Here is an 83573-nt window from a genome sequence, read left to right as displayed (position 1 = left end):
CCTAGACGCCGACACCATCACCGTGCACCGCCTAGTGCAAGCCGTCGCCCTCGTCCTTGACCGGGCGAGTGTCGGGGGTGCGGGCGACGGCTTGCACTAGGCGGTGCACGGTGATGGTGTCGGCGTCTAGGTTGATCATGTTGTAGGCGGCCAGGTCGCCCAGTGCGGCGGCGAGCTGGACCGGGTCGCTCAGGGGGACGAGCAGGCTGCGGGGGATGTCCTCGGGCGCCCACCACGCCAGAATGCGCAGCAGGTCCCCGGCGAGCGGTGTGGTTGTGGCCAGGTGGTCCAGGGTGAGGCGCCAGATACGCGCGGTGGTGCGTTGCGGGTCAGCGCCACGAGCGGCCTGGTCGTAGAGCGCGGCCGGATCGGTACGCAGCAGCTCCAGATAGGCCGTTGGGGACAGGTGTGTCTGGCGTATGTAGGCACCAGCCTGTTTGACGGCAAGTGGCAGATGGCCCAGCTCGGCACAAAGCTCGGCGGCGCCGTCCAGATCAGCGGCCGGACGGCCGTTGGCGACGATGCGGGCGAGTAGTTCCTGTGCCTCGGACGCGCTGAGCGCGTCCAGCTCAATCAACGCCGGGGCGAGGTCGTACCACCCTTCCCGCAGCCGGCTCGTGATCAAGAACCGGCCGCTGGGCGCACTGGTCACCAGTTCGGCCACATCGGCGGGCTCGGTGACGTTGTCGAGCACGACAAGCCAGCCGGTGTGCGCGGCCAGCCATCGCCGCGCCCAGGCAGCCCGCTCCTCCTGTGCAACCGCCACCGGCATGCTGCGAGTCATCTCCGGCACCAGCATCCCCGCCAGATCCGCCAGGCCGGAGGTGACCGCCGCCATCGAATCGGCGGTGATCCACCACGTCAGGATGTGGGCGTCGGCGTGCCGGTGTGCCCATTGGGCGGCGAGCGTGCTCTTGCCCACGCCGCCCAGCCCATGTAGCGCCTGCACCACCACTCCGCCCGGCTCCGCGAGCGCCGCGTCCAGTTCGGCCAGTTCCTCGTCCCGTCCGACGAACATCGTCGTGCGGAGCGGCAGCGTGGGCGGCGTCCACGCTGGTGGCTCCACCTCTTCGGGGCGCGGCAGCGGCGCCGCCTGGTACACATCGCCCACGTGCGTGGATGAGTTGACGATGTCGCCGCCTGCGGCTATCGCTCCGGGACCAGGGGCTTCAACCCGCTGGTCTGGCTGCTCGCGCTGCTCGTCGTCCCGTCCCGCCTCGTCTGGAGAGGGGGCGCCTCGCCCGAGCCTCATGGTGTCGCGGGGTCCTCGCCTGTGACTTGGGTGTGGGAGTCGTCTACATCGTCCCCGGCGGTGATCGCGCCGAGGCCCGATGCGCTGACTCCCTGACCGGTCTCCGGGCCTGGTGAAGGCGGCGCGCCTGCGGGTGGTCGGGTCACCCTGGTCGAGGAGCCCTTCACCGAGCCGCCTGCGGCGATCGCGCCGTCACCGGACGCCGACACTCGGTCGGGGCGTGCCGGGTCCGGGTCTGGTGTCGCGCGGTACGTCAGCCAGGCCAGCAGGCCGGCGCCGGTCACGACGAACGCCGCCGTCGCCGCCAGCCATGCCAGGGCCCACTCCTGGGTCAGCATGCCCGTGGCCACGTTCACCACCGCGCCGACCACCACACCCGCTGCGGCCGCGACCGCCTGACGACGCTTAGCACTCACTACGTCTCCCGCATGCCGACCCGGGCAACGCGCCCGCGCTATGCCGATTGTCCCGCGTTTCCCGCTGCCTCACCTCCGCTTCGCCGCACCTGGCCGTCGGTTCCCCATAACGCGCCGTTCCGGTGCAAGCTGACGAGGTGTTGCGGGCTGCACCTGTGCTTATTGGAGGATGTGGGATTGAGAAATCAATGGGTTTGGCGAGGGCTCTGCATGGGTGCGGCGGTCTTCAGCGTCCTGGGCACTTTGATCCGCTGGATGATGGACGTCCTTGGAGAACGGGCGACTCGTGCCACACGGCGAGCGTGTGAGGTGAATCCGTCGTCAGCGCAGTGGACGAAAGGGTTTCCTTTCATTGTCCCGGTGTTATCGCTGATGGCATTGTTGCTCGCGCTGATCTTGGCTCTTGCCTTGCTGGTCGGCACACGGAGGTCTCCCGGGTGGGCCAAGCTGGTCAGCGGATGCGCGCTCTGCCTGTCAATCTTCTTACTGCTTCCGGCCATATGGAGCGTGCAGGAGTACGACGACTATCCTGGTGCAGATATCTCAACGCTCAACGGTCCGTGCGCCCCTTGAGCAGATCGCCTCAGCGGCCCGCCTGGCTGCGGCCCGGGCATGGGACACCGATGCGCTCTACATCGAGACCGCCGTCCACACGACCGGCCCGGAGATCATCGGTCTGGCCCGCATCGCCGGAGTGGTTCTCTGGGTCTTCGAGGTGCACAGGTTCGTCAGATTCGTCTCCATCACAAGGCATCGATAGAGCGATCCCTGCCACGAACACCAGAACCGAGGCATAGCACTTCCCCCGAGTCGCCAGGCTGTGGCCCGGACCGCAGTGATCGGTCTACGGTGGCGGGCATGGGACTGGACGTTGAGGCAGCGTTACGGGAACAGATCGCCTACTACCGGGCTCGGGCGCCGGAGTATGACCGGGAGTACGCCGAGCGGAGCGATGACATGCGGCTCCTGCTGCCGGTGTTCGACGAGTTTCCGATCGTCGGGGACGTCCTGGAGCTCGCCTGCGGGACCGGGCAGTGGACGAAGCTGCTGGCCCCTCGGGCGCGTTCGCTGACGGCCGTGGATGCGGCTCCCGAGACGATCGCCATCGCGCGGGAGCGGGTCGCGCCCGCGAAGGTCGAGTTCGTGTGCGCCGATCTGTTCGGCTGGCGTCCGGAGCGGACGTACGACACGGTCTTTTTCGCTTTCTGGCTCTCGCACGTCCCGCCGAGTCTCTCGTCCCGCTTCTGGCAGATCGTGGCGGACGCTCTCGCGCCCGGCGGCAAGGCCGTCTTCATCGACAATGGGCCCGGCGAGGCCGCGATCGAGGAGATCCTGGCCGAGGACGACGTCCCCGCGGTGCGGCGCCGGCTGGACGACGGCAGCGAGCACCGGGTCGTGAAGGTGTTCCACGAGGCCGACCAGCTCGCCCGGGATCTGGACGAGTGGGGCTGGACGGGCGACGTGCAGCCGGTCGGCCCCAACTTCATCGCCGGGGTCGCCGAGCCGAAGAGCGGCACTCGACGATGAGTACGCGCATCTCGTCGACCTGGCACTCGGCCTGGTCGCGGGAGTCCATGCTCGAGATCACGGCCGGGGATGCGGGGGCGGTGCCGCCGGTGTCCGGCTGGGTGGCGGCGACCGGTCAGGCGATCTTCATCCGAGTCGCCCAGGACGTCACGGAGCAGATCCTCCATTTCGAGCTGTGGGACGGCGAGCCGCCACCCCCTTCGCCGGACGATCACCTGCCCGAGACCGAGGAGACCCTCACCATCGAAATCCCCACGGGGAGTCTGGCGTTCACTGGACAGCACCGGCTCGTCCGGAACGGTTTCACCGTGCGTCCCGGCCGGTATCACGCACGCATTGCCGGACGCCATCGCGAGCTGGCCGCCAGAGGCGGGAACTTCACCGGCCGGGAGTCCTACAACGTCCAGCTGTGGCCGGAGAGCGTGGACAACACGAGTGGCCTCGTCGCGGCCACGCAGCGGGTGGCGATGACCGGCTACGGCGTATTCGCCTTCAGCGATGACGAAGGCGACTTCGCCGAGCCCGAAGTCTCCGGTGGCTGGTTCTCCGCGACGCGCAGCGGGGTGGAGATCCGCCCCATGTGCGAGCTGCCCGAACCCGGGATGCGGTTCGAGCTATGGAGCGACGTTCCGCCTGCCGACGTCACCGACGCCGGGGACGAGCCGGAGGTGCAGACCCGGCTGAGCTTCCAGGTGACGCAAGGGACGATCGGAATGGAGGGCATCGCCACAGGAGTCGAACCAGGCGTCTTCGAGCTGCCGCCCGGCTGGTATCACCTCCATCTGCTCGGTTACCGCCGCAGTGTCATGCCCGACATCGAGAAGGATCTGTACGCCCGGAACATCGCCCCTGGCGATGAGGAGTGGGAACGCGCCGAAGGCATCGAACGGTACGTGGCGAGGTTCTGGCCGGATCACGAGGCCGGACGGCGCCATGCCGCAGAGGAACGGCCACCGGAACGCGACGAGCATCTCGAAGCCATCCGTGCCTGGGCGAAGGAGCGAGGCATGCGGGTCAATGACTCAGGGCCGCTCCCCGCTGCGATCGTCGCCATGTACGACGCCGCTAACTAGGTGGTTCGAGGGGTCAGCTGGACGAGGATCATCCAGTTCCGTTCCTCCTCCACGTAGGCAGCGCGGACGTTGTAGCGGGACGCAGGAAGGTCGATCACCAGGTGGTTGCCCGGTTCGGGGGCTGAGCCGGGCCAGGCGGAGTCGATGAGGACGACGGGGCCGTCCACGTCCCAGACCAGGTGTTCCTCCCAGGGCGCGGTGTGGACGGCCTTCCTGGCGGCGGCGACGAGTTCGGATTCGGAGTCGGCCGCGGCCCAGCGGAGGAAGAGGCGTTCGTCGGGCAGGTACGCGGTGGTGGCGGGTTCGTCGCCGAGGACCAGGCCGTCCAGGGCTCCGATCTTGACGAGGCCGATGTAGCCCTCGACCGAGCAGGCGCGGCCATAGTCGCCCCAGGTCTCCACGGGGCCGTCGTCGTCGTCCGTCGCGCCGCCCCAGTGCGCGAGCTGGGACGCGGGCGCCAGGAGCAGCGGTCCCCCGCCCGACTCGACCCAGTCCACCGATCCGCCTCCCTTCACCGGCCGCGCCACCCTACGCCCCCCGTCCGACATTTCCCTCGAACTTCCTTCTGACCTGGGCCTATGTGACGATGAGAGGGAGACGCGATAGCGGCCGGCGCCGCGGGGTCGCTCTCTCCCGCGGGCCGGCCGGCGAAGGGGGGAGAACGCCATGCGGAAGGTGGCCGACTGCCGGGAGACGCCCAGCGAGATGAACTGCACGCTCACGATCAGCGGCGAGGAGGACGAGGTCGTCCGCGCCGCCGCCGAGCACGCGGCATCGGTGCACGGGCACGAGGACACGCCGGAGTTCCGGGAGGAGATCCGCGGCATGCTCAAGGACGAGCAGCCGGCGATGCGCTGACCGCTGTGGCCGGAAGTGGCGGTTTGCCGTGGAAAGCGGTTCGGCGGACGCCCCAGACCCTACTCTGGGGCGTCCGCTTGGGACCGTTCCGGAGGTAGGCGCACATGGCGTTTCGCACGATCCTCAGCTCGCTCGGCATCAACGCGCCAGAAGTCACGACGATCCTGGAATCGGACGAGGTCACGCCCGGCGGAACCCTCCACGCCCGGGTGACCGTGAAGGGCGGCGGGGCCGGCGTCAGGATCGAGCGGATCGCCGTCCAGCTCGTCACCCGGGTCGAGGCGGCGGAGCCGACCGAGAAGAGCTGGGACAACCCCGGGGTCGTCGCGTCGCAGGCCGTCCCGGCGTTCGAGCTGGCGGCCGGCGAGGTCCGGGAGCACCGGCTCGCGATCGAGGTGCCGTGGGAGATGCCGATCACGCACGCCCAGGGCCGGAGGATGCGCGGGACGCGGGCCGCCGTCCGGACGATCCTGGAGATCGACAACGCCGTTGACCGGGGCGACTTCGACGAGATCGCCGTGCACGCGCTGCCCGCCCAGGACCTCTTCTTCGGCGCCTATGAGGCGCTCGGGTTCCGGTTCGACGAGGCCGAGGTCAAGACGGGCAGGGTCAACGGCGGACGGAACCAGACGTCGAAGTTCTGGCAGGAGCTGGAGTTCTTCTTCCCCACGGAGTACCGGCGCGGCGCGAACGCCCAGTTGGAGACGGTGTTCATCGCCCGTCCCGACTCCCTGGATCTGATCACCGGTCCGCACGGCCCCTACCCGTTCGACTACGCGGGCCTCACGCAGGACCAGTGCGTGAAGTGGCTGGACGAGCACTGCCGATCCATCTGGCAGAACTGAAGCGACGGGGGCGGTGTCGCGGGACGACGGGAGTAATGACACACTTACATGAGTTTGTCTCATGGAGGTGTGAATGCCCGCGACCGTCCAGCCCCCCGAGAGCGTCACCTGGCGCGTCCACATCGACCGGTCCATGTGGGTCGGCGGAGTGCGGAGCCTCATGCTGCAGGCGCTGCATCCCCTGGCCATGTGGGGCGTCTGGCAGAACTCCAACTTCCAGGACGACCCGTTCGGACGGCTCCAGCGCACCGCCGACTTCGTCGGGCTCGGCACGTTCGGGAGCCCCGAGGAGATCGAGGAGGCGGCGTACCGCGTCCGGGAGATCCACCGGAGCCTGCGCATCCTCGACCACGACACGGGCAAGAAGGAGCGGCTCGACCAGCCCGAACTGCTGCGGTGGGTGCACTGCGCCGAGGTGTACTCGTACCTGGAGGTGGCGCGCCGCGCCGGGCTGCCGCTCACCCGCGCCATGGCCGACAAGTATCTGGACGAGCAGCGCCGGTCCGCCACCTTCGTCGGGCTGCACGCCGAGGACGTGCCGGGCAGCGTCGCCGAGATGGAGGCGTACTTCGCGGAGATGCGGCCCTGCCTCCGGGTGACGGACGAGGCGGCGGCCACGGTCCGGTTCCTGATGTGGCCGACGATGCCGGAGAACCTGAAGTTCCTCGCGCCCGGAAAGCCCGGCTACTTCCCGTTCGGCGCGCTCTGCTACTACACGCTGCCGGACTGGGCGCGCAGGATGTACGGGGCGCTGCCCGAAGTGCCGCAGCCGGCGGTGACGGCTGCGCTCAGGTCGTTCCGGCTGGCGATGAACTCGATGCCGGAGCGGCTGCACGACTACGCCTTCGCCAAGAACACCCGCGAGATGCTGGGACGCGCCCGGCAGCGGCTAGCTGCGGACGGGTACGACGTGAGCAAGGGCCTCTACGGGCTCCGCGACCCGCGCCGCTGGCCGTCCAGCGGCCAGAACGCCCTCGCCACAGCCTCCTGAGCGGGCCGGGCCCGCTAGCCGACGTCCACAGGCAGGGCGGACCAGGGGTCCTTGCGCGGGGCCGCCTCCTGGCCCTCGGGGCAATGGCGGGCGAAGTCGCACCACGAGCACAGGGTGCCCGGACGAGGCGGGAACACGTCGTCGTGCGGGGCGTGGTCCACCTGGATCGCGCCGGAGGCGGAGGGCGTCTCGCCGGGGCGGGGCTTCGGGACACGGGCGCGGTACGTCTCGTCCGCCTCGGCGGCCTCGGCCGCGATCGACTCGGCGCGGCGGATGTGGCGGGCCAGCGACTCGTCCGTGTGCTCCCACGCCGCGACCTCGCCGGACGGGAGATGATGCAGCTCGACGCGGTGGCAGGGGCGGCGCAGCACGCGGGACGAGGCGACGGCGTAGATCGCCAGGGCCAGGGAGCCCCGGGCGTCGTCGGCGGTGAGGACGTGCCGTCCCGTCTTGTAGTCGACGACGACGAGCTCGGCGCCGCGAGCGTCCAGGCGGTCGATACGGCCCGACACGGCGATCCGGTCGGTTCGGGTCGCGACGGTGCGTTCCACGCCGAGCGGCTCGTCGTACGGGTCGAGGCCCGCGACGTAGCGTTCGGTCATGTCGCGGGCCCGGTCACGCCATTCGGCGGACTGGGCCTCATTGCGGAAGCCGTCCGTCAGCCAGCCCCGGGTGAGGAGCCGTCCGGCCGCCTCGGGCGTGCGCTCGTGGACGGGCAGCCGCCACCACCCCGCGAGCGCGTTGTGGACGCTCGCGCCCACGCTGTTGTGCGCCCACGGCGGACCCTTCGGCGGCATCGGACGATCCAGGTAGGTCATCCGGTAGCGCCGCGGGCAGTCCAGCCATGCGTTGAGCCGTGACGGCGTGCACGTGTACAGCCGCCGGGGCATGCCCTCTAAGCCGAGCTGCTCCACCGCTAGTCGTCGGACTCCTGCGCCAGCGCGCCCCACGTCTCCCAGCGGGAGTCCTCTTCGCCGACCGTGGTCTCCTCGCCCTGGGCGGGCAGGACCTGCAGGTCCTTCGGCAGCGGGGTCAGCAGCGCGCCGATCGAGTTGAGCTGCTTGCGCAGGTCCTCGTAGACGCCGCCGATGGAGCCGGGACGGCCGCGGTGCAGCGTGTCGCCGGAGAACAGCGAGCCGAGCTGCTCGCTGATCACGCAGACGCTGCCGGGCGTGTGGCCCGGGGTGTGCACGATCTCCAGCTGCGCGTCGGCGATCTCGAAGATGCCGCCGTCCTCCAGCCAGATGTCGGGTTCGAGGGCCCGGAGCGCCTTGGCGTCGTCCTCGTCCTCTTCCTCCTTGGCGAGGCGGGCGAAGTACTCGCGCCACAGCAGCCGGTCGGCGCGGTGCAGCGCGATGGGAGCCCAGTTCTCTTCGTCCTCCTCACCGGCGGCGGCGACTTCGAGCACCGCGTTGAGGTGGTGCTCGTTGCCGTCGGTGAGCAGGACGGCCATGACCTCGCGGTCGCCGACCTCGCTGAGGATGGCCTCGGCGTCGTACGCCGGGTCGATCACGATGACCTCGTCGTCGTCGCCGACGATGTAGGTGTTGTTCTCGACGTCGTACTCGGTGTCGTCCAGGGTCAGCTTCCCCGACGTCACAACCTGTTCGATGCGCGCGTCCACGCAAGGCACCCTACCGTGCTTCGCGACCCCGATCCGGCACACGGAGATCACCGCCGGACGCGCCCGCGATGAGCTGCGCGAACGCCTCCGGCCCGGTCGTTTCGGAGCCGAGCCGGTCGCCGGTCGGGGCGCCGTGGTCGTCGCTGGAACCGGTCGCGGCGAGGCCCAGCGCGGCGGCGATCTCGCGCAGGCGGGCGCGGTCCTCGGAGACGTGGTCGGGATGGTCGGCCTCGATCCCGGCGAGCCCGGCGGCGGCGAGCCGCTCGATCACCTCGTCGCCGAACACGAACCCGCTGCGCCGCGCCCGCGGATGGGCGAGGACGCACACTCCCCCGGCCGCGCGGACGAGCCCGATCGCCCGCACCGGGTCGAGTGCGTAGCGCTCGACGTAGGCGCGGCCGCCCTGCGCGATCCACCGCTCGGTGAACGCCTCGTCTTGTGTCTCGATCGCGCCCGCTTCGATCATGGCCCGCGCGATGTGCGGACGTCCGACCGCCTCACCCTTGGCCAGCGCGCGGACCATGCCCCAGGTGACGTCGACGCCCAGGTCGCGGAGCTTGTCGACCATGCCCTGGGCCCTGATCAGCCGGTCGTTGCGGATCCGGGCGAGTTCGGCGGCCAGTTCGGGCTCGTCCGGGTCGAACAGGTAGCCGAGCAGGTGGAGGCTGCGGCCGTCCTCATTGCACGACAGCTCGATTCCGGGGACGAGGGTCAGGCCGTCCGGCAGCGCGGCGGCGGCCTCGTCCCAGCCCGCGACGGTGTCGTGGTCGGTCAGCGCGAGGACGTCCAGCCCGCGCTCCCGCGCCCGCCGGACGACCTCCGCGGGCGGCCGGGTGCCGTCGGAGGCGTCGCTGTGGCTGTGCAGGTCGATGCGCATCGTGGAATCGTCTCGCGTCGGCCGGCTCGCGTCAGTCGTCGAGGCGGGGGCTGTGGGCGCCGTACGGGAGGTCGATCTCCATGCCGGGCTCGCGCAGGTCGAGCAGGTTCTGGCGCTCCAGCATGAGGACGCCGGCGTCGGCCGGCCACAGCGCGACCCACAGCCAGTCGCCCATCGCCTCCCCGACGTAGACGGCGCGGTCGGCCTGCTCGCCGACCGACCACATCGGCACCGTGTGGCCGCAGGTCGCCGCCGGGCCGCTGATGTCGAGCTTCACGTGCGGCGGGCTGCCGTCGAACACCTCGCCGGGGTCGGCGCCGTCCAGGCCCGCGTAGTGGGCGCCGAGGCCGACGCCGGGCTGCTCGGCGATCAGCACCAGGTCGGCGGGGCCGCTGACCAGCCCCGGCCCGGACGCGGCGACGGCCGTCGCCCGCGCGCCCGAGCGGTCGTCCCCGACCGTGGCGAAGCCCGTGACGAGCCAGCCCAGCGGAAGGGGCCAGGGCGTCCAGACGGGGACTCTCGTGTCGCGCAGCACGGCGGCCAGCCCGTCCGGGCCGGGTCGCTTGGACGGCTGCCTCGGCAGGACGGCGCCGTGCACGCCGCAGATCCAGTCGCTCGACCAGAGTCCCGGCGCCTGCACGGGACCCGCGCACCGCGGGCAGGTGGGCTCCGCCCTCATGATTACCCACCCTGCGCGGCGACGTCCCGGTTCGTCAAGTTCGGCCGGGTCGGCGCCCGGGAAAGGGGCGGCAATATGGGGGGCATGCGCGTGCGATGCGTCGGCGGGATCGTCCGGGACGAGGCCGGGCGGCTGCTCATGGTGCGGCGGGGCCGCCCGCCGGGCGAGGGCCTGTGGTCCATTCCGGGCGGACGGGCCGAGCCCGGCGAGGACGATCCGGCGGCGGTCGCGCGGGAGCTCAAGGAGGAGACGGGCCTGGACGTCGTCGCCGGTGTGGAGATCGGGACGGTGGAGCGCCCCGGGCCGGGCGGCGCCGTCTACGAGATCCACGATTACGCCGCGACCGTGACGGGAGGGACGCTTCAAGCCGGGGATGACGCGGCCGAGGTGCGGTGGATCTCGCCGGACGAGCTGCGCCACCTGCCCGTCACGGACGGGCTGCTGGACGCGCTCGTCCTGTGGGGGCTGCTATGAGATCGAGGTCGGCTGGGGCTCGGCGGCGACGGGCACGTCGTCCTCGTCCTCCGGGCCGGTCGTGACGGTCTGGACCCGCATCCGGCGCGCCAGCCAGACCACGGCCGCCGCGTAAAGCGCCATCGGGACGACGTCGGCCACGACGACCTGCCACGGGACGCCGCCCTGCTCGATGTCCAGCTCGCCGACCGCCGCCGGGAGGAGGAACGCCATCAGGTTGTTGAACACGTGCAGCGCGATGCCCGACTCCAGGCCGCCCGTCTTCACGGCCAGCCACGCGGCGATCGCGCCGAAGGCGAAGATGTCGAGGATGCCCCAGCCGGTGTAGCCGTGCCCGGACGTGAACAGCGCCGAGCCGACGACGATGCCGGGCCACGGGGTACGGAACACGACGCTGAGCGCACGTCCGACGCGCCGCTTGGCCTTCTCCAGCGTGCAGGCGCCCACGGCCTGCAGCATCCAGCCGCGGAACACGTACTCCTCCGCCGTCGCCTGGAACGGCACCAGCAGGACGATCACGACCGCCGGGAGGATGAAGTCGCCCCAGCCGACCCACTGCTCGTTCCCGTCGGACTGCTCGTCCAGGGAGACGCCGGCCAGGATCGACGTCCCGTACGACACGACGCAGAACAGGATCGCCAGGCCGGAGCACGCCAGCATCCAGCGCCAGCGGAGGCGTCCGGCGACCGACGACAGCGTGCCGGGACGCCGCCGCTGGATCCCCCACGCCGCGAGCAGCGCCACGGGCAGGAACACCGCGAGCGCCGCCAGGTTGAACGCCAGGTCGGCCGTCTCGTCCCCGAAGATCGTGTCGGACTCGGGCCCGGACGACTCTGGCAGGTCGCCCGTCACCGCCACCCGGACGATCATTCCGATGATCATGAGGCCGAGGGCCAGGCCCATGCCGGCGGCCGCGATCGCCAGCGTCCCCACCAGCGGCCGCCACCACCGGTGCACGTCGGTGCGCGCCAGCCGGTGGAACGGGCTCCCCTTCGGCGCGTCCACCTTCCAGTCCCGCTTCACGGGCGGCGGACCGTACCCGCCGTACGCGCCGTACTCCTGCCCATGGGGGCCGGGCGCGTAGGGCGCCTGCGGATAGGGCGGCTGGGGGTAGGGCGCCTGCGGGTGCTGAGGCGCGCCGTACTCCTGGCCCCATGCGGGCGGCTGCTGCGGCTGCTGCGGGAACGCCTGTTGCGGTTGTCGCGGGTGTTGCTGTTGCTCGGGCGGGCGTGGCGGCTGCGGGGGCTGCTGCCCGGGGTGCGGCTCTGGTGATCGGCCGGTGGGAAGGTCAGGGTCGAGCGGGGCCCAGCCTTCGGCGTCCCCTGGTTCTGACACGTGCGACCCTCCCGTAATGCCTCGCCTACGTGGGACGAATCGTACGGGGTGTCAGTTCCCCTCTGGCGCATCTCCAAGCGCCGCGCCGTCCGCCCACGGCGCCGTTCAACCGCGCGTGCGGGTCAATCCGGCGGCGCGGCCCTTCGCGGCGACGACGAGCGCCATCTTGCGGGACGCCTCGTCGATCATCTCGTCGCCGAGCCGGGCGGCGCCGCGCCCCTCGACGTCCACGGAGTGCTCGTAGGCGTCGAGGATCAGTTCGGCGCGGTCGTAGTCGTCCTGGGACGGGGAGAACACGGCGTTGCCCGCCTCGATCTGCGTCGGGTGCAGCACCCATTTGCCGTCGAAGCCGAGCGCGGCGGCGCGCTCGGCGACCCGCGTGAACGCGTCCACGTCCTTGATGTTGAAGTACGGCCCGTCGATGGCCTGCAGGTCGTTGGCGCGGGCGGCGATCAGGATCCGCATCAGGATGTGGTGGTAGGCGTCGCCCTCGGTGTAGCCGGGCGGCTGCTCGCCGACGACGAGCGTCTTCATGTTGAGGGAGGCCATCAGGTCCCCCGGCCCCAGCACGAGCGACTCCAGCCGCGGCGAGGCCCCGGCGATCGCGTCGACGTTGACCATGCTGCGGGCGTCCTCGATCTGGGCCTCGATGCCGATGCGGCCCGCGGGCAGGCCCGTGGCCGCCTCGATCTGGGTGAGGAGCCGGTCGAGCCACTGGACGTGCCCGGCGTCCTGCGCCTTGGGCAGCATGATCGCGTCGAGGTTGGCGCCGGCGCCCTCCACGACCTCGATCACGTCCCGGTACGCCCAGTGGGTGTCCAGGTCGTTGATCCGCACCACCCGCGATTTGCCGGTCCAGTCGCCCTCGTTCAGCGCGGCGACGACGAGCTTGCGGGCCTCCTTCTTGGCGGACGGCGCGACGGCGTCCTCCAGGTCGAGGAGGACCTCGTCGGCGGGGAGGCCCTGGGCCTTCTCGATGAAACGGGGGTTGCTGGCAGGGACGGAGAGGGTGGTTCGTCGGGCGCGCATGGCCCGGATGCTATCCGGGCGATGTGAGACCCTCTCAACATGGGTGAGCTGAACGCGGCGCTGGTGGAGGAGGCGGCCAAGAAGTCGGGGCTGCTGTGGCTGGACCTGCCCGGCCTTCCGCAGCCGAGGGCCGCCTGGCATGTGTGGCACGAGGGGTCGGCGTACGTGCTGACCGGCGGGGAGGGCGAGCAGCCGCTGCCCGGCCTGCCGGAGGCCGCGCGGGTGACGGTGATCCTGCGCAGCAAGGACAAGGGCGGGCGGCTGGTCTCGTTCGCCGCCGACGCCGAGGTCGTCGAGCCGGGGTCCGAGCTGTGGGACGCCGTGACGCCGCTGCTGGCCAAGGACCGGCTGAACGCCGGGTCCCACGAGGGCCAGGTGGAGCGGTGGACGACCGAGTCGTGGATCGTCCGGCTCACCCCGGCCGAGGAGGTCGCGGAGGCGGCGGACGAGTACGCGACCGTCCGTCCCGTCCCGACGCCAGCGACGACCGCGGGCCCGCCGCCGCGCCTGTTCGGCGGCAAGCGCCGCCACGTCGACCGGTAACGCCCGCCGCGTCGGCCGGTGACCGGAATCGCGGCGGTCACATCGGCAGGTGGCGGCCCTCCATGATGGAGGCCAGCTTGTCGGGGTTGGCGACGAGGTGCACCGCCCGGACGTGCTCGTTCTCGTCCAGTTCCACGCTGACCGTGCCGATCGGGCGGCCGCCCGGGCCCTCCACGATGAGGGCGGGCTCGCCGTTGAGGTCGACACGCCTGATCTGCATGTCCTCGGGCTGGACGCCCGCGTAGGGCTGGCCGGTGACGCTGGTGAGCCAGCGGGCCACCTTCCGGTCGCCGTGGATGACGCGCAGGGGCGCCCTGACCTTGCCGCCGCCGTCCGTCCACAGCGTCACGTCGGGGGCGAGGACCTCCATGAGCCGGTTGATGTCGCCGCCCAGCACCGCCTCCAGGAAGCGCTCGGTGGCGGCGCGCCGCTCCGCGCCGCGCGCCTCGAAGCGGGGGCGCCGCGCCTCCACGTGCTTGCGGGCGCGGGTGCCGAGCTGGCGCACCGACGCCTCCGAGCGGTCCAGCGCCTCCGCGATCTCGGCGTACGGGTAGCCGAAGACCTCCTTGAGGACGAAGACGGCCCGCTCCAGCGGGCTCAGCGTCTCCAGCACGACGAGCATCGCCATCGACACCGACTCGGCCAGCTCGGCGCCCTCGGCGGCGACGTCCGGCGTGGTCAGCATCGGCTCGGGCAGCCACGGCCCGACGTAGGTCTCGCGCTGGACCCGCGCCGAGCGCAGCCGGTCGAGCGCGACGTTGGTGGTGATCCGGACGAGGTACGCCTTCGGGTCGGCGACACTCGCCCGGTCGGCCGCGGACCAGCGCAGCCAGGCGTCCTGGACGGCGTCCTCCGCGTCGGCGGCCGTGCCCAGCATCCGGTACGCGACCGCGAACAGCAGGCCGCGGTGCTCCTCGAACGGCTCCGTCATCACGTCGCTCACGGTCCTCAGCTTCTCATGGGCCCCCGCGCCCCGTATCACCCCCCTTTGTCCCGGATCAGCGGGGCGATCATGGGTAGTGTCCGGACCATGAGCGGAGCTCCGACGCGGGTGTTCATCGCCCGGCTCGCGGGCGTCGCGGTGTTCGACCCGGCCGGTGACCAGGTCGGACGCGTCCGCGACGTGGTGGCCGCGCTGCGCCTCGCGCCGCGTCCGCCGCGGGTGCTGGGGCTGGTGGTGGAGGTCGCGGGGCGCCGCACCGTGTTCCTGCCGATCACGCGGGTGACGGTGTTCGAGGCCGACGCGGTGATCTTCGACGGGCGGCTGAACGTCCGCCGCTTCCAGAAGCGCGAGTCGGAGACGCTCGTCATCGGGCAGATGCTCGACCGGACGGTCCGGTTCCGCGACACCGGCGAGCCCGTCGCCGTCGTCGACGTCGCGATGGAGCCGACCCGGACCCGCGACTGGCTGGTCGGCAAGGTCGCCGTCCGCCGCCGGACGGGCCGCGGGCTCCGCAAGCGCGGGGAGAGCCTCGTCGTGAACTGGGATGACGTCGAGGGGTTCTCCGCCGTCGAGCACGGGCAGGGCGCCGCCGGGCTGATCGCCGCATTCGAGCGGATGAAGCCCGCCGACCTCGCCAACATCATCCACGAGCTGCCGGAGAAGCGGCGCGCGGAGGTCGCCTTCGCGCTCGACGACGAGCGGCTCGCCGACATCCTGGAGGAGCTGCCGGAGGACGACCAGATCGAGATCCTCGGCAAGCTCGGCGTGGACCGGGCCGCCGACGTCCTGGAGGCGATGGGCCCCGACGACGCGGCCGACCTGCTCGGCGACCTGCCCACCGAGCAGCGGGAGCAGCTGCTGACGCTGATGGAGCCGCACGAGGCGGCGCCGGTGCGGCGGCTGCTGACCTACCCGGACCATTCGGCGGGCGGGCTGATGACGACCGCCCCGGTGGTCGTCCCGCCGGACGCGACCGTCGCCGAGGCGCTCGCGCTGATCCGCCGCCCCGACATGAACCCGGCCCTCGCCGCGCAGGTGTACGTGTGCCGCCCGCCGACCGCGACGCCGACCGGCAAGTACCTCGGCACCGTGCACTTCCAGAAACTGCTGCGCGAACCGCCGCCGACGCTGGTCAGCGGCATCGTGGACGCCGAGCTGGACACGCTGCGGCCGACCATGTCGCTGGAGGCCGTCGCGATGTTCCTGGCCACCTACAACCTCGTCGCCGGGGCCGTCGTGGACGAGAACGGCCACCTGCTGGGGTCGGTGACCATCGACGACGTCCTCGATCACCTGCTGCCCGAGGACTGGCGGGAGGCCGTGATGGACGCCGCCGCGGAGGAGTCCGCCGACCGCGATCCCGAGGAAGAGGCTCTCCGGGGGGACATGCAATGACGACACGCCAGATGCCCGCTCGCCTGGACCAGCCGAGGGAGATCCGCCGGACGTTCGTGCCGCGCGTCCACTACGACCCGGAGTCCTTCGGACGCCTGTCGGAGCGGATCGCGAGGTTCCTCGGGACGGCCCGCTTCCTCGTCTACATGACGGTGTTCGTCACCGTCTGGATCGTGTGGAACCTGGCCGCGCCGTCGTTCCTGAAGTTCGACCCGTACCCGTTCATCTTCCTGACGCTGATGCTGTCGCTGCAGGCGTCGTACGCGGCGCCGCTGATCCTGCTCGCGCAGAACCGGCAGGACGACCGCGACCGCGTCCAGTACGAGCAGGACCGTTCCAGGAACGAGCGGAGCATGGCCGACACCGAGTACCTGACCCGGGAGATCGCCGGGCTGCGGGTCGCGCTGAGCGAGGTCGTCACCCGCGACTTCCTGCGCTCCGAGCTCCAGCAGATCATGAAGGAGCTGGACGCCAAGGAGACACCCCGCTGAGGGCTACGCGGGGATCTCCTCGTCGGCGAGCTTGTCCAGGATCGTGCCGAGGGCGCGCAGGTCGGGCTCGTCCAGCCTGCTGAGCACGTAGTCCCGGACGCCCTGGCGGTAGGTCGGGGTCGCCGCCTCCAGCCGGGCCCGCCCGGCCGCGGTCAGGACGGCGTACAGCCCGCGCGCGTCGCTCGTGCACGACTGCCTGACCACGAGCCCTTCGCGCTGCAGCCGGTCGACGAGCCTGGTCAGGCCGCTGCGGGACAGCAGGACGCGGTCGGCGAGGTCGTTCATCCGGAGCCGTCCCGCCGGGGCCTCGCCGAGGTGCATCAGCACCTCGTAGGAGCCGAGCGCGAGGCCGTGGCGGTCCAGCAGGTCGGCCTGGAGCCGGCGGGAGATGAGGGCCTGGGCGCGGAGCATGGTGCGCCAGACGATCAGCTCGGTGGCCGAGAGGGTGCTGCTAGTCACGGACCCGATCGTACGGCGGCGCCGCCGTACGCGCGATGAACACGGGGACACGTCCTGTGCCGTGGGACACCCTGATTAGGAGGGAGGGGCGTCCGGTTCATACCATGGGGGCATGGCCTCCCAGTTGACGACCGAGCAGGTGACCGCGGCGCTCTCCACCGTGATCGATCCGGAGATCCGCAAGCCGATCACCGAGCTCGACATGGTCAAGAGCGTCGACATCGCCGCCGATGGCGCCGTCCGCGTCGGCGTGTACCTGACCGTGGCGGGGTGTCCCATGAAGGACACCATCACCAGGAACGTCCGCGAGGCCGTGTCGAAGCTGGACGGCGTCACCGCCGTCGAGGTCGAGCTGGACGTGATGAGCGAGGAGCAGCGCAAGGACCTGCAGACCAAGCTGCGCGGCGGCGAGCCCGCCAAGGAGATCCCGTTCGCCAAGCCGAACTCGCTGACCAAGGTGTACGCGGTCGCGAGCGGCAAGGGCGGCGTCGGCAAGTCGTCGGTAACGGTGAACCTGGCCGCTGTGCTGGCCGCGCAGGGCCGCAAGGTCGGGGTCGTGGACGCCGACATCTACGGCCACTCGGTGCCGCGGATGCTGGGCGTGGACGGCTCGCCCACCAAGGTCCAGGACATGATCATGCCGCCGTCCGCGCACGGCGTGAAGGTGATCTCCGTCGGGATGTTCACCGCCGGGAACCAGCCGGTCGTGTGGCGCGGGCCGATGCTGCACCGGGCGCTGCAGCAGTTCCTCGCGGACGTCTACTGGGGCGACCTCGACATCCTCCTCATGGACCTGCCGCCGGGCACCGGCGACATCGCGATCTCCGTGGCGCAGCTGCTGCCGTCCGCGGAGATCCTCGTGGTCACCACCCCGCAGCAGGCGGCCGCCGAGGTCGCCGAGCGGGCCGGCGCGATCTCCGCGCAGACCCACCAGCAGGTCGTCGGCGTGATCGAGAACATGTCGTACCTGACGTGCCCGCACTGCGGCGAGCGGCAGCACATCTTCGGCGAGGGCGGCGGCCAGACGGTCGCCGACGCCCTGACCAAGACGCTCGGGACCCGCGTCCCGCTGCTCGGCCAGGTGCAGATCGACCCGCGGCTGAGGGAGGGCGGCGACAACGGCGTCCCGCTGGTGCTGTCCGACCCGGACGCCGGCGCCGCCAAGGAGCTGCGGACCATCGCCGACACGCTCGCGGGCCGCAGCCGCGGCCTCGCCGGAATGTCCCTCGGAATCGCGCCCAAGCGCAGTTGACCCCCAGGGGAGAGCCCCTGGACCCCCGGCCCGTGACCCCGGCTGAGGTTCGGTCCAGGGGTCAGGTCGCCTCGGAGTCGAAGGGCGGGCGCTCGCCGTAGGCGAGTTCCCCGCCCGCCGGGACCATCGCCGGCTCGTCGTCGGACAGGCCGTCCTTGCCGTTCGGGAAGTCGTCGTCGTCTTCGAGAAGGTGCTTGCGGACGAACGTCTTCGGGTTGAGGTCGGCGATGTCGAAGTCCTTGAACTCCGGCCCGAGGCCCTCCTGCAGGTCCGCCTTGGCGGAGTTGGCCATCTGGCGGAACTGCCGCAGCATGCGGCCCGCCTGCCCGGCGACCTGGGGCAGCTTGTCCCCGAAGATCACCAGGGCGAGGACGACGAGCACCGCCATCTCACCGAGTCCGACGTCGAACAACCCGTCCTCCACACGCCGCCGAAGGGGGCCGGCCCTGCGGCGGACCGGTCCCCCCAGCGTATCCCGAGCCCGGATGAACCGGACCTGAACATCCCTGCCAAGATCGGCGTCACCCTGCCGGGATCGGCCGCCCTAGGGATCAGTCGGAGCCGAGCGTCACCTCGACCGTGCTCTCGCGGCCGTCGCGGCGGTAGGTGACCTTGACCTTGTCGCCGGGCGCGCGGCTGCGGATCTGCGCGATCAGGTCGGTGGCGTCCTCGATCGGCTTGCCGTCCAGCGAGGTGATCACGTCGCCGGGCTTCAGGCCCGCCTTGTCGGCCGGGCCGCCCTTGGTCACCGGGTCCTGCCCGTTGACGGCCTGCGGCATGATCCGGGCGCCGCCCTCCTGGAAGCGCGGGTCGGGGAGCACGCCGAGCTTGGCCTGGCGCACGCTGCCCGACCTGATGATCTCCTCGGCGACCCGCTTGCCCTGGTTGATCGGGATCGCGAAGCCGAGGCCGATGCTGCCGCTCTGCTGCTCGCCGCCGAGGCCCCCGCCGCCGACCGTGGCGATCGCGGTGTTGATGCCGATCACGCGGCCCTTCGCGTCCACCAGCGGGCCGCCCGAGTTGCCGGGGTTGATCGCCGCGTCGGTCTGGATCGCGTTGAGGAAGGACGCGTCGCCGCCGCCCTCGCCCTGCGTGGGCACTGCGCGGTTCAGCGAGCTGACGATGCCTGTGGTCACCGAGCCCTGCAGGCCGAGCGGGGAGCCGATCGCGATCACCGGGTCGCCGACGGCGATCTTGCTGGAGTCGCCGACGGCGAGCGCGGGCAGCGAGTGCTGGCCCTCGGGTTTGAGGACGGCGACGTCCGAGCTCGCGTCGGCGCCCTTCACCGTCGCGGGCAGCATCTTCTTGTCGTTGAAGACGATCTGGACCTGCCCGCCGCCGTTCGCCACCACATGGTTGTTGGTGATCACGTAGCCGCCGTTGACGATGAAGCCGGTGCCGCCGACCTCGCCTTGCGCGGACGGCACGCGGATGCTCACGACGCTGGGCAGCACGCGCTGCGCCACGCCCGCGACCGAGTCCGGCGGGCGGGCCTGCACCTGGCCCTCGCCGCTGTCGCTGCCGCCGCCGAGGCTGACCGAGCCGCCGTCGTCGCCGTCGTCGGTCGCGATCACGCCGACCCCGGCGCCGACCGCGCCCGCCACCAGCGCGATGATCAGCGCGACGATCGCGAAGAGGCCGAGGCCCGGACCGCCGCGCGAGGACGACGGGAGCGCCGGGACGGGCGCCCAGTTCGGGCCCCCTCCGGGCGGCATCCCGAAACCGCCCATCGGGCGGGGGCCGCCGGGCGGCGGGCCCATCGGCGCGGGCGGCGGACCCATCGGCGGCCTGCCCGCCCCGGGCGGGGGCGGCGGGCCCTGATGGGACTGCTGCGGCCAGCCGCCGCCGTACGGCGGCCTGCCCTGCGCGGCCCTCGGGTCCTGGTCGTAGGGGACGAACCCGGGCCGCCCGTGGTCGTCGGGCGTGTCGGCGATGGGCTTGTCGAGCGGGACGGGCGGCGGCTGCGGCATGTCGCGCGGCGGGGCGTCCTGCAGCGGGACCTCCTGCGGCCCCATGTCGGACGGGCCGCCGCGGGAGAGGACGTCCTCGCTGGTGTCGGGCGGGTCGCCGAGCGAGTCCGGCGGCGCGAAGCCGCCCGCGACGAGCCGGTCGCCGTTGCCGGGCTCCGGGTCGTTGCCGGGCTCCGGCTCGGGCTCCGGGTCGTCGTCGGACGCGTCCGGGGCCGGGGCCCCGGCGTCCTGGTCCGGCGGCGTGTCGACCGGCGGCTCCACGGGGATCTCCTGGTCGGTCACCGTCTCGGGAGGAGCCGCCGCCTCCTGCCGTTCAGGCTCCTGGCCGGGGACGACGTCCTCGTCGTCCGACGGCGCCCTGACCGGCCCGCGGTTGTCTTCCGTCATCCCCATCTCTCCTACCGAGCATGGTTCTCGTCATCTGTGCTCATGGTGCCCGGCCCGGCATGTGGCGAGCATAAGACCTCCGGGCGCGGCGCTCCGCCAAGTCGATCATTCAGTCGAAGGGGTTCGCGACCGCGGCGAGGCGGCGGGCGCCGCGGGAAACGCGCGTCCAGAACGAGGTGGTGTCGCGAGGCAGGTTCGCGGCCACCGCGTCGGCGGTGCTCTGCGGGGCGTCGGTCAGGACCGTGTACACGTAGCCGTCGCCCGCGGAGACGGCCCAGCGGCGCAGGGACTCGCGGTGGAAGATCGTCCGGCCGCGCTGCACGGTCTTGCGCCAGCCGGACAGGCCCCGCTCGTCGATCGTGCCGCGCTGCACGAACACCGAGACGGCGGCGAGGCCGTCGGAGTAGCTGAGGTGGACGGCGCCGCCGACCGCGTCGCGGCGCGCGTCGTGGAGGGTGAGGCGCCCCGGCAGGGCCTTCGGCACGTGCCAGCCGCGCTCGCGAAGGTCGGCGAGGTCGGCGCGGTCCAGCCGGTCGCTCCACACGGCCGCGGCGCCCTGCCCGCCCGAGGAGGGGAAGCGCGCGGCCCCGCCGCGGGGGACGCCGATGCCGTAGGCCGCGGGCACCTTCGCCGGCGCGGCGTAGCTGATCTCGCTGAACCCGGCGGCGACGACGCGGCGTCCGGTGGCGTCGATCAGCTCGCGGTGCAGCATCAGCCCGGTCTCGGAGTCGATCCAGAACCGTCCGGCGGGGCTGCCGTCGTGGCGGCGGGCCTCGACGACGCGGGCGGGACGGCCGCAGACGGCCGAGTCGGCCGCGCGGACCACCGAGTAGTTGCGCGTCAGCAGCTCGAGCGTCTCCGCGGTGAAGCCCGTGAGGTCGCCGGCGCCGGCGTCGGGACGGTACTCGTCCCCGGCGCCCGTCCCGTACCGGTAGCGGACGCCGTCGCCCGGCGTGTGGGACACCATGACGCGGGACGTGCTGGACCGGCTGCGGTTCCACGTCGTCAGGAACCGCCGGCCCTCGAACGGGACGCGGCGGGCGGCGTCGGCGGCGGCGCGCAGCAGGCCCACCGCGCCCGGGTCGCTGCGGACGCGCCGGGTCGCGGCCGGGTCGCCGGCGAGCGCCGCGACCAGGGCGAGCGCGCCCGCCAGCCCGCAGACCAGGACGGATCTGCGCCGTCCCGGGCGGGTCACGGTCTTCGCGATCACGGCCCCGGGGAGACCTGGACCTGGTTGACCGGGTCGGTGAGCGGGTCGGTCATCGGCGCGTCCCCGGAGGTCAGCGCGTGCTGGACGGCGTAGCGGTCGAACGCCGGGGTGACGGTCGGCGGGTCCTCGCCGCCGCCGACGACGTACGAAGCGCCGCCGAGGCCGAGGAACAGGGTCGCGGCGCCCATGACCAGGTAGCGGCGCCGGGGCTGGACGGCCAGCGCGGCGGCGGCGCCGCGTCCGGCGGGACGATTGTCGCGCGGGCGTGCGCCGGACGGCTGCCTGCTCAGGCGGGTCGCCGACCGGATCGGCCGGGCGGTGTGCTGTGCCGCGGCGAGCGGCTCGGCCGCCGGGCCCGCTGGCTCCAGCGGGACGTCGCCGGGCGCGGGCGAGCCGGCGGCGGCGGGCAGGGTGCGGAGCCGGATCAGGAAGTCGGGGGACGGAAGCTCGCCGGTCTCGTCCAGCCCCCGCAGCCGGCCCTTGAGCTTGCGCAGCGAGGCGATCTCGTCCCTGCAATGGTCGCAGCACGCGAGGTGGGCGAGGGCGCGGTCGCGCTCCTCATGTCCCAGCTCGCCGTCGACCAGAGCGGTCAGACGCTCCCCCAGACAACTCACGCGGCCTCCGTCTTTCCCGTTCTGTCATCCGCGCGGTCCCGTCACCGCGCGGCGAGCACAGCTTTACACGCCCTCCGGCTGGGACCGGCCGCCTGCCGCGTGCAGGGCCGGGTCCTCGTCGTCGGCGGTCCCCCTGTCGTCCACGTCCGCGCCGTCGAGCTCCGCGGCTTCCATGAGCAGGGCGTCCGCGGGCTGGAACTCGTTCCGCGTGCCGGGCCGGCGCCGCGTCGGCGCGCGGTGCTCCAGCGCGGCGCGCAGCTGCGCGCGGCCCCGGTGGATGCGGCTGCGGACGGTCCCCAGCTTGACGCCGAGCGTCGCGGAGATCTCCTCGTACGACAGGCCCTCGATATCGCACAGCACCACGGCCGCGCGGTACTCGGGGGCCAGCGCGTCGAGCGCGGCCTGGACGTCGGCGTCGAAGTTGCTGTCGTCGAACGCCTGCGCCGGGGTCGGCTCCCGGCCCTGGAGGCGTTCGGCGGCGTCGTCGGCGAGCCCCTCGAAGCGGATCCGCTGGCGGCGGCGCGCCATGTCGAGGAACAGGTTCGTGGTGATCCGGTGCAGCCAGCCCTCGAACGTCCCCGGCGTGTAGTTCGACAGGGAACGGAACACGCGGACGAAGACCTCCTGCGTGAGGTCTTCCGCGTCGTGCTGGTTGCCGGTCAGCCGGTACGCGAGCCGGTAGACGCGCGCGGAGTGCTCGCGGACGACCTCGTCCCAGGACGGCGGCGCCCACTCGGCCTCGGGGGCGTTCTCGCGAGTGCCCGCGACGCTACCTAGCCCCTGCCCGGGGCCGACCCCCACAGCGCTTCTGAAACTGAGTGCTGCGACTCCCATGGTGCCGGGCTGTTCCTCTCTCGTGAGCCAAGGTCTCGCCTTGGAACGGCACGGTCTCGCCTGGGCTGGGGCGGTTCTGGACCGACTGGGTTCTCGTGGGTTCAACCCGCGCATGACGGGTTCCTGCTCTGGTTACAACGCGCTGAAACTCCAGTCGGTTCCCTGTCAGCGATATGGTCTTTCCAGCATGAGCCAGGCGGGGGTCCCGCGAGGAGGCAGCCATCGACGCCGACCAGGCCACACTGGCCTATGTGGAGGATTTCCTCCCCGAAGACGAGCCGCTCCTGGACGCCAGGCGCCGCGGCGAAGAGATCGGCGCGACGCCGATCGGCCCGGCGGGCGGGGCGGCGCTGCGCTTCCTCGCGACGCTGATCGGCGCGCGGACGGTCGTGGAGATCGGCTCCGGCTGCGGCGTGTCCGGCGTGTGGCTGATGCGCGGCATGCCGAAGGACGCGGTGCTGACGAGCGTGGACATCGATCCCGAGCACCAGCGGCTGGCCAAGCAGGCGTACGCGGAGGCGGGCCTCGGCTCCTTCCGCACCCGGATGATCATCGGGCCCGCGCTGGAGGTGCTGCCGCGGCTCACCGACGGCGCGTACGACATGGTGTTCTGCGACGCGCAGAAGCGCGAGTACCCCGACTACCTGACGGGCGCGCTGCGGCTGCTGCGGCCCGGCGGCGTCGTCGCGTTCGACAACGCCCTGTGGGGCGGCCGGGTCGCCGACTCCGCCCGGCGCGACCCGGAGACCGAGGCGATCCGCGAGGTGCACCGGATGATCCGCGAGGACGACCGGCTCGTCCCGCTGCTGGTCCCGGTCGGCGACGGCCTGCTCTGCGCGGTGAAGCGCGACTAGCCGGGTGGGCGAGGCGGAGGCCGCCGCCGGCGAGGCGTTCGCGGTGCGGCAACGGGTGACGTGGCGGGGGATGTGGCGGCTCATCGCTTTCCTGATCATGTTCCTCGCGTCGGTGGCGTTCATCGCGGGCGGCGCGATGCGCGGCGCCGGGGCGGCGAGCGTCACGATCATGATCCTGGGTGTGGCGGGGCTCGGGCTGTTCGGCGCGGGGCTGCTCGCGTCGGCCGGGGGGATGCTGGCGCGGCGTCCCGTCCTGGAGTTCGACGGCGGCGGGGTGCGGCGCCCGGCGCGCTGGCCGCTGCCCCGCCGGGCCGGGCGGGCGCTGCCCTGGCCGGACGTCGCGGCGATCGCGGCGCTGCGGCGCGGCGCCGCCGGAACCCGCCGGGGCGAGCTGGACTACCTGGTGTTCCTGCCGTCCCCCGAGCTGGCGGAGATGGCGCGGACGTCGGAACGGCCGCGGCTGGTGGCGCTGACGCTGCGGGACGTGCCGTCCACGGCGGAGGCCGTCCCGTGGTCGTTCGCGGTGCACTCGGACTGGGACGCGACGCTCCCGCAGATCGTCAAGCAGGCGAGGCGCTACCGCCAGGTCCCAGTGATCGACCGCCGCACCAAGTGATCAGGCGGTCAGTCCGGTGGTCAGCCAGGTGAGGAGCAGGCGGGTGCCGAAGCCGGTGGCGCCGCGCGTGAGCTCGGCGTCGTCGGACGTGGAGCGCCCGGGCCCGGCGATGTCGAGGTGCGCCCAGGGACGGTCGCCGACGAACTCGCGCAGGAACAGCGCCGCCGTGATGGAGCCGCCGCCGTAGCCGCCGCGCCCGATGTTGTTGATGTCGGCGACGTCGGAGTCGATCGCGGCGCGGTAGTCGTCGACGAGCGGCAGCCGCCACACCGGCTCCCCCGCCGCGGTTCCGGCCTCGGTGAGCGCGGCGGCGAGGGCGTCGTCGCCGGCGAACAGCGCCGCGTGCCGCAGGCCCAGCGCGACCTTCGCCGCGCCGGTCAGCGTCGCCACGTCCACGATCACGTCGGGGGCGAGCGCGGCGTCGGCGTAGGCGAGCGCGTCGGCGAGGACGAGCCGTCCCTCGGCGTCGGTGTTCAGCACCTCCGACGTCGTCCCGCCGTAGTGGGCGATCACGTCGCCGGGCCGCATGGCCGACCCGGACGGCATGTTCTCCGCGGCGGCGACCAGCCCGGTGACGCGGGCGCGGACACCGAGGCCGCGCAGCGCGCTCATCGCGGCGATGACGGCCGCGCCGCCCGCCATGTCGGTCTTCATCGTCTTCATGCCCTCGTTCGGCTTGAGGGACAGGCCGCCGCTGTCGAACGTGATGCCCTTGCCGACGAGGACGACATGCCGCTCGGCGGGCCCGCCGTCCGGAACGTAGGAAAGCTCGATCAGCCGGGGCGGGCGCGACGACCCTCCGCCGACCGCGACCAGGCCGCCGAAGCCCTCGTCCACCAGCTCTTTCTCGCCGCGCACGCGGACGGTGAGGCCCGCGTCGGCGGCGACCTGTTCGGCCTGCGCGGCGAGCCACGACGGGTCCTTCTCGCGGGACGGGGTGTTGGCGAGGTCGCGGGCCAGCGCGGCGGCGTGGGCCCGCGCCGTGCCCCGCTCGATCGCGGGCGCGTCCGAGCCGGGACCGGCCTCGGTGAGGACGGCGAGCGTGCCGAGCGCCTTCTTCGCGGGCGCGGCGCCGATCTTGAACTCGTAGGCGGCGAGCAGCGCGCCCTCGACGAACGCGGCCAGGTCACCGGCGGGCACGCCCGCGACGAGCGCGGCGCGGCCCTTGCCGCGGCGGGCCAGTGCGGCGCCGGCCTTGCGCAGGTCGGCCGGGGCCGCGTCGCCCACCCCGTACAGCAGCAGTTCCCGCATCCGGTCGCCGAGCCGGACCTGGGTGGCCGTGATCTCGCCGGGCTCCCCCTTGGCCCGGTGGAGTTCCAGCAGCTCGTCCAGCGTGAACGGCAGCGACCGCGCCACCTCCGCGGCCGGCGCCGCCGGCCCGGACCCGACCGGCACCGCCACGACCTCCGCGCCGATGTCGACCGCGGTCTGCGACACGGTGCCGCCGGCGGCGTGGACGCGGGTCTCGATGGGCATGGCGGAGATTCCCCCAGGTTCTTTCGGTCGGGTGTTTTCCGGTGCGGGAATGGCAAGGGCCCCGGCGATACCCCGCCGGGACCGTCACCAACAAGCCGGGAACGGCTGAGCCGTCAGCCCACGACGCCCTTGAGGGCCTCGCCGAGCTCCTTGGCCTCGTCGGCGGACAGCTCGACCACGAGACGTCCGCCGCCTTCCAATGGGACCCGCATGACGATTCCGCGTCCCTCCTTGGTCACTTCGAGCGGACCGTCTCCCGTCCGCGGCTTCATCGCCGCCATGCGTATCCCCTTCCTGCGTAGGGCCGCGGCCTTCGCACACCGTTGGCCGCGTGGCCGCGTGTCGCATCCGCGTCATCAGTAGTGGTCCATTATCTCGTCTTCCGGGCGCGAAGTGGTAACGATCAGCCTCCAGATCGGAAGATGAGAGGATCGGCGGACGGCTTGACGGAGGGGACGACCATGGCTGAGACCGTGCTATACGACCTGACCGACGGTGTGGGGACGATCACGCTCAACCGTCCGGACGGGATGAACTCGCTGACGGTCGAGATGAAGGAACTGCTGCGCGCGACGGTGGTCCGCGCCGCCGCCGACCCCGCCGCCCGCGCGGTGGTCCTCACGGGCGCGGGCCGGGCGTTCTGCGCCGGGCAGGACCTGCGCGAGCACGGCGACAACCTCGCCGCCGGGAAGGGGCTGGACGACACCGTCCGCAGGCACTACAACCCGATCGTGCTGGCGCTGGCGGGGATGCGGAAGCCGGTGGTCGCGGCCGTGAACGGCGTGGCGGCGGGCGCGGGCGCGTCGCTGGCGTTCGCGTGCGACCTGATCGTCGCGTCCGACAAGGCCCGGTTCGCGACCGCGTTCACCGGGATCGGCCTCGCGCCGGACAGCGGCATGTCGTGGACGCTGCAGCGGCTCGTCGGCCGCGCCAAGGCCGCCGAGCTGCTGTTGCTGGGCGAGCCGGTCAAGGCTGAGGCGGCGCTGGAGCTGGGCCTGGTGAACCGGGTCGTCCCGGCGGACGAGCTGGCCCCCGCGTCGGTGGAGCTGGCCCGCCGCCTCGCCGCGGGCCCGACGGTCTCCTACGGCGCGGTCAAGGCGGCGCTCGACTTCGCGGCAACGCACGACCTGGCGTCCGCGCTCGAACGCGAGGCGGAGCTGCAGGACGAGTGCGAGAAGACCAGCGACCACCGCAACGCGACCGAGGCGTTCCTGAAGAAGGAGCAGCCCGCCTTCGAGGGCCGCTGAGGGCTCCTCCCCAGCCGTAGTGGGGCTGTCCCCACCGGAGGCTCGGGAGTGGGCGTCACTGCGCCGGAGGGGTCTCCGGCGGTTTCCTGGACGGCATGATCCAGACAACCGCCGTACCTCCGGCCGGGCAGGTCCACGACCATGTCGCCGTGGCCCGCGACGTGGTGAAGTCCTACGGGACGGGCGACGGCGCGGTGACCGCGCTGCGCGGCGTCTCGGCGGCGTTCCCCCGCGGCCGGTTCACCGCGATCATGGGACCGTCCGGGTCCGGGAAGTCGACGTTCCTGCACTGCATGGCCGGGCTGGACGCGGTGACGTCCGGCTCCGTGCTGATCGGCGACGTGGACATCACCACGCTGTCCCGGACGGCGCTGACCAAGCTCCGCCGCGACCGGCTCGGCTTCGTGTTCCAGTCGTTCAACCTGCTGCCGATGCTGACGGCGGAGGAGAACATCCGGCTCACCGGGCGGCTCGGGAACCGGCGCGCGGACCGGCAGTGGTTCGACACGATCGTGGACGCGCTGGGCCTGCGGGAGCGGCTGGGACACCGTCCGAGCGAGCTGTCGGGCGGGCAGCAGCAGCGGGTCGCGGTGGCGCGGGCGCTGCTGACCCGGCCCGAGGTGCTGTTCGCGGACGAGCCGACCGGCAACCTGGACTCGCGATCGGGCGCCGAGGTGCTGGGGTTCCTGCGCACCGCCGTGGACGCCTACCGGCAGACGGTGATCATGGTGACGCACGACCCGCTGGCCGCCGCGCACGCCGACCGGGTGCTGTTCCTCGCCGACGGGATGATCGTCTACGAGCTGCACTCCCCCACCATCGACCAGGTCCACGCCGCCATGCGGCGGATGGAGGGCTGAGCGCGCCATGTGGCTCATCGCGCGCCGCTCGTTCACCGGCGGCTGGAAGCAGCTGACCGCCACGCTGCTGGCGGCGACGTTCGCGATCGGGCTGATCGCCGGGTCGCTGCAGTTCACCTTCCGGGCGCAGGAGGCGGTGGCGGGCACCGACGCCAGCGAGTACGCCCGCGCGGACGTGCTGGTGCTCGGCGGGACGACCGACCCCGGCGACATCTACGCCGTCCCGGATGGGCAGGTGCCGCTGGACAGGGTCGCCGGACGGCCCGGCGTGGCGGCGGTGGCCGGGGACGCGACCGTCCCGGTGACCGCCACCGGCGCCGACGGCAAGATCATCCTGCCTCCGGCGGGGGCGTCGACCATGCTCCGGCCGTGGACGCCCGATCACCGGCTCAACCCCTACCGCCTGGAGGACGGGCGCGCCCCCGCCGCCGACGGCGAGGTCGCCGTCACCCGCCACGTCGCCCGCGCCGGGAAGCTCGGCGTCGGCGACTCGATGCGGACGACACTGCCGAAGCAGACCCGCCCGATGAAGATCGTCGGGATCGTCACCGTGCAGGGGCGCAGCGCCGTGGCGAGCGGCGACCTGCTGCTGGCGCCGCCGGAGACCGTCCGGCGGGCGGCCGAACTGCCGCCCGGGACGTGGCAGGGCGTGTGGGTCAAGGCCGCGCCCGGCGTCACGGCGGCGGAGCTGCGCGCCGATCTGGCCCGTGACCTGCGCGGCGAGGACGTGACCGTCCGGACCGCCGCCGGGGTGCGGGACGCGCAGTCCGCCACCCTGGACTCCGCGGGCGTCTCGGTCGGCGGCTCGCTGGGCATGCTGGCGTCCCTCGCCGTGTTCGTGGGGCTGTTCGTCGTCGCCAACACGTTCGGCATGCTGGTGCGGCAGCGCACCCGCCGGCTCGCGCTGCTCAGCGCGATCGGCGCCACGCCCCGCCAGATCAAGCGCCTGATCCGGCTGGAGGCGCTCGCGCTGGGGATCGTCGCGTCCCTCGGCGGCGTGCTGGTCGGCTACCCGGTGTCGGGCCTGCTCACCAACCTGTTCGCCAAGGACGGCTTCGACATCTCCGTCGCCGACGCCGACTTCGGCTGGATCGCCCTCACCGCGCCCGCCCTCGCCGGGATCCTCGTGACCCAGCTCGCCGCCTGGCGCGCCGCCCGCCGGGCCTCCCGGATCGCGCCCATGCAGGCCCTGCGCGCCGCGAGCACCGACTCGGCCGGACGCCGCTGGCCCCGGATCATCGGCGCGCTCGCCGTCCTCGGCCTGGCGGGCATGTTCTACGGGCTGGTGTTCGCGATCCGGTCCGAGGAGCCGCCGGGCATGGAGCGCACGGTCGGCGTCTGCATCATGATCCTGATGGGGTCCATGACGGCGGTGTCGGGGCTCGCCGTCCTCGCCCCGTTCTTCGTCGGCCCGCTCGGGGGCCTGGTCGGACGGATCGGCACCGCGGTGAGCGGCGAGGCCGGACGGCTCGCCCGCGCCACCATCACCCGCAGCCCCCGGCGGGTGTCGTCGGCCGCGTCCTCGCTCATGCTCGGCGTCGCGCTCGTGTCCGCCACGGCGCTGCTCGTCCTGTCGGTGAACGCCCGCTTCGACGAGGCCGGGAAGGAGGTGATGCTGGCCGAGCACGCGATCGCCGCGACGGAGAAGACGTCGTCCGGGCAGGCGCCGCTGCCCCGCGACACGGTCGCGAAGGCCGCCGCCGCGCCCGGCGTGTCGCGCGCGATGGCGCTGACCGGCACCGGGGTCCGGCTCGTGGACCCGCCGCCGAAACGGCCGTCGCCCGAGGAGCCCGCGGAGCCGGTGTTCCTGGACGTGACCGGCGCCGACCCGGCGGCGCTGCCGTCCGTCCTGGATCTCGGCGGGAGCCTGCGGCCGCTCCGCCCCGGCGAGATCGGCGTCGCGTCCACGGTCATGAAGGCGAACAAGCTGAAGAAGGGGCAGCGGATCGTGGTGCGCGGCGTCCGGGGGAAGGTCGCGCTGACCGTCGCCGGGGCCTACCACGACCCGTCCCACCTGTTCGCCGAGCAGGCGCTGGTGTCCGCGGTCACGATGGAGCGGCTGGATCCGGGCGCGGGGACGCAGGCCGTCCTCGTCCGGGGCGGCACCAAGGACGCCCTGACCCGCGCGGTCGCGGACGTGCCGGGCGCGCAGGTGCTCGACGAGTCCGGATACATCAAGACGGCGGCGAAGGCGATGACCAACGGCATCAGGGTCATCTACGGGTTCATCGGGATGGCGCTCGTCCTGGCGCTGTTCGGGATGGCCACGACGGTGTCGATGAGCGTCTCCGAACGGACCCGGGAGTTCGGCCTGCTCGGCGCCGTCGGCGCCACGGCGGCGCAGATCCGGTCGGTCGTCCGCTGGGAGGCCGCCACGGTCGTCCTGCTCGGCACCCTCCTCGGGCTCGGCACGGCGCTCGGCACCGGCTTCCTGATGCATGTCGGGACGGGCAGTTCGTTCCTGGCGCCGAGCCCGCCCTGGTGGCTGTTCGCCCTGGTCATCACGGGTGCGGCGGCCGTCACCCTGGCGACGTCCGCCCTCCCGGCCCGGCGCGCCGCCGACGTGCCCGTCCTAGAAGCCGCCAAAGCCGAATGAGCCGGCTCATGCTCGTCGGCCCTACTTGTAGGCGCCTCGGCGGTGGCAGCCGCTCAGGTGGTCGTCTACGAGGCCGCAGGCTTGCATGAGGGCGTAGACGGTGGTGGGGCCGAGGAAGCGGAAGCCATGCTTCTTCAGCTCCTTGGACAGGGCCTTCGAGCCGTCGGTGTACGCGGGCATGTCGGACGTGTCGGCGTACGCCGGGGCGTCGGGGTCGGCGTAGCGCCAGGCCGTCTCGGCCAGGCCGCCGGGGATGTCGAGCGCGGCGCGGGCGTTGGCGATCGACGCCTCGATCTTCGCCCTGTTGCGGACGATCGAGGCGTCCGCCATGAGGCGCTCGACGTCGCCGGGGCCGAACGCGGCGACCTTCTCGGGGTCGAACCCGTGGAAGGCGGCCCGGAACGCCTCGCGCTTGCGGAGGATCGTCAGCCACGACAGCCCGGACTGGAACGCCTCCAGGCACAGCTTCTCGTAAAGGCCCTGGTCGTCGCGGACGGGACGGCCCCACTCCTCGTCGTGGTAGGCGACGTAGTCGGGCGCCGACAGGCCCCAGGGGCAGCGGGCCAGGCCGTCCTCGCCCAGAATCGCGGTACTCACCCGCCCGTTCTACCTCACGCCTCCGACAAAGCGGCCAACCGGCGGAGCCCCAGGCGCATGAACGCCTTCACGACCGGCCCGGCGACGAGCCATCCGGCGCGGCCGAGCGGGCCGAGCGGCAGGTCGACGCGTTCGGCCCACACGACGCGGCTGCCCGCCCCCTCAGGGACGACCTTGAACCACGCCTCGCCGCGCACCACGCGCCCGGTGTGCCGGACGGCGACCCGCCGGCCCTGCTGCCAGTCGGTGATCACCATCGTGTCGAGGAACCCGACCGGGCCGATGCCCGTCCGGGCCTGGAGGTCGTCGCCGACCTTGTGGCCGCCCTCCGCGCTGGTGAACGGCATCCACTCCGCGTGCCGCGGCCAGTCGGTCAGGACGTCGAAGACCCGGTCGGCGGGCGCGGCCGAGACCGCCTCCGCGTGGACGGCGACGCTGCTCACGGCCGGTCCTCCTTCGCGCCGCTCACGCGCTCCTCGTCGGTGTCGTCCTTGGCGAGCGAGGGCGGGGCGCCGTTCGAGACCGGTTCCTCCAGGGTGCCGCTCGGAGCCGGTTCCTCCAGGGCGCCGTTCGGGGCCGTTTCGTCCAGGGCGCCGTTCGGGGGCGGTTCCTCCAGGCCGTGCAGGGCGCCGATCGAGCCCGCGCCGTGGCGCAGGTCGTGGAGCTGCTGTTCGAGGAGGGCTACGCGGGCGTCGCGTTCGGACAGCGCGTTCGAGACGCGGCGCAGCGCCTCGTCCATCACCTGCGGCTGGTAGCCCCAGAACGTGCGCGGGAACCGCATGTGGGCGACGTCCGGGCCGGTGATCGGACGGCCGGCGGCGCCGAGCGGCAGCCGCGGATAGTCCGGATGGGTCTCGGCCAGCTCGCCGCCCCGGCCCATGGCGAGGACGACGACGGCGCCCAGCACGGCCACGCCGGCCAGGACGAGAACCAGGACAACCATCACGCTCCGATCTGCACGCGTCCCTCTGAAGGACGTTTCCCGAACCCAGATCGTGCCACGCTTTGCGGCATGGAAGTGCGAGAGCGGATGGTCCTGGCATCGGACGCGCCCGTCCCGGACGGGGCCGTGGACGCGGGCACGGCTCCCCCGGCGGACCGCGTGGAGCGGCACGCGGCCGCGGGGGACATGGTGCTCGTCACGCTGGAGACGGACGCCGGGGAGCCCGATCCCGGGCTGCTCGCCGCGGCGTCCGTCTACGCGTGGCTGGGCGCGGCGCTGTTCCGCGTCCCCGAGTCGCAGGCGGACGGCGTCCGCCAGGTCCTGGACATGGTGGCGTCCATCCAGGGGACCCGGCCCCCCTCCGCCGCCCGCCGCGGGCTCGCCTGACCGCGGGCCCGGCCGGGCCCTAGCCGCGCAGGCGGTGCCAGGGGCCCGAGATCGCGAACGTCGCGCCCGGGTCGGACTGGCGGCTGGCGAACAGGATCCGGCCGTCCGGCGAGAACGTGACGCCGGCGAACTCGCTGCCGTTGAGGGCGTTGCGGGCGAACGCGAACGGCTTGTTCTGCCGCGTGGTGCCGACGAGGAACTGCTCGCCGTCGCCGTCCTCGGCCAGGATCACGCCGCCGCCGTACGGGGAGACCGTGATGTTGTCCGGCCCGTCGAAGCGGCCGCCCGGCTTGAAGATCAGCTGGAGCTGGATCTCGTTGCGGCGCGGGTCGTACGTCCAGACCTGCCCGGCGTGGTCGCCCGCGGCGCCGTCCTCCTTGCTGGAGAAGCTGGCCACGAAGTACGCCTTGCCGTGCCCCCACCAGGCGCCTTCGAGCTTCTGGCTCCGCGTGATCGACTCGAACTGCTTGCGCACGGACGTCTGCTTCGCGGACGGGTCCGGCACGTCCACCCACTGGGCCCGCAGCTTCGTTCCGGGCTCGGTGACGAGCGACAGGTCCGGGACGCCCGGCACGTTCAGCGCCTCCAGCTCCCCGCCCTTCAGGTAGGCGTGGTAGCCGCCGCGGTGGGCCTTGGGACGGAACCGGTAGAACAGCCCGAACGGCTTGGACGCGTCCTCGGTCAGGTAGGCGGTGAGGGTGTGCGGGTCGACGGCGACGGCCTCGTGCGCGAACCGGCCGAGGCCGGTCAGCGGGACCGGCTTGGTGCGCCTGCCGTACGGGTCGACCTCGAAGACCCAGCCGTGGCTCTTGGTCTCGCCCTTGAAGCCCTCGGTCTCCTCGCAGGTCAGCCACGTCCCCCAGGGGGTGCGGCCGCCCGCGCAGTTCACGGCCGTCCCGGCGAGGCTGACGTACTGCGACACCAGGTCGCCGTCGCGGTCGACCAGCAGGTTGGTGGTGCCGCCGTTGGCCGCCGGGTCGTAGGTCAGCTCGGGCGGCGCGACGGCGCGGGTGCCGTTGTTGCTCTGCTCGTGGTTGCGGACGAGGATCGTCTGGCCCCGGCGGCCGTTGCCGCGCTCGCGGGCGCGTTCCTGGCTGCTGAAGTTCGGCCAGTCCGGGAATCCGGGATGGTCGGGCCAGTGCGGGAAGTGGTCGTGGCCCCCGCGCGCGGGGAACGTGGCCGTCCCGTCGTGGTGGCCGGGGACGACGACGCCGTCCGAGATGGGCTCGCCTTCCACCGACAGCGTCTTGTACGAGAACCCCTTGGGCAGGTCGAGGACGCCCTTGGGATCGGGGACGAGCGGGCCGTAGCCGTATGCCTCTCCGGTGTCGGCGCCCGCGGAGGTCTGGAAGATTCCGTCCAGGCTTCCGGCGAGGGCTATGGACAGCGCACCGGCCGCGCCGCCCTTGACGACTCCGCGACGGGTCACGGACATGGGCACTCCTTCACGTGAGGGGATCACGCGGGAGCCTGGTCGCCGGCCCTTAACCGGTGGTGAACGAGCACCGGCCGGATGGCAAACCCCCAGGACAATCTTCAGTTTTCGGGCTTCGGGCGGGGGCTGCGGCTACCGCGTCCCGGCGCCGGCGAGCCCGGTGATCTCGGTCATGACCGAGCCGGCGAGGTCGAATCCGCCGACGCAGGCCAGGTATCCGGGGGCGTCCCAGTCGTGGCCGCCGGGCCGTCCGCCGAGCGGCAGGTACGTCCCGCCGGCCTGCCTGACCAGGAGCATCGCGGCGGCGATGTCCCAGGCGTTGATGGACGAGTCGTAGGCGACGTCCGTCCAGCCCGCGGCGATGTGCGCGAGGGTGAGCGCGGCGCTGCCCGGCCTGCGGACGGTGGCGAACGCGTCCACCATCAGCCCGAAGCGCCGCAGCGTCTCGTCCCGGTCACCGCCGGCGAGGTCGTGCGGGCTGGGGTAGGACGTGGCGGCCACGGCGGTCGCGTCGTGGGTCGCGCCGCGGCTGCGGAGCGGCTCGCCGTTGCAGGTGGCGCCGTCCAGGGTCGCGGTGAACATGTCGTCGCGCACCGGGTCGTACACGGCGCCCGCGACCAGCTCGCCGCCCGCGACGGCGGCGATCGACACGCACCAGAAGGGCAGGCCGACCGCGAAGTTGGCCGTCCCGTCGATGGGGTCCACGTACCAGCGGATCTCGGCGGCGGAGTCGCCGCGCGCGCCGCCCTCCTCCCCGACGACGACGCTGCCGGGGGTGTGCTCGGCGAGCACCTCCCGGATGGTCTCCTCCGCCGCGCGGTCGTGCTCGGTGACCGGGTCGTGGAAGTCGCTCTTGACATCGACCTCCGGACGCGAGCGGAACGCCGTCCGCAGCTCACCGCCGGTCGTGCGGGCGGCGAGTTCGGCGATCGCGGCGAGCTCCCGCGAGGCGGGCACGTCGACGTTCATTCGGCTCCTTCGGATGACGGCTCGGGGTGACGGCTCGGGTGACGGCTTGCGGGTCGGGCAGGACGCTGGTCAGGAGGGCAGGAGGCGCTCCAGGAGGCGCGCGGCCGTGACCACGCCGAGGACCGCGCCCTCCTCCGGGCGCCGCTCGTCGTCGGTGACCGCGACGACGGGGCCGCGGGAGCCCGCCATGACGCTGGCGATCTCCATGACGGTGGCGTTGTGGTCGGCGACGGTCCGGTCGGCGAGCCCGGCGCAGAGCCGGTCGGCGTGGCGCTCGTCGTAGACGCGGGCGAGGGCAGGGTCGTCGCGGACGTGCGCCGGGACGATCCGCCGCAGCAGCCGCGAACCGGGGATCACCGCCACGGCGCGGCCCCTGCCGTCCACGACGAGGCCCGGAAGGCCCTGAGCTGCGAGGAGGCGGGCGGCGTCCATCGCGCTGTCGGACGGCGTCACGGTGGGGTACTCGGCGGCGAGTTCACGGGCGCGCACGCCTCCGACGGTATCCGAGGGGCGCGCGGGCACGCGGCCCGGGACCCGCCGGGCCGCGCGTTACAGGCCCCGCGACACGGGCAGTGGGTCTCTGGGCCGGATCCGGCGCAGCGTGGGGGCGGGTACCGGGATCACGACTGAGGAGAGAGCGATGGCGCAGCAAGTGGCCGACCACGTCCTCCGGCGGCTGACCGAGTGGGGCGTGGAGCGGGTCTTCGGATATCCCGGCGACGGCATCAACGGCATGCTCGGCGCCTTCGACCGGGCCAAAGGCAGGCCGGAGTTCATCCAGACGCGGCACGAGGAGATGGCCGCGTTCATGGCCGTCGGGCACGCCAAGTTCACCGGCGAGGTCGGCTGCTGCGTCGCGACGTCCGGGCCGGGCGCGATCCACCTGCTGAACGGCCTGTACGACGCCAAGCTGGACCACCAGCCGGTCGTCGCGATCATCGGGCAGCAGAAGCGGCTCGCGCAGGGCACCCGCTACCAGCAGGAGATCGCGCTGGAGAACCTGTTCTCCGACGTGTCCGAGTACTGCCAGATCGTCATGCATCCCGGGCAGGTCAGGCATGTCATCGACCGGGCGTTCAAGACGGCGCTGACCACGCGCGGCGTCGCGACGATCGTCATCCCGGAGGACGTCCAGGAGGCGGACGAGATGCCGTCGCCGCCGAAGGAGCACGGCTCGGTGTTCTCCAGCGTCGGCTGGAGCCGGCCGCGCGTCCTGCCCGATCCCGACGAGCTGCGGAAGGCCGCGGACATCCTCAACGAGGGCGAGAAGGTCGCGATGCTCGTCGGGCAGGGCGCGGCGGGCGCGCAGGCCGAGGTGGTCGAGGCGGCGGAGCTGCTCGGCGCGGGCATCGCCAAGGCGCTGCTCGGACGGGAGGTCGTCCCCGACACGCTGCCGTTCGTGACCGGCCCGATCGGCCTGCTCGGCTCCAAGGCCAGCGATGAGATGATCATGAACTGCGACACCCTGTTCATGATCGGCACCAGCTTCCCGTACGCCGAGTGGCTGCCGGACGAGGGCTCCTGCCGCGGCGTGGAGATCGACATCGACGGCAGCATGATCGGCGTCCGCTACCCGATGGACGCCCACGTCGTCGGCGACGCCGGGGAGACCCTGAGGGAGCTGATCCCGCTCCTGCGGCGCAAGGAGGACCGGGCCTGGCGCGACGGCATCGAGGAGAACGTCCGCGCCTGGAACGCCGTCCTGGAGAAGCGGGCCGGGCAGAGCTTCGACGGCAAGATCAACCCGCAGGCGGTGGCGCAGGAGCTGTCCCCGCTGCTCCCGGACGGCGCGATCCTCACCGCCGACTCCGGGTCGGCGACGAACTGGTGGGCCCGGCACCTCAAGCTCCGCGAGGGCATGCGGGCGTCCCTGTCCGGGACGCTCGCCACGATGGGCCCGGGCGTCCCGTACGCGATCGCCGCCCGGTTCGCCCACCCGGACCGTCCGGTGATCTGCTTCGTCGGGGACGGCGCGTTCCAGATGAACGGCATGAACGAGATGCTCACGGTCAAGCGGTACGCCGGGCGCATGGCCGGCGCCCCGCTGATCTTCTGCGTGTTCAACAACCAGGACCTCAACCAGGTCACCTGGGAGCAGCGCGCGATGGGCGGCGACCCCAAGTACGAGGGCTCGCAGTCGATCCCCGACTTCCCGTACGCCGAGTACGCGGAGATGTGCGGGCTCAAGGGCGTCTACTGCGACGACCCGGAGGGCGTCACCGACGCCTGGCGGGACGCCCTGGCCAGCGACCGTCCGGTCGTGCTGGAGTTCGTCGTGGACGACCAGATCGCCCCGATCCCGCCGCACATCATGTCCGACCAGGCCAAGAAGACCTTCAAGGCGGGCGTCAAGGACCCGCAGAAGATCGGCATCGCGGCCCGCGGCTTCCGCCAGAAGCTCACCGAGATGTACGAGAACATGCCCGGCCGGAAGCACTGAGCACCGGAAGCCCGACCAGCGTCAGAGTTGCGTCTCGGCGTAGTCCTCCGGGGAGAATTCGATGCGGGGCTGGGACCGCTCCAGCAGGTCGAACGCCTCGGGGACGGAGTCCGTCCAGCCGATGGCGTCCCAGATCTTCGCGCGGGCGAAGCCCTGCTCGGTGAGGCCCCGCATCAGCTCGCGGAGCGGGTCGTAGACGCCGGTCGGGTCGAGGATCACGACGGGCTTGGCGTGCATGGCGAGGACGCGGGCCGTCCACACCTCGAACAGCTCCTCCAGCGTGCCGATGCCGCCGGGCAGGACGAGGAACGCGTCGCTGCGGCGGTCCATCTCGCCCTTGCGGGTCCGCATGTCGGGGGTGACGATCAGCTCGTCGTTGTCCTCGTCGGAGATCTCGACGCTGACCAGGCCCTCGGGGATCACCCCGACGGTGCGGGCGCCGCCGGCCCGCGCGGCGCGGGCGACGGCGCCCATGCACGAGACCTGGGCGCCGCCGCTGACGAGGCTGTGCCCGCGCCGGGCGAGCTCGGCTCCGGCCTGCGCCGCGAGGTCGACGTAGCGGCGGTCGATCGTCCCGCTGGACGAGCAGAAGACGCAGACGGCAAGGGGTTTCGGAGAGGTCACCAGCCCAATCCTACGGGCCGGCGCCGAGCCGGAGGGGTCAGTGCATGGCGAGGTCCCTGCGGCGGAACCCGGCCATGCCGAGGACGGCCAGGACGGCGGCGATCGCGGCCAGCCAGACCAGCGGCATGACGGCGAAGTCCTGCCCGATCTTCGGGATGTGGGCGAACGGCGAGACGTCCAGCACCCGCTGGTTCAGGTCGAGGCTCGCCCCGAAGAGGGTGAGCAGCCCGAACAGGCCGACCGCCGCCCAGGCGCCGCCCGCGGCGAGCCTCGGCGCCACGCCGAACAGCGCGAGCGCGATCGCCGCGACCAGCCACACGGCCGGGAGCTGCGCCATCGCCGCGCCGAGGACGCGGGGCAGCTCGCCGCCGACGTCGCCTGCGTTCAGGCCGTGCGTCAGCCCGGCGGCGGTCCCGGCGACGGCCAGCGCGACGGCGGGCCCCAGCAGCGCGAACACCAGATGGCTGGACGCCCAGCGCAGCCGTCCGGTCGCGGTGGCGAGCAGCGGCTCGGCGCGCTGCCCGGACTCCTCGGTCCGCAGCCGCAGCGCGGCGGACACCGCGTAGGCGGCGACGATCAGGCCGAGCATGCTCATCACCGAGGCGAAGTAGGCGTCCGTGATCCCGGACTGCCCGCCGATCCTGGTGAAGATCTCCTCCAGGTCGGGGTTGTCCTCGACCATGCCCCGGACGCCCTTGGCGAGCGCGCCGTAGACGACGCCGAGCGCGACGAACCCGGCGAGCCACCCGTACAGGGGACGGCTCTGCAGCCGCCAGCCGAGCCCGAACGGCCCCGACAGCCGCTCCGCGGCGGCGGCCGGACCGAGGCTCGGGGGCAGGATCCCGGCGCCCACGTCGCGGCGGGCCTGGAGCGCCGCGGCGGCGGCGACCAGGACGGCGATGAGCGCCGCGACCAGCGCGAGCGTCCACCAGCGTTCCCCGCCGAAGGCCTCCAGCCGGTTGATCCAGCCGAACGGCGACACCCAGCCCAGCCACGACAGGCCGTTGCCCTCGCCGCCGACGTCGGCGGCCATCCGGACGGCGAACGCCACGCCGAGCGCGGCGAGCGCGATCCCGCGGGCGGCGCCCGCACCCTCGCTGAGCTGCGCCGTGACGCCCGCGACGGCCGCGAAGAGGCAGCCGGCCGCGGCGAGCTGCAGCCCGAGGGCCAGCGACCCGGCGAACGGGAGGCCCTGGGAGGTGAGGCCCGCGGCGAGCAGCAGGCCGAGGACGAGGTTCGCCGCCATCGTCACGATGAGCGCGGCGGCCAGGCCGGAGCCGCGCCCGGTGACGGTGGCGCCGAGCAGCTCGCGGCGCCCGGCCTCCTCCTCGGTGCGGGTGTGCCGGACGACCATCAGCGCGCTGATGATCCCGACCACGACCGGGATGAACCCGGAGCGCTGCGCGATGATGCTGCCGAGGCTGGTGTCGTACATCGGCCCGTAGAGGGCGAGGAACGTCGGGTTGGTGCCGGTCGTGTTCGCGTAGTTGAGCCGGTCGGCGGCCTCCGGGTAGAGGCTGTCGGTCGCCCCGACGAAGCCCATCGGGAGGAGGGCGAGGACGATCACCCAGGCGGGGAGCAGGAACCGGTCGCGGCGCAGGATCAGCCGGACCAGCCCGCCCGTTCCGACGAGCGCGCTCCGTGCTCTTTGCGGGGGGACGACCCCCCGCACCCCCCGGTTCGCTCCGCTCATTTGGAGACCTCTTCCAACTCGTCCTTGTAGTGACGCAGGAACAGCTCTTCGAGCGTCGGCGGACGGCTCGTCAGGCTCCGGACGCCGATCTCCGTGAGCTGCCGCAGCGCCTCGTCCAGCCGGGGCGTGTCGACCTCGAACTTGATCGTGGTGCCGTCGATGTGGACGTCATGGGCGCCGGGCAGCGGAAGGCCGTCCGGCGGGGCGGCCAGCTCGGCGTGGATCGAGGTGCGGGTCAGGTGCCGCAGCTCGTCCAGGGTGCCGGACTCCACGGCCGCGCCGTTGCGGATGATCGTCACCCGGTCGCACAGCGCCTCGACCTCGGACAGGATGTGGCTGGACAGCAGGACGGTCCGCCCGTCGCGCCGCTCCTCGCGGATGCACTCCTGGAACACCTCCTCCATGAGCGGGTCCAGGCCGGAGGTCGGCTCGTCCAGCAGCAGCAGCTCGGCGTCGGACGCCAGCGCGGCGATGAGCCCGACCTTCTGCCGGTTGCCCTTGGAGTAGGCGCGGCCCTTCTTGCGCGGGTCCAACTCGAAGCGTTCCAGCAGCTCGGCCCGGCGGCGCGGGTTCGTCCCGCCGCGCATCCTGCCGAGCAGGTCGATCACCTCGCCGCCGGACAGGTTCGGCCACAGGGTCACGTCGCCGGGGACGTAGGCGAGGCGGCGGTGCAGCTCGGTCGCGTCCCGCCAGGGGTCGCCGCCGAGCAGCCGGGCCGTGCCCGAGTCCGCGCGCAGCAGGCCGAGCAGGACCCTGATGGTGGTGGACTTGCCCGCGCCGTTCGGGCCCAGGAAGCCGTGCACCTCTCCCGGCCGGACGGTCAGGTCCAGGCCGTCCAGCGCGCGGGTCTGGCCGAAGGTCTTGACCAGGCCGCGGATCTCGACGGGGGGCGTCTTCTCGGTCACCGGTTCTCCTCGTTGGGTGACTGCTCGCCGGAGGCGAGCATGCTCTTGACGGCGGCGCGCGCTTGGTCGACCAGCTCCGGCGACAGGAGCCTGTCGTCGAAGACGTCCAGCATGGCGAGGGACATCCGGGGATAGCCGTCGCCCATCAGGACGTCGCCGCCGAGCGCGCGTGACAGGTGTTCGTGCAGGACGATCACGCCGAAGCTCATCGCGGTCATGACGGCCGAGTAGGCGAGCAGATCGTCGGTCTTGGCCTTGGCGAGACCGGGGGCTCCCTTTTCCAGCATGTCCACGCTGAACGCGACGGCCTCGTCGAACAGCGCGCGCGAGGCCGGGGAGTCGTCGGTGAGGACGCGCGCCAGGTACCGCTGGACGGGTCTGGCCGTCCGCATGGCGACCGCCAGGAACCCGGGGCTGGCCATGCCTCCCGCGAGAGCGTCCTTCTTGGTCTCGGTGAGGACCTGCATGACGTAGTCGTCGCAGGCCCGGCGCAGCGCCTCCTTGGTCCCGTAGTGGTGCTGGACCAGCGCGGGCGAGACCCCGGCGGCCTTGGCGATTCCGCGGACGGTCGCGCCCCTCTCGCCCCGCAGGGCGAACTGCTCCAGCGCGGCGTCCCTGATACGGGCCCGTCCGGTCAGGTCCTCGGCCCGTTCCCCGGCTGCCATCCCCACCACCTGTACATTCGTTCAGTAAGCTGTACCGATGTACACTGTACCTCTGTACAGGCGAGGATGTCGAGCGGAATCAGCCGCCGCCGGGAAGTTCGCCGAGGGTCACCTGGACGCGCTTCTTCGTCCCGTCCGGCTTCTGGATCTCGACGTTCGCGACGCCGCCCGGCTCGAGGGTCGCGAGGACCGACGACAGCGCCGTCTGGTCGGGCGTGGCGGTGCCGTTCACCGACAGGATCAGGTCGCCCGGCTCGATCCCCGCCTTCGCGGCGCCGGCGCCCCGCTGGACCTCCACGACCGCGACCGCCGACCGCTGCCCGCTCTGCGGGTCGACGATCGTCCGGACCGTCACGCCGAGCGCCGCCCGCCCCGAGTCCGACACCTTCCCGGACCGGATGAGCTGCGGGACGATCCGCTTCACCGTGTCGCTCGGCGTCGCGAACCCGATCCCGGCCGTCGGCGCGCCGATGGACGGGTCGGACGCGGCGGCGGTCGGCACGCCGATCACCTGGCCGTTCAGCGTGACCAGGGCGCCGCCGCTGTTGCCGGGGTTGATCGCCGCGCTGGTCTGGATGGCGTCGGCGATCGTCGATCCCTGGAAGTCGCCCTCGCCCTTGGTCGAGACCGTCCGGTGCAGCGCGGACACGATCCCGTTCGTGACACTTCCCGCGAGGCCCAGCGGGTTGCCCATCGCCAGGACGATCTGCCCGACCTCCGCCTTGCCCGACTCGCCCCACGACGCAGGGCGCAGCGACCCGCCGGACACCTTGACCACGGCGAGGTCGTCGGCCGCGAACGCGCCCACCGGTTCGGCGTCCAGCGGCGAGCCGCCGCTGGCCGCCGTCACCTGGATCTTGTTCGCCCCGGCCACGACATGCGCGTTGGTGACGATGTTGCCCTGGCCGTCGAAGACCACCCCCGACCCCTCGCCCTTGTCGGTCTGGATCTTCACGACCGAGGGCAGGACGGCGTCCACGACCTTCTCGTACTGCTGCTGGAGATCCGCAGCCGACCCGGCGCTGACGGGGGCGGACGTCTGCGCGGCCGTCGTCCCCGCGCCCTCGTCGCCGCTGCATCCGGCGAGCGCCAGCGCCCCCGCCGCGACCACCGCCGCGCATGCCTTGACCTTGGCTTTCCTTTCCACGCTCCCCACCTCCCGGCCCGGTTCCTTCCCTCCTCCCGGAGATCAGGCATGCGGGTTCACGGCTGGAAGCGGTAGCCCATCCCGGGCTCGGTGAGCAGGTGTTTCGGGTGGGCGGGGTCGGCTTCGAGCTTGCGGCGGAGCTGCGCCATGTACTGGCGCAGGTAGTGGGTCTCGCGCCGGTAGGACGGGCCCCAGACCGTCGTGAGGAGCTGCTGCTGGCTGATCAGCTTGCCGGGATTGCGGATCAGGATCTCCAGCAGATGCCATTCGGTCGGGGTCAGGCGGACGCCGCCGCTGACCGTCTTGCCCGCGAGATCGACGGTGCGATCGCCGACGTCCACCCGCGACACCTCGCCGGTCGCGGGCACGCGGCGGGACACGGCGCGGATGCGGGCGACCAGCTCCTCGATGTCGAACGGCTTGGTGACGTAGTCGTCGGCGCCCGCCTCCAGCGCCTCGACCTTGTCCTGGCTGCCGGCCCGTCCGGACAGGACGATGATCGGCACCTGCGTCCAGCCGCGCAGCCCGTGGATGACGTCGACGCCCGGGATGTCGGGCAGCCCGAGGTCGAGGACGACCAGGTCGGGCGGCGACGCGCCCGCCTGGCGGAGCGCGGTCGTGCCGTCGGCGGCGACCTCCACGTCGTAGTCGCGGGCGCGCAGGTTGATGCGCAGGGCCCGCAGGAGCTGCGGCTCGTCGTCCACGACCAGGACCCGCGTCACAGCGCCTCCCCCTTCGGATGGACGGGCCCCCGCTTGTGGACGGACAGGGCGACGATCATGGTGAGGCCGCCGCCCGGGGTGTCCTCGGGGACCAGCTCGCCGCCCATCGCCTCGGTGAGGCCGCGGGCGAGCGCCAGGCCGAGCCCGACGCCGGTGTGGTTGTCGCGGTCGCCGAGCCGCTGGAACGGCTGGAAGATCCGCTCCCGGTCGGCGGGCGGGACGCCGGGGCCGCGGTCGGCGATCCGCAGCTCGACCCGGTCCTTGATGGCCCCGGCGGTGATCAGGACGGGCTCGTCCGGCGGGCTGTGCCGCAGCGCGTTCTCGACCAGGTTGACCAGGACGCGCTCCAGCAGCGCCGGGTCGGCGGTCACCTCCGGCAACCGCGGATCGAGCCGGACGGTCACGCGGTCCCCGGTGTCGCCGATGTCGTCCAGGGCGCGCGGCATGATCTCGTCCAGCGCGATGGGCTGCGCGGCGATGCCGAGCACGCCGGCCTGCAGGCGGCTCATGTCGAGCAGGTTGGCGACCAGCCGGTCGAGCCGGTCGAGGGACTGGGCGGCGGTGTCGAGCAGCTCGGCGCGCTCCTCCGGCGTCCAGTCGACCGAGGTTGTGCCGAGGCTGTCGACGGCGGCCTTCGCCGAGGCCAGCGGCGTGCGCAGGTCGTGGCTGACGGCGTTGAGCAGCGCGGTCCGCATCTTGTCGGCCTCCTCCAGGGGCCGGGCCCGTTCGGCCTCCGCCTCCAGCCGCTGCTGGCGCAGCGCGCCCGCCGCCTGGACGGCGAACGCCTCCAGCACCCGCCGGTCCCCCGCCGGGAGCGGACGGCCGCGGATCGCCAGCGTCAGGCCGTCGCCCGCCGGGATCTCGGTGTCGCCCTCGCCGGGCGAGGTGCACGGACGCCCGCCGACCGTCGCGACGATCCGCCAGTCGGCCGGGTCGCCGTGGCTGTCGGGCGTGGCGGGCACGGGACGTTCCAGCAGCGTCACCGACGTCAGCCCGAATGTCTCGCGCATCCGTCCGAGCAGGGTGTCCAGTGCGCGCTCGCCGCGCAGCACGTTCCCGGCGAGCGCGGACAGCAGCCCGGCCTCGCTCCCGAGCTTCGCCGCCTCCCGCGACCGCCGCGCCGCGTGGTCGACGACCATGCTGACGCCGACGCCGACCAGCACGAACACCGCGAGCGCGATGAGGTTCTCCTGTTCGGCGACGGTGAACCGGTAGAGCGGCGGCGTGAAGAACCAGTTGAGCAGCAGGAACCCGGCGACCGCGGTGAACAGCGCGGGCCACATCCCGCCGACCAGCGCGATCCCGACGACGGCCGCCAGGAAGAACAGGATGTCGGACGGCAGCGACAGCGCCGGGCGCGCCTCCGTCAGCCCGAACGTCAGCAGCGGCAGCCCGCCCGCCGCGACCAGGAACCCGGCGGCGCGGCGGCGCGCCGACAGGCCCTGGTCGCGGACCGTCCGGCGGATGCCCTGCCTGGCCTGGTCGTGGGTGACCATGTGGACGTCGATCGTCCCGGACAGCGCGGTGGTCGTCACCCCGATCCCCGGCCGCAGGAGCTGCGCGAGCCTGCCCCGCCGGGAGATGCCGAGGACGAGCTGCGTCGCGTTGACGGCCCGCGCGAAGTCGAGCAGGGCGCGCGGGATGTCGTCGCCGACGACCTGGTGGAACGTGCCGCCGAGCCCCTCCACGATCTCCCGCTGCCGGGCCAGGTCGCGGGCCTGTGCACCACTGAGGGCGCCGCTCAGCGCGTCGCCGCGCGTCACGTGCACGGCGAGCAGGTCGGCGCCCTTGGACCGGGCGGCGATGCGGGTCGCGCGGCGCAGCAGCGTCTCGCCCTCCGGCCCGCCGGTCAGCGCGACGACGATCCGCTCCCGCGCCTCCCAGGTGCCGCCGATGCCGTGGTCGGTGCGGTACCGGTCGAGCTGCTCGTCCACCTTGCCCGCGAGCCACAGCAGCGCCAGCTCGCGCAGCGCCGTGAGGTTCCCGACGCGGAAGTAGTTGGAGAGGGCGGCGTCGACCTTCTCGGGCGTGTAGACGTTGCCGTGCGCCATCCGGCGGCGCAGCGCCTCCGGCGCCATGTCGACCAGCTCGACCTGCCCGGCGCTGCGGACCACCTCGTCCGGGACGGTCTCGCGCTGCGGCACCCCGGTGATGTTCTCCACGACGTCGTTGACCGACTCCAGATGCTGGACGTTCACGGTCGTGATCACGTCGATCCCGGCGTCGAGGATCTCCTCGACGTCCCGCCAGCGCTTGTCGTGGCGGCCGCCGGGGACGTTGGTGTGGGCGAGCTCGTCCACCAGCACGACGTCGGGGGCGCGGCGCAGGACGGCGGGCACGTCCAGCTCGGTGAACTCGGCGCCCCGGTGCGTCGTCGTGGCGCGCGGCAGGACCTCAAGGCCGTCGAGGAGGGCAGCGGTGCGCGGACGGCCGTGCGTCTCGACGTAGCCGACGACGACGTCGGTGCCGCGCTCCTGCCGCCGCCGCGCCTCCGCCAGCATGGCGTAGGTCTTCCCGACCCCCGGGGCGGCCCCCAGGTAGATGCGGAGCTGCCCTCTGGCCATGCTCTCCATCCTCTCAGCCCCGGTAGGGGGCGGCCTTGTCCAGGGCGATGTTGAGCTGCAGGACGTTCACCGCCGGCTGCCCCATGAAGCCGAGCGCACGCCCGGTGGTCGCGCCGTCGACCAGCTTCCGGACCGTGCCGACCGGGACGCCCCGCGCCTCCGCGACGCGCCGCGCCTGAAGATCGGCGTAGGCGACGGAGACGTGCGGGTCGAGGCCGGAGCCGCTCGCGGTGACGGCGTCCGGCGGGACGGCGGGCTCGGCCGGGGCGCTTCCCCGGATCGGCACGATCTTCCCGGCGCGCGGGTCCTGGCCCGGCGCGGCGCACTCCACCTTGACGCCCCCGTATTCGGCGATGAACGGCACGGCCGGGCAGGGCTGGTTGACGCTGATCACCCTGGCCGGCCGACCGGTGGTCGGCTGGACGGACAGGACGGCCCCGACCCCGCTCTTGGTGCAGTACGGGCGCGAGCCGTCCACCCCGTTCAGCTCCCCGACCTCCTTGCTGCGGGAGCAGACCAGGCTGAGCAGGCTCTGCTCGCCGCCCCTGTCGACGATGTCCTCGGGGCCGAGGTTGCTCGCTGACGTCGCGGTCGGGTCGTAGCCGTCGCCCGCAGCGGACGGACGGCTCTGGAAGTACTGCTTGAGCGGGTTCCCTTCCGCGTCGGTGAACGACTGGCCGATCAGCTCGCTGCCGACCTGTCTGCCGTTGGCGCTGACGTAGGACCCGTCGGCCCGGTCCTTGAGGCCGGGGAGCTGGGCGACGGCCGTGACGGCCAGCGGATACAGGACGCCCAGGACGGCGGTGAAGACGAGCAGCGCGCGGAGCGCGGCGAGATGCCGGCGAAGCCAGCCCGGTAGGACGTTCATCAGTTGATCCCCGGAATGAACTGGACGAGTAGGTCGATGAGCTTGATCCCGGCGAACGGGGCGAGGACGCCGCCGAGCCCGTAGACCAGCAGGTTGCGGTTCAGCAGCCGGGACGCCGAGCCGGGCCGGTACCGGACGCCGCGCAGCGCCAGCGGGATCAGCGCCACGATGATCAGCGCGTTGAACACGACGGCCGACAGGATCGCCGACTCCGGGCTGGACAGCCGCATCACGTTCAGCGCGTCCAGGCCCGGGAACAGCGCGACGAACAGCGCCGGGATGATCGCGAAGTACTTGGCGACGTCGTTGGCGATGGAGAACGTCGTCAGCGCGCCCCGGGTGATGAGCAGCTGCTTGCCGATCTCGACGATCTCGATGAGCTTGGTCGGGTCGGAGTCCAGGTCGACCATGTTCCCGGCCTCCTTGGCGGCGCTGGTGCCGGTGTTCATGGCGACGCCGACGTCGGCCTGGGCGAGCGCGGGCGCGTCGTTGGTGCCGTCGCCGGTCATCGCGACGAGCCGTCCGCCCTCCTGCTCGGACCTGATGAACGCCATCTTGTCCTCGGGGCGGGCCTCGGCTAGGAAGTCGTCCACGCCCGCCTCGTCGGCGATGGCCTTCGCGGTGAGCCGGTTGTCCCCGGTCACCATGATCGTTTTGATGCCCATCGCGCGCATCCGGTCGAACCGCTCGCGCATGCCCGCCTTGACGACGTCCTTCAGGTGGACGACGCCGAGCACCCGTGCCTTCGGGCCCGCCGCCGCGCCGTCCCGGGCCTCGGCGACGACCAGCGGGGTCCCGCCGGACGCCGAGATCCCGTCCACGACGGCGGCGAGCGCGTGCGGCACGTCCCCGCCCTGGTCGCGGACCCAGTCGGTGACCGCGCCGGACGCGCCCTTGCGGAGCCGCCGTCCGTCCACGTCCACGCCGGACATCCGGCTCTGCGCCGTGAACGGCACCCATCCGGCATGCGCCAGCTCGCCCGGGTGCCGTTCGCGCAGCCCGTATGCCTCCTTCGCGTGGACGACGACGGAGCGCCCCTCGGGCGTCTCGTCGGCCAGCGAGGAGAGCTGCGCCGCGTCCGCCAGCTCGGCCCCGGTCGTGCCCCCGACCGGGACGAACTCCGACGCCTGCCGGTTCCCGAGCGTGATCGTCCCGGTCTTGTCGAGCAAAAGCGTGTTGACGTCGCCCGCCGCCTCGACGGCGCGTCCCGACATCGCCAGCACGTTGCGCTGGACGAGCCGGTCCATCCCCGCGATGCCGATCGCCGACAGCAGCGCCCCGATCGTCGTCGGGATGAGGCACACCACGAGCGAGACCAGCACGATCCCGGTCACGCCGTGCGCGTCGAGCGCGAAGCCGCCGTCCGCGCCGGGGTTGTTCGCCACCGAGTAGATCGCGAGCGGCTGCATGCTCGCGATCGCCACCAGGAAGATGATCGTCAGCGCGGCGAGCAGGATGTTCAGCGCGATCTCGTTCGGCGTCTTCTGCCGGGACGCGCCCTCCACCAGCGCGATCATCCGGTCCACGAACGACTCGCCGGGCTTCTGCGTGATCTTCACGACGATCCGGTCGGAGAGCACCCGGGTCCCGCCGGTGACCGCGCTGCGGTCGCCGCCGGACTCGCGGATGACCGGCGCCGACTCGCCGGTGATGGCCGACTCGTCCACGCTGGCGATGCCCTCGATCACGTCGCCGTCGCCGGGGATGATCTGCCCGGCCTCGACCACCACGAGGTCGCCGCGCCGCAGTTCGGCCGCCGCGACGGTCTCCTCGCTCCCGGCCTCGGTCAGCCGCCGCGCCGTGGTCTCCTTCTTCGCCTTGCGGAGCGTGTCGGCCTGGGCCTTGCCGCGTCCCTCCGCCACGGCCTCGGCCAGGTTCGCGAAGATCACGGTGAGCCAGAGCCAGGCCGTGATCAGCACCGCGAACACCGACGGGTCGAGGACGGCCAGGACCGTCGTCCACACCGCGCCGATCTCGACCAGGAGCATCACCGGGTTGCGCCACATGACACGCGGGTCGAGTTTGCGCAGCGCCGGAGGCGCGGAGGCGAGCAGCATGCTTGCGAGCATCAGCGGATCCCCTCTGCGAGCGGCCCGAGGGCGAGCGCGGGAAAGAACGTCAGGGCGACGAGGATGAGCGTCACGCCGGCGACCATGCCGACGAACTGCGGGCGGTGGGTCGGCAGCGTGCCCGCCGACACCGGCACCGGCGTCTGCTTCGCCAGCGACCCGGCCAGCGCCAGGGCCAGGACGATCGGCAGGAAGCGCCCGAACGCCATCGCCAGCCCGAGCGCGACGTCGTAGAACGTGGTCGCGGCGGTGAGGCCCGCGAACGCCGAGCCGTTGTTGTTGCCCGCCGACGTGAACGCGTACAGCACCTCCGACAGGCCGTGCGGGCCCGCGTTCAGCATGCTCTCGCGCGGCTTGTCGAACGCCATCGCGATCCCGGTGCCCACCAGCACGATCGTCGGCGTGACCAGGAAGTACATCGAGGCCAGCTTGATCTCGCGGGCGCCGATCCGCTTGCCGAGGTACTCGGGCGTGCGGCCGACCATCAGCCCGGCGACGAACACCGTGACGATCGCCAGGATGAGCATCCCGTACAGGCCGGAGCCGACGCCGCCGGGCGCGACCTCCCCGACCATCATGTTCAGCATGGTCACCATGCCGCCGAGGCTGGTGTAGGAGTCGTGGAACGAGTCGACCGCCCCGGTGGACGTCAGCGTCGTCGCCGCCGCGAACGTCGCCGAGTTCGAGATCCCGAACCGCGCCTCGGTGCCCTCCGACGCCGCCGTCACCGACTCGGGGACCGTGCCGTGGTGCGCGAGCTGCGCGGCGTTCAGCGCGACGACGCTGAGCAGCGCCAGCACGCCCATCACCGCGACGATCGCGCGGCCCTGCCGCTTGTCGCCGACCATCCGGCCGAACGTCCGGGGCAGCGAGAACGGGATCAGCAGGATCAGGAGGATCTCGATCCAGTTCGTCCAGCTCGTCGGGTTCTCGAAGGGATGCGCGGAGTTGGCGTTGTAGAACCCGCCGCCGTTGGTGCCGAGCTCCTTGATCGCCTCCTGGGACGCCACCGGCCCGCCGGTGATCGCCTGCTTCCCGCCGGTCAGCGTGGTGACGGTGTGCGGGTCGGCGAAGTTCTGGATCGCTCCACCGGCGACCAGCACGAGCGCGGCGATCGCGGCGATCGGCAGCAGGACGCGCGTCACGGCCCGCGTGAGGTCCACCCAGAAGTTGCCCAGCTCGCCGGTCTTCCGCCGGGCGAGGCCCCGCACGAACGCCATCGCGACGGCGATCCCGACCGCGGCCGACACGAAGTTCTGCACCGCGAGCCCGGCCATCTGCGCGAGATGGCCCATGGTGCTCTCGCCGGAGTACGCCTGCCAGTTGGTGTTGGTGACGAAGCTGATCGCCGTGTTCCACGCGATGTCGGGGTCGACGCCGCCGAACCCGAGGCTGAGCATCAGGTGGCTCTGCAGCCGCTGGAGCCCGTAGAGGGCCAGCACGGACACGGCGGAGAACGCCAGCACGCTCCGGGCGTAGACGATCCAGACCTGCTCGGCGTCCGGGTCGACGCCGACGATCCGGTAGATCAGCCGCTCCGCCCTCCAGTGCCGGAGGGACGTGAACGTCCGGTACATGTGGTCGCCCAGCGGCACGTGGACCGCGGCGAGCACGAGGATGAGGGATCCGATGAACAGGATCCCCGCCGTCGTCGCGCCCATCTAGAACTTCTCCGGACGGATCAGGGCCACGACGAGGAAGACGAGCAGTCCGGCGGCGATGGCCAGCCCGACCGCGTTCTCGGGACTCACAGCCGTCCGGCCCCCTTCACGATGAGGCCGAGCAGCGCGAAGACCGCGAGCGTCAGCACGATGAGCACAAGGTCTGCCATGCCTGCAGAAAACACCCGTTTCGGACGCTTTCCGCCGGTCTTGACGCGTTCCCTACGCCCGCGCCCGCCATCTTCACGCGATCCATACGCGGACGGCCGTCAGGGCCTCTCTACACAGGAGTCCAGGTAGGGGCCGAGCTCGCGCGCCACCGTCCGCAGCGGACGGACGCTCCGCTCCGCCCGCGCCATCAGGATCGCGCCCTCCAGCGAGCTGATCATCAGCGTGGCGAGCGCGTCCGCCTTCCGGGACGGGACGCCCATCGCGGCCAGCTCCCGCGCCACCGGCCGCCGCCAGTCGGCGAACGCCGCGGCGGACGCGGCCCGCGTCGACTCGACGGTGTCGGCGCAGTCGACCGTCGCCGCCGCGACCGGGCAACCCTTCGCGAAGCCCGCCGTCCGGTACTCGTCGATCCACTGCCGGACCATCGCCGCGAACAGCCCGCCCGGCGTCGGACGCGACATCGCCGACATGAACCGCGCGACGCGCTTGCTGGCGTACCGGCCCGCCCACTCCACGGCCTCGTTGACGAGCTGCTCCTTGCCGCCCGGGAAGTAGTGCTGCAGCGAACCACGCGGCGCACCGGCGTGCTCGGCGACGTCCCGCAGGCCCGTGGCCGTGACCCCGTCGCGGCGGATGAGCTGCGCCGCGCTGAACACCATCCGCTCCCGCGGCCCACGACTTTCGGCTATTGCGTCTTTCACCTGGGCCATTATCATGACCGTTGTCATAACTCGCAAGATCGGACGACGGCACGGCCGGAGGCGGCGATGAGTTCGGACATCGGTTTCATCGGTCTCGGCGTCATGGGCCAGCCCATGGCGCTCAACCTCGCCCGCGCCGCCAGCGCCCGCGCCGGTACCGGGTTCGTCGTCTGGAACCGCACCGCCGCGAAGTGCGAGCCGCTGCGCGCCGCCGGAGCCGCGGTGGCGGCGAGCCCCGCCGACGTGTGCCGCCGCGCCCGCGTCGTGTTCCTCATGCTGGCCGACGGGCCCGCGATCGACTCGGTCCTGGGACGCGGCACGCCCGCCTTCGCCGCGAACGTCGCCGGGCGCGTGATCGTCCACATGGGCACGACGTCCCCGGGCTACTCGCGCGGTCTCGAAGCCGACGTCCGCGCCGCCGGGGGCCGCTACGCCGAGGCGCCGGTCTCAGGCTCGCGCGGGCCCGCCGAGGCAGGGCAGCTGGTCGCGATGCTGGCGGGCGATCCCGCGGCGGTGGCCGCCGTCCGCCCGCTGCTCGGGCCGATGTGCCACGAGTCGTTCGAGTGCGGGGCGGTGCCGAACGCGCTGCTGATGAAGCTCGCGGTCAACCTGTTCCTGATCACGATGGTCACCGGGCTGGCGGAGGCGTTCCACTTCGCCGAACGGCACGGCCTGGACGAGCACCGCCTCCGCGACATACTCGACGCCGGACCCATGGCGAGCACCGTCTCACGGGCGAAGTCGCACAAGCTCGTCGAGCGCGACTTCGCCGTCCAGGCGTCGATCGCCAACGTCCTGGACAACAACCGCCTGGTCGCGGAGGCCGCGAGGGACGCCGGCATCGCCTCGCCGCTGCTGGACGCCTGCCACGCCCTCTACGGCGAGACCCTGGCGCTGGGGCACGGCGGGGCGGACATGGCGGCGGTCGTCCGGGCGATCGAGTCCCGCACCGACCTGGAACGGGCGGTCACTCCCCGGCGGTCTCCCCCGCTTCCGCCGACGCGCGGGCCTCGATGATCTCCTGCTCGGCCCGGGTGTGGCCGTCGATGATGATCCGGACGACCTCCTCCGGGTCGTCGGTGAGGTGGATCAGGTCCAGGTCCTGCGGCGAGATCTTGCCGCTGGGCAGCATGGACTTCTCGATCCAGTCGAGCAGCCCGCCCCAGAACTCCGTCCCGACCAGCACGATCGGGAACCGGGTGATCTTCCTGGTCTGGACGAGGGTGATCGCCTCGAACAGCTCGTCCAGCGTCCCGAACCCGCCGGGAAGCACCACGAACGCCTGCGAGTACTTGACGAACATCGTCTTGCGGACGAAGAAGTAGCGGAACTCCAGCCCGATGCCGATGTGGTCGTTGAGCCTCTGCTCGAACGGCAGCTCGATGCCGAGCCCGACCGACAGCCCGCCGTTGTCGAGGCAGCCCTTGTTGGCCGCCTCCATGATCCCCGGACCGCCGCCGGTGATCACGGCGTAGCCGGCGTCGTGCAGCCGGGCGCCGATCTCCACCGCCAGCTCGTACTCCCCGTTGCCCGGCTTCGTGCGGGCGCTGCCGAACACGCTGACGGCCTTCGGCAGCTCGGCCAGGAGCCCGAACCCCTCCACGAACTCCGCCTGGATCCGCAGCACGCGCCAGGGGTCGGCGTGCACCCAGTCGGCCGGGCCGCGTCCGTCGAGCAGCCGCTGGTCGGTGGTGGTCTGGGGAACGGCCCGTCCCCGCAGCATGGCCGGTCCCTGCCGGCGCGAGCGGGAATTCACATCCGATGTCATGGACCCACGTTAGTAGGACCCTCCAGCCACATGCGCATGCGTTGCTCGCACTCGGCGATGAGAGGAATGTCGACGTATTCGTCCTTCGTGTGGGCGAGGGTCGGCTCGCCGGGGCCGTAGTTGACGGCCGGGACGCCGAGTTCGGAGAAGCGGGCCACGTCCGTCCAGCCGAGCTTGGCGCGGACGCCGGCCCCGCTGGACGCGACGAACGCGGCCGCCGCCGGATGCGTCAGCCCGGGCCGGGCCGCGGACGCGGCGTCGGTGACCGTCACCTGGAAGCCGTCGAAGATTTCCCGAACGTACGCCTCGGCCTCAGCGACGGACTTGTCGGGCGCGAACCGGTAATTCACGGTGACGACGCACTCGTCCGGGATGACGTTCCCCGCGACGCCTCCGCTGATGAACACCGCGTTCAGGCCCTCGCGGAACTCCAGCCCGTCCACAACCGGACGGGTCGGCTCGTACGCGCGCAGCACGTCCAGGATCCGCCCGGCCGTATGAATGGCATTGGAGCCCATCCACGCCCGCGCGCTGTGCGCCCGCTCCCCCACGGCCGTGACCTCGGCGCGCAGCGTCCCCTGGCAGCCGCCCTCGATCTGCGCGCCCGTGGGCTCCATCAGCACGGCGAAGTCGCCGGCGAGCAGTTCAGGACGGCTCACCGCGAGCTTCCGCAGCCCGTTGTGCTCGGCCTCGATCTCCTCGCACTCGTAGAACACGTACGTGATGTCACGCGTCGGCTCGACGACGGTGGCGGCAAGGCGCAGCGCGACCGCGACCCCGCTCTTCATGTCGGTCGTCCCGCACCCGTAGAGGCGCTCGCCGACCACCCGCGACGGAAGGTTCCCGTTCAACGGCACGGTGTCGAGATGCCCGGCCAGGACGACCCGCTCGGCCCGTCCCAGCCGGGTCCGAGCGACGACGTTGTTCCCGACGCGCTCCACCGCCAAATGCGGAAACGCCCGCAGCGCCTCCTCCACGGCGTCGGCGAGAGCCTTCTCCGCGCCGCTCACCGACTCGATGTCGACGATGGCCGCCGTGAGGTCCGCCACGTCCGAGAACAGATCCAGGCCCATCCCCAAGTCCTATCATCGCGTCGTGGACATGCCTGTGCTCGAGTGCGCCGTACGTTGGGCGCGTCCTGCCGACACCCCCGAGATGCGCGGCCTCCTCGATGACGGGGAGCGCGAACGCTACGAACGTTTCCGCCAGCCGCAGGACAAGGCCCGGTTCGTCACCGGACGGTTCCTCGCCCGCACGGCCCTGGCCGAGGCCACCGGGCTGGACCCGCGGACCATGCGGTTCACGACCGAGTGCCCCCACTGCGCGGGCGCCCACGGCAAGCCTCGGCTGCCCGGCTCCGCCGTGGACTTCTCGCTCTCCCACTCGGGCGACCGGGTCGTGATCGCCCTGACCGAGGGCGCCGAGGTCGGCGTGGACGTGGAGAAGGAGAACGACCGCGACATCGACCGGCTCGCCGAGATGGTCCTGGCCGCTCCTGAGCGCGCGGCCCTCGCGGCCATGGACGACAAGCGGCGCGGCTTCCACCGCTACTGGTCGCGCAAGGAGGCCCTCCTGAAGGCGACGGGCCACGGCCTGGCCGCGCCGATGACCGACATCCACGTCTCGGCTCCAGACGACCCCGCCGAGGTCGTCGCGTGGGCCGGTGAGGCGGCGGTGTCTCCCGTCCGCCTCGCCGACCTCGACCCGGGGCCCGGCTACGCCGCCGCTGCCGCCGTCCTCACCGACCGTCCCCTCAAGATCACCGAGGTCACGTGTTGATGCCGTGGTCCCTCAGGATGTCGTTGAGGGACGCCTTGTCGTGCCGCTGCCCCTCTTCGAGGCGCTTGAGGATCAGCACGGCGGGGAGGCCGAACGTGCCGCCCTTGAACTCCTTGTAGCGGGTGCCGCCGACGGCGACGCACCAGTCGGGGACGCGGCCGCGGGCGACCTCCTCGCCCGTCTCGACGTCGATGACCGGCATGGACGCCGACAGGTTCGTCCCGGAGCCGATGACGGCGCCGCGCCCCACCCGGGCCCCTTCGACGATCATCGACCGGCTGCCGATCATGGCCTCGTCCTCGATGATCACGGGCTTGGCGTTGGGCGGCTCCAGCACGCCGCCGATGCCCACGCCCCCCGACAGGTGGACGTTCTTGCCGACCTGCGCGCAGGACCCCACGGTCGCCCACGTGTCGACCATCGTGCCGGAGTCGACGTAGGCGCCGATGTTGGTGAACGACGGCATCAGCACCACGCCGGGCGCGAGGTAGGAGCCCCAGCGGGCGATCGCGCCGGGGACGACGCGGACGCCGTCCAGCCGGGTCTTGAGCGGGATGCGGTCGTGGTACCGGAAGTCGCCGACCTGGGAGCGCACCATGCCGAGGACCTTGAAGGACAGCAGGATCGCGCGCTTGGCCCGCTCGTCGACGAGGACCTCGCCGGTGCCGAGGTCGATGCGGGCGACGCGGGCCTCGCCGGCGTCGATCTGGTCGACGGCGGCCACGATGGCGGCGCGCGCGTCGGCGTCGTCCGGAGTGAGGTCGGCGCGCCGCTCCCACAGCTCGTCGATGCCGCCGGAGATCGGGCTGGTGAACGTTTCGGTCATGGGCCATGAGCTTACTGGGGGCCGTCTGCCGGTACCGTCAACGCGTGGCTGTTTGGGCGAGGGAGAAGGCGGGCCCCGGCGAGGGGCCTGACCACGGGGGACGCCGCCGCGGGCGGCGCTGGGCGGCGGGCGTGACCGCGGTCCTGGTGCTGCTCGGCGCGGGCGCGTACACGCTGTTCCAGAAGGCCCGCCCGTACCTGCACGGCACCGGCTGCGAGGTGAGCACGAGCCTCGGCAAGATGCCGCTCGACCTGGAGCAGGGCGCCAACTCCGCCACGATCGCCGCCGTGGCGTTCCGCAAGCAGCTGCCCGAGCGGGCCGCGGTGATCGCCTACGCGACCGCGATCCAGGAGTCCCACATCCGCAACCTGCCGGGCGGCGACCGCGACTCGGTCGGCATGTTCCAGCAGCGCCCGTCGCAGGGCTGGGGCCCTCCGCACAAGCTCCGCGACCCCGTCGAGTCCACCACGAAGTTCTTCAACGCGCTGGTCAAGGTGAAGGGCTACCTGGACCGCGACCTGCACGACGCGGCGCAGACCGTCCAGCGCAGCGCGGACGGCCGCGCCTACGCCCAGCACGAGGACGACGGCAAGCTCCTCGCGGCGGCGTTCACCGGACGCGAGGCGGGCACCGCGCGCTGCTGGTACCCGCCCGGCAAGAGGGTGGCGTCCCGCCGTCCGGAGGCGATCCGGGAGATGCGGCGCGCGTTCGGGAGCAGGGTCCGCGTCGGCGGCCCGAGCCCGCTCACGACGGGCGCGGCCTCGAACCCCGACTCCTGGAACGCGGTGAAGGTCACGAACTCGCGGGCGGGCTGGGCGGTGGCGGCGTGGGCGGTGACGCACGCGCAGGCCTACGGCCTCACCGAGGTCCGCTACGCGGGACGCCACTGGCAGGCCGACGCCGGCCACGACGGCTGGACCGACGACAAGGCCGCCCGCGGGGACACCGTCATCATCCAGTGACCCGCGCTGTCCGCTTCCGGTCGTTGATCATGAAGCCGTGTCGTGCGTTCACGGGCGGGACACTCGTGTCCCTATTTGACGGGGACGGGGTCGGGGGTCTGGACGGTCTCGGCGTCGGAGGCCTCGCCTCGGGTGTTCGCGGCGCGGAGGGCGACGACGGCGGCGACCGCGAGGAAGGCGCTGCACACCAGCAGGGCCCTCGCGAAGCCTGAGGTCAGGGCCTCCGAGACCGGTTTCCCTTCGGCGAGCAGGTGGTCGGTGTGGGACGTGGCGACCGCGGAGAAGATCGCCAGGCCGAGCGCGCCGCCGATCTGCTGCGAGGCGTTGAGGAGCGCGGCGGCGAGCCCGGCCTTGTCCGCCGGGACGTTCGCGTTCGCCGCGGTGGTGATGGCGACGAACACCACGCCGAGGCCCAGCGAGGTGACCAGCAGGCCCGGCAGGAGGTCGGTGAGGTACGCGCCGTCCACCGGGATGCGGGACAGCCAGAGGATCCCGGCGCCCGTCACGAGCAGGCTCCCGACGATCAGCGGGCGGGTGCCGGTGCGGGCGAGCAGCCGCGGGGTGATGCCCGCGGCGATGCCGACGCCGAAGCACAGCGGCAGGTACGCGGCCCCGGTCTTCAGCGGGGAGTAGCCGAGGACGTTGACCATGTAGAGGCTCAGGAAGAAGAACATCGAGGCCAGCCCGGCGACGGCGACGAGGTAGGCGACGTCGGTGACGGCGAGGCCCCGGACGCGGAAGATCGACAGGGGCAGCAGCGGGCTGCGGTGGCGCTGCTCGTTGACGGCGAACGCGGCCAGCAGCACGGCCGTCCCGGCGAGGCCGCCGATGGTGCGGGCCGAGTCCCAGCCGGTCTCCGGGGCCTTCACGAGGGTGAAGACGAGCAGCAGCATGCCGCCGGTGACCAGGGCCGTCCCGCCGATGTCGAAGCTCTTCAGGCGGGCGGACCGGCGGTCGCCGTCCACCAGCAGGAACAGCCCGATGATCACCAGGACGCTGACCGGGAAGTTCACGAGCATCACCCAGCGCCAGCCGAGGCCGTCGGTGAGCAGCCCGCCGAGCAGGACGCCGGCCGCGTTCGCGCCGCCCGCGACTCCGCCCCAGACGCCGAGCGCCTTGGCCCGGTCGCCGCCCTCCTTGAACATCGTGGTCAGGATCGAGAGCGTCCCGGGCAGCATCAGCGCCGCCCCGGCGCCCTGCGCGAGCCGCGCCCCGACCAGCATCCCGGAGTTGACCGCCAGGCCGCCGACCAGGGACGACAGCGAGAACAGCACCGTCCCGGCGAGGACGACGCGGCGGCGGCCGAGCAGGTCGGCGAGGCGCCCGCCGAGCAGCATGAACCCGCCGTAGGTGAGCAGGTAGCCGCTCGGCACCCACTGCAGGTCCTGGACGGAGAAGTCCAGGTCCCGCCGGACGGCGGGCAGCGCCACGTTGACGATCGAGGCGTCGATGAAGTCCAGGAACGCGATGGAGCACAGCAGCGTCAGCGTCAGCTTGCCGCGCCTCGTCGCGAGGAAGGACTGGGTGTCCGTCATGAAGACCTCCGAGTCGGATTTGTCGCGTCCCATGAGCGGATCGGCGCGCGGGAGTGTGACACGGACGCCCGCGGATGAGGCTCACATCACATTCCGGCCCGCGATGTCACACTTCGGAGCCCGTTTCCCTCTAGGGGGTGACAGGACGGAGGTCAGCCATGCCCGAAGGCATCACCGAGGACGCCGCGACGCGGGTGTTCGCCGATCATCGGGAGCTGCTGTTCTCGGTCGTCTACAACCTGCTCGGCAGCGTCGCCGACACCGAGGACGTCCTGCAGGACACATGGCTGCGCTGGGCGGCCAGGAGCAGCGGCCCCGACGACATCGAGAACCCGCGCGCCTACCTGGTGCGGGTCGCGGTGAACACCGCGCTCGCCCGCCAGGCCGACATCAGCCGCCGCCGCGAGACGTACGTGGGGCCGTGGCTGCCCGAGCCGTTGGTGGCCCGCGCGGACGCGGGCGAGTCCGCCGAGCGGACGGAGGCGGTGTCGATGGCGCTGCTCGTCGTCCTGGAGACGCTGACGCCGCTGGAACGGGCCGTGTTCGTGCTGCACGAGGTGTTCGGGTACGCGCACACCGAGATCGCGCCGATCCTGGACCGGAGCCCGTCCGCCGTCCGGCAGCTCGCCCACCGGGCGCGCGAACACGTCCAGGCCCGGCGCCCCCGCTACCAGGCCGATCCGAAGGTGCAGCGGCAGGTGACCGAGCGCTTCCTCAAGGCGGCCCTCGGCGGCGACCTCGCGGCGCTGCTGGAGCTGATGGCCCCGGACGTGACGCTCTGGCGGGACGCGGGCGGCAGGCGCGGCCCGCTGCGCCCGATCCACGGCCGCGACCGGGTGGCGCGCGTGATCACCGGCACCGCGCACCGGGAGGAGACCGAGCGGCTCGAGATCCGCTACCGGACCGTCAACGGCGACCCGTCCGCGGTGCTGTTCGACGCGGACGCCCCGTTCGCGGTCATGGTCCTCGACCTGGACGAGGACGGCGACCGCGTCCGCGGCATCTACGCCGTCGCCAACCCGGACAAGCTCGGCCACATCGGAGACTAATTTCCTACTATAGAAGTAGAAATAGTTGACTATGCCTGTAGGACGTGATTCGCTGGACGCGTGGGGTTCCCTTCCGCGACCGGGCCCGGTGTGGGTGGCACCGGGCCCGGTGCGGCGTTCACCGAGGTGGAGCGCCCGCCGACGCCGCCCAAGTGAATGGTGTCGCGCTCCCGGGGAAACGGGTCCTCATGGACATACCCCGGACGGTCGTGATCACCGGGCACTTCCCACCGGAGCCCGGCGGGGTGCAGACGTTCACCTGGGAACTGGTGCGCCGCCTGCCCGCCGACCGGCTGCTCGTGGTCGCGCCCGCCTGGCCCGGGGACGCCCGCTTCGACGCCGGGCTCGACTTCCCGGTCGTCCGCCGGCACGCCTACCTGCTGTTCCGCGGCCTGCGCCGGCTCGCCGCCCGGCACGGCGCCGACGTCGGCTGGATCACCGCCGCCGCGCCGTTCGCCATGTACGCGCCGCTGGTCAAGATGGCGGGCGTGCACCGGCTGATCGGCTCCACGCACGGCCAGGAGCTCGGCTGGTTCCGCTGCGCGCCCACCCGCGCCGCGCTGCGCGCCGTGGCCCCGGCCTTCGACGCGCTCACCTTCCTCAGCATGGGCACGCGCGGCGAGATCGCGGCGGCCCTCGGCGACCGGACGCGGCTGATCCAGCTCGCCGGGGCCGTCGATCCCGTCCGGTTCCGTCCCGGGCTGGACGGCCGGGCGGTGCGGCGGCGGCACGGGCTCGGGCCGGGGCCCGTCGTGCTCAGCGTGTCCCGGCTGGTCCGCCGCAAGGGCCATGACCTGCTGCTGGACGCGTGGCCCGACGTCGTCCGGCGGCATCCGGGCGCCCGGCTGGTGATCGTCGGAGACGGCCCCATGCGGACCCACCTGATCGACCAGGCGGCGCGATCGGCGCCCGGCACGGTCACCATCCCCGGAACGGTCTCCGCCGCGGACCTCCCGCGCTACTACGCCGCCGCGGACGTGTTCGTCCTGCCCTGCCATGACACTCGCGGCGGGCTACAGGTCGAGGGGCTCGGCCTGTCGGTGCTGGAGGCGTCGGCGGCGGGCCTCCCGGTCGTGGTCGGACGGTCCGGCGGCAGCCCCGAGTCCCTCATCGACGGGCGCACCGGCGTCCTGGTCGACGCGTCCCGGACGGACGGTCTCGCAGGCGTCCTGCACGACCTGCTCGCGGACCCGGCCCGCGCCCGTCTCATGGGCGAGAACGGCCGCCGCTGGGTGTGCGGGAAGTGGAGCTGGGACCGGGCCGCCGCCCGCCTCGCCGCCCTCCTCCGCGGCGCCCCCGTCCCTCAGGAGGAGCACGCGGAGCCGTCCCGCGAAGGCCAGGAGCTCCGGGACGCCGTACGGGGGGTCGAGCCCGCATGGGACTCAAGGAGAGCCTGAACCGCCGCGACTTCCGGCGGCTCATGGTGGGCCAGACCGTCTCCTCGTTAGGCGACTGGATGGGGACGCTCGCCCTCATGTACTTCGTGCTGGAGCTGAGCGGATCCACGACGGCGGTGGGCGGCGTCCTCGTGCTGCGCCTGCTCCCCTCGGCGCTGGGCGCGCCGGTCGCGGCACGGGTGGTCACCCGGTGGCGGCGCCGTTCCGTCATGCTGACGTCCGACCTGATCCGCATGGGGATGGCGGTGGCGCTGCCCGTCCTTCCGTGGCTGTGGTGGGTGTACTTCTGGGCGTTCGCCATCGAGGTCGTCGGCCTGTGCTTCCTTCCCGCCCGGGACGCCTCCATCCCGTACCTCATAGAGGACGACGACGAAAAGAAACACGGCCGCAAGCACGACACCGGCACCCTCGAAGTCGCGAACGGCATCACAATGGCCACGTCCTACGGCATGATCCCCGTAGGCGCGGGCCTTTTCGGCCTGATGCTCTGGGCGTCGAACAACGCGGGCTGGGAAGGCCATTGGCGCTACGTCGTGGTGTTCTGGCTGAACGCGCTCACCTATCTCGTCTCCTATTTCGCGATCCGCTCCATTCCCGACCTCGGCCCCGCTCCCGGGGAACGCTGGGCCGCCGAACAGGAGCAGAAGCAGCAGGGAAGCTTCCTCGACGCCCTCCGCCTACGCGTGGTGCGCGGCGTCCTGCCCGGCGTCGCGGTCGTCGCGCTCGGCCTCGGCGCGCTGTTCTCGCTCGGCGTCGTGTTCGTCAAGGACGTCCTGGACGCGAGCCCCGTCGGCTTCGGCGTCCTGGTGGCGCTGTTCGGGGTCGGCGCGGTGACGGGGCTGATCATCGTCCGCAACGGCCGATGGCCCCTGATGACCCAGATCCGGACGGCCACCGCCCTCCAGGGCGCGACGATCGCCACGATGGGCGCGGTCGCCTCGATCACCTGGTCGTTCATCGGCGCCATCCTCTTCGGCGGCGCCGCCACCGCCGCCCTCGTCGGCGGCATCACCTACATGCAGGAGAGCCTGGAGGGTTACCGCCGCAACCTCGCCCTCACCGCGTTCCACGCCGTCCTGCGCTTCGGCCTCGCACTCGCCGCCCTCCTCGCGGGCGCGGCGTCCGACCTGCTCGAACGGTGGGACGTGAGCCCGCTCGGCATGGTCCCGCCCCGCCTGGTCCTGGCCCTCTCCGGACTGGTGGTCATCGCTGGAACGTTCCTCATCCGCGCCCCCGGCGCACGTCCAGGCCGAAGACCCAAACCCACCTGACCCATCCGGCATAGGGATGTCACCCCTGGGATAGAAAGTGACGCATGGACTTCAAACTGGAACTGGTCTCCGTGCCCGTCTCGGACGTCGACCGCGCGAAAGCCTTCTACACCGAACAGGTCGGCTTCAACGCCGACCACGACCACCGGGTCAGCGACGAGATCCGCTTCGTCCAGCTCACGCCGCCCGGCTCGGCCTGCTCGATCGCCATCGGCACCGGCCTGGGCGCCGAGATGGCCCCCGGCTCCCTTCAGGGCCTGCAACTCGTCGTCGCGGACGCCGACGCCGCCCGCGCCGAACTCGCGTCCCGCGGCGTCCAGGTCAGCGACATCCACGACTTCCCCTGGGGCCGCTTCGTCTTTTTCAAGGACCCGGACGGCAACGGCTGGAACGTCCAAGAAATCCAAACTCCCGGGTAGGACGCCCAAACACGCCTGTCCACTTCCGGCAAAGTCGATCTCCCTCTGGCCTGCACCGCCGCGCGCGTTGATCATGTGGGGCACGACCCACTCACCAAAGGAGTGCACCCCCATGAGGCGATCATTAGGCCGAGCCGCATTAGCCCTGGCAACGGCGGCGTCCGCGACCGTACTACCCGCATCACTCGCGTCCGCGAAGACCACCGCGCCCCTCCCGGACTGCCCGGCCAGGTCGCTGTGCGCCTGGTCGGGAACCAACTTCACGGGCCAGGTGACGACGTTCCGTCCGGGCGAGGGATGCGTCGACACGCCGTTCCCGATCCGATCCGCCGCCAACACATTCTCAGGCGGCGGTGTCGGCATCCCGGTCGCCCTGCTCGTGATGTCAGGCAAGGGCTGCACCGGCGAGGACCTCGTCAACCTGCAACGCGGCCAGTCCCAGCCCTCCCTCCCCACCGACGGCCTAAGCGTCTGGTCAGTCTGGTAACCCGCCCATCCCCTGAGGCCGCGTCGACCCGGACGGCAACGGCCGGAACATCCAAGAATCCAAGCCAAGCCGTGCGGGGAATAAGCCTCCCCGCCGACATCAGAAAGCCCCGGCTGCGCGGCCGCTACGCCCGTCGAGCAGCCGGTCCAGCCGGGCGAGGAAGGAGTCGAGTTCGGCGAGCATCGCTTCGGCCTCGTCCGGCCGGTACCGGCGGATCGCCTCCCGCATGCGCGACGTCGCGTCCATGAGGAGGTCATGGCGCCTGCTGACGGCATGCAGCCGCATGAGCGACGCCAAAGCGTCGAGATGCCGCTCGACCGCCTCATCGTCTGACGGGTCGAAGGCGGCCTCGGCCACATCCTGGAACGCGGCGGTCGCGCCGCTGACGTCGCCCAGTGCGTCCCGGCATTCCGCCAGGTAGTAGCGGGCGATGTGCACGTCCGGGTCGTCCGGTCCAAAGCGCGCGGCGAGGTTGGCGCCCACTTCGGTGAACAGGGCGGCGGCCTCGGTGTGGCGGCCGGCGAGATACTTGGCGGTGGCGAGTTTGAACGTCAGTTCGTCCCGGATCGTGGGATCCGCGCGCCCGCGCGCGTCTTCGAGGATGTCGAACGCCTCCACGAAGAGGTTCTCTCGCAGCAGCGCCTCCACCTGCTCGCCGATGTCGTCGAGCGCCCGTTCCGTGAGCGCCGTAGCGGCGACCGGCACAGCCGGTGCGGGAGTTCTCCGGCGCCGCAGTCGACCGCCCATGGGCCGAACGAATGGCAGACACGGATCCATGTCCGCGATGTCGGCCGGGAACCCCGCCCCGGCGGGTCGGGACGCGAACGGCAGCAGCTGCTCATAGACGCCGGACGCGTCGGGCCGGTCCTCAGGCTCCTTGGCCAGCATCGCCACCAGTAGCGATTCGATCTCCTCCGGAACGTCCGGCCGCACGTCCCGGATCCGAGGCGGCGCGGAGTGCACGTGGTGCCACTGGTGCGATCTCGACGCCGACTCCGCGAACGGCGGCCGCCCGGTGAGGACCTCGTACAGGACGCAGGCGAGCGCGTAAACGTCCGAGGTCGGCCCGATCGTGTTGCCGAGCGCCTGCTCCGGTGACATGTAGGGCGGGGTTCCGACCGTGGTGCCCACCTGGGTGAGGCGCGGATTGTCGCCGGACCCGAGCAGCGCGGCGACGCCGAAGTCCAGCACCTTCACGATGCCGCCGGGCGTCAGCATGAGGTTCGCCGGCTTGATGTCCCGGTGGACGACGTCGTGCCGGTGCACCTCGTCCAGCACCAACGCGATCTGCGCGCCTCGGCCCGAAGGTGGCTCGGCTCGATCTCGCCGACGTCGACGGCGGCCTCCTGCCCCCGCGGCGGCAGCTTGTTCAGCAGGAACCGGCCGTACTGGTACAGGAGTTCGAGGTCGTCGTCGTTGTAGCCGATCACTTGGGACAGCCATCCGTAGGAGCGGACGAAGTCGCCAAGCGAGCCTCGGAACGCCTCAGCCTTGTCGGGTTCTGCGGCGGTGAGCGCGACGAACCGGTCCACGGCCGGTTCCAGCCACCGGTACAGCTTCCCGTGCGCCTTGATCAGCTCGCGTTCGTCGGCGGCCTTGGCGCGTTCGGCGGTCAACGCCTCGAAGAAACGCCGCATCTCCGACTCGACGAGCAGCCGGTAGGCGTGCACCTCCCGTTCCTTGGCGTAGAGCAGGTCGGGATCGGTCGGCTCGCTGATCGTCGTCTCGTAGAAGGGCTGGAACGCGGCCAGGATGTCCTCGGGCCTGTTCGCGAAATCTCTCACGAAGAGGTCCTCCTGGGTCTTGCCCGGGTGCGTGCGGTTCAGCCGCGACAGCGTCTGGACGGCGGCGACGCCCGCCAGCGGCTTCGCCACGTACATCGTGGTGAGCAGCGGCTGGTCGAAGCCCGTCTGGTACTTCTCCGCGGCGACCAGGATGCGGTACTCCTGCTTCGGGACGGCTCCGGCACGATTGTCGTCGGCCCGCGTGTAGCCGAACCGCTGCGGCAGCTCGCGCTCGGGGAATCCGTTCAGCTTGGCCTCGGTGTACTCGGGGCCGCCCTCCTCTGGCCGGAGCACGCCGGAGAACGCGACGAGCGTGCCGCAGTCGGTGAATCCGCGCTCGTCCACGTACGTCCGGATCGCCTGGTAGAGCCGGAGCGCGTCGGCGCGCAGCGGCGTGACCACCATCGCCTTGGCGCGCCCGCCGATGCGCGGCGCGGTGTGCGACCGGAAATGGTCCACAATGATCTTCGCGCGGAGCGCGGTGGACGCCTCGGACCACAGCGCCTGCCGGACGATCTGCGCCTTCGCCTTGCGCGGGTCGACCATCCGCTCGGCCTCGTCGGCGGCGGCCTGCGACAGCTTGAAGTAGGTCGCGTAGGTGACGTAGTGCTCCAGCACGTCCAGAATGAAGCCCTCGTCGATCGCCTGCCGCATCGAGTAGACGTGGACGGGCTCTTTCTTGCCCTTCTCGGCGTTGAACCGGCCGAACAGGTCGAGGGTCTTCTTTTTCGGCGTCGCCGTGAACGCGAACACCGAGAGGTTCGGCTGCTTGCCGCGCGCCAGTGCCGCCGACGTCAGCGGGTCGCCCGACTCGTCCTCCGTCCGGGACCCGAGCGCCTTCTTCAGCGCCGCGTTGTCCTCCCCGCCCTGCGACGAGTGCGCCTCGTCGATGATGATCGCGTACTTGCGTTTCACCAGGCCGCGTACCTTGTCCAGGACGAACGGGAACTTCTGCTGCGTGGTGATCACGATCCGGGCACGTGCGCCGGCGAGCGCCTCGGCGAGCTGCGCGGAGTCCTTCTCGATCTTCTCGACGACGCCCTGGACCTGCTCGAACTGGTAGATGGTGTCCTGGAGCTGCTTGTCCAGGACGAGCCGGTCGGTGAGGACGATGACCTTGTCGAACATCGGCTCGTTCCCGCGGTCGTGCAGCGTGGACAGCCGGTGCGCCAGCCACGCGATCGTGTTCGACTTCCCCGATCCCGCCGAGTGCTCGATCAGGTAGTTCTCTCCCGCGCCCTTCTCCCGGGCGTCGACGATCAGCTGCTTCACCGCGTGCCACTGGTGGAATCGGGGGAAGATGAGCGGCTGCGTGTGCGCCGCGAAAGGCTTGAAGGACGGCGCCTTGCCCGCCTTCGCGTCCGCGTCCTCGACGTGCAGATACTGCTGGAGCAATTCCAGGAAGTTGTCGCGCTGGAGAACCTGCTCCCACAGGTAGGACGTCCGGTAATCGGATTCCCCGGCGGGCGGGTTGCCCGCCGACCCCGACCTGCCCGGCCCGTTCGAGCCCTGGTTGAACGGCAGGAACCGCGTCTTGCTCCCGGTGAGCCGCGTCGTGAGGAAGATGAGATCGGTGTCCACGGCGAAATGGACGAGCGTCCGCCGAGCGAAGAACACGGCCTCGGGGTCGCGGTTCCGGTACTGGGCTCGCGCGTCAGCGACGGTCTGCCCGGTCGCCGGGTTCTTCAGTTCCGCGGACGCCACCGGGATCCCGTTGACGAAAAACGCCAGATCGACGGAATTGGCAGGCTCATCCGCGGAGTAATGCAGCTGCCGCGTCACGGTCAGCCGGTTCGCCCCGTAGTCGTCGAGCGCTCGGGATGCGGCCGCCGTCGCCGTAGTAGGTGTTGGACGGCAGCTCGTCCTCGCCGAAGGCCTCCAGGAGCCCGGCGGCGAGGGTGTGTGCGGGACGGAATTAGGCGAGCCGGAACCGGATGCCCTTGTCCTTCACGCCCGTCCGCAGCACGTTGAGCGCGCCCCGCGCGTCGATCTCCTTGGCCACCAGCCGCGCGAACGGCCTTGCCGGGTCCTCCCCGTAGGCGTCACGGAGCCGCTCCCATTCCCGGATCTGCGTCCTTCCGAGGAACACCGCCAGCTCGGCCGTGTCGAGCGCAAGCTCCCGGTTGAAGTTCACCGGCTCACCGGGCGCCCACCCGTGCGCGTTCAACGCACTCTCGACGGCGCCCTCGAACGTCTTCTCTCCGTACACCTTCGCGCTCACCGACCCACCTCATCGCCACCGCCAGAGGACCCGTCCCAAGGGATGATACGCCCCATGTGAGCATCTTGCCATGAGTTTCAGATTGTTAACGTCGCTAACACTCTCTCACGCCATCGGAAGATCATTCAGGCGAGTCGCACCCGCCCGGGCACCGGCGGCGTCCGGCCCCTACTGCCTGCGTGCTCGTGCCGACCGGCACTTTGGTTGTCACTATCGGCGACGCGGAAACGGCAGCACAGATGAGGCGCTGATCAGCGGATGGCCACAGCTTGGCGAACGCCACGAGCCTCGGCCGGCTGTCGGGTCCGCCCGGCGGGGGACGGCACCCAGCTGACTGGGACGGTTGTGCGCCCACCTGCCGTAGGACCAGAACTGGTGCCCGGTCATAGCTTTCCGCTAGCCCAACGCTCAAATGCACTCTCGATCTCGACCGCGGGCGTCCTTCCACTTGTGCTCGTCCATCGACAAAGTTCCAGCGTCGCCCTCTCCTTGACTCCTCCAGGTACATGTAGTTGCATTGATCATCACCTCGCAGCTCGTTGCACGCTCACGAGAGGCATCTAATGGTCGAAATCAGAGCGGAGTTCGCCGCTTTCCAGGCAGCCGAGGATTTGTTTCAGCGGGTGTTATGGAAGCTCGAAGCAGAACTGGACTCCCTTGAGTCGGACCTCGAGTCGACCTTGGCGCGATGGGAGGATGACGCCCGGCGCGCCTACGCGGAGGCCAGCGCCGAATGGAATGGCTCCGCCCGAGAACTACACGCCGAGCTGGCACGCCTGCACAAGGCGATCGCCCGAGCGCACAAGAACTTCCGCAGCTCCAGCGAAGCGAACGTACGGATGTGGTCGGGTTGACCCAGGTCAAGATCGACACTGAACTGGTGAGCCGGTCCGCCAAACACGTCGCCGCGGGGCAGAACCGTGTCGGAAACGCCTGGACCACCCTGTCCGGGGAATTAGACGCCACCGAGGGCATGGCCGGAAACCCCGGCAAGGACGCGGCCGCCGCAAGGTTCGTGGCCGCCTACACACCCGCCGCCCAGGCCGTGTGGAGAGGCTTTTCCGCCCTGCACAAGTCAGTCGGCGACATGTCCCGAGGTCTGACCCAGACAGCCAAGAACCACGCCAAGGCCGATCAGCATTCAGTGATCGGCAGCCGCTTTTCCATGGTGCCACGCCAACCAGGATCGTTTCGGGACGGTCTGCTGGGATTCGTGGTCTCGGATCCGCTGAACGTACAAGGTCCCGCATTGGCGGCCGGTCCCGGCAAGGAAGCGCCACGTTCACTTCTCGAAACGGTCACCGGCATCGACCTGATCGATGTCACTGAGTACTGGCCGACCGCTGACTGGTCCGCGCTCAACACCGCCGCCGCGTCCTGGCGCAGCGCCCATGACTCCCTGGTCGAGATCCGCGGCCAGCTCGTGGCCGAGGTCAACACCGTCACGACACAGGGCGACGCTCCTGACCTGGACGCATTCCGCGGATATTGGGGACGGCTTTACGGCGGTGCCGCGACTGCTCTGTTCGCGAGCCTCCCGCAGTTGTGCTCCAGCATTTCCAAGGCATGCTCGGATTACGCGGGCGCCGTCATGCAGGCTCAGATGTCGGTGAACAGCGTCTCGGGCAATCCCATCGCCGCGGTGGCTCAGGCCGCCGCCGTGCGCGCCGCGATGGCGGAAGCCGCTGGACGACTTCTCCAGACCGTGGGTGTGATCAGCGCGGGCGCTCTCGCGGGTCACCTGGTGACATCGGTCGTCGCCGGCGCGACTAACGCGCCGAACGTTCGCATACTTGAGGCGGAGACCGATGAAGAGCTAGTTTACGAACCAGGGGGTAAACACGGACGTACAGAAAGGCAGACCAGCCGGGGCCCGAACTCTGCAGAGCCAACGGACGGCCAAGAGGCATTGGAGAATTCGGTACCCCTGGGGGAGAACACTGATCGGCGGGTGGGTGTGGACAAGGAGAACGGCGAGATCGTCGTCCTGGACAAGACACATCCTTACGGCAAGGAATACCATGGACATGTCCGTAAGTGGGAAGACTTGCGAGACGAAATGAAGAATGCGCTACGGCGCGCGGGACTCGTGAACAAGAAGGGCAAGATCCTCTGATGAAATACGAGAGCGTGCCGCCCGTTCGCCGGGACGAGCTGCGACGTGCGCTCGCTGAGAAGGACAACGAAGCGATCCATACGGCACTCGTGGGGCTGGCGCTTCACGACGAAGACGGAACTTGGGTGCAGGATCAATGCCTGGCCTTAAAAGATCACCCGTCGTGGGACGTCCGCGCCATCGCCCTGCTCTGCCTGGGGCATGTCGCGAGAATACATGGAGCAATTGATCGTGACCGGGTCCTCCCGGTGCTCCGTTCGGCTCTGCACGATCCCCGGACGGCGGGATATGCAGAGCAGGCGATCGGAGACATCGAGGACTTCGTCACCGGTGCCGACGGCCGCTCATGAACCGGAACAGGCGCCCGCCGACGCCAACGGAGGCCCCACTCACAGCGCACCCGTAAGACCGGCCGCCGCGCGAACGCATCGAGGGCCTCACACCTGATCATGGCGTGAGGCCCTCGTCCGTCTCCCGAACACGGGTTTCCGGTCGTACCGTCCAGCCCGGATACCGGTCACCAAGGCCCCGAAGGCCGCCCGGCCGAGGGCCAGCACGGCCCTTCAGCAGGGCGGGCGGGGTGTCGCCCGGATAGGCGGCATCGCGCTCCCAGACGGCCTGCCGGGTCGGTTCCATCACGCAGTCGAAGCGGCGCAGGACGGTGAAGGGCAGAATCACCTTCCCGTATTCCGACTGCTTGTAGTCGCCGCGGAGCAGGTCCGCCACCGACCAGATGAACGCGGACAGGTTCTGGTCAACGCTCACTCGTCGCCCTCGTCTTTCGTTCCGGGTGGGTCAAGTGTCCCGCTCGTGAGGCCGTCGTGGGCCAGTTGCACGGCCCGGCGTCCTATCTTGGCCGCCTCTTCGAGGTGGCGCACGAAGGTTTCCAGTTCTCTGAACGCGGCACCGTAGGTGCGCTGCCGGTCCGGGTCCATCTGCGGGACCCGGGCCCCGCGGGGATCGGCGCGGTGCGTTCCGGAGCCGGAGGTGTTGCGGCGGGTGTTGACCGCGCTCTTGAGGAAGCCGAGCAGGAAGTCCGTGTCGAGTTGGTCGGTGGTGGAGACGGGGCTCCCGTCCTCCACCCGGACGAGGCCGCCACGGATCAGCTCGGACACGTTGACGGTGGCGGCGAGTTCCGCCGTCCCTTCGGGCAGCCGGGGCAGTGCGCCGCGCAGGGCGTCGAGCGTCTCCTCGAAGCGGGCGCGGGCGCTGTCGTACGCGGCCGCGCCGGGCTGGCCGGCTGCGACGTGGCGGCCGGGAGTCAGGTCCGCGTCCTCGTCCAGGAGGGAGATGACCGGGACGTCGGCGACACGGTCGGGGCCGGGCTCGATCGGTCCGGGGAGGTCGGCGTCGGTCAGGTCGATCATGCGGACGCGGGCGTCCGGGCCGGGCTGCGCCGCCGGCCGCCGGAGGACCCACAGGTGCACGGGCGCGGAATGCCCGGCGACGAGGCCGCCGGGCAGAGCGACCAGGGTGTCGAGGATGCCGCCGCGCACGATCTCGGCGCGGATCCGGCGGCCCGACCTGCGGTACGCGGCGGACGCGGGCAGGACGATGAGGGCGCGTCCGCCGGGCGCGGTGTGGAAGTAGCAGTGCTGGAGCCACGCGAGATCGCCTTCCGCCTTCGGCGGCAGCGCGATCTCCCAGCGGGGGTCGAGGAGCAGGTCGTCGCGTCCCCAGTCGGCCTGGCCGGACGGCGGGTCGCAAACGACGAGGTCGGCCTTGAGGCGCGGGAACCGGTCGTCGCGGAGGGCGTCGCCGTGGGCCACCTCGATCGTGCCGGGCCGTCCCTCCAGCGCAGCCCGCGACCGGACGAACGCGGGCAGCGTTTCCGCCGCGTCCTGTCCCACGCGTCCTGCCACGTTGGCGCCGCCGACGGACAGCAGCATGTCGCCTACCCCACACGCCGGGTCGTAGACCACGCCCTTCGTCTCGCCCGCGAAGTGCCGGACGACGCGCACCAGTGCAGGCGTCGAGACATGCTCCCCTCCGCTGTGGCTCGCCGATGCCACGAACCGTTCCGCAAGGTCCCGGACGAGTTGCCCCGGCGTCCGGTCACGCGACATCTCGGCGACCAGGTCGGCGGTGGGACCGTTCAGCGGACGTTTCACGGGTTCGCCGCGTAGTTCGGCCGCGACCGCCGCCAAGGCCCCGATCATGTCCTCGCCGCGTTCGGCGCGCAGCGCGTGCCACAGCCTGACCTCGTCCGCCACCGGCTGGCCCTTGCCCTGACGTTCCAGCCAGCGGCGGACCTCCGCCAACGCGAACAGCGGCGCCGCAGCTGTACCGCCCGCGGCCTCGGGGAAGTCCGGGTGGCGACGCCGCCAGTTCGACACGGCCGCGCGGGTCACCCCGGCCATCCGGGCGATCTCCGCCGGCGGGACCAGCACCGCCTCGTCGTCAGTCATAACGGCAACGTACACGCCTGTGAGCGTGTGAACAATATTCAAACGTGTTGATAACGCTAACAAGCTGCGCGACTCTGTTTACTACGTGAGTGACGAGGCGCGGTGACCTCCGCGAGACCGCCGCGCACCCTTCCGATCCACCGGCCGTGCAGGCCGGACGACGCCTTCCTCCGGAGGTCCGCCATGCCCGAGACGGCCCGCGAACTGACCATCTATCGCATCTCCGAGACCGCAACCGATGTAGACGCCTTTCTGGAAACGCTGCAAGGCACTTACCTGGACGAGGCCGCATCCAGCGACATGGCCTTCCCGGAATACCCGGACGCCGGGGCCGTGGCGTTCCATTGGCAGCGCGGTCACGTCCCGGTGCCTTGGCTTTATGCCGCGACGCATCTCATCGGTCCGCTCCCCCTACGAAGCCGTCGACTGCGGGGCATTGCTGCTCCTCGATGTGAACGGCGAAAGATACGCGATCGGGTTTCGCGGAGGCTGGCGGTCCATTCCCGAACAGTTCAAGGACCATCGCTTCGGGCTGAGCTTCGCCATCCGGGCCGTCGACGCCGAGCAGGTTCGCACCGTCGTGCGGCGCTCCATGACCGGGCTCGGCCGGCAGGACGCCACCCACGTCCCGTCCGGCATTCCCATCGGCACATCGGGCTCAGCGAGTACACCGAGATCGTCGGCAGGCTCGCCGGCATGGTCGATCCCGAGGACCTCGGTCTCGACTCGGGCCGGGCGTTGCGGGTCAAAGGATCGGCCGGGCTCCGGGTCCCGCTGGACCGTGACCGGCTCGTCGCACTCCTGCGCAGGATCTCCGAGATCTGCGCGCGGTCGGTTCCGGACGACTTCGCGTTCGTCGAGGCGATCACCCCGTCCGCGACGACCAGCGAGGGCTGCGTCACCACGCCGTTCCCCATCCGATCCGCCGCCAACACGATCCCGGGCGGCGGTGTCGGCATTCCCGTCGTCCTGGGCGTGATGTCGGGCGAGGACTGCACCGGCGAGCCTCTCGACAGCCTGGGACGCGGCGAATCCCGGCGCTACTTCTCCACCCCGGGCCTCAGCGTCTGGTCGGCCTTCTGACGCCGCGCCTTTCCTGACCGCCCCGGGACGGTCGCAGCCTGCCGACCGCGAAGAGCGTCGTCGGCAGGCTCTCGTCCCGTAGGCGCCGCGCCGATCAGGGGCAGGGTTTCACTTCGAGCTCGTAGGTCTGCCGGGGGCCGCCGGCGTCGTAGTCGTAGTTCATGGAGGCAGAACTGACCTTGTCCCGCTCCGTTCCATTGACGACCCGCAGTTCCGTGTTGATGACGAGTTCGGTTCGCTGCCCGCACGGCCTCCACACGAGCTCGGACGTCGGCACCGATTCGATGAACCGAAACTCGTCACTGCTGGGGCCCATTGCCCGGTGCGTTTTCATTTCGCCCTGCGGGGTGCCCGGGAAATGGTAGTTGGCCTTCAGGATGGCCTGCGCACCCCTCTGCAGTTCGGCGTCCAGGCTGTAGGTCGTTCTCCGGACGGCGTAGGTGTAGGAGACGAATCCCGCGACCAACTCAAGGGAGAGCTGGCAGTTCCTACGGGCGTCGGCGGGCCTCGAGTCGCCGCCCGCTTGGGCCTTGTAGTCCTCGTATACGACGGTGAAGCCCCTGTAGTCCCATTCCCCCCACCCACCGGTGGTGTCGAGCGTGCATCCGGAGCCGGTCGCGGTCTTGATGTTCAGCAACGGAGGCGGGCCGACGCCCGGCGGCGCGGCCGCGGCGGCGGGCGCTACGGCCGTGGCGGTCAGGGTAAGCAGCGCGGTGGCCGCGGCGTAAAGCGCGATTCCCTTATACACGCGATTCTCCTTCAGGAGATTGACATGTTCTTGGTCAGCCGCCATAAGACCTTGGATACGGAGTTCAAGATCTTTGCCGAGGAAAGTAACCAAGGATCCAAGTGTTGTCAATCGGCATATTTCAACTCGATGTACCGTTGCTGAAAGTCAACCCTTGAATTTTAACAAAGGACCGTTCCATTTTCGTGCCGCGCACGGGCGAGGGACCAAAGGGCCGGGGATTGGCATCCAAATGCTCAACGATCCCAGGGATCGGGAGACGCGTCCATCGAGTCGGCGGCGGGTGAGCGGTGCCACCCGTGGTGCGGGCGGTGCGGTACCACCCATGTTGATCTGTTATGTCGGGTTCGGTGGGCCCAGGCCGCGGGAGCTTCGCCGGGCATCCGCCGCGACCGGTTGACCGCCGGGTCCGAGGATTTCTATCCTGAACGGTTGTCTGGTGGCCACCTGCTGGGAGGGGAAAGGTGTCATTGCAAGCGGAAGAGGAGACATTTCGCTTTCAGGCGGAGGCGGCACAGATCCTGGATCTGATGGCCAATTCGCTCTACAGCAACAAGGAGATATTCCTTCGCGAGCTGGTCTCGAATTCTTCGGACGCGATCGATCGGCTGCGAATCGAGCGCTTCTCCCGTCCGGAACTGGCCGAGGACGGGGACGACGAGCCGCGGATCCAGGTCTCTTTCGACAAGGACGCGGGGACGATCACCGTCGCCGACAACGGCATCGGGATGAGCCGGGAGGAGGTGATCGAGAACATCGGGACGATCGCCAAGTCCGGCACCTCGGAGTTCCTCCGGTCGCTGACCGGTGACCAGCGCCGGGACACCGCGCTGATCGGCCAGTTCGGCGTCGGCTTCTACGCCGCGTTCATCGTCGCCGAGCGGGTGGTGCTGACCACGCGGAGGGCCGGGCTGCCCGTGGACGAGGGCGTGCGGTGGGCGTCCGACGGCAAGGGCGAGTACACGCTGGAGACCGTCGAGCGCGCCGAGCGGGGCACCACGATCGTGCTGCATCTGCGCGACGGCGAGGACGAGCTGCTGAACGAGCACCGGCTCCGCTCGATCATCAAGCGATACTCCGACCACATCGCCCGGCCGATCACGGTCGGCGAGGATGACAGCGCGGTGAACCAGGCGTCGGCGTTGTGGACGCGTCCGAAAAGCGAGCTGAAAGACGGCGACTACCACGAGTACTACAAGCAGCTCACCGGCGACTTCACCGATCCGCTCGGTTACGTCCACGCGAAGGTCGAGGGGCGGTACGACTACACGCTGCTGCTGTTCGTCCCGTCCCGGGCGCCTTATGACCTGTGGATGCCGGAGCCGGGGCAGGGTGTGCGGCTGCACGTCCAGCGCGTGTTCATCCTGGAGGACAACGGACGGCTGCTGCCGCGGTACCTGCGGTTCGTGCGCGGGATCATCGACTCCGCGGACCTGCCGCTGAACGTGTCCCGGGAGATCCTGCAGGGCAGCCAGGCGATCGACCACATCCGCGCCAGCGCGGTCAAGAAGCTGCTCAGGCTGCTCAAGGACATGGCGGACGGCGAGCCGGATAAGTACGCCGAGTTCTGGACGCAGTTCGGAGCCGTCCTCAAGGAGGGCGTGTTCGACGATCCCGCCCACCGGGAGGACATCGCCGGGCTGCTGCGCTTCACCTCGACCCGGTCGGGCCGGGAGGCCCGCGTGTCGCTCGCCGACTACGTGTCCGGGATGAAGGACGGCCAGGACAAGATCTACTACCTCCTCGCGCCGGGGCTGTCCGACGCCGCCGCCAGCCCGCACCTGGAGGCGTTCCGCGCGAAGGACATCGAGGTGCTCCTGCTGGACGACGCCGTCGACAACTTCGTCGTCACAGGCCTGGCGCAGTACGAGGGCAAGCAGCTCCAGTCCGTCGCGCAGGGCCCGCCCGACTTCGGCGGCATGGCGGACGAGGCGGAGAAGGAGGCCGCCGAGCAGGCCGACACCGCCTACGCCGACCTCCTCGGCAAGCTCAAGGAGCACCTGGACGGCAAGGCGTTCGACGTCCGCGTGACGAGTCGCCTGACGACCTCCCCGGCCTGCATCGTCGCCAACGAGGCCGAGACCGACTTCACCGTGGCCCGCCGTCTACGAGGCTCGGGCCTGCCCGCGCAGCCGATCCTTGAGATCAATCCGGGGCATCCGCTGGTGGAGCGGCTCAACCGCGGCCAGGACGACCCGCGCCTCGCCGACTGGGCCCACGTCCTGTACGACCAGGCCGTGCTGACCAGCGGCGCCCGCATCGAGGAGCCCGGCGCGTTCGTGTCACGCCTCAACGACCTCCTGGTCTCCTTGACGGACGGCGACCAATCCGGCTAAGTGCGGCAAGCAACGGCGGCGGCCCCTTCGTGCACGGCGGGGCCGCCGGTCGTCAGACGCCTAGGGAGCGGCCGATTATTTCCTTCATGATCTCGGTGGTGCCGCCGAAGATGGTCTGGATGCGGACGTCCTGGTACGCCTTCGCGATGGGGTACTCGGTCATGTAGCCGTAGCCGCCGTGGAGTTGGACGCACCTGTCCACGACCGTCTTGAGGAGTTCGGTGTTCCAGTACTTGAGCATCGCGGCCTCTTCGGCGGAGAGCTCGCCCGCGCCTTCCTTGACGATGCACTGGTCGGTGAACGCGCGGGTGACGGTCAGCTCCGTCTTCATCTCGGCGAGCGTGAACCGGTTGTGCTGGAACTTTCCGATGGGACGGCCGAACGCCTCGCGGGTCTTGCAGTAGTCGAGGGTCTGCTCGAACGCGGCCTCGGCGGCGGCCTGCGCGGTGGCGCCGATGGACAGGCGTTCGCGGGCGAGGTTCTGCATCAGGTAGATGAACCCCATGCCCTCCTCGCCGAGGAGGTTCGCCGCGGGGACGCGGACGTTGTCGAAGAACAGCTCGGCGGTGTCCTGGGCGTGCAGGCCGACCTTGTCGAGGTTGCGGCCCCGCTCGAAGCCGTCCATGCCGCGCTCGACGACCAGCAGGCTGACGCCCTTCGCCCCGGCGGACGGGTCGGTCTTGGCGACGACGATGACGAGATCGGCGAGGATGCCGTTGGAGATGAACGTCTTCGACCCGTTCAGGACGTAGTCGTCGCCGTCCTTGATCGCGGTGGTCTTGATGCCCTGCAGGTCGGAGCCGGCGGCGGGCTCCGTCATCGCGATGGCGGTGATGATCTCGCCGGAGCAGTAGCCGGGGAACCAGCGCGCCTGCTGCTCGTCCGTGCAGAGTTGACGCAGGTAGCCGCCGTTGATGTCGTTGTGGACGGCGAACGCCGGCCCGTGGATCCCGGCCCTTGCCAGCTCCTCGTTGAAGATCACGTAGTAGCGGTAGTCGGGGTTGCCGCCGCCCCCGTACTCCTCGGGCATGTCGATGCCGAGCAGGCCCGCGCGTCCCGCCGCCAGCCACACCTCGCGCGAGACGATGCCGTCCTTCTCCCACTGCTCGTGGTGCGGCGCCGCCTCCTTCGCGATGAAGGAGCGCACCATGTCGCGGAAGGCTTCGTGCTCCTCGGTGTAGATGTCGCGTCCCATCCGGCGGTCTCCCTCGGTAAGTGCGTCCTGATACAGGATTAATGTAACACTGGCACTGTCACATCGAAGGAGGCGGGATGGAGCTCACCGTCGACGAACTGGCCTCGCGCGCCGGGGTCACGGTCCGCACGGTCCGGTTCTACGCCGGGCGCGGGCTGCTTCCACCTCCGAAGCTCCGCGGCCGGACGGGCCTGTACGGCGCCGATCATCTGGCGCGGCTGGAACTCGTCCGGGAACTGCAGTCGCTCGGGCTCACGCTGGCGGCGATCGAGAAGCATCTGCAGAGGATCCCGCCGGAGGCGACCGCTGAAGACCTCGCGCTCCAGCGGGCGCTGCTGTCGCCGTGGGCGCCGGAGCGTCCCGAAGAGCTCGACCGGCACGAGCTGGACCAGCGGGCCGGACGCCACCTCGACGACGACCTGCTCAAGCGGCTGGAGGCCCTCGGGGTCATCGAGATGATGCCGGACGACGTCGTCCGCGTCGTGAGCCCCGCGCTGCTCGGGATCAGCGCCGAGCTGGCCGCGCTGCCGATGCCGTTGGAGACGCTGATCGCCTCGCACGAGGCCGTCGACCGGCACACGACCGCGCTGGCCGCCGAGCTGCAGCGGGCCTTTCAGGACACGGTCGTCCGGCCGTACCGGGAGGGCGGGCGCGCCCCGGAGGAGCGGGAGCGGCTGATCGAGATGGCCGGGAAGCTCAAGCCCCTGATGATCCAGTCGCTGGTGACGTCGTTCCAGCGAGCCGTCGACAAGGCGATCCGGCAGTCCGTCCCCGACTGACCGCCCGCCGGAACGCCCTGGTCAGGCGTTCTTCCACTCCTCGCGCTCGTACTCGACGAGCCGCGGGTGGACGAGCGTGTTGACCTCGACGTCGCGGACGCGGCGGTCTTTCGGGAACACCGTCGCGGCCTGGAGGAGCGGCTCGTCCAGGAAACGGAGGTCGGGAGCGCCGGGGGCGAGTCGCGGCGCAGGCTTCTCCCCCGCCGACGCCAGCACGTAGCCCCAGTCGCCGAAGCTCGGCACGTCCACGTGGTACGGGGTCGTCGCCAGGCCCGCCGCCGCGATGGACTTCTCGATGCTCCAGAACGACTTCGGCGCGAAGTACGGCGACCCGGACTGGACGACCATCCGCCCGCCCGGCGCCAGCACCCGCTTGACCATGCCGTAGAACTCGACGGAGTACAGCTTCGCGGTGGACACGTCGTCGGGGTCGGGCATGTCCACGACCACGGCGTCGAACTGCTGTTTCAGGCCGCGCAGCCATGAGAACGCGTCGGCAGCGACGACACGGACGCGCGGGTCGTCGAAGGCGCGGCGGTTGAGGGACGTGATCGGCCCGTACGTCCGGGCCAGGTGCAGCATCTCCGGGTCCAACTCGACCAGCGTCGCGGACAGGACGTCCTTGTAGCGGAGCACCTCGCGCAGCGCCAGCCCGTCCCCGCCGCCGAGGACGAGCACCCTGCCGTGCGGGCCCGACATCAGCGGGTGGACGAGCGACTCGTGGTACCGGTACTCGTCCACGGACGAGAACTGCAGGTCGCCGTTCAGGAACAGCCGCACGTCGGACGCGCCCCCCAGCGAGGCGTCCTTCGTGATGACGATCTCCTGGTACTTGGTGCGCTTCGTCAGGGCGATCGGGTCGGTGTAGAGAGCCTGCCGCGCGGACACCTCGAAGCCGTCCGCCAGCGCGTACGTCCCGCAGAGGGCGGCGAGGACCGCGACCATGCCGAGCCCCAGGCCGACCCGCGTGACGCGCCCGATCTGGCGGCGGAACAGCCACAGCACGACGGCGATCCCGGCGACCGCGTTGACGACGCCGACGACCAGCGCGCCCTTGATGTGGCCGAACGCGGGGAGCAGCAGGAAGGGGAACGCCAGCCCGCCGATCAGCGCCCCGACGTAGTCGGCGGCGAACAGGTCGGCGACGGCGCTGCCCGCGTCCTGCTTCCTGATCCGCTGCAGCAGCGTCATCAGCAGCGGGATCTCCGCGCCGATCAGCGCGCCGACGGCGAACGCCACGACCACGAGCGCCGGGACGTACAGGTTGAGCCACGCGAACGCCGCGTACAGCGCCAGCACCGACACGCCGCCGACCAGCGCGAGCGCGCCCTCCACGACGGCGAACGCCACCACCGGACGGCCCTGCAACGGCTTGGCGGCCAGCGAGCCGATTCCCATGGCGAAGACCATGACCGACAGCACGATCGACGCCTGCGTGACCGAGTTGCCGACCAGATAACTGCCGAGCGCGACCAGGGCCAGTTCGTAGACCAGCCCGCAGGCCGCGCAGGTGAACACGGCGGCGAGGACCAGCGTCCGCGCCGCCCTGGCCGGGACGCGCAACCGCCCCGGCCCCTCCAGGACGGACGGCTCCGCCGGGGAAGGGGCCGGGGCGGCCTCGTCCAGGTCGCGGGCCGTCAGGAGACCGCCCCGGCCACGATCGCGGCGACGCCGAGGTCGGCGGCGGCGACCACCCACCCGGCCGGGTGGATCCCGCCTGCGACGCCGCCTGGGGCGGTGGCGCCGCCGCCGTCGACGAGCGTCGCGCCGAGCTTGCCCGGCGTGGTCACGTCGAGGAGGAGGAAAGCGACGATCATCAGCACGATGCCGATGCCGCCGAAGACCGCCGTGTCGATCAGGCCGTCGCTCAGGTCGTCGTCGCTGGTGATGATCGCGGTGGTGACGATCGCGCCGATGCCGAGGAGCTTCGCCGACAGCAGCAGCGCGGCGCCCCGGTTTCCCTCGGTCCAGATCTGCTTGCCGAGCCGGCCGGGCGTCGTCACCTCCACCACCAGGTAGCCGATCGCCATCAGCGCGATGCCGACCGCCCCGTAGGCGAACGTGGCGCCGATCTCGTCCAACAGGTCGTCCATCAGTTGCTCCTTATTTGCCCGACCCTGGCCCGCCGCCGCGGAAGGACGCGGCGCCCGCGCTCGTCCAGCCGTTGCTCCCGGGACTGGCCCAGCGGCCGCTGACATGGGAGTAGTAGCGGTTGTAGCCGCTGCGGGGATTGTCGACCGTGATCCGGCTTCCCGTCCCGTTCGGCAGGACGCCGACGACCAGCTGCGGGTAGCGCAGGAAGATCCCGCCCGCCGCGCCCCTCGTCGCCAGATTGTCCACCCGGTCGATCGACCTGAACTTTTTGTTGATCTCCGCGGCCACGGCCGGCGGAGCCTTCGGGGACCGGTAGGTGCCGGCCCCCATCTTCTTGTACTTGTCGCCGATCCAGGACTCCTTGGAGGTGCTGCCGCAGCCCCCGAGCGCCAGGACGGTCAGGAGGACGGCGCACGCGCCGCCGATCATCCGGTGTCTACTGTTCACTTGGTCTCACCAGCCGGCTCCGCGTCATCACGATCTCCCGGGTCTGCGGATAGGCGTGCCACGTCCGCCAGCCGATCCCGGTCTCCTCCAATGCGGGGGTCTCAAGGTCGGAGTTGTCCGCCGCCGCGGCACGCTCGGCCGGGCCGCGCTTCATGGCACCGCGCTCACGGGCGCTCCGCTCACGGGCGCTCCGCCCAAGGGCGCTTCGCTCAAGGGCGCTTCGCTCAAGGGCGCTGCCCGCCCGGACGGTACGTTCCAAGGCGAGCGCGGTGACGGCGTGCCTGGAGCCGGGGAAGTCCCCGGTCAGGGCGTCGCCGCGGTCCGCCAGCCGCGCGCACACCGCCTCGACGGCGCGGCAGAACGCCGTCCCGTCGCTGAGGGCGGCCGTCGTGGCGGCGAACTCGTACGTCCAGCCGGGCACGTCGGTGCTCGCGCGTCCGGGCAGCGGCTCGGCTGCGCCGGGCAGGCACGCCACCGTCTCGCTGAGCGGCCCGGCGATGACCTGGTGGGACGCGCCGAGCAGCCGCAGCTCGACGGTCAGCCCGGCCCGCTCGACCGGCAGGACCGCGAGCGCGTCCAGCGGGGGCAGGCCGAGCGCGAACGACAGCGCGTCGGCGCGCGCGTCCGCGTAGGGGGTGTCGAGGGTGGTCCGCAAGGTCAGCCACCGCTGCCGGGGTAGATCGTCATCGACCCGGTCGGGACGCGCTCGCCGAGGCCGGCCTCCCATCGGCCGCCGCCGTACTGCTCGAACGACAGGTACTTGCCGCGCGGGCCCTCGTAGTCGACGTACTCGACCCGTCCCTGGACGCCGACGCCGGTCGTGCCCTCGCTGGTGTAGTCGGCGGTGCCGTGCTCCTCGCGGCGGTACTCGACGTCCTCGACGACGATGGTCCGCTCGCCGGGGGTGAGGTCGCCGATGTCGTACTCCGTCCACCAGACGACCTCGAGGTCGGGGTCCTCCTCGACGGAGATCCACACCTTGGTGCCCTCGATGGTGTCGGCGTCGAGGAGGTGCTCGCTCCAGGTGAAGCCGCCCTCCTTCAGCCGCAGCGAGCCGCGCACGAAGTAGCGGGTGCCGAGGTACTCGACCATGTCGCCGGCCTTCAGCGTCCGCGGGTCGCCGGCCACCTGGTCCTCGGCCGCGAACGGGTCGCGCGGCGCGGCGGGCGCGGGCGCGGGGCCCGGTGCGGCCGTCCCCGACCGGCGCCGCAGCAGGACGACGATCAGCACGATCAAGGCGACCAGGATCAGCGCCAGCAGGATCACTATCGCCGCTCCGCTCACGGACACCTCCATCGTTTCGTCTACAAGCCGGGCACAGACCTGCGGGATCCTACCGACTGTGGCCTCTCATGCCCATACCGCGTTCAGACGTATCAAAGGAACCACTGGTTGCATGCGAGAACGGCGTAACCGAAACAAAATCGGCCCGCCGGAGGCGGGGTGGCTCAGAGACGGGCGACAGCGGCGGCGACGCGCTCGTCGGTGGCGGTGAACGCGATCCTGACGTGCCGGGCGCCGGCCGGGCCGTAGAACTCGCCGGGCCCGACGAGAACGCCGAGAGATGACAGGTGCGCGACGGTGTCCCAGCACGGCTCGTCCCGCGTGGCCCACAGGTAGAGGGACGCCTCCGAGTGGTCGACGCGGAACCCGTGCTTCTCGAACGCGGCCCGCAGGTCGGCGCGGCGCCGCGCGTACCGGGCCCGCTGCTCGTCCACGTGCGCGTCGTCGCCGTACGCCACCGTCATCGCCGCCTGCACCGGCGCCGGGACGATCATGCCCGCGTGCTTGCGGACCTCCAGCAGCCGCTTGACGAGCCCGAGATCGCCGGTGAGGAACCCGGCCCGGTAGCCCGCCATGTTGGACCGCTTCGACAGCGAGTTCACCGCGAGGAGCCCCTCGTGTGATCCTTCGCACACGTCCGGGTGCAGGATCGAGACCGGCGGCCGCTCCTCGTCCCAGCCGAACTCCAGGTAGCACTCGTCGCTGATCACGATCGCGCCGCGCCCGCGCGCCCACGCGACGACCTTGCGGAGATGCTCGGCGGGCAGCACCTTCCCGGTCGGGTTGGACGGCGAGTTCACCCACACGATCTTGGGCGAGACGGGGCCGAGGGAGAGCAGCCCGTCCGTCGCGACGGGCTCGGCCCCGGCCAGCCGCGCGCCCACGTCGTAGGTCGGGTAGGCCAGCTCGGGGAAGACGATCGTGTCGCCGGGCCCGGCGCCGAGCAGCGTCGGCAGCCAGGCGACCAGTTCCTTGGTGCCCATCACGGGGAGCACCGCGTCCGGGTTCGCGGCGGACACGCCGGCGCGGCGCCGCAGCCACCCGGCGACGGACTCGCGGAGCTGGGGCGTCCCGTACGTCTGCGGGTATCCGGGCGCGTCGGACGCGCCCGCCAGGGCCGCCCGGATCGGCTCGGGCGTCGGGTCGACGGGCGTCCCTACCGACAGGTCGACGATGCCGTCCGCGTGCGCCAGCGCCCGCTCCTTGTACGGCGCCAGCCGGTCCCACGGAAAGTCCGGCAACGTGAACACGTCCACACTCCTGTCTGGCCTGTCTGGAAACCCGAGGGCCGTGGCCGTCCCACATGCGTGGCGGCCACGGCCCGAAAACGACGCAGACGACCCTAGGGGACGGCCCCGCGGGGCGCGTCCCGGCGTTCCGCCGCTGTCAGTCCTCCTGGCTCTGCGGAGGAAGCGCGGCGACGATCGGGTGGTCCTTGTCGATCTTCCCGACCTTGGAGGCGCCACCGGGCGAGCCGAGGTCGTCGAAGAACTCCACGTTGGCCTTGTAGAAGTCCTTCCACTGATCAGGCGTGTCGTCCTCGTAGTAGATCGCCTCTACCGGGCAGACCGGCTCGCACGCACCGCAGTCGACGCACTCGTCCGGGTGGATGTACAGCATGCGCTTGCCCTCGTAGATGCAGTCGACCGGGCACTCCTCGATGCATGCCTTGTCGAGCAGGTCCACGCAGGGCTGCGCAATGACGTAGGTCACGTCAGTGACTCCTCTCGGATTTCCGGCCCCGCCGCACGTCACGGCTCACCGCAAGCTCGCTGTGAATAGTATGGCCGCCACGGCGCCGTCGATTCGACACGGGGGTCCGCACATGTCCGGCCGCTTCGCCGCACGCCTGGTGGTGTCCATCAGCGACGCCGACGTGGGCCGGCGGATCTCGCTGCGCCGTCGCCTGCCAACGGGAGAGTACAGCGACGTCGTCGGCGTCCTCGAATCCTGGTCCGGCGGGATACTGTCGGTGCGTCGGCGGAACGGTGAACTCGTCGAGGTCCCGGAGAAGATCATGGTCGCGGCGAAGGTCGTCCCGCCGCAGCCCCCGCCCCGACGCCCCCGCCGGGAAGGCTGAGTCACCTCGCCGGGTCAGCGCCTGGTGGGAGGCGGGGCGTTCCGGCCGGTGTACGGGGTCAGGGGCAGCGGGCGCCCGGTGAGGAACGCGGTGACGGCGGAGCGGTAAATCTCTGGCTGCTCGGCGTCGATGACGTGTCCCGCGCCCGAGACCTGCACCAGCTTCGCGCCCGGGATCACGTCGCGGTACTCGCGGGCGATCTCCCACCGCTTGTACT

The 83573-nt window shown here is 71.6% G+C and carries 86 protein-coding genes and 3 pseudogenes; 33 read left to right on the top strand and 56 right to left on the bottom strand.

Annotation, left to right across the window (positions count from 1 at the left end; all coding sequences use genetic code 11):
* Nucleotides 1-31: 31 nt before the first annotated feature.
* Both E1287_RS07025 and E1287_RS07020 read right to left on the bottom strand, forming a co-directional pair.
* Complete coding sequence (locus E1287_RS07025) at nucleotides 32-1252, bottom strand: AAA family ATPase (protein ID WP_131964009.1); 1221 nt, start codon at nucleotides 1250-1252, stop codon at nucleotides 32-34.
* Nucleotides 1249-1668: a hypothetical protein gene (locus E1287_RS07020; RefSeq protein WP_131964008.1), complete on the bottom strand. Its 420-nt coding sequence runs from the start codon at nucleotides 1666-1668 to the stop codon at nucleotides 1249-1251. The genes E1287_RS07025 and E1287_RS07020 overlap by 4 nt, the downstream gene beginning before the upstream one ends.
* 532 nt (nucleotides 1669-2200) lie before the next feature.
* Here E1287_RS07020 and E1287_RS07015 point away from each other — a divergent pair.
* The 3 genes from E1287_RS07015 to E1287_RS45445 all read left to right on the top strand — a co-directional run bounded on the left by E1287_RS07015 (nucleotide 2201) and on the right by E1287_RS45445 (nucleotide 4268).
* On the top strand, nucleotides 2201-2428 hold the full coding sequence (locus tag E1287_RS07015; RefSeq protein WP_131964007.1) for a hypothetical protein: 228 nt from the start codon (nucleotides 2201-2203) through the stop codon (nucleotides 2426-2428).
* A gap of 98 nt (nucleotides 2429-2526) precedes the next feature.
* Nucleotides 2527-3195 carry a class I SAM-dependent methyltransferase gene (locus E1287_RS07010; protein ID WP_131964006.1) on the top strand — a complete coding sequence of 223 codons (669 nt, stop codon included), beginning with the start codon at nucleotides 2527-2529 and terminating at the stop codon, nucleotides 3193-3195.
* Nucleotides 3192-4268 (top strand): histone-like nucleoid-structuring protein Lsr2, encoded by a 1077-nt coding sequence (locus E1287_RS45445; protein ID WP_243718707.1) that lies wholly within the window; start codon nucleotides 3192-3194, stop codon nucleotides 4266-4268. Before E1287_RS07010 ends, E1287_RS45445 begins: the two co-directional genes overlap by 4 nt.
* Here the strand turns inward: E1287_RS45445 and E1287_RS07000 are convergent.
* Entirely contained in the window at nucleotides 4265-4765 is a 501-nt protein-coding gene (locus tag E1287_RS07000) for an Imm21 family immunity protein (protein WP_243718705.1), read from the bottom strand. The two genes, E1287_RS45445 and E1287_RS07000, sit on opposite strands and share 4 nt — an antisense overlap.
* 169 nt (nucleotides 4766-4934) lie before the next feature.
* Between E1287_RS07000 and E1287_RS06995 the strand changes: the two genes are divergently transcribed.
* From E1287_RS06995 to E1287_RS06985, 3 genes are all read left to right on the top strand, one after another.
* Nucleotides 4935-5126: a DUF1059 domain-containing protein gene (locus E1287_RS06995; RefSeq protein ID WP_131964004.1), complete on the top strand. Its 192-nt coding sequence runs from the start codon at nucleotides 4935-4937 to the stop codon at nucleotides 5124-5126.
* A gap of 104 nt (nucleotides 5127-5230) precedes the next feature.
* Nucleotides 5231-5971: a sporulation protein gene (locus E1287_RS06990; RefSeq protein ID WP_131964003.1), complete on the top strand. Its 741-nt coding sequence runs from the start codon at nucleotides 5231-5233 to the stop codon at nucleotides 5969-5971.
* 73 nt (nucleotides 5972-6044) lie between these two features.
* Nucleotides 6045-6962 carry an oxygenase MpaB family protein gene (locus tag E1287_RS06985; protein ID WP_131964002.1) on the top strand — a complete coding sequence of 306 codons (918 nt, stop codon included), beginning with the start codon at nucleotides 6045-6047 and terminating at the stop codon, nucleotides 6960-6962.
* Between the two features lie 14 nt (nucleotides 6963-6976).
* Here the strand turns inward: E1287_RS06985 and E1287_RS06980 are convergent, their stop codons facing one another.
* Genes E1287_RS06980 through E1287_RS06965 form a run of 4 tightly spaced genes read right to left on the bottom strand, consistent with a single transcriptional unit; the run spans nucleotide 6977 to nucleotide 10142 of the window.
* Nucleotides 6977-7876: a PD-(D/E)XK nuclease family protein gene (locus E1287_RS06980; protein WP_131964001.1), complete on the bottom strand. Its 900-nt coding sequence runs from the start codon at nucleotides 7874-7876 to the stop codon at nucleotides 6977-6979.
* Between the two features lie 2 nt (nucleotides 7877-7878).
* Nucleotides 7879-8586 carry an MBL fold metallo-hydrolase gene (locus tag E1287_RS06975; protein ID WP_131964000.1) on the bottom strand — a complete coding sequence of 236 codons (708 nt, stop codon included), beginning with the start codon at nucleotides 8584-8586 and terminating at the stop codon, nucleotides 7879-7881.
* A gap of 10 nt (nucleotides 8587-8596) precedes the next feature.
* Nucleotides 8597-9463 carry a PHP domain-containing protein gene (locus E1287_RS06970; RefSeq protein ID WP_131963999.1) on the bottom strand — a complete coding sequence of 289 codons (867 nt, stop codon included), beginning with the start codon at nucleotides 9461-9463 and terminating at the stop codon, nucleotides 8597-8599.
* A gap of 31 nt (nucleotides 9464-9494) precedes the next feature.
* Nucleotides 9495-10142 (bottom strand): DUF6758 family protein, encoded by a 648-nt coding sequence (locus E1287_RS06965; RefSeq protein WP_131963998.1) that lies wholly within the window; start codon nucleotides 10140-10142, stop codon nucleotides 9495-9497.
* Between the two features lie 84 nt (nucleotides 10143-10226).
* On the opposite strand from E1287_RS06965, the gene E1287_RS06960 reads away from it, so the two are divergent.
* Nucleotides 10227-10616: an NUDIX domain-containing protein gene (locus E1287_RS06960; protein ID WP_131963997.1), complete on the top strand. Its 390-nt coding sequence runs from the start codon at nucleotides 10227-10229 to the stop codon at nucleotides 10614-10616.
* On the opposite strand, the gene E1287_RS06955 is transcribed toward E1287_RS06960, so the two are convergent.
* Entirely contained in the window at nucleotides 10611-11951 is a 1341-nt protein-coding gene (locus tag E1287_RS06955) for a CPBP family glutamic-type intramembrane protease (RefSeq protein ID WP_131963996.1), read from the bottom strand. The genes E1287_RS06960 and E1287_RS06955 overlap by 6 nt on opposite strands.
* A 105-nt stretch (nucleotides 11952-12056) precedes the next feature.
* Nucleotides 12057-12980, bottom strand: coding sequence for a CoA ester lyase (locus E1287_RS06950; protein ID WP_131963995.1), 924 nt, complete (start codon nucleotides 12978-12980; stop codon nucleotides 12057-12059).
* Nucleotides 12981-13019: 39 nt separating this feature from the next.
* Here E1287_RS06950 and E1287_RS06945 point away from each other — a divergent pair, with 39 nt between their 5' ends.
* Entirely contained in the window at nucleotides 13020-13523 is a 504-nt protein-coding gene (locus E1287_RS06945; protein ID WP_131963994.1) for a hypothetical protein, read from the top strand.
* Nucleotides 13524-13560: 37 nt separating this feature from the next.
* Here the strand turns inward: E1287_RS06945 and E1287_RS06940 are convergent, their stop codons facing one another.
* Nucleotides 13561-14466: an RNA polymerase sigma-70 factor gene (locus E1287_RS06940; RefSeq protein WP_347813955.1), complete on the bottom strand. Its 906-nt coding sequence runs from the start codon at nucleotides 14464-14466 to the stop codon at nucleotides 13561-13563.
* An 87-nt stretch (nucleotides 14467-14553) separates the two neighbouring features.
* Between E1287_RS06940 and E1287_RS06935 the strand changes: the two genes are divergently transcribed.
* Together E1287_RS06935 and E1287_RS06930 are read left to right on the top strand one after the other, a co-directional pair.
* Nucleotides 14554-15861, top strand: coding sequence for a CBS domain-containing protein (locus E1287_RS06935; protein ID WP_131963993.1), 1308 nt, complete (start codon nucleotides 14554-14556; stop codon nucleotides 15859-15861).
* Nucleotides 15858-16352, top strand: coding sequence for a DUF1003 domain-containing protein (locus E1287_RS06930; RefSeq protein WP_131963992.1), 495 nt, complete (start codon nucleotides 15858-15860; stop codon nucleotides 16350-16352). The genes E1287_RS06935 and E1287_RS06930 overlap by 4 nt, the downstream gene beginning before the upstream one ends.
* Nucleotides 16353-16355: 3 nt before the next feature.
* Here the strand turns inward: E1287_RS06930 and E1287_RS06925 are convergent, their stop codons facing one another.
* Nucleotides 16356-16811, bottom strand: coding sequence for a MarR family transcriptional regulator (locus E1287_RS06925; RefSeq protein ID WP_243718703.1), 456 nt, complete (start codon nucleotides 16809-16811; stop codon nucleotides 16356-16358).
* 112 nt (nucleotides 16812-16923) lie between these two features.
* Between E1287_RS06925 and E1287_RS06920 the strand changes: the two genes are divergently transcribed.
* Nucleotides 16924-18063, top strand: coding sequence for an Mrp/NBP35 family ATP-binding protein (locus tag E1287_RS06920; RefSeq protein ID WP_131963991.1), 1140 nt, complete (start codon nucleotides 16924-16926; stop codon nucleotides 18061-18063).
* Nucleotides 18064-18124: 61 nt separating this feature from the next.
* On the opposite strand, the gene E1287_RS06915 is transcribed toward E1287_RS06920, so the two are convergent.
* The 5 genes and pseudogenes from E1287_RS06915 to sigE all read right to left on the bottom strand — a co-directional run.
* On the bottom strand, nucleotides 18125-18475 hold the full coding sequence (locus tag E1287_RS06915; RefSeq protein WP_131963990.1) for a sec-independent translocase: 351 nt from the start codon (nucleotides 18473-18475) through the stop codon (nucleotides 18125-18127).
* Between the two features lie 139 nt (nucleotides 18476-18614).
* Nucleotides 18615-20420, bottom strand: a complete 1806-nt coding sequence (locus tag E1287_RS06910) for a trypsin-like peptidase domain-containing protein (RefSeq protein ID WP_131963989.1) — start codon at nucleotides 20418-20420, stop codon at nucleotides 18615-18617.
* A gap of 109 nt (nucleotides 20421-20529) precedes the next feature.
* A complete protein-coding gene (locus tag E1287_RS06905; RefSeq protein WP_131963988.1) occupies nucleotides 20530-21630 on the bottom strand; it encodes a MucB/RseB C-terminal domain-containing protein in 1101 nt (366 codons plus the stop codon).
* A complete protein-coding gene (locus E1287_RS06900; protein ID WP_131963987.1) occupies nucleotides 21627-22244 on the bottom strand; it encodes a zf-HC2 domain-containing protein in 618 nt (205 codons plus the stop codon). Before E1287_RS06900 ends, E1287_RS06905 begins: the two co-directional genes overlap by 4 nt.
* Before the next feature lie 228 nt (nucleotides 22245-22472).
* Nucleotides 22473-23078: pseudogene (gene sigE / locus E1287_RS06895) on the bottom strand (RNA polymerase sigma factor SigE); the annotation flags it as partial.
* A gap of 251 nt (nucleotides 23079-23329) precedes the next feature.
* On the opposite strand from sigE, the gene E1287_RS06890 reads away from it, so the two are divergent.
* Both E1287_RS06890 and E1287_RS06885 read left to right on the top strand, forming a co-directional pair.
* Nucleotides 23330-23932: an O-methyltransferase gene (locus E1287_RS06890; protein WP_131963986.1), complete on the top strand. Its 603-nt coding sequence runs from the start codon at nucleotides 23330-23332 to the stop codon at nucleotides 23930-23932.
* A 4-nt stretch (nucleotides 23933-23936) separates the two neighbouring features.
* Complete coding sequence (locus tag E1287_RS06885) at nucleotides 23937-24548, top strand: hypothetical protein (protein WP_243718701.1); 612 nt, start codon at nucleotides 23937-23939, stop codon at nucleotides 24546-24548.
* Here E1287_RS06885 and E1287_RS06880 read toward each other — a convergent pair whose 3' ends face one another.
* Complete coding sequence (locus E1287_RS06880; RefSeq protein ID WP_131963985.1) at nucleotides 24549-26024, bottom strand: leucyl aminopeptidase; 1476 nt, start codon at nucleotides 26022-26024, stop codon at nucleotides 24549-24551.
* Between the two features lie 113 nt (nucleotides 26025-26137).
* Nucleotides 26138-26305: a DUF3117 domain-containing protein gene (locus E1287_RS06875; protein WP_083946426.1), complete on the bottom strand. Its 168-nt coding sequence runs from the start codon at nucleotides 26303-26305 to the stop codon at nucleotides 26138-26140.
* Between the two features lie 180 nt (nucleotides 26306-26485).
* On the opposite strand from E1287_RS06875, the gene E1287_RS06870 reads away from it, so the two are divergent.
* From E1287_RS06870 to E1287_RS06860, 3 genes are all read left to right on the top strand, one after another.
* Nucleotides 26486-27271, top strand: a complete 786-nt coding sequence (locus tag E1287_RS06870; protein WP_131963984.1) for an enoyl-CoA hydratase-related protein — start codon at nucleotides 26486-26488, stop codon at nucleotides 27269-27271.
* 95 nt (nucleotides 27272-27366) lie between these two features.
* Entirely contained in the window at nucleotides 27367-28131 is a 765-nt protein-coding gene (locus E1287_RS06865; RefSeq protein ID WP_131963983.1) for an ABC transporter ATP-binding protein, read from the top strand.
* A gap of 7 nt (nucleotides 28132-28138) precedes the next feature.
* A complete protein-coding gene (locus E1287_RS06860; RefSeq protein ID WP_131963982.1) occupies nucleotides 28139-30727 on the top strand; it encodes an FtsX-like permease family protein in 2589 nt (862 codons plus the stop codon).
* 21 nt (nucleotides 30728-30748) lie between these two features.
* Here the strand turns inward: E1287_RS06860 and E1287_RS06855 are convergent, their stop codons facing one another.
* Genes E1287_RS06855 through E1287_RS45435 form a run of 3 tightly spaced genes read right to left on the bottom strand, consistent with a single transcriptional unit; the run spans nucleotide 30749 to nucleotide 32267 of the window.
* On the bottom strand, nucleotides 30749-31324 hold the full coding sequence (locus tag E1287_RS06855) for a DNA-3-methyladenine glycosylase I (protein ID WP_131963981.1): 576 nt from the start codon (nucleotides 31322-31324) through the stop codon (nucleotides 30749-30751).
* A 14-nt stretch (nucleotides 31325-31338) separates the two neighbouring features.
* Nucleotides 31339-31767, bottom strand: coding sequence for an SRPBCC family protein (locus E1287_RS45440; protein WP_131963980.1), 429 nt, complete (start codon nucleotides 31765-31767; stop codon nucleotides 31339-31341).
* Nucleotides 31764-32267 (bottom strand): hypothetical protein, encoded by a 504-nt coding sequence (locus E1287_RS45435; protein WP_131963979.1) that lies wholly within the window; start codon nucleotides 32265-32267, stop codon nucleotides 31764-31766. The genes E1287_RS45440 and E1287_RS45435 overlap by 4 nt, the downstream gene beginning before the upstream one ends.
* A gap of 69 nt (nucleotides 32268-32336) precedes the next feature.
* Here E1287_RS45435 and E1287_RS06840 point away from each other — a divergent pair, with 69 nt between their 5' ends.
* Nucleotides 32337-32654 carry a hypothetical protein gene (locus E1287_RS06840; protein WP_131963978.1) on the top strand — a complete coding sequence of 106 codons (318 nt, stop codon included), beginning with the start codon at nucleotides 32337-32339 and terminating at the stop codon, nucleotides 32652-32654.
* 19 nt (nucleotides 32655-32673) lie between these two features.
* Here E1287_RS06840 and E1287_RS06835 read toward each other — a convergent pair whose 3' ends face one another.
* The 3 genes from E1287_RS06835 to E1287_RS06825 all read right to left on the bottom strand — a co-directional run bounded on the left by E1287_RS06835 (nucleotide 32674) and on the right by E1287_RS06825 (nucleotide 35547).
* On the bottom strand, nucleotides 32674-34089 hold the full coding sequence (locus tag E1287_RS06835; protein ID WP_131963977.1) for an alkaline phosphatase PhoX: 1416 nt from the start codon (nucleotides 34087-34089) through the stop codon (nucleotides 32674-32676).
* Nucleotides 34090-34221: 132 nt separating this feature from the next.
* Nucleotides 34222-35058, bottom strand: a complete 837-nt coding sequence (locus tag E1287_RS06830; protein WP_131963976.1) for an inositol monophosphatase family protein — start codon at nucleotides 35056-35058, stop codon at nucleotides 34222-34224.
* 69 nt (nucleotides 35059-35127) lie between these two features.
* Nucleotides 35128-35547, bottom strand: a complete 420-nt coding sequence (locus tag E1287_RS06825; protein WP_131963975.1) for a CBS domain-containing protein — start codon at nucleotides 35545-35547, stop codon at nucleotides 35128-35130.
* Between the two features lie 151 nt (nucleotides 35548-35698).
* Between E1287_RS06825 and E1287_RS06820 the strand changes: the two genes are divergently transcribed.
* Entirely contained in the window at nucleotides 35699-37498 is a 1800-nt protein-coding gene (locus E1287_RS06820) for a thiamine pyrophosphate-requiring protein (protein WP_131963974.1), read from the top strand.
* A 21-nt stretch (nucleotides 37499-37519) separates the two neighbouring features.
* Here the strand turns inward: E1287_RS06820 and E1287_RS06815 are convergent, their stop codons facing one another.
* The 12 genes from E1287_RS06815 to E1287_RS06760 all read right to left on the bottom strand — a co-directional run bounded on the left by E1287_RS06815 (nucleotide 37520) and on the right by E1287_RS06760 (nucleotide 51288).
* Complete coding sequence (locus E1287_RS06815; protein WP_207934066.1) at nucleotides 37520-38125, bottom strand: TIGR00730 family Rossman fold protein; 606 nt, start codon at nucleotides 38123-38125, stop codon at nucleotides 37520-37522.
* Nucleotides 38126-38159: 34 nt separating this feature from the next.
* The gene (locus tag E1287_RS06810) at nucleotides 38160-39815 is read right to left on the bottom strand and encodes an ABC transporter permease (protein WP_131963972.1); all 1656 of its coding nucleotides are present in this window, start codon (nucleotides 39813-39815) and stop codon (nucleotides 38160-38162) included.
* Nucleotides 39812-40720, bottom strand: a complete 909-nt coding sequence (locus E1287_RS06805; protein WP_131963971.1) for an ABC transporter ATP-binding protein — start codon at nucleotides 40718-40720, stop codon at nucleotides 39812-39814. Before E1287_RS06805 ends, E1287_RS06810 begins: the two co-directional genes overlap by 4 nt.
* Nucleotides 40717-41385 carry a TetR/AcrR family transcriptional regulator gene (locus tag E1287_RS06800; RefSeq protein ID WP_131963970.1) on the bottom strand — a complete coding sequence of 223 codons (669 nt, stop codon included), beginning with the start codon at nucleotides 41383-41385 and terminating at the stop codon, nucleotides 40717-40719. Before E1287_RS06800 ends, E1287_RS06805 begins: the two co-directional genes overlap by 4 nt.
* Before the next feature lie 79 nt (nucleotides 41386-41464).
* A complete protein-coding gene (locus E1287_RS06795; RefSeq protein WP_131963969.1) occupies nucleotides 41465-42532 on the bottom strand; it encodes a trypsin-like peptidase domain-containing protein in 1068 nt (355 codons plus the stop codon).
* A 56-nt stretch (nucleotides 42533-42588) separates the two neighbouring features.
* Nucleotides 42589-43254, bottom strand: a complete 666-nt coding sequence (locus E1287_RS06790) for a response regulator (RefSeq protein WP_131963968.1) — start codon at nucleotides 43252-43254, stop codon at nucleotides 42589-42591.
* Nucleotides 43251-45818 carry a sensor histidine kinase KdpD gene (locus E1287_RS06785; RefSeq protein WP_131963967.1) on the bottom strand — a complete coding sequence of 856 codons (2568 nt, stop codon included), beginning with the start codon at nucleotides 45816-45818 and terminating at the stop codon, nucleotides 43251-43253. Before E1287_RS06785 ends, E1287_RS06790 begins: the two co-directional genes overlap by 4 nt.
* Before the next feature lie 13 nt (nucleotides 45819-45831).
* Entirely contained in the window at nucleotides 45832-46686 is an 855-nt protein-coding gene (locus E1287_RS06780) for a potassium-transporting ATPase subunit C (protein ID WP_131963966.1), read from the bottom strand.
* Nucleotides 46686-48755 carry a potassium-transporting ATPase subunit KdpB gene (kdpB, locus tag E1287_RS06775; protein WP_131963965.1) on the bottom strand — a complete coding sequence of 690 codons (2070 nt, stop codon included), beginning with the start codon at nucleotides 48753-48755 and terminating at the stop codon, nucleotides 46686-46688. Before kdpB ends, E1287_RS06780 begins: the two co-directional genes overlap by 1 nt.
* On the bottom strand, nucleotides 48755-50416 hold the full coding sequence (gene kdpA / locus E1287_RS06770; RefSeq protein WP_131963964.1) for a potassium-transporting ATPase subunit KdpA: 1662 nt from the start codon (nucleotides 50414-50416) through the stop codon (nucleotides 48755-48757). The genes kdpB and kdpA overlap by 1 nt, the downstream gene beginning before the upstream one ends.
* Nucleotides 50417-50506, bottom strand: coding sequence for a K(+)-transporting ATPase subunit F (gene kdpF / locus E1287_RS06765; protein WP_131963963.1), 90 nt, complete (start codon nucleotides 50504-50506; stop codon nucleotides 50417-50419).
* Between the two features lie 179 nt (nucleotides 50507-50685).
* Complete coding sequence (locus E1287_RS06760; protein ID WP_243718699.1) at nucleotides 50686-51288, bottom strand: TetR/AcrR family transcriptional regulator; 603 nt, start codon at nucleotides 51286-51288, stop codon at nucleotides 50686-50688.
* Between the two features lie 66 nt (nucleotides 51289-51354).
* Here E1287_RS06760 and E1287_RS06755 point away from each other — a divergent pair, with 66 nt between their 5' ends.
* Nucleotides 51355-52305: an NAD(P)-dependent oxidoreductase gene (locus E1287_RS06755; RefSeq protein ID WP_131963962.1), complete on the top strand. Its 951-nt coding sequence runs from the start codon at nucleotides 51355-51357 to the stop codon at nucleotides 52303-52305.
* Here E1287_RS06755 and E1287_RS06750 read toward each other — a convergent pair.
* Both E1287_RS06750 and dapE read right to left on the bottom strand, forming a co-directional pair.
* The gene (locus E1287_RS06750) at nucleotides 52256-53056 is read right to left on the bottom strand and encodes a TIGR00730 family Rossman fold protein (RefSeq protein WP_131963961.1); all 801 of its coding nucleotides are present in this window, start codon (nucleotides 53054-53056) and stop codon (nucleotides 52256-52258) included. The two genes, E1287_RS06755 and E1287_RS06750, sit on opposite strands and share 50 nt — an antisense overlap.
* Nucleotides 53053-54129, bottom strand: a complete 1077-nt coding sequence (gene dapE, locus E1287_RS06745; protein WP_131963960.1) for a succinyl-diaminopimelate desuccinylase — start codon at nucleotides 54127-54129, stop codon at nucleotides 53053-53055. Before dapE ends, E1287_RS06750 begins: the two co-directional genes overlap by 4 nt.
* A 28-nt stretch (nucleotides 54130-54157) precedes the next feature.
* Between dapE and E1287_RS06740 the strand changes: the two genes are divergently transcribed.
* Nucleotides 54158-54835 carry a 4'-phosphopantetheinyl transferase superfamily protein gene (locus E1287_RS06740; RefSeq protein WP_131964013.1) on the top strand — a complete coding sequence of 226 codons (678 nt, stop codon included), beginning with the start codon at nucleotides 54158-54160 and terminating at the stop codon, nucleotides 54833-54835.
* Here E1287_RS06740 and E1287_RS06735 read toward each other — a convergent pair.
* Nucleotides 54825-55661, bottom strand: a complete 837-nt coding sequence (locus E1287_RS06735) for a 2,3,4,5-tetrahydropyridine-2,6-dicarboxylate N-succinyltransferase (RefSeq protein ID WP_131963959.1) — start codon at nucleotides 55659-55661, stop codon at nucleotides 54825-54827. The genes E1287_RS06740 and E1287_RS06735 overlap by 11 nt on opposite strands.
* Before the next feature lie 44 nt (nucleotides 55662-55705).
* Here E1287_RS06735 and E1287_RS06730 point away from each other — a divergent pair, with 44 nt between their 5' ends.
* Nucleotides 55706-56623 (top strand): hypothetical protein, encoded by a 918-nt coding sequence (locus tag E1287_RS06730; RefSeq protein WP_243718697.1) that lies wholly within the window; start codon nucleotides 55706-55708, stop codon nucleotides 56621-56623.
* 71 nt (nucleotides 56624-56694) lie between these two features.
* Here E1287_RS06730 and E1287_RS06725 read toward each other — a convergent pair whose 3' ends face one another.
* Nucleotides 56695-58158: an MFS transporter gene (locus tag E1287_RS06725; RefSeq protein ID WP_207934062.1), complete on the bottom strand. Its 1464-nt coding sequence runs from the start codon at nucleotides 58156-58158 to the stop codon at nucleotides 56695-56697.
* A 158-nt stretch (nucleotides 58159-58316) separates the two neighbouring features.
* On the opposite strand from E1287_RS06725, the gene sigJ reads away from it, so the two are divergent.
* From sigJ to E1287_RS06700, 5 genes are all read left to right on the top strand, one after another.
* Nucleotides 58317-59207, top strand: coding sequence for an RNA polymerase sigma factor SigJ (gene sigJ, locus E1287_RS06720; protein WP_131963957.1), 891 nt, complete (start codon nucleotides 58317-58319; stop codon nucleotides 59205-59207).
* Nucleotides 59208-59395: 188 nt separating this feature from the next.
* The gene (locus E1287_RS06715) at nucleotides 59396-60604 is read left to right on the top strand and encodes a glycosyltransferase family 4 protein (RefSeq protein ID WP_207934061.1); all 1209 of its coding nucleotides are present in this window, start codon (nucleotides 59396-59398) and stop codon (nucleotides 60602-60604) included.
* Entirely contained in the window at nucleotides 60583-61875 is a 1293-nt protein-coding gene (locus tag E1287_RS06710) for an MFS transporter (RefSeq protein ID WP_131963956.1), read from the top strand. Before E1287_RS06715 ends, E1287_RS06710 begins: the two co-directional genes overlap by 22 nt.
* 44 nt (nucleotides 61876-61919) lie before the next feature.
* The gene (locus E1287_RS06705; RefSeq protein ID WP_131963955.1) at nucleotides 61920-62294 is read left to right on the top strand and encodes a VOC family protein; all 375 of its coding nucleotides are present in this window, start codon (nucleotides 61920-61922) and stop codon (nucleotides 62292-62294) included.
* Between the two features lie 112 nt (nucleotides 62295-62406).
* Nucleotides 62407-62781, top strand: a complete 375-nt coding sequence (locus E1287_RS06700) for a peptidase inhibitor family I36 protein (RefSeq protein WP_165968908.1) — start codon at nucleotides 62407-62409, stop codon at nucleotides 62779-62781.
* Nucleotides 62782-62880: 99 nt separating this feature from the next.
* Here E1287_RS06700 and E1287_RS06695 read toward each other — a convergent pair whose 3' ends face one another.
* The 4 genes and pseudogenes from E1287_RS06695 to E1287_RS44595 all read right to left on the bottom strand — a co-directional run bounded on the left by E1287_RS06695 (nucleotide 62881) and on the right by E1287_RS44595 (nucleotide 66786).
* On the bottom strand, nucleotides 62881-64059 hold the full coding sequence (locus E1287_RS06695; protein WP_165968907.1) for a serine/threonine-protein kinase: 1179 nt from the start codon (nucleotides 64057-64059) through the stop codon (nucleotides 62881-62883).
* The gene (locus tag E1287_RS06690) at nucleotides 63993-66146 is read right to left on the bottom strand and encodes a DEAD/DEAH box helicase family protein (RefSeq protein WP_279503462.1); all 2154 of its coding nucleotides are present in this window, start codon (nucleotides 66144-66146) and stop codon (nucleotides 63993-63995) included. Before E1287_RS06690 ends, E1287_RS06695 begins: the two co-directional genes overlap by 67 nt.
* Nucleotides 66147-66359: pseudogene (locus tag E1287_RS46245) on the bottom strand (type I restriction endonuclease); the annotation flags it as partial.
* Between the two features lie 121 nt (nucleotides 66360-66480).
* Entirely contained in the window at nucleotides 66481-66786 is a 306-nt protein-coding gene (locus E1287_RS44595; protein WP_207934059.1) for a hypothetical protein, read from the bottom strand.
* 563 nt (nucleotides 66787-67349) lie between these two features.
* Between E1287_RS44595 and E1287_RS06685 the strand changes: the two genes are divergently transcribed.
* From E1287_RS06685 to E1287_RS06675, 3 genes are read left to right on the top strand one after another with little or no spacing between them, the layout of a single operon-like run.
* Nucleotides 67350-67640: a WXG100 family type VII secretion target gene (locus E1287_RS06685; RefSeq protein ID WP_131963952.1), complete on the top strand. Its 291-nt coding sequence runs from the start codon at nucleotides 67350-67352 to the stop codon at nucleotides 67638-67640.
* Nucleotides 67637-68902 carry a hypothetical protein gene (locus E1287_RS06680; RefSeq protein WP_131963951.1) on the top strand — a complete coding sequence of 422 codons (1266 nt, stop codon included), beginning with the start codon at nucleotides 67637-67639 and terminating at the stop codon, nucleotides 68900-68902. The genes E1287_RS06685 and E1287_RS06680 overlap by 4 nt, the downstream gene beginning before the upstream one ends.
* On the top strand, nucleotides 68902-69252 hold the full coding sequence (locus tag E1287_RS06675) for a hypothetical protein (RefSeq protein ID WP_131963950.1): 351 nt from the start codon (nucleotides 68902-68904) through the stop codon (nucleotides 69250-69252). Before E1287_RS06680 ends, E1287_RS06675 begins: the two co-directional genes overlap by 1 nt.
* A gap of 97 nt (nucleotides 69253-69349) precedes the next feature.
* Here the strand turns inward: E1287_RS06675 and E1287_RS46580 are convergent, their stop codons facing one another.
* Nucleotides 69350-69667, bottom strand: coding sequence for a type I restriction-modification system subunit M N-terminal domain-containing protein (locus E1287_RS46580; RefSeq protein ID WP_347813954.1), 318 nt, complete (start codon nucleotides 69665-69667; stop codon nucleotides 69350-69352).
* Nucleotides 69664-71310, bottom strand: a complete 1647-nt coding sequence (locus tag E1287_RS06665) for an N-6 DNA methylase (RefSeq protein ID WP_131963949.1) — start codon at nucleotides 71308-71310, stop codon at nucleotides 69664-69666. The genes E1287_RS46580 and E1287_RS06665 overlap by 4 nt, the downstream gene beginning before the upstream one ends.
* Before the next feature lie 183 nt (nucleotides 71311-71493).
* Between E1287_RS06665 and E1287_RS46575 the strand changes: the two genes are divergently transcribed.
* The gene (locus E1287_RS46575) at nucleotides 71494-72393 is read left to right on the top strand and encodes a DUF6119 family protein (protein WP_347813953.1); all 900 of its coding nucleotides are present in this window, start codon (nucleotides 71494-71496) and stop codon (nucleotides 72391-72393) included.
* Between the two features lie 94 nt (nucleotides 72394-72487).
* Here E1287_RS46575 and E1287_RS06655 read toward each other — a convergent pair whose 3' ends face one another.
* Complete coding sequence (locus E1287_RS06655; RefSeq protein ID WP_131963947.1) at nucleotides 72488-73234, bottom strand: DUF4360 domain-containing protein; 747 nt, start codon at nucleotides 73232-73234, stop codon at nucleotides 72488-72490.
* Nucleotides 73235-73605: 371 nt separating this feature from the next.
* Here E1287_RS06655 and htpG point away from each other — a divergent pair, with 371 nt between their 5' ends.
* On the top strand, nucleotides 73606-75477 hold the full coding sequence (gene htpG / locus E1287_RS06650; RefSeq protein WP_131963946.1) for a molecular chaperone HtpG: 1872 nt from the start codon (nucleotides 73606-73608) through the stop codon (nucleotides 75475-75477).
* A gap of 52 nt (nucleotides 75478-75529) precedes the next feature.
* Here the strand turns inward: htpG and E1287_RS06645 are convergent, their stop codons facing one another.
* Nucleotides 75530-76672, bottom strand: coding sequence for an acyl-CoA dehydrogenase family protein (locus E1287_RS06645; protein WP_131963945.1), 1143 nt, complete (start codon nucleotides 76670-76672; stop codon nucleotides 75530-75532).
* A 77-nt stretch (nucleotides 76673-76749) separates the two neighbouring features.
* Here E1287_RS06645 and E1287_RS06640 point away from each other — a divergent pair, with 77 nt between their 5' ends.
* Nucleotides 76750-77451 carry a MerR family transcriptional regulator gene (locus tag E1287_RS06640; RefSeq protein ID WP_131963944.1) on the top strand — a complete coding sequence of 234 codons (702 nt, stop codon included), beginning with the start codon at nucleotides 76750-76752 and terminating at the stop codon, nucleotides 77449-77451.
* A gap of 21 nt (nucleotides 77452-77472) precedes the next feature.
* On the opposite strand, the gene E1287_RS06635 is transcribed toward E1287_RS06640, so the two are convergent.
* The 7 genes from E1287_RS06635 to fdxA all read right to left on the bottom strand — a co-directional run bounded on the left by E1287_RS06635 (nucleotide 77473) and on the right by fdxA (nucleotide 82989).
* Complete coding sequence (locus E1287_RS06635; protein ID WP_243718692.1) at nucleotides 77473-79014, bottom strand: polyamine aminopropyltransferase; 1542 nt, start codon at nucleotides 79012-79014, stop codon at nucleotides 77473-77475.
* A gap of 74 nt (nucleotides 79015-79088) precedes the next feature.
* Nucleotides 79089-79544, bottom strand: coding sequence for a DUF350 domain-containing protein (locus tag E1287_RS06630; protein ID WP_131963943.1), 456 nt, complete (start codon nucleotides 79542-79544; stop codon nucleotides 79089-79091).
* A 10-nt stretch (nucleotides 79545-79554) separates the two neighbouring features.
* Complete coding sequence (locus E1287_RS06625) at nucleotides 79555-79992, bottom strand: DUF4247 domain-containing protein (protein WP_131963942.1); 438 nt, start codon at nucleotides 79990-79992, stop codon at nucleotides 79555-79557.
* Nucleotides 79982-80647: a DUF2617 family protein gene (locus E1287_RS06620; RefSeq protein ID WP_131963941.1), complete on the bottom strand. Its 666-nt coding sequence runs from the start codon at nucleotides 80645-80647 to the stop codon at nucleotides 79982-79984. Before E1287_RS06620 ends, E1287_RS06625 begins: the two co-directional genes overlap by 11 nt.
* Nucleotides 80648-80649: 2 nt before the next feature.
* Complete coding sequence (locus tag E1287_RS06615) at nucleotides 80650-81276, bottom strand: DUF4178 domain-containing protein (protein WP_243718690.1); 627 nt, start codon at nucleotides 81274-81276, stop codon at nucleotides 80650-80652.
* Nucleotides 81277-81440: 164 nt separating this feature from the next.
* Nucleotides 81441-82526: a succinyldiaminopimelate transaminase gene (dapC, locus tag E1287_RS06610; RefSeq protein WP_131963939.1), complete on the bottom strand. Its 1086-nt coding sequence runs from the start codon at nucleotides 82524-82526 to the stop codon at nucleotides 81441-81443.
* A gap of 136 nt (nucleotides 82527-82662) precedes the next feature.
* Nucleotides 82663-82989, bottom strand: coding sequence for a ferredoxin (gene fdxA / locus E1287_RS06605; RefSeq protein ID WP_131963938.1), 327 nt, complete (start codon nucleotides 82987-82989; stop codon nucleotides 82663-82665).
* Nucleotides 82990-83101: 112 nt separating this feature from the next.
* Here fdxA and E1287_RS06600 point away from each other — a divergent pair, with 112 nt between their 5' ends.
* Nucleotides 83102-83356: a hypothetical protein gene (locus tag E1287_RS06600; protein ID WP_131963937.1), complete on the top strand. Its 255-nt coding sequence runs from the start codon at nucleotides 83102-83104 to the stop codon at nucleotides 83354-83356.
* Between the two features lie 14 nt (nucleotides 83357-83370).
* Here the strand turns inward: E1287_RS06600 and E1287_RS43550 are convergent.
* Nucleotides 83371-83573, bottom strand: a pseudogene (locus E1287_RS43550) (hypothetical protein); the annotation flags it as partial.

It is taken from the genome of Actinomadura sp. KC06 (genome assembly GCF_004348735.1).
Taxonomy (GTDB): domain Bacteria; phylum Actinomycetota; class Actinomycetes; order Streptosporangiales; family Streptosporangiaceae; genus Spirillospora.
The sequence above is the reverse complement of the archived record's forward strand: the minus strand, read 5'-3'. Positions and strand labels throughout refer to the sequence as shown.

Bases quoted from the DNA above. Each gene is read 5' to 3' on its own strand.
- E1287_RS06910 (WP_131963989.1), bottom strand. From the start codon at position 20,420: ATGACGGAAGACAACCGCGGGCCGGTCAGGGCGCCGTCGGACGACGAG.
- E1287_RS45445 (WP_243718707.1), top strand. From the start codon at position 3,192: ATGAGTACGCGCATCTCGTCGACCTGGCACTCGGCCTGGTCGCGGGAG.
- E1287_RS06935 (WP_131963993.1), top strand. From the start codon at position 14,554: ATGAGCGGAGCTCCGACGCGGGTGTTCATCGCCCGGCTCGCGGGCGTC.
- E1287_RS06965 (WP_131963998.1), bottom strand. From the start codon at position 10,142: ATGAGGGCGGAGCCCACCTGCCCGCGGTGCGCGGGTCCCGTGCAGGCG.
- E1287_RS06920 (WP_131963991.1), top strand. From the start codon at position 16,924: ATGGCCTCCCAGTTGACGACCGAGCAGGTGACCGCGGCGCTCTCCACC.
- E1287_RS06995 (WP_131964004.1), top strand. From the start codon at position 4,935: ATGCGGAAGGTGGCCGACTGCCGGGAGACGCCCAGCGAGATGAACTGC.
- E1287_RS06600 (WP_131963937.1), top strand. From the start codon at position 83,102: ATGTCCGGCCGCTTCGCCGCACGCCTGGTGGTGTCCATCAGCGACGCC.
- E1287_RS06700 (WP_165968908.1), top strand. From the start codon at position 62,407: ATGAGGCGATCATTAGGCCGAGCCGCATTAGCCCTGGCAACGGCGGCG.
- E1287_RS06960 (WP_131963997.1), top strand. From the start codon at position 10,227: ATGCGCGTGCGATGCGTCGGCGGGATCGTCCGGGACGAGGCCGGGCGG.
- E1287_RS06665 (WP_131963949.1), bottom strand. From the start codon at position 71,310: ATGACTGACGACGAGGCGGTGCTGGTCCCGCCGGCGGAGATCGCCCGG.
- E1287_RS06820 (WP_131963974.1), top strand. From the start codon at position 35,699: ATGGCGCAGCAAGTGGCCGACCACGTCCTCCGGCGGCTGACCGAGTGG.
- E1287_RS06870 (WP_131963984.1), top strand. From the start codon at position 26,486: ATGGCTGAGACCGTGCTATACGACCTGACCGACGGTGTGGGGACGATC.
- sigJ (WP_131963957.1), top strand. From the start codon at position 58,317: ATGCCCGAAGGCATCACCGAGGACGCCGCGACGCGGGTGTTCGCCGAT.
- E1287_RS06970 (WP_131963999.1), bottom strand. From the start codon at position 9,463: ATGCGCATCGACCTGCACAGCCACAGCGACGCCTCCGACGGCACCCGG.
- E1287_RS06875 (WP_083946426.1), bottom strand. From the start codon at position 26,305: ATGGCGGCGATGAAGCCGCGGACGGGAGACGGTCCGCTCGAAGTGACC.
- E1287_RS06735 (WP_131963959.1), bottom strand. From the start codon at position 55,661: ATGACCGAAACGTTCACCAGCCCGATCTCCGGCGGCATCGACGAGCTG.
- E1287_RS06675 (WP_131963950.1), top strand. From the start codon at position 68,902: ATGAAATACGAGAGCGTGCCGCCCGTTCGCCGGGACGAGCTGCGACGT.
- E1287_RS06705 (WP_131963955.1), top strand. From the start codon at position 61,920: ATGGACTTCAAACTGGAACTGGTCTCCGTGCCCGTCTCGGACGTCGAC.
- E1287_RS06800 (WP_131963970.1), bottom strand. From the start codon at position 41,385: ATGGCAGCCGGGGAACGGGCCGAGGACCTGACCGGACGGGCCCGTATC.
- E1287_RS06990 (WP_131964003.1), top strand. From the start codon at position 5,231: ATGGCGTTTCGCACGATCCTCAGCTCGCTCGGCATCAACGCGCCAGAA.
- E1287_RS06640 (WP_131963944.1), top strand. From the start codon at position 76,750: ATGGAGCTCACCGTCGACGAACTGGCCTCGCGCGCCGGGGTCACGGTC.
- kdpB (WP_131963965.1), bottom strand. From the start codon at position 48,755: ATGCTCGCAAGCATGCTGCTCGCCTCCGCGCCTCCGGCGCTGCGCAAA.
- E1287_RS06835 (WP_131963977.1), bottom strand. From the start codon at position 34,089: ATGTCCGTGACCCGTCGCGGAGTCGTCAAGGGCGGCGCGGCCGGTGCG.
- E1287_RS07010 (WP_131964006.1), top strand. From the start codon at position 2,527: ATGGGACTGGACGTTGAGGCAGCGTTACGGGAACAGATCGCCTACTAC.
- E1287_RS06785 (WP_131963967.1), bottom strand. From the start codon at position 45,818: ATGGCCAGAGGGCAGCTCCGCATCTACCTGGGGGCCGCCCCGGGGGTC.
- E1287_RS07025 (WP_131964009.1), bottom strand. From the start codon at position 1,252: ATGAGGCTCGGGCGAGGCGCCCCCTCTCCAGACGAGGCGGGACGGGAC.
- E1287_RS06880 (WP_131963985.1), bottom strand. From the start codon at position 26,024: ATGCCCATCGAGACCCGCGTCCACGCCGCCGGCGGCACCGTGTCGCAG.
- E1287_RS06860 (WP_131963982.1), top strand. From the start codon at position 28,139: ATGTGGCTCATCGCGCGCCGCTCGTTCACCGGCGGCTGGAAGCAGCTG.
- E1287_RS06740 (WP_131964013.1), top strand. From the start codon at position 54,158: ATGCCTGTGCTCGAGTGCGCCGTACGTTGGGCGCGTCCTGCCGACACC.
- E1287_RS06725 (WP_207934062.1), bottom strand. From the start codon at position 58,158: ATGACGGACACCCAGTCCTTCCTCGCGACGAGGCGCGGCAAGCTGACG.
- E1287_RS06750 (WP_131963961.1), bottom strand. From the start codon at position 53,056: ATGACATCGGATGTGAATTCCCGCTCGCGCCGGCAGGGACCGGCCATG.
- E1287_RS06645 (WP_131963945.1), bottom strand. From the start codon at position 76,672: ATGGGACGCGACATCTACACCGAGGAGCACGAAGCCTTCCGCGACATG.
- E1287_RS06715 (WP_207934061.1), top strand. From the start codon at position 59,396: ATGGACATACCCCGGACGGTCGTGATCACCGGGCACTTCCCACCGGAG.
- kdpA (WP_131963964.1), bottom strand. From the start codon at position 50,416: ATGGGCGCGACGACGGCGGGGATCCTGTTCATCGGATCCCTCATCCTC.
- E1287_RS06830 (WP_131963976.1), bottom strand. From the start codon at position 35,058: ATGAACGTCGACGTGCCCGCCTCGCGGGAGCTCGCCGCGATCGCCGAA.
- E1287_RS06710 (WP_131963956.1), top strand. From the start codon at position 60,583: ATGGGACTCAAGGAGAGCCTGAACCGCCGCGACTTCCGGCGGCTCATG.
- E1287_RS46575 (WP_347813953.1), top strand. From the start codon at position 71,494: ATGCCCGAGACGGCCCGCGAACTGACCATCTATCGCATCTCCGAGACC.
- E1287_RS06865 (WP_131963983.1), top strand. From the start codon at position 27,367: ATGATCCAGACAACCGCCGTACCTCCGGCCGGGCAGGTCCACGACCAT.
- E1287_RS06840 (WP_131963978.1), top strand. From the start codon at position 32,337: ATGGAAGTGCGAGAGCGGATGGTCCTGGCATCGGACGCGCCCGTCCCG.
- E1287_RS45435 (WP_131963979.1), bottom strand. From the start codon at position 32,267: ATGGTTGTCCTGGTTCTCGTCCTGGCCGGCGTGGCCGTGCTGGGCGCC.
- E1287_RS06755 (WP_131963962.1), top strand. From the start codon at position 51,355: ATGAGTTCGGACATCGGTTTCATCGGTCTCGGCGTCATGGGCCAGCCC.
- E1287_RS06985 (WP_131964002.1), top strand. From the start codon at position 6,045: ATGCCCGCGACCGTCCAGCCCCCCGAGAGCGTCACCTGGCGCGTCCAC.
- E1287_RS06950 (WP_131963995.1), bottom strand. From the start codon at position 12,980: ATGCGCGCCCGACGAACCACCCTCTCCGTCCCTGCCAGCAACCCCCGT.
- E1287_RS06945 (WP_131963994.1), top strand. From the start codon at position 13,020: ATGGGTGAGCTGAACGCGGCGCTGGTGGAGGAGGCGGCCAAGAAGTCG.
- E1287_RS06780 (WP_131963966.1), bottom strand. From the start codon at position 46,686: ATGAACGTCCTACCGGGCTGGCTTCGCCGGCATCTCGCCGCGCTCCGC.
- E1287_RS06930 (WP_131963992.1), top strand. From the start codon at position 15,858: ATGACGACACGCCAGATGCCCGCTCGCCTGGACCAGCCGAGGGAGATC.
- E1287_RS06685 (WP_131963952.1), top strand. From the start codon at position 67,350: ATGGTCGAAATCAGAGCGGAGTTCGCCGCTTTCCAGGCAGCCGAGGAT.
- E1287_RS06630 (WP_131963943.1), bottom strand. From the start codon at position 79,544: ATGGACGACCTGTTGGACGAGATCGGCGCCACGTTCGCCTACGGGGCG.
- dapE (WP_131963960.1), bottom strand. From the start codon at position 54,129: ATGGGCCTGGATCTGTTCTCGGACGTGGCGGACCTCACGGCGGCCATC.
- E1287_RS06810 (WP_131963972.1), bottom strand. From the start codon at position 39,815: ATGAGCGGAGCGAACCGGGGGGTGCGGGGGGTCGTCCCCCCGCAAAGA.